The organism is Streptomyces sp. NPDC020801, assembly GCF_044334385.1.
Lineage (GTDB): Bacteria > Actinomycetota > Actinomycetes > Streptomycetales > Streptomycetaceae > Streptomyces.
Genome location: NZ_JBIRST010000015.1, coordinates 111022 through 217113 on the forward strand (window position 1 = coordinate 111022; position 106092 = coordinate 217113).

General features: G+C 72.6%; 97 protein-coding genes, 1 rRNA gene, 5 pseudogenes and 1 riboswitch. Of the genes and pseudogenes, 48 read left to right on the forward strand and 55 right to left on the reverse strand.

Annotated features, from left to right (window positions below; all coding sequences use genetic code 11):
- Positions 1 to 14 precede the first annotated feature (14 nt).
- Both ACH4UM_RS27860 and ACH4UM_RS27865 read right to left on the reverse strand, forming a co-directional pair.
- Positions 15 to 707 (reverse strand): hypothetical protein, encoded by a 693-nt coding sequence (locus ACH4UM_RS27860; RefSeq protein ID WP_398184831.1) that lies wholly within the window; start codon positions 705 to 707, stop codon positions 15 to 17.
- Positions 707 to 1315, reverse strand: a complete 609-nt coding sequence (locus ACH4UM_RS27865; protein WP_398184834.1) for a hypothetical protein — start codon at positions 1313 to 1315, stop codon at positions 707 to 709. The genes ACH4UM_RS27860 and ACH4UM_RS27865 overlap by 1 nt, the downstream gene beginning before the upstream one ends.
- Before the next feature lie 726 nt (positions 1316 to 2041).
- Between ACH4UM_RS27865 and purB the strand changes: the two genes are divergently transcribed.
- The gene (gene purB / locus ACH4UM_RS27870) at positions 2042 to 3484 is read left to right on the forward strand and encodes an adenylosuccinate lyase (RefSeq protein WP_398184836.1); all 1443 of its coding nucleotides are present in this window, start codon (positions 2042 to 2044) and stop codon (positions 3482 to 3484) included.
- The gene (gene mug / locus ACH4UM_RS27875; RefSeq protein ID WP_398185094.1) at positions 3481 to 4029 is read left to right on the forward strand and encodes a G/U mismatch-specific DNA glycosylase; all 549 of its coding nucleotides are present in this window, start codon (positions 3481 to 3483) and stop codon (positions 4027 to 4029) included. The genes purB and mug overlap by 4 nt, the downstream gene beginning before the upstream one ends.
- A 98-nt stretch (positions 4030 to 4127) precedes the next feature.
- On the opposite strand, the gene ACH4UM_RS27880 is transcribed toward mug, so the two are convergent.
- Positions 4128 to 4571: a hypothetical protein gene (locus tag ACH4UM_RS27880; protein WP_398184839.1), complete on the reverse strand. Its 444-nt coding sequence runs from the start codon at positions 4569 to 4571 to the stop codon at positions 4128 to 4130.
- 240 nt (positions 4572 to 4811) lie between these two features.
- Here ACH4UM_RS27880 and ACH4UM_RS27885 point away from each other — a divergent pair, with 240 nt between their 5' ends.
- Positions 4812 to 5969: an ROK family transcriptional regulator gene (locus ACH4UM_RS27885; protein ID WP_398184842.1), complete on the forward strand. Its 1158-nt coding sequence runs from the start codon at positions 4812 to 4814 to the stop codon at positions 5967 to 5969.
- Positions 5970 to 6225: 256 nt separating this feature from the next.
- Here the strand turns inward: ACH4UM_RS27885 and ACH4UM_RS27890 are convergent, their stop codons facing one another.
- Together ACH4UM_RS27890 and ACH4UM_RS27895 are read right to left on the reverse strand one after the other, a co-directional pair.
- Entirely contained in the window at positions 6226 to 6987 is a 762-nt protein-coding gene (locus ACH4UM_RS27890) for a GntR family transcriptional regulator (protein ID WP_398184845.1), read from the reverse strand.
- Between the two features lie 259 nt (positions 6988 to 7246).
- Positions 7247 to 8131 carry an RNA polymerase sigma-70 factor gene (locus tag ACH4UM_RS27895; protein ID WP_398184848.1) on the reverse strand — a complete coding sequence of 295 codons (885 nt, stop codon included), beginning with the start codon at positions 8129 to 8131 and terminating at the stop codon, positions 7247 to 7249.
- Between the two features lie 183 nt (positions 8132 to 8314).
- On the opposite strand from ACH4UM_RS27895, the gene ACH4UM_RS27900 reads away from it, so the two are divergent.
- Positions 8315 to 9145, forward strand: coding sequence for an alpha/beta fold hydrolase (locus ACH4UM_RS27900; protein ID WP_398184851.1), 831 nt, complete (start codon positions 8315 to 8317; stop codon positions 9143 to 9145).
- Between the two features lie 93 nt (positions 9146 to 9238).
- Here the strand turns inward: ACH4UM_RS27900 and ACH4UM_RS27905 are convergent.
- Positions 9239 to 10084: pseudogene (locus ACH4UM_RS27905) on the reverse strand (EamA family transporter); the annotation flags it as partial.
- Here ACH4UM_RS27905 and ACH4UM_RS27910 point away from each other — a divergent pair.
- The 5 genes and pseudogenes from ACH4UM_RS27910 (at position 10075) to ACH4UM_RS27930 (ending at position 19295) form a co-directional block, all read left to right on the forward strand.
- Positions 10075 to 11577, forward strand: coding sequence for a PLP-dependent aminotransferase family protein (locus ACH4UM_RS27910; protein WP_398184853.1), 1503 nt, complete (start codon positions 10075 to 10077; stop codon positions 11575 to 11577). The pseudogene ACH4UM_RS27905 and the gene ACH4UM_RS27910 sit on opposite strands and share 10 nt — an antisense overlap.
- 365 nt (positions 11578 to 11942) lie before the next feature.
- Positions 11943 to 13460: pseudogene (locus tag ACH4UM_RS27915) on the forward strand (alkaline phosphatase D family protein).
- Positions 13461 to 13605: 145 nt separating this feature from the next.
- Positions 13606 to 15012, forward strand: coding sequence for an SWIM zinc finger family protein (locus ACH4UM_RS27920; RefSeq protein ID WP_398184856.1), 1407 nt, complete (start codon positions 13606 to 13608; stop codon positions 15010 to 15012).
- On the forward strand, positions 15009 to 17690 hold the full coding sequence (locus ACH4UM_RS27925; RefSeq protein ID WP_398184859.1) for a DUF6493 family protein: 2682 nt from the start codon (positions 15009 to 15011) through the stop codon (positions 17688 to 17690). Before ACH4UM_RS27920 ends, ACH4UM_RS27925 begins: the two co-directional genes overlap by 4 nt.
- A gap of 165 nt (positions 17691 to 17855) precedes the next feature.
- The gene (locus tag ACH4UM_RS27930; protein WP_398184862.1) at positions 17856 to 19295 is read left to right on the forward strand and encodes a GNAT family N-acetyltransferase; all 1440 of its coding nucleotides are present in this window, start codon (positions 17856 to 17858) and stop codon (positions 19293 to 19295) included.
- Positions 19296 to 19374: 79 nt separating this feature from the next.
- Here ACH4UM_RS27930 and ACH4UM_RS27935 read toward each other — a convergent pair whose 3' ends face one another.
- Positions 19375 to 20592, reverse strand: a complete 1218-nt coding sequence (locus tag ACH4UM_RS27935) for a trans-sulfuration enzyme family protein (protein ID WP_398184865.1) — start codon at positions 20590 to 20592, stop codon at positions 19375 to 19377.
- Positions 20593 to 20651: 59 nt separating this feature from the next.
- Here ACH4UM_RS27935 and ACH4UM_RS27940 point away from each other — a divergent pair, with 59 nt between their 5' ends.
- The gene (locus ACH4UM_RS27940) at positions 20652 to 21158 is read left to right on the forward strand and encodes an Lrp/AsnC family transcriptional regulator (protein ID WP_398184868.1); all 507 of its coding nucleotides are present in this window, start codon (positions 20652 to 20654) and stop codon (positions 21156 to 21158) included.
- Positions 21159 to 21222: 64 nt separating this feature from the next.
- On the forward strand, positions 21223 to 22914 hold the full coding sequence (locus ACH4UM_RS27945; protein WP_398184871.1) for a DUF885 domain-containing protein: 1692 nt from the start codon (positions 21223 to 21225) through the stop codon (positions 22912 to 22914).
- A gap of 69 nt (positions 22915 to 22983) precedes the next feature.
- On the opposite strand, the gene ACH4UM_RS27950 is transcribed toward ACH4UM_RS27945, so the two are convergent.
- On the reverse strand, positions 22984 to 23475 hold the full coding sequence (locus ACH4UM_RS27950) for a rhodanese-like domain-containing protein (RefSeq protein WP_398184874.1): 492 nt from the start codon (positions 23473 to 23475) through the stop codon (positions 22984 to 22986).
- Between the two features lie 139 nt (positions 23476 to 23614).
- On the opposite strand from ACH4UM_RS27950, the gene ACH4UM_RS27955 reads away from it, so the two are divergent.
- Complete coding sequence (locus tag ACH4UM_RS27955; RefSeq protein WP_398184877.1) at positions 23615 to 24061, forward strand: Lrp/AsnC family transcriptional regulator; 447 nt, start codon at positions 23615 to 23617, stop codon at positions 24059 to 24061.
- A 23-nt stretch (positions 24062 to 24084) separates the two neighbouring features.
- Here the strand turns inward: ACH4UM_RS27955 and ACH4UM_RS27960 are convergent, their stop codons facing one another.
- The 3 genes from ACH4UM_RS27960 to ACH4UM_RS27970 all read right to left on the reverse strand — a co-directional run bounded on the left by ACH4UM_RS27960 (position 24085) and on the right by ACH4UM_RS27970 (position 29148).
- Positions 24085 to 27078, reverse strand: coding sequence for an AAA family ATPase (locus ACH4UM_RS27960; RefSeq protein WP_398184880.1), 2994 nt, complete (start codon positions 27076 to 27078; stop codon positions 24085 to 24087).
- A 151-nt stretch (positions 27079 to 27229) separates the two neighbouring features.
- Positions 27230 to 28393 (reverse strand): exonuclease SbcCD subunit D, encoded by a 1164-nt coding sequence (locus ACH4UM_RS27965; protein WP_398184883.1) that lies wholly within the window; start codon positions 28391 to 28393, stop codon positions 27230 to 27232.
- A 128-nt stretch (positions 28394 to 28521) separates the two neighbouring features.
- Positions 28522 to 29148 (reverse strand): YigZ family protein, encoded by a 627-nt coding sequence (locus tag ACH4UM_RS27970; RefSeq protein ID WP_398184886.1) that lies wholly within the window; start codon positions 29146 to 29148, stop codon positions 28522 to 28524.
- A 147-nt stretch (positions 29149 to 29295) separates the two neighbouring features.
- On the opposite strand from ACH4UM_RS27970, the gene ACH4UM_RS27975 reads away from it, so the two are divergent.
- A complete protein-coding gene (locus tag ACH4UM_RS27975; protein WP_398184889.1) occupies positions 29296 to 31305 on the forward strand; it encodes an amino acid transporter in 2010 nt (669 codons plus the stop codon).
- A gap of 118 nt (positions 31306 to 31423) precedes the next feature.
- Here ACH4UM_RS27975 and ACH4UM_RS27980 read toward each other — a convergent pair whose 3' ends face one another.
- Together ACH4UM_RS27980 and ACH4UM_RS27985 are read right to left on the reverse strand one after the other, a co-directional pair.
- On the reverse strand, positions 31424 to 31966 hold the full coding sequence (locus ACH4UM_RS27980) for a SixA phosphatase family protein (RefSeq protein WP_398184892.1): 543 nt from the start codon (positions 31964 to 31966) through the stop codon (positions 31424 to 31426).
- A complete protein-coding gene (locus tag ACH4UM_RS27985) occupies positions 31963 to 32745 on the reverse strand; it encodes a hypothetical protein (RefSeq protein ID WP_398184895.1) in 783 nt (260 codons plus the stop codon). Before ACH4UM_RS27985 ends, ACH4UM_RS27980 begins: the two co-directional genes overlap by 4 nt.
- Positions 32746 to 32943: 198 nt before the next feature.
- Here ACH4UM_RS27985 and ACH4UM_RS27990 point away from each other — a divergent pair, with 198 nt between their 5' ends.
- The 3 genes and pseudogenes from ACH4UM_RS27990 to ACH4UM_RS28000 form a co-directional block, all read left to right on the forward strand.
- A complete protein-coding gene (locus ACH4UM_RS27990; RefSeq protein ID WP_398184898.1) occupies positions 32944 to 33351 on the forward strand; it encodes a CoA-binding protein in 408 nt (135 codons plus the stop codon).
- 203 nt (positions 33352 to 33554) lie between these two features.
- Positions 33555 to 35192 (forward strand): APC family permease, encoded by a 1638-nt coding sequence (locus tag ACH4UM_RS27995; RefSeq protein WP_398184901.1) that lies wholly within the window; start codon positions 33555 to 33557, stop codon positions 35190 to 35192.
- 114 nt (positions 35193 to 35306) lie between these two features.
- Positions 35307 to 36530, forward strand: a pseudogene (locus ACH4UM_RS28000) (4-hydroxybenzoate 3-monooxygenase); the annotation flags it as partial.
- A gap of 13 nt (positions 36531 to 36543) precedes the next feature.
- On the opposite strand, the gene ACH4UM_RS28005 reads toward ACH4UM_RS28000, so the two are convergent.
- On the reverse strand, positions 36544 to 36903 hold the full coding sequence (locus ACH4UM_RS28005) for an ArsR/SmtB family transcription factor (protein WP_398184904.1): 360 nt from the start codon (positions 36901 to 36903) through the stop codon (positions 36544 to 36546).
- A gap of 59 nt (positions 36904 to 36962) precedes the next feature.
- Between ACH4UM_RS28005 and ACH4UM_RS28010 the strand changes: the two genes are divergently transcribed.
- Positions 36963 to 38090 (forward strand): cation diffusion facilitator family transporter, encoded by a 1128-nt coding sequence (locus ACH4UM_RS28010; RefSeq protein ID WP_398184907.1) that lies wholly within the window; start codon positions 36963 to 36965, stop codon positions 38088 to 38090.
- A 12-nt stretch (positions 38091 to 38102) separates the two neighbouring features.
- Here the strand turns inward: ACH4UM_RS28010 and ACH4UM_RS28015 are convergent, their stop codons facing one another.
- Positions 38103 to 38657, reverse strand: coding sequence for a YbaK/EbsC family protein (locus ACH4UM_RS28015; RefSeq protein WP_398184910.1), 555 nt, complete (start codon positions 38655 to 38657; stop codon positions 38103 to 38105).
- Positions 38658 to 38723: 66 nt separating this feature from the next.
- On the reverse strand, positions 38724 to 39296 hold the full coding sequence (locus ACH4UM_RS28020) for a helix-turn-helix domain-containing protein (RefSeq protein WP_398184913.1): 573 nt from the start codon (positions 39294 to 39296) through the stop codon (positions 38724 to 38726).
- Positions 39297 to 39389: 93 nt separating this feature from the next.
- Between ACH4UM_RS28020 and ACH4UM_RS28025 the strand changes: the two genes are divergently transcribed.
- The gene (locus ACH4UM_RS28025) at positions 39390 to 40247 is read left to right on the forward strand and encodes an EamA family transporter (RefSeq protein ID WP_398184916.1); all 858 of its coding nucleotides are present in this window, start codon (positions 39390 to 39392) and stop codon (positions 40245 to 40247) included.
- A 72-nt stretch (positions 40248 to 40319) separates the two neighbouring features.
- Here ACH4UM_RS28025 and ACH4UM_RS28030 read toward each other — a convergent pair whose 3' ends face one another.
- A complete protein-coding gene (locus ACH4UM_RS28030) occupies positions 40320 to 41156 on the reverse strand; it encodes an acyltransferase (protein ID WP_398184919.1) in 837 nt (278 codons plus the stop codon).
- A 123-nt stretch (positions 41157 to 41279) separates the two neighbouring features.
- Between ACH4UM_RS28030 and ACH4UM_RS28035 the strand changes: the two genes are divergently transcribed.
- The gene (locus ACH4UM_RS28035) at positions 41280 to 41807 is read left to right on the forward strand and encodes a gamma carbonic anhydrase family protein (RefSeq protein ID WP_398184922.1); all 528 of its coding nucleotides are present in this window, start codon (positions 41280 to 41282) and stop codon (positions 41805 to 41807) included.
- Positions 41808 to 41872: 65 nt separating this feature from the next.
- On the opposite strand, the gene ACH4UM_RS28040 is transcribed toward ACH4UM_RS28035, so the two are convergent.
- On the reverse strand, positions 41873 to 42526 hold the full coding sequence (locus ACH4UM_RS28040; RefSeq protein WP_398185097.1) for a DedA family protein: 654 nt from the start codon (positions 42524 to 42526) through the stop codon (positions 41873 to 41875).
- 200 nt (positions 42527 to 42726) lie between these two features.
- Complete coding sequence (locus tag ACH4UM_RS28045; protein WP_398184925.1) at positions 42727 to 44661, reverse strand: hydrolase; 1935 nt, start codon at positions 44659 to 44661, stop codon at positions 42727 to 42729.
- A 366-nt stretch (positions 44662 to 45027) separates the two neighbouring features.
- Between ACH4UM_RS28045 and ACH4UM_RS28050 the strand changes: the two are divergent.
- Positions 45028 to 45911: pseudogene (locus tag ACH4UM_RS28050) on the forward strand (UTP--glucose-1-phosphate uridylyltransferase).
- Between the two features lie 201 nt (positions 45912 to 46112).
- Here the strand turns inward: ACH4UM_RS28050 and ACH4UM_RS28055 are convergent.
- Entirely contained in the window at positions 46113 to 46550 is a 438-nt protein-coding gene (locus ACH4UM_RS28055; protein ID WP_398185100.1) for a DUF4442 domain-containing protein, read from the reverse strand.
- 151 nt (positions 46551 to 46701) lie between these two features.
- Between ACH4UM_RS28055 and ACH4UM_RS28060 the strand changes: the two genes are divergently transcribed.
- Positions 46702 to 47727, forward strand: a complete 1026-nt coding sequence (locus ACH4UM_RS28060) for a hypothetical protein (RefSeq protein ID WP_398184928.1) — start codon at positions 46702 to 46704, stop codon at positions 47725 to 47727.
- A 56-nt stretch (positions 47728 to 47783) separates the two neighbouring features.
- Positions 47784 to 48098: a hypothetical protein gene (locus ACH4UM_RS28065; RefSeq protein ID WP_398184930.1), complete on the forward strand. Its 315-nt coding sequence runs from the start codon at positions 47784 to 47786 to the stop codon at positions 48096 to 48098.
- A 59-nt stretch (positions 48099 to 48157) separates the two neighbouring features.
- Here the strand turns inward: ACH4UM_RS28065 and ACH4UM_RS28070 are convergent, their stop codons facing one another.
- The 3 genes from ACH4UM_RS28070 to ACH4UM_RS28080 all read right to left on the reverse strand — a co-directional run bounded on the left by ACH4UM_RS28070 (position 48158) and on the right by ACH4UM_RS28080 (position 50539).
- Complete coding sequence (locus ACH4UM_RS28070; RefSeq protein WP_398184933.1) at positions 48158 to 49003, reverse strand: spermidine synthase; 846 nt, start codon at positions 49001 to 49003, stop codon at positions 48158 to 48160.
- Positions 49004 to 49103: 100 nt separating this feature from the next.
- Positions 49104 to 50285, reverse strand: coding sequence for an elongation factor Tu (tuf, locus tag ACH4UM_RS28075; RefSeq protein WP_398184936.1), 1182 nt, complete (start codon positions 50283 to 50285; stop codon positions 49104 to 49106).
- A gap of 92 nt (positions 50286 to 50377) precedes the next feature.
- Complete coding sequence (locus ACH4UM_RS28080; protein ID WP_398185106.1) at positions 50378 to 50539, reverse strand: hypothetical protein; 162 nt, start codon at positions 50537 to 50539, stop codon at positions 50378 to 50380.
- Between the two features lie 110 nt (positions 50540 to 50649).
- On the opposite strand from ACH4UM_RS28080, the gene ACH4UM_RS28085 reads away from it, so the two are divergent.
- Positions 50650 to 51411, forward strand: a complete 762-nt coding sequence (locus ACH4UM_RS28085; RefSeq protein ID WP_398184939.1) for a TVP38/TMEM64 family protein — start codon at positions 50650 to 50652, stop codon at positions 51409 to 51411.
- A gap of 260 nt (positions 51412 to 51671) precedes the next feature.
- Here the strand turns inward: ACH4UM_RS28085 and ACH4UM_RS28090 are convergent, their stop codons facing one another.
- Entirely contained in the window at positions 51672 to 52841 is a 1170-nt protein-coding gene (locus tag ACH4UM_RS28090; protein ID WP_398184942.1) for a thiolase family protein, read from the reverse strand.
- A gap of 267 nt (positions 52842 to 53108) precedes the next feature.
- On the opposite strand from ACH4UM_RS28090, the gene ACH4UM_RS28095 reads away from it, so the two are divergent.
- From ACH4UM_RS28095 to ACH4UM_RS28105, 3 genes and pseudogenes are all read left to right on the forward strand, one after another.
- Positions 53109 to 53579 (forward strand): winged helix-turn-helix transcriptional regulator, encoded by a 471-nt coding sequence (locus ACH4UM_RS28095; RefSeq protein ID WP_398184945.1) that lies wholly within the window; start codon positions 53109 to 53111, stop codon positions 53577 to 53579.
- A 138-nt stretch (positions 53580 to 53717) separates the two neighbouring features.
- A pseudogene (locus ACH4UM_RS28100) lies at positions 53718 to 53825 on the forward strand (undecaprenyl-diphosphatase); the annotation flags it as partial.
- 116 nt (positions 53826 to 53941) lie between these two features.
- Complete coding sequence (locus tag ACH4UM_RS28105; RefSeq protein ID WP_398184948.1) at positions 53942 to 54121, forward strand: hypothetical protein; 180 nt, start codon at positions 53942 to 53944, stop codon at positions 54119 to 54121.
- A gap of 139 nt (positions 54122 to 54260) precedes the next feature.
- Here the strand turns inward: ACH4UM_RS28105 and ACH4UM_RS28110 are convergent, their stop codons facing one another.
- Complete coding sequence (locus ACH4UM_RS28110; protein WP_398184951.1) at positions 54261 to 55001, reverse strand: SDR family NAD(P)-dependent oxidoreductase; 741 nt, start codon at positions 54999 to 55001, stop codon at positions 54261 to 54263.
- Between the two features lie 260 nt (positions 55002 to 55261).
- Here ACH4UM_RS28110 and ACH4UM_RS28115 point away from each other — a divergent pair, with 260 nt between their 5' ends.
- Positions 55262 to 55765 (forward strand): nuclear transport factor 2 family protein, encoded by a 504-nt coding sequence (locus tag ACH4UM_RS28115; protein ID WP_398184953.1) that lies wholly within the window; start codon positions 55262 to 55264, stop codon positions 55763 to 55765.
- 135 nt (positions 55766 to 55900) lie between these two features.
- Entirely contained in the window at positions 55901 to 57475 is a 1575-nt protein-coding gene (gene lnt / locus ACH4UM_RS28120; RefSeq protein WP_398184956.1) for an apolipoprotein N-acyltransferase, read from the forward strand.
- Here lnt and ACH4UM_RS28125 read toward each other — a convergent pair.
- On the reverse strand, positions 57393 to 58304 hold the full coding sequence (locus ACH4UM_RS28125; protein WP_398184959.1) for a Gfo/Idh/MocA family protein: 912 nt from the start codon (positions 58302 to 58304) through the stop codon (positions 57393 to 57395). The genes lnt and ACH4UM_RS28125 overlap by 83 nt on opposite strands.
- A 10-nt stretch (positions 58305 to 58314) precedes the next feature.
- A complete protein-coding gene (locus ACH4UM_RS28130) occupies positions 58315 to 59499 on the reverse strand; it encodes an FAD-dependent monooxygenase (protein ID WP_398184962.1) in 1185 nt (394 codons plus the stop codon).
- A gap of 112 nt (positions 59500 to 59611) precedes the next feature.
- Here ACH4UM_RS28130 and ACH4UM_RS28135 point away from each other — a divergent pair, with 112 nt between their 5' ends.
- From ACH4UM_RS28135 to ACH4UM_RS28145, 3 genes are all read left to right on the forward strand, one after another.
- Positions 59612 to 60220 carry a TetR/AcrR family transcriptional regulator gene (locus ACH4UM_RS28135; RefSeq protein WP_398184964.1) on the forward strand — a complete coding sequence of 203 codons (609 nt, stop codon included), beginning with the start codon at positions 59612 to 59614 and terminating at the stop codon, positions 60218 to 60220.
- 28 nt (positions 60221 to 60248) lie between these two features.
- Positions 60249 to 60761, forward strand: a complete 513-nt coding sequence (locus ACH4UM_RS28140) for a DinB family protein (RefSeq protein WP_398184967.1) — start codon at positions 60249 to 60251, stop codon at positions 60759 to 60761.
- Positions 60762 to 60902: 141 nt separating this feature from the next.
- Positions 60903 to 61379 carry a hypothetical protein gene (locus tag ACH4UM_RS28145; protein WP_398184970.1) on the forward strand — a complete coding sequence of 159 codons (477 nt, stop codon included), beginning with the start codon at positions 60903 to 60905 and terminating at the stop codon, positions 61377 to 61379.
- Between the two features lie 64 nt (positions 61380 to 61443).
- Here the strand turns inward: ACH4UM_RS28145 and ACH4UM_RS28150 are convergent, their stop codons facing one another.
- From ACH4UM_RS28150 to ACH4UM_RS28180, 7 genes are all read right to left on the reverse strand, one after another.
- Positions 61444 to 61962, reverse strand: coding sequence for a hypothetical protein (locus tag ACH4UM_RS28150; protein ID WP_398184973.1), 519 nt, complete (start codon positions 61960 to 61962; stop codon positions 61444 to 61446).
- 199 nt (positions 61963 to 62161) lie between these two features.
- Complete coding sequence (gene ung / locus ACH4UM_RS28155; RefSeq protein ID WP_398184976.1) at positions 62162 to 62848, reverse strand: uracil-DNA glycosylase; 687 nt, start codon at positions 62846 to 62848, stop codon at positions 62162 to 62164.
- A 92-nt stretch (positions 62849 to 62940) separates the two neighbouring features.
- Positions 62941 to 64518: an ABC transporter substrate-binding protein gene (locus ACH4UM_RS28160; protein ID WP_398184979.1), complete on the reverse strand. Its 1578-nt coding sequence runs from the start codon at positions 64516 to 64518 to the stop codon at positions 62941 to 62943.
- Positions 64519 to 64727: 209 nt separating this feature from the next.
- On the reverse strand, positions 64728 to 65486 hold the full coding sequence (locus ACH4UM_RS28165) for an SDR family oxidoreductase (RefSeq protein WP_398184982.1): 759 nt from the start codon (positions 65484 to 65486) through the stop codon (positions 64728 to 64730).
- A 12-nt stretch (positions 65487 to 65498) separates the two neighbouring features.
- A complete protein-coding gene (gene fabG / locus ACH4UM_RS28170) occupies positions 65499 to 66260 on the reverse strand; it encodes a 3-oxoacyl-ACP reductase FabG (RefSeq protein WP_398184985.1) in 762 nt (253 codons plus the stop codon).
- Positions 66261 to 66385: 125 nt separating this feature from the next.
- Complete coding sequence (locus ACH4UM_RS28175; protein WP_398184988.1) at positions 66386 to 66835, reverse strand: DUF3037 domain-containing protein; 450 nt, start codon at positions 66833 to 66835, stop codon at positions 66386 to 66388.
- Positions 66832 to 67596, reverse strand: a complete 765-nt coding sequence (locus ACH4UM_RS28180) for a HipA family kinase (RefSeq protein WP_398184991.1) — start codon at positions 67594 to 67596, stop codon at positions 66832 to 66834. Before ACH4UM_RS28180 ends, ACH4UM_RS28175 begins: the two co-directional genes overlap by 4 nt.
- Before the next feature lie 239 nt (positions 67597 to 67835).
- On the opposite strand from ACH4UM_RS28180, the gene ACH4UM_RS28185 reads away from it, so the two are divergent.
- The gene (locus ACH4UM_RS28185) at positions 67836 to 68324 is read left to right on the forward strand and encodes a Rieske (2Fe-2S) protein (protein WP_398184994.1); all 489 of its coding nucleotides are present in this window, start codon (positions 67836 to 67838) and stop codon (positions 68322 to 68324) included.
- Positions 68325 to 68339: 15 nt separating this feature from the next.
- On the opposite strand, the gene ACH4UM_RS28190 is transcribed toward ACH4UM_RS28185, so the two are convergent.
- Positions 68340 to 68990: a cysteine hydrolase gene (locus ACH4UM_RS28190; protein ID WP_398184996.1), complete on the reverse strand. Its 651-nt coding sequence runs from the start codon at positions 68988 to 68990 to the stop codon at positions 68340 to 68342.
- A gap of 170 nt (positions 68991 to 69160) precedes the next feature.
- Between ACH4UM_RS28190 and ACH4UM_RS28195 the strand changes: the two genes are divergently transcribed.
- On the forward strand, positions 69161 to 69628 hold the full coding sequence (locus ACH4UM_RS28195; RefSeq protein ID WP_398184999.1) for a pyridoxamine 5'-phosphate oxidase family protein: 468 nt from the start codon (positions 69161 to 69163) through the stop codon (positions 69626 to 69628).
- A gap of 197 nt (positions 69629 to 69825) precedes the next feature.
- On the opposite strand, the gene ACH4UM_RS28200 is transcribed toward ACH4UM_RS28195, so the two are convergent.
- The gene (locus ACH4UM_RS28200) at positions 69826 to 70728 is read right to left on the reverse strand and encodes a LysR family transcriptional regulator (protein WP_398185003.1); all 903 of its coding nucleotides are present in this window, start codon (positions 70726 to 70728) and stop codon (positions 69826 to 69828) included.
- Between the two features lie 74 nt (positions 70729 to 70802).
- Here ACH4UM_RS28200 and ACH4UM_RS28205 point away from each other — a divergent pair, with 74 nt between their 5' ends.
- Complete coding sequence (locus ACH4UM_RS28205; RefSeq protein WP_398185006.1) at positions 70803 to 71828, forward strand: DMT family transporter; 1026 nt, start codon at positions 70803 to 70805, stop codon at positions 71826 to 71828.
- A gap of 330 nt (positions 71829 to 72158) precedes the next feature.
- On the opposite strand, the gene ACH4UM_RS28210 is transcribed toward ACH4UM_RS28205, so the two are convergent.
- Complete coding sequence (locus tag ACH4UM_RS28210; RefSeq protein ID WP_398185008.1) at positions 72159 to 73490, reverse strand: aminotransferase class I/II-fold pyridoxal phosphate-dependent enzyme; 1332 nt, start codon at positions 73488 to 73490, stop codon at positions 72159 to 72161.
- Between the two features lie 35 nt (positions 73491 to 73525).
- Here ACH4UM_RS28210 and ACH4UM_RS28215 point away from each other — a divergent pair, with 35 nt between their 5' ends.
- Both ACH4UM_RS28215 and ACH4UM_RS28220 read left to right on the forward strand, forming a co-directional pair.
- Positions 73526 to 74212, forward strand: a complete 687-nt coding sequence (locus tag ACH4UM_RS28215; protein WP_398185011.1) for a pyridoxamine 5'-phosphate oxidase family protein — start codon at positions 73526 to 73528, stop codon at positions 74210 to 74212.
- Positions 74212 to 74844, forward strand: a complete 633-nt coding sequence (locus ACH4UM_RS28220; protein ID WP_398185014.1) for an FMN-binding negative transcriptional regulator — start codon at positions 74212 to 74214, stop codon at positions 74842 to 74844. Before ACH4UM_RS28215 ends, ACH4UM_RS28220 begins: the two co-directional genes overlap by 1 nt.
- Before the next feature lie 39 nt (positions 74845 to 74883).
- Here ACH4UM_RS28220 and ACH4UM_RS28225 read toward each other — a convergent pair whose 3' ends face one another.
- From ACH4UM_RS28225 to ACH4UM_RS28235, 3 genes are all read right to left on the reverse strand, one after another.
- Complete coding sequence (locus ACH4UM_RS28225; protein ID WP_398185017.1) at positions 74884 to 75834, reverse strand: DMT family transporter; 951 nt, start codon at positions 75832 to 75834, stop codon at positions 74884 to 74886.
- A gap of 182 nt (positions 75835 to 76016) precedes the next feature.
- The gene (locus ACH4UM_RS28230; protein WP_398185020.1) at positions 76017 to 77021 is read right to left on the reverse strand and encodes an EamA family transporter; all 1005 of its coding nucleotides are present in this window, start codon (positions 77019 to 77021) and stop codon (positions 76017 to 76019) included.
- A 152-nt stretch (positions 77022 to 77173) separates the two neighbouring features.
- The gene (locus ACH4UM_RS28235; RefSeq protein WP_398185022.1) at positions 77174 to 77776 is read right to left on the reverse strand and encodes a Clp protease N-terminal domain-containing protein; all 603 of its coding nucleotides are present in this window, start codon (positions 77774 to 77776) and stop codon (positions 77174 to 77176) included.
- A 261-nt stretch (positions 77777 to 78037) separates the two neighbouring features.
- On the opposite strand from ACH4UM_RS28235, the gene ACH4UM_RS28240 reads away from it, so the two are divergent.
- A complete protein-coding gene (locus tag ACH4UM_RS28240) occupies positions 78038 to 78466 on the forward strand; it encodes an SRPBCC family protein (protein WP_398185025.1) in 429 nt (142 codons plus the stop codon).
- Between the two features lie 129 nt (positions 78467 to 78595).
- Here the strand turns inward: ACH4UM_RS28240 and ACH4UM_RS28245 are convergent, their stop codons facing one another.
- Positions 78596 to 79231: a PadR family transcriptional regulator gene (locus tag ACH4UM_RS28245; RefSeq protein WP_398185028.1), complete on the reverse strand. Its 636-nt coding sequence runs from the start codon at positions 79229 to 79231 to the stop codon at positions 78596 to 78598.
- A 166-nt stretch (positions 79232 to 79397) separates the two neighbouring features.
- Here ACH4UM_RS28245 and ACH4UM_RS28250 point away from each other — a divergent pair, with 166 nt between their 5' ends.
- The gene (locus ACH4UM_RS28250; RefSeq protein ID WP_398185031.1) at positions 79398 to 80207 is read left to right on the forward strand and encodes a PhzF family phenazine biosynthesis protein; all 810 of its coding nucleotides are present in this window, start codon (positions 79398 to 79400) and stop codon (positions 80205 to 80207) included.
- Between the two features lie 58 nt (positions 80208 to 80265).
- Here the strand turns inward: ACH4UM_RS28250 and ACH4UM_RS28255 are convergent, their stop codons facing one another.
- Both ACH4UM_RS28255 and ACH4UM_RS28260 read right to left on the reverse strand, forming a co-directional pair.
- On the reverse strand, positions 80266 to 81066 hold the full coding sequence (locus ACH4UM_RS28255; protein WP_398185034.1) for a CPBP family intramembrane glutamic endopeptidase: 801 nt from the start codon (positions 81064 to 81066) through the stop codon (positions 80266 to 80268).
- 90 nt (positions 81067 to 81156) lie between these two features.
- Positions 81157 to 82674 (reverse strand): glutamate--cysteine ligase, encoded by a 1518-nt coding sequence (locus ACH4UM_RS28260; RefSeq protein ID WP_398185037.1) that lies wholly within the window; start codon positions 82672 to 82674, stop codon positions 81157 to 81159.
- 563 nt (positions 82675 to 83237) lie between these two features.
- On the opposite strand from ACH4UM_RS28260, the gene ACH4UM_RS28265 reads away from it, so the two are divergent.
- From ACH4UM_RS28265 to ACH4UM_RS28305, 9 genes are all read left to right on the forward strand, one after another.
- Positions 83238 to 83822 carry a hypothetical protein gene (locus ACH4UM_RS28265; protein ID WP_398185039.1) on the forward strand — a complete coding sequence of 195 codons (585 nt, stop codon included), beginning with the start codon at positions 83238 to 83240 and terminating at the stop codon, positions 83820 to 83822.
- A gap of 386 nt (positions 83823 to 84208) precedes the next feature.
- The gene (locus ACH4UM_RS28270) at positions 84209 to 84415 is read left to right on the forward strand and encodes a DUF5999 family protein (protein ID WP_398185042.1); all 207 of its coding nucleotides are present in this window, start codon (positions 84209 to 84211) and stop codon (positions 84413 to 84415) included.
- A gap of 335 nt (positions 84416 to 84750) precedes the next feature.
- Positions 84751 to 85308: a hypothetical protein gene (locus tag ACH4UM_RS28275; protein ID WP_398185044.1), complete on the forward strand. Its 558-nt coding sequence runs from the start codon at positions 84751 to 84753 to the stop codon at positions 85306 to 85308.
- A 241-nt stretch (positions 85309 to 85549) separates the two neighbouring features.
- Positions 85550 to 87499, forward strand: coding sequence for an amino acid transporter (locus tag ACH4UM_RS28280; protein ID WP_398185047.1), 1950 nt, complete (start codon positions 85550 to 85552; stop codon positions 87497 to 87499).
- Positions 87500 to 87747: 248 nt separating this feature from the next.
- Positions 87748 to 88143 (forward strand): molybdopterin-binding protein, encoded by a 396-nt coding sequence (locus ACH4UM_RS28285; RefSeq protein WP_398185050.1) that lies wholly within the window; start codon positions 87748 to 87750, stop codon positions 88141 to 88143.
- A 371-nt stretch (positions 88144 to 88514) separates the two neighbouring features.
- Positions 88515 to 89351, forward strand: coding sequence for a molybdate ABC transporter substrate-binding protein (gene modA / locus ACH4UM_RS28290; RefSeq protein WP_398185052.1), 837 nt, complete (start codon positions 88515 to 88517; stop codon positions 89349 to 89351).
- Entirely contained in the window at positions 89348 to 90193 is an 846-nt protein-coding gene (modB, locus tag ACH4UM_RS28295) for a molybdate ABC transporter permease subunit (RefSeq protein WP_398185055.1), read from the forward strand. Before modA ends, modB begins: the two co-directional genes overlap by 4 nt.
- A gap of 52 nt (positions 90194 to 90245) precedes the next feature.
- Positions 90246 to 91337, forward strand: a complete 1092-nt coding sequence (locus ACH4UM_RS28300; RefSeq protein ID WP_398185058.1) for an ABC transporter ATP-binding protein — start codon at positions 90246 to 90248, stop codon at positions 91335 to 91337.
- Between the two features lie 63 nt (positions 91338 to 91400).
- Positions 91401 to 91820, forward strand: a complete 420-nt coding sequence (locus tag ACH4UM_RS28305; protein ID WP_398185061.1) for a molybdopterin-binding protein — start codon at positions 91401 to 91403, stop codon at positions 91818 to 91820.
- A gap of 50 nt (positions 91821 to 91870) precedes the next feature.
- On the opposite strand, the gene gcvP is transcribed toward ACH4UM_RS28305, so the two are convergent.
- Positions 91871 to 94756, reverse strand: a complete 2886-nt coding sequence (gene gcvP / locus ACH4UM_RS28310) for an aminomethyl-transferring glycine dehydrogenase (protein WP_398185064.1) — start codon at positions 94754 to 94756, stop codon at positions 91871 to 91873.
- 176 nt (positions 94757 to 94932) lie between these two features.
- Positions 94933 to 95027, reverse strand: a riboswitch (glycine riboswitch).
- Between the two features lie 113 nt (positions 95028 to 95140).
- Here gcvP and ACH4UM_RS28315 point away from each other — a divergent pair.
- Positions 95141 to 95524: a PRC-barrel domain-containing protein gene (locus ACH4UM_RS28315; protein WP_398185067.1), complete on the forward strand. Its 384-nt coding sequence runs from the start codon at positions 95141 to 95143 to the stop codon at positions 95522 to 95524.
- Between the two features lie 6 nt (positions 95525 to 95530).
- Here the strand turns inward: ACH4UM_RS28315 and ACH4UM_RS28320 are convergent, their stop codons facing one another.
- From ACH4UM_RS28320 to rrf, 11 genes are all read right to left on the reverse strand, one after another.
- On the reverse strand, positions 95531 to 96952 hold the full coding sequence (locus ACH4UM_RS28320; protein WP_398185070.1) for a DNA polymerase IV: 1422 nt from the start codon (positions 96950 to 96952) through the stop codon (positions 95531 to 95533).
- Positions 96953 to 97038: 86 nt separating this feature from the next.
- The gene (locus ACH4UM_RS28325) at positions 97039 to 97683 is read right to left on the reverse strand and encodes a MerR family transcriptional regulator (protein ID WP_398185073.1); all 645 of its coding nucleotides are present in this window, start codon (positions 97681 to 97683) and stop codon (positions 97039 to 97041) included.
- A 186-nt stretch (positions 97684 to 97869) separates the two neighbouring features.
- Positions 97870 to 98343: a bifunctional nuclease family protein gene (locus ACH4UM_RS28330; RefSeq protein WP_004934251.1), complete on the reverse strand. Its 474-nt coding sequence runs from the start codon at positions 98341 to 98343 to the stop codon at positions 97870 to 97872.
- 84 nt (positions 98344 to 98427) lie between these two features.
- Positions 98428 to 99165: a MerR family transcriptional regulator gene (locus ACH4UM_RS28335; RefSeq protein ID WP_398185076.1), complete on the reverse strand. Its 738-nt coding sequence runs from the start codon at positions 99163 to 99165 to the stop codon at positions 98428 to 98430.
- A gap of 41 nt (positions 99166 to 99206) precedes the next feature.
- Positions 99207 to 100091, reverse strand: coding sequence for an FHA domain-containing protein (locus ACH4UM_RS28340; RefSeq protein WP_398185103.1), 885 nt, complete (start codon positions 100089 to 100091; stop codon positions 99207 to 99209).
- 130 nt (positions 100092 to 100221) lie between these two features.
- The gene (locus ACH4UM_RS28345) at positions 100222 to 101307 is read right to left on the reverse strand and encodes a DUF881 domain-containing protein (RefSeq protein WP_398185079.1); all 1086 of its coding nucleotides are present in this window, start codon (positions 101305 to 101307) and stop codon (positions 100222 to 100224) included.
- Positions 101308 to 101312: 5 nt separating this feature from the next.
- Complete coding sequence (locus tag ACH4UM_RS28350; protein ID WP_003988855.1) at positions 101313 to 101645, reverse strand: small basic family protein; 333 nt, start codon at positions 101643 to 101645, stop codon at positions 101313 to 101315.
- On the reverse strand, positions 101642 to 102547 hold the full coding sequence (locus tag ACH4UM_RS28355; RefSeq protein WP_398185082.1) for a DUF881 domain-containing protein: 906 nt from the start codon (positions 102545 to 102547) through the stop codon (positions 101642 to 101644). The genes ACH4UM_RS28350 and ACH4UM_RS28355 overlap by 4 nt, the downstream gene beginning before the upstream one ends.
- A 121-nt stretch (positions 102548 to 102668) precedes the next feature.
- Positions 102669 to 105164, reverse strand: coding sequence for a sugar phosphate nucleotidyltransferase (locus ACH4UM_RS28360; RefSeq protein ID WP_398185085.1), 2496 nt, complete (start codon positions 105162 to 105164; stop codon positions 102669 to 102671).
- Between the two features lie 115 nt (positions 105165 to 105279).
- A complete protein-coding gene (locus ACH4UM_RS28365; RefSeq protein WP_398185088.1) occupies positions 105280 to 105888 on the reverse strand; it encodes a CDP-alcohol phosphatidyltransferase family protein in 609 nt (202 codons plus the stop codon).
- A 109-nt stretch (positions 105889 to 105997) separates the two neighbouring features.
- Positions 105998 to 106092 (reverse strand): 5S ribosomal RNA (gene rrf, locus ACH4UM_RS28370); the annotation flags it as partial.

The following is a 106092-nucleotide window of genomic DNA, read 5'->3' on the forward strand; positions in this document are numbered from 1 at the left end:
ACTGGCGCAGGACACTAGCGCCGCTTGCGCTTCTTCTTGCTCCGGTTGTCGGCGCTCGGCTTGGCACCGCTCGGCCGGCCGGGCGCCGTCGGGTTCGCCGCGGCCTCGCGCAGGCCGATCCGGCGAGTCCGCCAGACAGCCAGCTCCCACAACCCGATCGCGACGCCGACTCCCACGACGCCGAAGGGGAGGGAGCTGAAGTCGGCATCGGCGGGCTGCGGGGCCAGCCAGCCGCTCGGGTCCACCAGCAGGTCCTCGGTGGTGCCCGCGTCCTCCGTGCCGTTGCAGCCCATGCCGACGATGTTGGCGTGGTCCATCGGCCTGCCGTCGGTCCGTTTCAGCCTGCAGTGGTAGATCGGGCCGGTCTTGCCCTCGGTGGTGTACACCGAGGTGATCCGCACCTCGATACGCCCCCCCTGGCTCTGCATCAGCGCGGCCCGGAAGACCAGCCCGGAGCCGAGCACGACGGCTAGTCCGGTGATCAGCCCGGCGAAGAACACCCACCCCTTGGTCGCGGTCGCCATCAGCACCGCGATCGCGAGGGCCACGGTCAGCACACCGAGGATCAGCGCCGCCGGAAACCAGTCCGGGCTGGTGCCGAGCACGCCGATGGCCACCATCAGCAGGGGGACGAGCGCGGCTACGCAGGCGAGCCGCCGCACCACGTGCGGGGGCCAGGCCACGTTCTTCCGGGACCCGGGCGCCATCAGCGGCCCTCGAACCGGCGCAGCCCGACCCGCCGGGACAGCCAGACCAGCAGCTCGAAGAGCACCAGTACCACCGGCAGGGCCCACGCGGCGATGTCGATCCCGCTGTAGTCCGTCTCGGCCGGCTCCGGCGCCGTCCAGCCGTGCGGGTCGACGAGCACGTCCTCGGTCTGCCCGACTTCCATCGCCCCGTCGCAGGAGTCGTTGCCCAGCTCGGCGTGCTTGAGCGGCTTGCCGTCGACCCGCCCCAGAAGGCAGGTGTACTCCGGCCCGTGCTTGCCCTGGTACGTCTTCACCGAGGTGACCCGCACCTCCACCCGCTGCCCTTGGTGCGCCATCACCTCCGCCTGCAGCACCGGCCCCGGCCCGGACAGCGCGGCGATCCCCACGATCACCCCGCCGACGATCAACCACCCGTTCGGCGCTGCGATGATCATCAGCGAGAGAGTCGCGATCAGCGCGAAGGTCCCGAGCACCAGTCCGAGCCCGCTCCAGTCCGGATTGGCGGCCAGCAACGACAGTCCGACGATCACCGGCGGACCGAAAAACGCCATCGTGGTGAGGCGGCGGACCTGCCGGGACGAGGTGGCGGTGGCTGTTCGAGGCACGGCGTCAGTGTGACGAACGGGGTCGTCAGGCTGGAGCGTGGGGTCCGTTACTACAGTCGTCGCTCGCGATGAGCACCTGTGATCCGAGCGATGTGGCATGCCTGGCGCACCGGGCACCGGCCATGGCATGAGGAGATGTTCTGGCCCGGCGAGCGTGCGATGGCCTAATTCTGCTCCTGCGGTGAGCAGTTCTGCCCCTCACGAAGGAAGCGCCGTACCCCGACTGGCGCGACAACCCGGTCCGCAGGGAGCGAGCCGAAGGACCTGAACCGGTGAAGTGCACGTATGTCGGAGGTGACGTATTCCTCTGGGGCGGTGGAGCTTTACTGGCGGGGTGGCGTCCGAGGGCGATGGTGGTGCTGCCCTTCGCAGTGCGGTGGACGTCGTCCGTCTTGAGGGTGGAGATGCGGGTGGTCTTGGCGCCGTAGAGCAGGACGAGTGCCCCGGCTGCCCGGACGTCGGCGGGCAGGTCGGTCTCGCTGACGCATCGGGTGAGCAGGGCGACCTGCTTGTCCTGCTAAACGAAAGTTCGCCCGGTTCGCTGTCGTGGCATCCGGCGACGGCCGCCCGGCTGAACGGCCCGAGCTGCTCCCCTGCGAGGACCTGGCCTGGCCGGCCTGCGAGGAGCCGGCCTGGCCGGCGGTGGCGGCCAGCGCGGCCCTCGTAGCTTCCGACGAACAACCCCATGGCGCTGGCCTGCACGAATCGCCAGTAGAATCCGTACACGTGACTTCCGCTCCCGCCAAGCCCCGCATCCCGAACGTCCTCGCCGGACGCTACGCCTCCGCCGAGCTCGCCACGCTCTGGTCGCCCGAGCAGAAGGTGAGGCTGGAGCGCCGGCTCTGGCTCGCCGTCCTGCGTGCCCAGAAGGACCTCGGGATCGAGGTGCCGGACGCGGCGATCGCCGACTACGAGCGCGTCCTCGACCAGGTCGACCTGGCCTCCATCGCCGAGCGTGAGAAGGTCACGCGGCACGACGTGAAGGCGCGGATCGAGGAGTTCAACGACCTCGCCGGGCACGAGCACGTGCACAAGGGGATGACCTCCCGCGACCTGACGGAGAACGTCGAGCAGCTGCAGATCCGCCTCTCGCTGGAGCTGATGCGCGACCGTACGGTGGCGGTGCTGGCGCGCCTGGCGAAGCTGGCCGCGCAGTACGGCGAGCTGGTCATGGCCGGCCGCTCCCACAACGTGGCCGCACAGGCCACCACCCTCGGCAAGCGCTTCGCGACCGCGGCCGACGAGCTGCTCGTCGCGTACGGGCGGGTGGAGGAGCTGCTGGGCCGCTACCCGCTGCGCGGCATCAAGGGTCCGGTCGGCACCGCGCAGGACATGCTGGACCTGCTCGGCGGCGACGCGTCGAAGCTCGCGGAGCTGGAGCGGCGCATCGCCCACCACCTCGGCTTCTCCCAGGCGTTCACCTCGGTCGGCCAGGTCTACCCGCGTTCCCTGGACTACGAGGTCGTCACCGCGCTGGTGCAGCTGGCGGCGTCCCCCTCCTCGCTGGCCAGGACGATCCGGCTGATGGCCGGGCACGAGCTGGTCACCGAGGGCTTCAAGCCGGGCCAGGTCGGTTCCTCGGCGATGCCGCACAAGATGAACACCCGCTCCTGCGAACGCGTCAACGGCCTGATGGTGATCCTGCGCGGCTACGCCTCGATGACGGGAGAGCTGGCGGGCGACCAGTGGAACGAGGGTGATGTGTCCTGCTCGGTGGTGCGCCGGGTCGCGCTGCCGGACGCGTTCTTCGCGCTGGACGGTCTGCTGGAGACGTTCCTGACGGTGCTCGACGAGTTCGGTGCCTTCCCCGCGGTGATCGACCGTGAGCTGGACCGCTACCTGCCGTTCCTGGCGACCACCAAGGTGCTGATGGGCGCGGTGCGGGCCGGGGTCGGCCGGGAGGTCGCCCACGAGGCCATCAAGGAGAACGCGGTGGCCACCGCGCTGGCAATGCGCGAGCAGGGCGCCGAGCGCAACGACCTGCTCGACAAGCTCGCCGCCGACAACCGGCTCCCGCTCGACCGCGGGCAGCTGGCGGCGCTGATGGCCGACAAGCTGTCCTTCACCGGCGCGGCCGCCGACCAGGTCGGCGTGGTCGTGGGGCGGGTCGAGGAGCTGGTGAAGCAGCACCCGGAGGCCGCGGGCTACACCCCGGGGGCGATCCTCTGACCCGCTTCACCCCGGCGGAGCTCGAGGCCGCCCGCGACCGCCCGGTGCCGGACGTGGTCGCGGACGGCCTCCGTGTGCTGTTCTGCGGGATCAACCCGGGGCTGATGACGGCCGCGACGGGCCACCACTTCGCCCGCCCGGGCAACCGCTTCTGGCCGGTGCTCCACCGGTCGGGGTTCACCCCGAGGCTGCTGAAGCCGTCGGAGCAGGGCGAGTTGCTGTCGTACGGGCTCGGCATCACCAACGTCGTGGCGCGGCCGTCGGCCCGGGCCGACGAGCTGACCGTTCAGGAGTACCGCGAGGGCGGGCGGCTGCTGGCGCAGAAGGTCGCGCGGCTGCGGCCCAGATGGCTGGCGGTGGTCGGCGTCACCGCCTACCGAACCGCCTTCGACGACCGCAGGGCCCAAGTGGGCCCGCAGGAGAGGGAGATCGGCGACACGCGTGTGTGGGTGCTGCCGAACCCCAGCGGGCTGAACGCGCACTGGACGGCGGAGACGATGGCGGAGGAGTTCACGCGGCTGCGGCTGGCGGCGGAGGGTTCGTAGCGGTCGCGGGGGGGGCGCGGCGGGTCCGGTGGCGCGGCGGGTGCGGCGGGTCGGGCGGTCGCGGCGGGTCAGGTCGGGTCGCGGCGGGTGCCGCGGGGTCAGGGCGGGTCTATGTCGGTGACGACCGCGAGCAGTTGGAACGGCCACTCCTTGTCCCACTGGGAGACGCCCAGGGCTATCCACCGGCCGGCCTCCTCCGACCGCCAAAGCTGGACGTCCGGCACGTGCCCGCAGAGCGAGGCCCACGGCTCCTCCAGCCGCTCCCCCTCCATGGTCCGTGTGAACACGCTGTACAGGCTGAACACCTGGGGCGGTCCCCAGCGGGCGCTCAACCGCTCCGCCAACCCGTCCCGGTCGCACTCGTACTGCTCCGCCGTCTCCTCGCGCCGGGTGCCGTCGTCCTCCCAGAACTCCTCGCTCGTCTCCAACTCGGCCATCCAGTAGCCGGGTCCGGCCGCGCCGACGTCCGTTCTGGTGGGCTCGGCGGGAAACGTCCCGGAGCACAGCCGGTCGATCACGGCGAGAGCCTTCGCGATGTCCATGCGTTCCAGTAAACCGGCCGCCACTGACAATTGGCGGTGCGTCAGGGACCTGGCCGGGCCGAAGGAACGGTGCCGGGTGGGTCGCGCGGCGGCGGGACCCGGCCCCGCGACCGGCCCCGCGACCGGCCCCCGGCCCGGGCCCGGCGCCGATCCGCACGGCGCCGCAGTCCCGGCACTCGCTGCTCCGGCCCGCGCCGAGTACGATCCGCCCAACACGCGCACGAGCTGGGAGGACGGACGGTGGGGCGGCTGACCGGCGGGGATCCCTCGCTGCTGCGAAGGATCAATTCCGCGGTGGTGCTGCACGCACTGCGTGCCACGGAGTGCGCGACGCTCACGGAGATCACCCGGGTGACCGGACTGTCCCGGCCGACGGTCGAGGGTGTCGTCGAGGACCTCATCGCGGGCGGTCTCGTCGTCGAGAAGGCGGCCGACGAGGGCGCCGCACGGCGTCAGGGCCGACCCGCGCGGCGCTTCCGGTTCCGGGCCGAGGCCGGGCATCTGCTCGGCCTCGAGATCGGCGCGCACCGCGTGGCCGCGCTGCTGGCCGACCTGGACGGCCGGGTGCTCGGCGCCCAGGCCAAGGACGTGGACGAGACCGTACAGGCCGACGAACGCCTGGAACGGCTGCGCACCGCGGTCGCCGAGCTGCTGCGCCGGACAGGTGTCCCCCGCGGCTCCCTGCGGGCCGTCGGGGTCGGCACGCCCGGGATCGTGGAGGCGGACGGCACCGTACGCCTGGGCACCGCGCTGCCCGGGTGGACGGGGCTGCACCTGGGCGAACGGCTGCGCCGCTCCTTCAAGTGCCCGGTGCTGGTCGAGAACGACGCGAACGCCGCCGCGGTCGCCGAGCACTGGAAGGGCGCCGCAACCGACTCCGACGACATGGTCTTCGTACTGGCCGGGCTGAGCCCGGGCGCCGGGTCGCTGATCGGCGGGCGGCTGCACCGCGGGTACGGCGGGGCCGCGGGAGAGATCGGCGCGCTGCATCTGCTGGGGCGGGAGGTGACGCCCGAGACACTGCTTTCGACCACGGACCAGCCACTGCACCCCCTGGACGAGCAGGCGGTGGCGGCGGTCTTCGCACTGGCCCGCGAGGGCGACCGGCGGGCCCTCGCCGCCATGGAGCGCTTCATCCAGCGCCTCGTCCACGACGTGGCGGCGCTCGTGCTGGCCCTGGACCCGGAGCTGGTCGTCATCGGCGGGTGGGCGGCCGGTCTGGACGGCGTACTGGAACCGCTCCGCCGCGAGCTGGCCCGCTACTGCCTGCGCCCGCCCAAGGTGACCCTGTCGATGCTCGGCGAGGCAGCCGTGGCGACGGGCGCCCTGCGACTCGCGCTCGACCACGTGGAGAAACAGCTGTTCGCAGTGGAGGGCACGGCCACGGGTCGCCGCTGAGCCCCGGCACCGGCATCCACATCCACATCCACATCCGAGGACGCGTCCCGGATCACCTCCCTCCCCTCCCGGCAACGGTCTCGCGCTCCGGAGGTGTCCTGCTGCGGCCGGCCGAGCCCAGCAAGAAAGGACGGACCTCATCCGGGGCGCCGGCGAACAGCCGGCACGGGCCCCGGCCGCGCGCCCCGTGCCAGGGGCGCGCACCCGGCGTGGCGGTCGCGCACGCGCCGCCCCGGGTGGCCGCCCGCCACGGCGGCTACGAAGCCTGGCGTTCGGGGCCGTGGTGGATTTCCACGCTGCCCGAGTCGCCGAAGGTCAGCCGGCAGGTGTCGGCGCGGTACGTGGCGACGGAGAGGGCGGCGGTACGGCCCCCGGCGACGAAGCGGGTGGTGACGACGAGCACGGGCGCGCCCGGCAGCCGGTCGAGTTCCCTGGCGTCGTCCGCGCGGGCCGAGCCCAGTTCGACGGCGCGCTCCTGGCCCTCCAGGTCGAGGCGCTGCAGCTCGCGCAGCACGGTACGCGCGCGTGCCGGTCCGGACGGTGCGTCTATCCCGGTCAGGTCGGGCACCGACGAGGAGGGGATGTAGAGCAGCTCCGCCGCGACCGGCTGGCCGTGACTCACCCGGGAGCGGCGCACGGTGTGCACGGGCTCCTCCCGGTCGGTCTCCAGGGCGTCGGCGACGGCCGCCGGCGGGACCGACTGCGCGCAGTCCACGGGCTGCCAGGCGTCTCCGGCCGCTCCCGGCCAGGCGTGCTGCTCGGTACCGACGGCCACACCCACGCGGGGCGGGGCGACGGTCGTGCCGACGCCGCGGCGGCGCTGCAGCCTGCCCTCCAGCTCAAGCTGCTCCAGGGCCTGGCGGAGCGTGGCGCGGGCCACGCCGAAGCGGGCGGCGAGCTCCCGTTCGTTGGGAAGGATCTCGCCGACCGAGAACTCGGAGTCCAGTGCCTCACTGAGCACGGTCTTGAGATGCCAGTACTTCGGCTCCGGCACCGTTTCCAGCTGCGTGGTCCCCACCCTGTCCTCCGCAATCGCCGTGGTCCGGCGGCGTTTTAGCGCCCTTGTTTATTAAAGGTTGTTGTACTTATCTGCGACCATAGGGCGGCCCTCACCCTTGGTCAAGACCAATCCTCGATCCCCAGGACGGCGCACGGGTGGTGCGCAGCGCAGCGTTCACGAGGCGTTCGCACGAGGCCTTGTTCGTGACGGCACGGCAAAGCCCCCGTGGCGGTGACGGGGGCTTCGGCGGTCGCGGGGACGGGCCCGCACGGGTGTCTCAGGCGCCGGCCAGGGACACCAGCTTGTCGGGGTTGCGGATGATGTAGACGGCCTGGATGCGCCCGTCGGCGACGTCCAGTTGGAAGACGCTGTCGGGCCTGCCGCCGGACAGGACCAGCACGGCGGGGCCGCCGTTGAGTTCCAGGAAGCGCAGGGACAGGTCCAGGACGCCCTTCTGGGCCACGCCGACAAGGAAGCGGCCCACCCTGTCGGCGGTCTCCAGGACCCGCAGCGGCGCCTTCGACTTGCCGCCGCTGTCGCCCACCAGGCGGACGTCGGGCGCGAGCAGCTCCATCAGCCCGTCCAGGTCGCCGCCCGCCGCGGCGGCGAGGAACCGCTCGGTGAGGTCGCGCCGCTGGGCCGGGTCGACCTCGTAACGCGGCCGTCCCTCCTCGACATGCCTGCGGGCGCGGCCGGCCAGCTGGCGCACCGCGGGTTCGCCGCGGTCGAGCATGGCGGCGATCTCGGCGTAGGGATGGCCGAAGGCCTCCCTGAGGACGAACACCGCGCGTTCGAGCGGCGACAGCGACTCCAGGACCACCAGCACGGCGAGCGACACGGAGTCGGCGAGCACGGCACGCTCCGCCGCGTCCGGGACGGTGTCGGCAAATTCGGTGACCAGCGGTTCCGGCAGCCACGGGCCGACGTACGACTCGCCGCGCGCCTTGATCTGGCGGAGCCGGTCGATGGCGAGGCGGGTGGTGACGCGCACCAGGTAGCCGCGCGGCTCACGCACCGTGCTGCGGTCGGCGCCCGACCAGCGCAGCCAGGCCTCCTGGACCACGTCCTCGGCGTCCGTCACCCGCCCGAGCATGCGGTAGGCGACACCCATGAGCACGGGCCGCTGCGCTTCGAAGAGGTCGGTCTTGGTCTCGGTGGTCACCGCTCCATCCCAGCCGACGTCCCCGGCCCTGTCCAGGAGGACGCCATACGAAGAAGCCAGGGGTGCGGCGAGCCACCGGTGGCGGCGGGATCCGGCACGACCGAAGGGCTACCCGTCGGTAGCAATTGCTGACAAGCTGTCTACCCGGCGTTCGTAAAGCGATTCCCCCGACAAGGAGCACCCATGTCCGCCACCGTCTCCTTCAAGGTCCCCACTGCGCACGGCCCGCGGACCGTGACCCTGGCCTACGCGCGCGTGGGCAGCGGCGAGCCGCTGCTGCTGCTGCACGGCATCGGTCACCACCGGCAGGCCTGGGACCCGGTGGTCCACCTCCTCGCGGCCGAGCGCGACGTGATCGCCGTGGACCTGCCCGGCTTCGGCGCCTCCCCCGCGCTGCCCCACGGCCTGCGGCACGACCTGCCCACGATGAACGCCGCGCTCGGCGCCCTGTGCGAGGCGCTGGAGATCGAACGGCCGCATGTGGCGGGCAACTCCCTGGGCGGCCTGCTGGCGCTGGAGCTGGGCCGCGAGAAGCTCGTACGGTCCGTCACGGCCCTGTCCCCGGCCGGGTTCTGGACACAGGCGGAGCGCCGCTATGCCTTCGGCGTGCTGCAGGGGATGCGGGGGATCGCGCGCCGGCTGCCGCTGCCGCTGGTCGAGCGGCTCTCGTGCACGGCGGCCGGCCGTACCGTCCTGACGAGCACCATCTACGCCCGTCCGGGCCGGCGTTCACCCGAGGCCGTGGTCGCCGAGACGCTCGCCCTGGCCCAGGCCACCGGGTTCGAGGAGACCCTGCGGGCGGGCATCGACGTCCAGTTCACGGATGACGTCCCCGGAGTCCCGGTCACCGTGGCCTGGGGCTCCCAGGACCGGCTGCTGGTGCGCCGGCAGGGGGTGCGGGCCAAGCAGATCATCCCGCGAGCCCGGCTGGTGCGGCTGCCCGGCTGCGGACACGTCCCGATGAACGACGACCCGGCGCTGGTGGCGCGCGTGCTCCTCGACGGCAGCCGCTGACCGCCGTCCGGCCAGGGTCACCACCCCCGAGCCCAGGGCGACACCCGCTCCCACGAGAGCGCTGCCGGCCGCCTGGGCGGGGCCGTAGGAGCCGGCGCCGACCAGGGGCGCGGTGCAGGCGGCAGCGACCGGGACGAGACCGGAGAAGAGCGTGGCGCGCTCGGCGCCGATCCGCTGCATGCCCATGTACCAGCACACGAAGCCGACGACGGTGACGACCGCCGCCTGCCACAGCAGCGCGGCGCTCTCCGCGGCGCCGGGGCGCCGCAGCCAGGTGGTGCCGTCGAGGACCGCTCCGGTGACCGCCGCCTCGACGGACGCGAGGCCGCACACCACGGTGGACAGCAGCCGGGGCCCCAGCAGACGCAGCACCGGCACCGCGAGGACCGCGAAACCGGTCTCGCCGGCCAGTGCGCAGACGCAGAAGGCGATACCGGAGCCGTCGGTGCGGCCCCAGCCCTGCACGGTGAAGGCGCCGGCGGCGACCAGTGACGCGCCGAGCAGCACCACCCGCTGCGGGCGGCGTCCCCCCGCGAGCGGCACGAGGACCGCGACGACCACGGGCGCGCAGCCCACGAAGACCCCCGGCACGGCCGGCTCGGCGGTGCGTTCCGCCGCGAGGACCGCCAGGTTGAAGCCCACCATGCCGACCGCCGCGAGCAACGCGAGCCGCACCCAGTGACGGGGCGCGAGCCGGCGCAGCCGGGCCGGCGCGTCCCGTCCCACGAGCGGCAGGAGCAGCAGACAGGCCAGGCCGTAGCGCAGGAACTGACCGCCGGCGTACGGGTAGCGGCCAAGGACGCTGTTGGCGGTGAAGGACCCTCCGACGAGGACGCAGGCGAGCGCGGCGAGCAGGGCCCCGCGCGAGGTGGTGGCGTTCATGCAGGCGACGCTAGGAAGCGCCGCGGTCCGGTTTAAGGTCCACTTCCATGACATCATCGGGGACCAATCCGGCGGGACGGCCGGGCTCGGCCGCCTGGGAACTGCTCCTGCCGGCCGCCTCGGCGCCGGCACGCGCGCGTGGGCGCTCGCTGCAGGCGGCGCTGCGCGAGGCGGTCCGCTCGGGACGGCTGGCCCCGGGCACCCGGCTGCCCTCCAGCCGGGACCTCGCGGCGGACCTCGGCGTGTCGCGCGGGCTGATCACGGAGGCGTACGAGCAGCTGGCCGCGGAGGGCTATCTGCGCAGCGGCCGGGGTGCCGGAACCTGGGTGGGCGGCGCCGTCCGGGCGTCGCGCACGCGCGCGTGTGATCTCGCTCCCCGGCCCCTGGGCGCCCGCGCGGACTTCGTGCCCGGGACCCCGGACCTGTCGTTGTTCCCGCGCGCCGCCTGGACGGCCGCGCACCGCTCGGTGCTGGCGGAGCTTGCCCACCGCGACCTGGGCTACCCCGACCCGCGCGGGCTGCCCCGGCTGCGCACGGCCCTGGCCGAAATGCTCACCCGCCGCCGGGGCGTCGTCGCCGACCCGGAGCGCATCGTGGTGGTCTCCGGAGTGGCGCAGGCGGCCGCCCTGCTCGGTTTCGCGCTGCACGCGCGCGGGGTGCGCACGATCGGCGTCGAGGACCCCGGCAGCCCGGAACACAGCACCCTGTACGCCTCGGCGGGCGTCGGCGCCGTCCCGCTTCCCCTGGACGAGGAGGGTCCGGCCCTCGGCCCGCTGCGCCGGTCGGGCGTACGGGCCCTGGTGACCACCCCGGCCCACCAGTTCCCCACCGGTATCGCCTGCTCCGCGCGCCGCCGTGCCGAACTGCTCGACTGGGCGCGGTCCGTGGACGGCCTGGTCTTCGAGGACGACTACGACGGCGACTTCCGCTACGACCGGGCGCCGGTGGGCGCGCTCCAGGGCCTCGACCCGGAGCACGTCGTCTACGCGGGGTCCGTCAGCAAGTCGCTGGCTCCGGGCCTGCGGCTGGGCTGGTTGCTCGTGCCCGACGCACTGGCCGACGAGGTCGTCGAGCGCAAGCGGACCATGGACCTCGGCCATCCCACCGTCGACCAGGCGCTGTTCGCCCGGTTCGTCGAGCGCGGCGGCTACGACCGGCAGTTGCGCCGCTGCCAGCGCGTCTACCGCGAACGCCGGGACGCGCTCGCCGCGGCATTGGCGGAGCACTTTCCCGGCGCGCGGCTCACCGGCATCGCCGCGGGCCTGCACCTCATCGCGGACCTGCCCGGGCGGTACGGCCCCGAGGGGAGGTTCCTCGCGCGCATGGCCGACGCCGGCGTGGCGGTGCGCACACTGGCCGCCTACACGCACGCGCGTGCCGACGGCGACCCGACCCGTGGTGACGACGGCACGGGCAAGAGTGCCGACGGCGACCGTGACCGTGACCGTGACCGTGACGGGAGCGTACGGCTGGTCCTGGGATACGCGCACCTGTCGCCGGCGCGGATCCACGCGGGCGTACGGCTGATGGCGCAGGCGGCCGGCACGTGACCGCCGTCCGGCAGGCGCACGCCGACTCCCGTGCCGCAGGGGCCGGTTGTTCACTCACGGTTTCCGCGTGCGCCGCACCGCACCAGTAGGTGTGGCACTGCACACCGGCCGGTTCCGGTCCCTGGAGGCGCATCCATGTCACACCGTCCGTTTCCCGGCCGCCGCAGCGTTCTGCGCGGCTCGCTGGTGCTGTGGCCGGAAAGGTTTACCGGAAGGCTCGCGGGGTCCGGTGCGGTGCATCGCAAGGCGGAGCATGGCCCGCGTACCGGATGTACTCGGGTGATGCGACAACGCGGCGAGGTGCCGTACCGGGCGTCGCGAGCCGGTGAACCTATCCGGTCGCAGCACTAGCCGCGTCGGCGGCGCTGCCCCTGCCCGGTACGCTCGGCGCGGCGCCGGCCCTCGCCCTGTCGGGTCGTCCCGCGGCGGGGTGGGGCGTGCAGGCAGGCGACGTGACCTCGGACTCTGGTCTGGTGTGGGTGCGCGCCGACCGCCCGGCCCGGATGATCGTCGAGAACGTCCGCCACCGAGTCGTTCCGCAACCCGAGCCGCCGGCACGGCCCGCTGCTCGGCCCGGACGCGGACGTCACGGGGACGACCCGGCTGCGCGGGCTCCCGGCGGGTGAGCAGGTCCACTACCGCGTCCTCCTCGCCGACCCGGCCGACCCGCGCCGCACCGGCGAGCCGGCGTACGGCACCTTCCGCGCCGCTCCCGCGCGCCGCGGTCAGGGCGTGCGGTTCGTGTGGTCCGGCGACCTGGCCGGGCAGGGCCGGGGCATCAACGAGTCGATCGGCGGCTAACGGATCTTCGACGCCATGGCGAAGCCGGACCCGGACTTCTTCCTGTGCAGCGGCGACAACATCTACGCCGACGGCCCGATCCAGGCCACCGCCACACTTGCGGACGGCAGCGTCTACCGCAACGTCACCACCGAGGAGAAGTCGCACGTCGCCCCCTCCCTGGCCGACTTCCACGGCAACTTCGGCTACAACCTGCTGGACTCCGCGCTGCGCCGGTTCAACGCGCAGGTGCCGAACGTCATCCAGTGGGACGACCACGAGGTCCGCAACAACTGGTACCCGGGCGAGGTGATCGGCGCGGGCACCCCCTACCCGGCCGGGACGAAGCTCGACGACCTGGCGCTGCGCGCCCGACGGGCCTTCTCCGAGTACTTCCCGATCTCCGCGATCAGCGGCCACCCGGACGGCCGGATCCACCGCGCCCACCACCACGGCCCGCTGCTCGACGTGTTCGTGCTCGGCATGCGGACCTGCCGCGACGCCAACTCGCCCGACGACCGGACGACCGACTCCCAGGGCATCCTCGGCCGCGAGCAGCTGGAGTGGCTGAAGCGGGAGCTGGCCCGGTCGCGGGCGGTGTGGAAGGTGATAGCGGCCGACATACCGCTCGGGCTGGTCGTGCCCGACGGGGTCGAGGGGGGGCGAACTTCGAGGCCGTCTCGCAGGGCGATCAGGGTGCGCCGCTCGGCCGCGAGCTGCAGATCGCCGAGCTGCTGCGGTTCGTCAAGCACCGCCGGATCACCGGCACGCTGTGGCTGACGACCGACGTCCACCACAGCTCGGCGCAGCACTACGACCCGGCGCGGGCCGCGTTCAAGGACTTCGAGCCGTTCTGGGAGTTCGTCTCCGGCCCGCTCAACGCCGGCGCCTTCCCGGCCGGTGCGCTCGACGGCACGTTCGGCCCGGACCGGGTGTTCGTCAAGGCGCCGACGGCCGCCAACGTCTCGCCCGCCGAGGGCTACCAGTTCTTCGGCGAGGTCGACATCGACGGCGGGAGCGGGGAGCTGACGGTGCGGCTGCGCGAGCAGCACGGGACGGTCCTGTTCGCCCAGGTGCTCCAGCCGGGCCGGGTCGGGCAGTAACTCCCGTACGCTCGGCATCCGTGCCGCGCGCCGGCGTCATCCCCCGGTGCGCGGCACGGTCGCGCACCGGCCCTCAACTCGGCCTGAGACCAGGCGTTCCAGCAGGTCGGAGCCGATTGTCAGTGGTCGCCTCTACGGTCCTTGCATGACGCGATCCTTGCAGGCCGTGGCCTATTGCCGACCCTCTGTGCTGGAGTCCGCCGCGGGCGGACAGCTCCTGGGGCTCGAGACGTCCCGGGGCGCGACGCCGTCGGGCCCGGCGGACCACCCGCGGTTCTTCTCGGGCTTCCTGACGTCCCCCCAGGTGGCCTCCGCCGGGCTGCTGGCGGTGGCCGACGTGGCGGCGGCCCGCTACTACCAGCCGCAGCTGCGTGCCTCGCTGGACCCGGTGGTGACGGGCAACGGCGACCGGCTGCGCTTCGAGTCCTTCTCCGGCTGCTGCGGGGTATATGCGCGCCTGGACGTCCTGCGCTCCGGCCTCGACGGCGGCGAGGTGGGGCACGGCACGACGAACGTCGACGTCAACAACCCGCTGCGCGAGGCACTCTCCCGGATCGGCTCCGACGACCCGCTCCATCTGCGGGTCGGCCCCGAGGAGCTGGCGGTGACGACGCTGGACGGGCCGGTGGTGGAGAAGAAGGTGCCGCTGCCGGACCGGTGGCTGCGCGGCTTCGCGGAGGCCCAGGTCATAGCGGCCGGTTTCGATCTGCGCGCCGAGCTGCCGGCCGCCGAGGCCGTACGGTTCCTGCGGTCGCTGCCACGAAGCGGACCGCGGGGCGCCGGTGGCGGTCCCCGGTGGGTGGTGCCCGCCGGGCGTGCGCTGCGGCCGACGACCCGGCCGGCGCCCGGCGCCGTGTGCCTGCCGGGCCCGGAGCGGCTTGCGGCGCTCCAGCGGGTGCTCCGGTACGCGACGGCCCTGCGGGTGTACGGCCCGGCGGTCACCGACGCCGCCGCCACCTCCAGTGCCTGGGAAGCGGTCCTGCCGGGCATGCGGCTCACCCTGACCCTGTCGCCCGACGCCTCGCGCGGGTTCTCCGGCGAGGGCGGGGTGCTGGACTCGCTCGCCACCGGCGCGGCCGCCGAGGACGCGGAGCTGATCTCGGTGCTGCTGGCCTGGGAGCCCCGGATCGACGTGGCCGACCTCGCCGCCGCCTCCGGGCTCAACCCGGAGCGGGTGCGCGCGGCGCTGGTCCGGCTGGGCACCTCCGGCCGAGTCGGGTACGACACGGCGGAGGCGGCCTACTTCCACCGGGAGCTGCCCTACGACGCCGAGCGCGCCGAGCGGCACAACCCGCGGCTGCGGGCCGCCCGTGCCCTGGTCGCCGCGGGCGCGGTCGCCCTGGACGGCGCCCTGGCGACCGTGACGGCCGAGGACGGCCATGTGCACCGGGTGCGGGCGGAGGCCGGCGTGCTGAGCTGCAGCTGTCTGTGGTGGGCGAAGTACCGGGGCGGGCGGGGGCCGTGCAAACACGCACTGGCGGTGCGGATGGTGCGGCGGGGCGCCGACACGGCGGAGCAGGACAGGATGCGGGTCGAGGGGGGTGTGCGATGAGCGAGCTGCTGGAGGCGGTAAGGGCCGGGCGGACGGCCGAGGCGGTCGGTCTCCTTGACGGGATGACCGATGCCGAACGACGCGCGGAGCTCCCCGAGTTGAAGGCCCTGCGCAAGGAGCTCAGGGCGGCGCCGTGGGACGCGCGGTCCCGCCGTGCCTACCCCGCGCTGCACGCGGCCGGCACGGCCTGCCAGACCGGTGCGGCGGGCGCTGCGAGCTGGATCGCGGCCGCCGACATGCGGTGGTCGGGTGCCTCCCCGGGGGTGCTGATCCATCTTCTCGGCGACCGTGAGTCCGACTGGCTCGCCGATGTGGCGCACCGGATCGCGCAGCGTCCCGCCACCGCGCGGGTGCCGTACGAGCTGGTGGCCGGGCTGGTGCGGCTGGCCGGCTGCGCGGTGCCGACGAGCGACGCCTACGTACGGGGCTGGGCCGAGCACATCGGCAGCACGTGGCAGCACGGCGACACCGTGCTCGACAGACTGCGCAAGGAGCCGCATCTGACGGATCTGGTGACCGCGCTCTTCGAAACGAACGACATCGGCAGCCTGCTCGAGTGGGGCACCGGAGAGGGTCCGAACAGCTGGAACGACGCGCTCGCCCGGCTCACCGTCACAGGCACGCTGGACCGGAGGGCGACGGTGGACGCGTGCGTGGCCCGTCTGCTGCGGGGCGGTACGACCGCCGATCACCGGGTGTTCCTGCGCGTGCTGAGGTCCCTGGCGCCCACGCGCGAGGAGCAGCGGGAGAGGGTGGCCGACTGGCTGGCGCTGGTCTCCGACGGGGTGTCGGTGGTGGCTTCCTACGCCCAGTCGGTGCTGGGCGGCCTCGCCCTGGACGGGGAGCTGACCCACCGCCGGCTGACGGAGATGTCCGGGGCCGTGCTGTTCCGGCCGGAACGGAAGCTGGTGCGGGCGCAGCTCGTGCTGCTGGGCAAGGTGCTCGCCCGGGACACCGGCGCGGCCGATGCCCTGCTGCCCGCCGTTGCACAGGCCTTCGCGCACGCGGACGCGGACGTTCAGGAGCGGGCGCTGAAGCTCGTGGAACGGCACCTGAAGAAGGTCGGGTCCGCCGGCGTCCGAGCGGAACTCGCCCTCGTGGCGGAGCAGTTGGGACCGGCACTGCGCCTGCGAGCGGTCGGGACGCTGGGCGCGGCGCCGGCGGACGCGGGATCGTCGGGGTACGAGGAGGTGCTCCCGCCCGTTCCGGAGCCGGTGCGCCTGGCGCCCGCGCCGGTGTCGGTCGCCGAGCTCGCCGAGGAGGTGGGGGCCGCGCTGGCGTCCGAGGCCGGGGTGCCGGCGTTCGAGCGCACGCTGGACGGTCTGGTGCGCCACGTCCACCAGGACCGGGACGCGCTGCTGGAGGCGCTGGAACCGGTGGTCACCCACCGCTGGTGGGACGGCGCCGACGAGGCGTACGCGCAGCGGACCGACGTCTACTTCGGCCACTTCGGCCACGGCCGCCGGGGAATCGTCGACGCCGCCGACGGCCTCGACCTGCTCCTGGCGACGCTGCGGGGAAAGGTGCGCACCGCTACGCTGCACGCGGCGGTCCAGGACGGCAGTCCGAGCCGGGTCTGTCCGCACAGCGCGTTCTCCCAGGCCTTCGACGCCCGGCTGTGGGAGGTGGCCCACCGGATTCGCACCAAGCCGTTGCCGTTCCTGCTCTCCACACCCACCTGGAGCACGGGCCTGCTGGAGCCGGACGAGCTGGTGGGGCGCCTCGACGCCTATCGGCGCCTGGGGGCGCGGGTGTCGGCGGCCGACTTCGCGCAGGCGCTGCTGCGCGTGCGCCGCGAGGACCGCGCTGCGGCCACTGCGGCGGCGGAGCGGGCGGTGGCTCTGGGAACCGTGGAAGGGACTCGGCTCGCCGGGTGGCTGACCGCCGGCGGACCCGGACTGCCGGTGATCCGGCGCCGCACGTCCGGGTCCCGCATCCTGGCCGAGTCCGGTGAAGTGCTCGAACTACGGGGGGACTTCCCGGCCGCGTTCCGGGCGCTGGGCGAGCCGGCGGGCGCCTTCGGGGAAGCCGGGTACGGCGGTTACTGCCACCACTGGAACGAATCGCTGCGGGCGCACTGGACGGCGATGGTTCCCGAGCGGCGTGAGCTCGTGTCCCTACGGCTGCTGCGGGACCTGTCCGCCGTGGCGGTGGACGACAGCCGCGGCGCGGCTGCCCTGCTCCCCCTGCTCGCCGAGTCCGGCGGCGAGGCGGGCGAGGCGACGCACCTGTGCGTGGCGTACGGGCTCGGCGCCCGGCACCCGGAGGACCGGCTCGCGGCGGTGGACGCGACTCTGGTCCTGGCGGCGCGCGGGCAGCTGGACGCTCCCCGTCTCGGTGCGGACCTCGGTCAGCTGGTGCGGCGCGGTGCCGTGAAGCCACTGCGGCTCGCGGAGTCATTGCGCACCGCGGCGGCCACCGGGGCGAACGCCACCATCTGGGGTCTGCTCGGCCAGGCGCTGCCGGTCCTGCTCGCCGATCTGTCGACCGACGGCCCGAGCGGGCCGGTGCACGGGCTCGGGGACCTGCTGGCCGTGGCCGCCGAGTGCGCCGAGCGGTCGGGGGCGCGCGGCGAACTGCCGCATCTGGCGCATGCGGCAGACCGGCGCGGCTCGTCCCGTCTGGTCGCGGAGGCGCGCCGTCTGCGCAGCACGCTGACGCGGGAGGTGGCCGCATGACGTAGCGCGCGGCTCCGGCCAACGGCGCCACACGGCACTCCTTGAGCAGACACCACACCACTTGAAAGAACAATAAAAGGTACGGATCCATGCTTTACCGATCAGTCACAAAGCGTTCGTGATCACGCAACACCGTTCCTTCACAGTGGCTGCATGACTCGAGAAATGTCTGATGTGACGCGTGCGAAGCACGGTCGCCCGGTGCACCACTGGCGGCGGGACGTGGTCGAACTGGCGGCCCTGTTCACGGCCGTCGCGGTGGCGGACGGGGTGGCCAACCTCATCGGGCACAGGCCCGGCGGCCCGGCCATGCTGGTGATGTCGGCACTGGCCCTGATCGCCACGGCGGCGTTCCACACCTGGTGGGCACGGCACCACGGTCACGCACCGCCCGCGGACGATACCGGCGCCCGGCCGCTCGCCGCGGAGCGGCGGCAGGCCGGGCCGTCCACCGCCTCGCCGGCGACGCCCGAGAAGGCGGCGAAGGCGAGTGGGCTGTGGCGGATGCGGACAACGGTGCAGGACGAGCCCGGGTCGCTCGCCGCGCTGTGCGCTGCGCTGGCCGGCCGGCACGTCGACATCCTGAGCCTGCAGACGCATCCGCTGGCCGAGGGCACGGTGGACGAGTTCCTGTTGCGCGCCCCCGGCGGAATCGAGGCGTCCGCGATCACCCGGGCGGTCTCGCTGGCCGGCGGTGCCGACACCTGGATCGAGCGGGCCGACGCCCACGACCTCGTGGACGCGCCGACGCGGGTCCTGGGCCTCGCGGCGCGTACGGCGCTGGACGCGGCGGAACTTCCGCTGGCCCTGCGGCAGTTGCTGGGGCGGTGCACCATCCGCTCGCTGCCGGCCCGGCCGGTGGGCGGCGGCCGGGGACCACAGGAGGTGCCGGTCGAGGGAGTGCTCGAGGACACGGTGATGCGGCTGCGGGCTCCGGAGGGCGGGGTGATCACGGTGGAACGGCCGTATCTGCCGTTCACACCCACCGAGTTCGCCCGGGCCCGGGCGCTGGTGGAGCTGGACGCCCGGCTCGGACCGCGCATCCCGCGCAGCCAGGACGTGCTGACGCTGCCCGAGGGCAACGCGATCACCGTGCGCAGGGCGGACAGGAGCGATCTGGCGGCGGCCAGGGCGATGCACGAGCGGTGCTCGGCGCGAACGCTCGCCATGCGCTACCACGGGCCGGTCGGTGACGCCGACCGCTATCTGAACCACCTGCTCAGCCCGCGGTTCGGCCGGACGCTCGCCGTCCGGGCCGCGTCGGGACGGATCATCGGCCTCGGTCATCTGCTGTGGGACGGCGACGAGACGGAGGTCGCGCTGCTCGTCGAGGACGAGTGGCAGCGGCGCGGCATCGGCGCCGAGTTGCTGGGCCGGCTGGTGGCCATGGCCGTCGAGGCGGGCTGCGAGAGCGTGTACGCCGTGACGCAGTCGTCCAACACCGGCATGGTCGCCGCCATGCGGGGCCTAGGCCTGCCGCTCGACTACCAGATCGAGGAGGGCACCCTGGTGATCACGGCCCGTCTGGAGGCGACCCCGGTGACCTCCAGGCCGCCGTACGACAGCAGGCAGAAGGAGTTCGACGGGCCCGCTCGGCGCGACTGAGCCCGCGCTCACCCCGGGACGGGACGAACGGCGAGGCGCACCGCGCCGGGCCGTTCGTCCCGTCCCCGTCAGGTCCCGGTCAGCTCATCGCCTCGTGCAGGCCCTTCACCGCGGGCGGCTGAGGCTGCTCCCGCAGCGCCCGGTCCAGGTCCGCCCACAGGTCCTCGACGTCCTCCAGCCCCACCGACATCCGCAGCAGCCGGTCGCTGACCCCGGCACCCCGCCGGTCCTCCGCGTCCACGATGCGGTGGCTGATGGAGGCCGGGTGCTGGATCAGGGTGTCGACGCTCCCGAGACTGACGGCCGGGGTGATCAGGCGGACGCCGCCGATGACCGCGTGCGGGTCGCCGTGCACCTCGAAGGCGACCATGGCGCCGCCGATGCGCGGGTAGTGCACGCGGGCGATGCGCGGGTCGGCCGCGAGACGGGCGGCCAGTTCAGCGGCGGTGGCGGAGGCGGCCCGCACCCGCACCGGCAGGGTGGACAGACCGCGCAGCAGCAGATAGCCGGCGAGGGGATGCAGGACTCCGCCGGTGGCGAATCGTATCTGCCGCAGCCGCCCGGCGAACTCCTCGTCGCAGGCCACCACGCCTGCCATCACGTCGCCGTGGCCGCCCAGGTACTTGGTGGCGCTGTGCAGAACCAGTCGCGCGCCGTGCTCGGCCGGGCGCTGCAGCACGGGTGTGGCGAAGGTGTTGTCGGCGAGGAGGGGGACGGAGCCGCAGGCGTGGGCGACGGCCCGCAGGTCGACCTCGGCGAGCGTCGGGTTGGCCGGGGACTCGACCATCACCAGCCCGGTGTCCGGGCGCAGCGCGTCCGTGATTCCGGCCGGGTCGGTCCAGGTCACCTCGGTGCCGAGCAGCCCGGCGGTCAGCAGGTGGTCACTGCAGCCGTACAGCGGACGTACGGCCACGACGTGCCTGAGGCCCATGGCGGAGCGGGCGAGGAGGACCGCGCTGAGGGCGGCCATGCCGCTGGCGAACGCGACCACGGCCTCGGTGCCCTCCAGCCGGGCGAGGGCGGTCTCGAAGCGGGCGACCGTCGGGTTGCCGAGCCGGCCGTAGACCGGGGTGCCGTCCAGTTCCGCGCCGTCGGTGGCGAAGGCGTCGATGCGGGCGGCCTCGGCACGGCTGTCGTAGGAGGGGTAGGTGGTGGACAGGTCGATCGGCGGGGCGTGCAGTCCCTGCCGGGCGAGGTCGTCACGGCCGGCGTGCACGGCCTCGGTGGCCAGTGCTCTGGGCGGGGTGCGTACGTCGTCGTACGCGAGCATGCTCGCTGAGTCCAGGGGCGTGTCCATGGCGGAAGGGTGAACAGTCAACGGGGCACGGGTGCGAAAGTCCGTGTTACGTTCGAGCCATGGCCGAATCTGTCGTACTGGATCCGGTGGATCTCCATCTGCTGCGGCTGCTGCAGAACGACGCCCGGACAACATACCGCGATCTCGCCGCCCAGGTCGGGGTCGCTCCGTCGACCTGCCTGGACCGGGTGGCCCGGCTGCGCCGTTGCGGCGTCATCCTCGGCCACCAGCTGCGCCTCGATCCCGCCAAACTGGGCCGGGGTCTTCAGGCACTGCTGTCGGTGCAGGTCAGGCCGCACCGACGGGAGCTGGTGGGACCGTTCGTGGAGCGGATCCGCGCGCTGCCGGAGTCGCGGACCGTGTTCCATCTGACCGGCCCGGACGACTATCTCGTCCATGTGGCGGTCGCGGACATGGCGGATCTGCAGCGGCTGGTTCTCGACGAGTTCACGGCCCGGCGGGAAGTGGCCACGGTGGAGACCCGGCTGATCTTCCAGCAGTGGGACTGCGGGCCGCTGCTGCCGCCGGGCGCGGAGGCGGCAGGGCCCTCGGCCAAATCGGAGTGATCGCGGCACCGGGCCCTGTGAACCGTGCTGACGCGGGGTGTGTCCTCGTACGAGGATGGCCCGTATGTCACAGACCAAGAGCCCGCTGCCCCGCCAGGTCGCCGACGCCTACGTCGACGAACTCATCGCCCTCGACCCGGTCACCGGTACGTATCTCGGTGTGCGGGAGAGTTCGGGCAGGCTGCCCGACACCTCGCCCGCGGGCCAGGAGGCGCTCGCGGAGCTGGCACGCGCCACCCTCGCCCGGCTGGCGGAGGCCGAGCGCCGGCCCGGCGCGGACAGTGGCATCGAGCGTCGCTGCGCGCGTCTGCTGCGCGAGCGGCTCACCGCGAATCTCGCCGTGCACGAGGCCGACGAGGGCCTGCGGACGGTGAGCAACATCCACAGCCCGGTGCACTCGGTGCGCGACGTCTTCACGATCACGCCCACCGGCACCGACGAGGACTGGGCGGCGGTCACCGATCGGCTGCGGGCCGTGCCGGCGGCGCTGAGCGGCTACCGCGAGTCCCTGGCCCTCGGCCTGGACCGCAAGCTGTACGCGGGCCCGCGGGCGACGGCCACCTTCGTCGAGCAGCTCACCGAGTGGTCGGACACGGACGGCCGGGGGCGCGGCTGGTTCGAGGACTTCGCCGCGGCGGGCCCCGAGACCCGGCGCGGGGAACTGGACGAGGCCGCCCGTACGGCGACCGCGGCCGTCGTCGAGCTGCGGGACTGGATGCGCGACGCCTACGCGCCGGCGGTGGAGGGCGCGCCGGACACCGTCGGCCGCGAGCGCTACGCCCGTTTCTCGCGCCACTTCAACGGCACGGACCTGGACCTCGACGAGGCGTACGCGTACGGCTGGGCCGAGTTCCACCGTCTGCTCGGCGAGATGAGGAAGGAGGCCGAGAAGGTCCTGCCCGGCGCCGGGACCCCGTGGGTGGCGCTCGCACACCTCGACGAGCACGGAGCGCACGTCGAGGGCGTGGACGAGGTCCGCACCTGGCTGCAGGGCCTCATGGACGAGGCGATCGAGGCGCTGGACGGCTCGCACTTCGAACTCGCCGAGCGCGTAAGGCGGGTGGAGTCCCGCATCGCGCCGCCCGGCGGCGCCGCCGCCCCCTACTACACGGCGCCGTCCGCCGACTTCTCCCGGCCTGGACGGACCTGGCTGCCGACCATGGGGCAGACCCGGTTCCCGGTCTACGACCTGGTGTCGACCTGGTACCACGAGGGTGTACCCGGCCATCACCTCCAGCTGGCCCAGTGGGCGCACGTGGCGGAGAACCTCTCGCGCTACCAGGCGACGGTGGGCATCGTCAGCGCCAACGCCGAGGGCTGGGCCCTGTACGCGGAACGCCTGATGGACGAACTCGGCTTCCTCACCGATCCGGAGCGGCGCCTGGGCTACCTGGACGCTCAGATGATGCGCGCGGTCCGCGTCATCATCGACATCGGCATGCACCTGGAGCTTCGGATCCCGGCCGACTCGCCCTTCCACCCGGGTGAGCGGTGGACGCCGGAGCTGGCGCAGGAGTTCTTCGGTGCGCACAGCAGCCGTCCGGGTGACTTCGTGGCGAGCGAGCTGATCCGCTATCTGTCGATGCCCGGCCAGGCGATCGGCTACAAGCTGGGCGAGCGGGCCTGGCTGCTGGGCCGCGAGAACGCCAGGAAGCGCCGCGGGGACGCGTTCGACGCGAAGGCCTGGCACATGGCGGCGCTGTCGCAGGGCTCGCTGGGCCTGGACGACCTGGTGGACGAGCTCTCACAGCTGTGAGCCCCGTCAGGGCGGCCGGCCGGACCCGGCCGCCCTCGACCGGCTCCGCGCCCACCGGCCGCCACGCTCTCAGCAGCCGCAGTCGCCGCCTTCCGCGGGCGCCGTCAGCGGGTCGGCGGCACGGCGCCCGCCGCCCTGCCAGGTCTCGTACGCGAGGCCCTCGCGCACCCAGTACTCGAAGCCGCCCAGCATCTCCTTGACCTGGTAGCCCAGTTCGGCGAGGGCGAGTGCGGCGCGGGTGGCGCCGTTGCAGCCCGGCCCCCAGCAGTAGGTGACGACCGGCACGGACCTGTCCAGGAGTTCCCCGGCCCGCTCGGCCACGAGGGCGGTCGGCAGGTGGACCGCGCCGGGGACGTGCCCCTGGTCCCAGGCATCCGTGGCGCGGGAGTCGACCACGACGAACCCGGGGTCGCCGGCCGCCGCCAGCGCGGCGGCGACGTCGGAGACGTCGGTGTGGAAGGCGAGGCTCGCGCGGAAGTGGGCGGCGGCTTCGGCGGGGGGTGCGGGGGCGACTCGCAGTACGGGGCCGGCGTGGGCGGTGGTGGTCGGGATGAGGGTCATCGTCTGGTCCTTCCGTTCCCGGCGTGGATCGGTTCGATGTTCGATGGCCGCAATCTACGGCCGGAGATCATCCCCTTTGAAGCGGCGATCCCCGGCACACCTCTTGATGTGCCGGGGATTTCCCTGCTATTCCTCGGCCATGACCGCGTTTTCCCCGGACGCCACCGACTGGCGCATCCTCGACGTCCTCCAGCGGGAGGGCCGGGCCAGCTTCGCGGAGCTCGCCCGGGCCGTGTCCATGTCCCCGAGCGCGGTCACCGAGCGGGTGCGCCGCCTGGAGGAGGCGGGTGTCATCCAGGGGTACGCGGCGGTGGTCGACCCGGAGCGGCTGGGGCTGCCGATCCTCGCCTTCGTACGGCTGCGCTACCCGAACGGCAACTACAAGCCCTTCCACGATCTGGTCGCCGGCACCCCAGAGATCCTGGAGGCCCACCATGTCACGGGCGACGACTGCTTCGTGATCAAGGTCGCCGCGCGTTCCATGCGCCATCTCGAGGAGGTGTCCGGCAGGATCGGCACGCTGGGCTCGGTGACCACGAGCCTCGTGTACTCCTCGCCGCTGCCCCGGCGCCCGCTGGGGCACTGAGACCGGCGCGCTTCGGCCACTGCTCAGGCCGGCGTGCGCTGCCGCACCGCCGAGCCCGATCTTCCCTTGACGACCTCCAGCTGCGCGTGGATGCGCCGCCGCAGGTCGGCGACATGGCTGACGATGCCCACGCTGCGGTCGCGTTCGCGCAGGGAGTCGAGTACGTCGAGGACCTCGTCGAGGGTCTGGTCGTCGAGGCTGCCGAAGCCCTCGTCGATGAAGAGCGTGTCCAGGCGGACCCCGCCGGCCTCGTCGGTGACGACATCCGCGAGACCGAGGGCGAGTGCGAGCGAGGCGAAGAACGTCTCGCCGCCCGACAGGGTCGCAGTGTCCCGCTCCCGGCCGGTCCAGGCGTCCACTACGTGCAGACCGAGCCCGCTGCGTCCGCGACCGGCGCGGTCGTCGGAGTGCACCAGGGTGTAGCGGCCGGACGACATGCGCTGCAGCCGTACGGTCGCGGCGGCGGCCACCTGTTCCAGGCGGGCCGCGAGGACGTAGGACTCCAGGCGCATCTTGCGCTCGTTGTCGGCCGAGGTGCCAGCGGTGAGGGCGGCGAGGCGGGCCACGCGGTCGTACTCCTCGCGCAGGGGTGCCAGCCGTCGTACACCCGTGGCCGCGCGGGCGGAGAGCCGGTCGAGTTCGCCGCAGCGGCGGGCGGCGGCGTCCCGCGCGGAGGCGGCCTCGCGCAGCCGCCGGTCCGCGTCGGCCGCGGCTGCCTCCGCCGCGGCGAGGTCGGCGGGCGGCAGCTGGGCGGCGGCCGCGGTGTCGGCCTCGGCGAGCACCGCACGCACCGCGGCCTCCTCGGACTGCCAGGCGTCCAGGCGCCGTTGGAGCTCGCGGTGCTCGGCGTCTTCGAGGAGGGCGGCGGCCGCGGCCCGCGGGGTGTCGAAGCCGGCGCGGAAGGCGGCCTCGGCGAGCCGTCCGTCGGCGTCCTTGAGCCGTGCGGCGCTCTCCTCGGCGGCGCGCGCGGCGTCGGCGGCGTCGGTGAGCAGTGCGGCCTGCCGCTCCAGTTGCGCGGCCCGCGCGGCGACGCTGTGGGCGGCGCCCCGGGCCTTGGCCAACTCGGCCTCCAGCGTGGCCTTCTCACGGTCCAGGGATTCCCTGCGGGTCAGCCGGGAGGCGGCTCGGACCTCGGCCTGCCGGCGGTCGGTGAGCCGCCGTTCGCGTTCCTGCTCGGCGCCGCGCAGTTCCTCCTGTGCCGCGTGCAGCGCGGAGGCGTCCCGGCGCGCCTGCGCGAGCAGCCGCTCCAGGTCCCCGGCCTCCTCGGCGAGTTGCCCGGTCGGGGTGTCTCCCGCCTCGGCGGTCGCGGCGGCCAGCGCCTCGCGGACGACGCCGAGCCGCCGCTCGTCCTCGGCACGCTGTTCGTCGGCGGCCTGGCAGGCGGCGAGGGCGCGTTCCTCCGCCTCGCGGTCGACGTGCCCGGCGACCTTGCGCGCGGGGGCGGGGTGTTCGGTGGCGCCGCAGACGGCGCAGGGCTCGCCGTCGGTGAGGTGCGCGGCCAGCTCGGCGGCGATGCCGTACAGACGCTGCTCCTTCAGCTCCAGCCAGTGAGCCCTGGCCCGCACGGCGCGTTCGGCGGAGGCCAGTGCGCGCCGCTGGGCCTCGTCGGTGTCCCCCGCGAGCTCGTCCCGCGTCCGGGCGGCCCGGAGGCGCCGCTGCGCGGGTTCGCGCCGCACGGCGAGCTGTTCGGCGCGGGCCGCCGCCTCCTGGGCGGACTCGATACGGCTCTGGAGCGCCGACCGGGTCGTCTCCCACCCGGCGAGCCAGCTCTCGGCCTCGTGCAGCACGTCCTCGTCGGCGCGCTCCTGCCGGTCCACGTCGGCGCGCTCGGCGACCAGCGCGGCCAGGCGCTGTTCGGCGCGGCGGGCCGACTCCAGCCCGCCCAGCTCTCCGGCGGCCCGGCGCGCGGCGGCCGCGAGTCCGGCCGCGCCGGCGCCGGCGACGTTCTCCGGCAGCAGCGCACGCGCGCGTGCCTCGGCGGTGGCCGCCCGCCGGTGCTCGGCGTCGGCGGCCCGGCGCAGCTCCAGCGCCGGCGCCACCGCCTCCGCCTTGCGCCCGCGCTCCATCCGCGCCTGCGCCTGACGGTGCGTGCCGGCCCGCTCCGCCAGACGCGCGGCGCGCTCACGACCCTCCGCCAAACGCCGCTGCAGCCGCGCCACTTCGCGCACGCCCTCCAGGTCGCGTTCGGCGGCGGCATGGCCGGACTCGGCGGCCGACAGGCGGCAGTGGGCGACCGTCAGCCGTTCACGGGCGGTGCTGCGCGCCAGCGCCGCCGCGCTCAGGACGGCCTCCGCCAGACCGGGCTCGCCGGGTGCGAGCTCCGGCAGCTCCATGGCACCGCCCGCGGCCTGCTGCATGCGGTGCGCGTCGGCCAGCAGGGCGGCGTCGCCCTCGCGCACCCGGGCCTCGGTGCCGCGCCTGCGTTCGGCGAGGCGCTTTTCGACCTCGGCGAAGCGGTGGGTGTCGAAGAGCCGGCCGAGCAGCTTGCCGCGGGCCTCGGCGTCGGCGCGCAAGAAGCGCGCGAAGTCGCCCTGGGGCAGCAGCACCACCTGACAGAACTGCTCTCGGCTCATGCCGAGCAGCTGGGTGATCTCCTCGCCGATCTCCTGATGGGAGCGGCTGAGGTCCTTCCAGACGCCCGCCCTCGCGTCGTATTCGCGCAGCCGGCCATGGGCCTTGTCCACCGTCGTGCCCGTGCCGCGCCTCTTGGGGCGCTCCCAGGGCGGCTGCCGGGTGACCTCCAGGCGGCGGCCGGCGACGGTGAGGTCGAGGGTGACCTGGGTGCGGACGTCCGCGGCGGCGTGGTCGCTGCGCAGGGCGAGGCCCTGGCCGCCCTGGCGAGCGCCGGGCACCGAGCCGTAGAGCGCGTAGCACACGGCGTCCAGTACGGACGTCTTGCCGGCCCCGGTGGGGCCGTGCAGCAGAAACAGCCCGGCGGCCGACAGCGCGTCGAAGTCGACACTCTGGGACCCTCCGAACGGCCCGAAGGCCGTGATGTCGAGCCGGTGCAGCCTCATTGGCCCTCCCCCATGCCTTGCAGCACCCACGGCCACGGTCCCGGTCCCGGTCCGAGACCGCGTCCCTTCGATCCGCTTCCCGCGCCGTGGCGGGCGCGGGCGCCCGGCGGGTCGACACTCGGGCCGCCCACAGCGGCCGCCGTCCGCCGCCTCACCGTGCCGGCTCCCGCACCGCATCGCCGGCCCGCGCCGCGTCGAAAGCGTCGCGCAGCACGCTCTGTTCGTGGGCGTCGGGTCCCGCGCCGCGCACGTGGGTGACGAAGTCCTCGGCGATCTGCTCGTCGTCACGGCCCGCGAGCCGGCGGGCGTAGGAGACGTCCGGGTCGCCGGGGGCCCGTTCGGGGTCGAAGGCGAGGCTGAGGGTGTGTGGGAAGCGCTCGCAGAGGCGGGGCATGGGGTCGGCCGGGCGGACCGGGTCGGTGAGCGTCGCCTCGACCCACGCGTCCTGGTGGCGGGCGAGGTCCGGGTCGGCGAGCAGATCCTCCAGCGTGCCCCGGAGCCGGGCCAGCGCACGCGGGACGGGGCAGTCGATCCGCTCGGCGGTGACGGAGCCCCCGGCGTCCAGGTCGACGAGCCACATGGTCTTGCGGTGGCGGGCCTCCGAGAAGGAGTACGGCAGCGGGGAGCCGGAGTAGCGCACACGCTCCGTGATGGTCTGGCAGCCGTGCAGATGGCCGAGGGCGGCGTAGTCGACGCCGTCGAAGACACCTGCGGGGACGGCGGCCACTCCGCCGACGGTGATGTCCCGCTCGCTGTCGCTGGCCTCACCGCCGGTGACGAAGGCGTGCGCCAGGACGACGGAGCGGGTGCCACGCGCGCGCGTGGCGAGGTCGGCACGGACCCGGTCCATGGCGGCGGCGAGCACCGGCTCGTGGGCCGCCTTCTCGACCCCGAACTCGTCCCTGACCAGGGCCGGTTCGAGATACGGCAGGCCGTAGAAGGCGACGTCGCCATGGGCGTCGGCCAGCACCACCGGTGTGCCGCACGCCGACGGCTCGGTCCGCAGGTGGATGCCCGCGCGGCCGATCAGACCGGCGCCGACGCCGAGACGGCGGGCCGAGTCGTGGTTCCCGGAGATCATCACCGTGGGCACGCCGAGACCGGCGAGGCGGTGCAGAGCGTCGTCGAACAGCTCGACCGCGGCCAGCGGGGGCACCGCACGGTCGTACACGTCCCCCGACACGACCACCGCGTCGACGCCACGCTCGCGCACGGTCGCCACGAGGTGGCCGATGAACTCGGCCTGGGCGTCGAGCATGTTCACCCGGTGGAACGCCCGGCCCAGATGCCAGTCGGAAGTGTGCAGCAGCCTCATGATCCCCGAAGACTAACGGCCGGGTCCGACATCACGGCCGGTTACTCCCGTATCGGCCCGTCATGACCCTTCCAAACCCCTCCAAACCGCTCTAAAAAGGCGGCGCTGACGCCCTATTGCCCGTTTGGTCATGCGTCTCCGTAGGCCTCGCCACCCAGTTCGAACACGGCGGTTCCCGCGGTGGCGTCCGCCAGCCACGCCCGGAAGGCGTCCACATCGGCGTCGGGCAGTCCGATCTCCATGGTGACCGCCTCGCCGTAGCGCACGTCCCGCACATCGCGCCCCGTCGCCCTGAGGTCGTTCTGCACCTTGCCGGCCCGCTGGTGGTCGACGGTCACCGTGGCCAGCCGGAAACGCCTCCGCGCGCGCGTGCCGAGCGCGTCCAGGGCCTCGCCGACCGCCCCGCCGTAGGCCCGGATGAGACCGCCCGCGCCGAGCTTGACGCCGCCGTAGTAGCGGGTGACGACGGCCACGACGTACCGCATGTCGCGGCGCAGCAGCATCTGGAGCATGGGGACGCCGGCCGTGCCGCCGGGTTCGCCGTCGTCGCTCGCCTTCTGGACCGAGGCGTCGGCGCCGATGACGTAGGCCCAGCAGTTGTGGGTGGCGTCGGCGTGCTCCTTGCGGACTCCGGCGATGAAGGCCTGGGCTTCCTGCTCGGTGGCCGCCGGGGCGAGGGCGCACAGGAAGCGGGAGCGGTTGATCTCGGTCTCGTGCACGCCCGCGCGGGCGACTGTGCGGTACTCGTCCTGCATCCGGCCAGCCTATGCGGACCCTTTCGGGTGCCCCCGCCTCAGGTGCGCGTCCGGTGCTGGGGGATACTCGCTGCTCGCGTCCGCACGACCAGCGGCACGCGCCGACCGCCGACCGGCCCGCCCCACCGAGCACAGGAGAGCAACCGCATGACCGGCACCGAGGTGGGGAGCAAGGGCGCCGAAGAGCCGGGCGGACCCGAGCCCTGCGCGGCGGCCGGACCAATGGTCCGAACGGCCCGCTGGCGGGGCTGGCTCCTGGAGGGTCTGAGCGAGCAGACCGCCCGCCACCCCGGTCCGCACCGCACGCCGCACGAGGGCCACGAGGGCCACCGCTGGTGGCGCGTGATGTGCCTGACCGGCGTGGACTACTTCTCCACGCTCGGCTACCAGCCCGGGATCGCCGCCCTGGCGGCGGGTCTCCTCTCCCCGCTCGCCACCCTTGTGCTGATCGCGCTGACCCTGCTCGGCGCGCTGCCGGTCTACCGGCGGGTCGCGCACGAGAGCCCGCACGGCGAGGGGTCGATCGCCATGCTGGAGCGGCTGCTGCCGTGGTGGTCGGGGAAGATCTTCGTGCTGGTGCTGCTCGGTTTCGCGGCCACCGACTTCATGATCACGATGACGTTGTCGTCCGCCGATGCCGCGGCCCACGTCGTGGAGAATCCGTTCGCGCCGCACTGGGTGCACGGCGAGAACCTGTGGATCACCCTCTTCTTCGTCGGCGCACTCGGCGCGATCTTCCTCAAGGGCTTCCGGGAGGCCATCGGCATAGCGGTGGTACTGGTGGGCACGTATCTGGCCCTCAACGTCGTCGTCCTCGCCGTCTCGGCCTGGCAGGTGCTCGGCCACCCGGTCAGGATCGGTGACTGGACGGACGCCATGACCGCCGCGCACTCGTCGCCGTTCGCAATGGCCGGCGTGGCGCTGCTGGTCTTCCCGAAGCTGGCGCTAGGCATGTCCGGCTTCGAGACGGGTGTGGCGGTGATGCCGCAGGTCAAGGGCGATCCCAGCGACACCTACGAGAAGCCGACGGGGCGGATCCGGGAGACCCGCCGACTGCTCACCACGGCCGCCGTGATCATGAGCTGTCTGCTGCTCCTGTCCAGTCTGGCGACGACGATCCTGATCCCGCCGGCCGACTTCGCAAGCGGTGGACCGGCCAACGGGCGCGCGCTCGCCTACCTGGCCCACCAGTACCTCGGCGGCGCCTTCGGCACGGTCTACGACGTCTCGACCATCGCAATCCTGTGGTTCGCCGGCGCCTCCGCGCTGGCCGGCCTGCTGAACCTGGTCCCCCGGTATCTGCCGCGCTACGGCATGGCCCCGGAGTGGACCCGGGCCGTGCGGCCGCTGGTGCTGGTGTTCATGGCGGCGGCCGTCCTCATCACGGTGTGGTTCCACGCCAACGTGGACGCGCAGAGCGGGGCGTACGCCACCGGCGTGCTGGTGCTGATGCTGTCCGCGTCCTTCGCCTCCACGGCCGCCATGCGCCGGCGCGGCCACCGGGGCGCAACGGCCGGCTTCGGGCTGATCACCCTGGTGTTCGCCTACACGCTGGTCGCCAACGTCATCGAGCGGCCCGACGGTATCAAGATCGCGCTGATCTTCATCGTGGCGATCCTGGTCACGTCGTTCGGCTCACGGGTGCACCGGGCCTTCGAGCTGCGCGCCGCGGAGGTCGTCCTCGACGAGACGGCGCGGCGGTTCGTCGACGAGGCGGCGGACGCCGGCCCGCTGCAGCTGATCGCGAACGAGCCACAGGAGCACAGCACGCGGGAGTACCGCGCCAAGGAGCGCGACCAGCGCGGACACACCCCCATCCCGGGCGGTGGGCCGGTGCTGTTCCTGGAGGTGTTCGTGCGCGACTCCTCCGACTTCACCGCCGACATCACCGTGCACGGCGACGAGAAGCACGGGGTGCGCAGGTTGCGGGCGCAGGGACCGACGGTGCCCAACACCATCGCGGCGATCCTGCTCGCACTGCGGGACCGCTCCGGCCGGGTCCCTCACGTGTACTTCAGCTGGACGGAGGGCAACCCCGTCAGCCAGCTCATCCGCTTCCTGGTGTTCGGCGACGGCGAGGTCGCGCCGGTCACCCGCGAGGTGCTGCGCCGCGCCGAGGCAGACCCGGAGCGGCGGCCGCGCGTGCACGTGGGCTGATCCCCCCTGCGGCAGGCATGGGGCCCGCCCCGTTCTCCGGTTCTCCGGTTCCCCGGTCCACCGGTCCACCGGTCCACCGGTCCACCGGTCCACCGGTCCACCGGATCGGGGCGGCCCTTCAGTGCTTCGCGCCCCGGGGCACGGTCAGCTCCGTGAGCAGCGCCGTGCCGGGGGCCAGGGCCTGCCAGCCGGCGCCGTGCCAGGCCAGGACGGCGACGGCGGACGTCGGGAACTTCACCCGGAGCCGGTCCAGCGTGTCGTCCAGGCCGTCCCCGGCCAGCTCCAGGACCAGCTCCTGCAGGCCGGGGTTGTGCCCGAGGAGCAGCAGCGTCCCGACCTCGGGCGGCACCTCGCGCACGACCGTCAGCAGGGTGCCGGCGTCGGCGGCGTACAGCCGGGAGTCGTAGCGCACCGGCGGCGGGGTGCCCCACTGCGCGGAGACCAGGTCCCAGGTGCGGCGGGCGCGCAGGGCGGTGGAACACAGCGCCAGGTCGGGCAGCCAGTCGGCCTCGGCGAGGGCGCGGCCCGCGGCGGGCGCGTCCCGGCGGCCGCGGGGCGCCAGCGGACGCTCGTGGTCGGGGACGCCGTGCGGCCAGGCCGACTTGGCGTGCCGCAGCACCACCAGGCGGCGCAGCGGGCCGGCTCCCGCGCGGGCGATCACTCGGTACGTCCCAGGTCGCGGGTGAGGTCGAGGCCGAGCAGCCGGTCGGCGTAGGCGTAGGTCTCGAAGCGCGCGCCGTCCGCCAGGTCCGGACGGGTCTCGACCCACTCGAGGACCCGGAGCACCGCCGGGACGTCCAGGTCGTCCTCCCAGGCGCCGCGCAGCCGGCCGCGCACCTCGACGGGGATCGGCCGCGAGGGCTGCCGCGCCCAGTCGGCGACCGCGCGGCGCCAGCGCGCGAGGGTCCGGCGGGCCTCTTCCAGTGCTTCGGCGTCCAGCCGTACGGGCTGGGTGCGGCGGCGGCCGAGCAGGGCCAGGCGCCAGACGGCGGGGTCGCCGGCGGTCGCGAGGGTGACGGGCACCGCCGCCTCGACGGGCGCGACGGCGATCCGGACGTCTTCGGACGCGGTGCCGCGGTCCCCGGCGCCGGCCTCGTCCCCGCCGTGCTCGTCCCCGCCGTCCCCGCCGCCCTCGCCGGCCACGTGGACGACCTGCGCCTCGCCCAGCGCGGCGCCGACGTCGCGGCTGTCCTCGAAGGGCCGGATGCCGAGGGCCGCCGCTCCGGCGCGCAGTTCCGCCTGCTCCCGTTCGCCGGTCAGGAGGGCCCACACCGGCGTGCCGCCCAGTTCCAGGGCCCGCACCAGGAGGTCGGCGACCAGGAGCACGCGCAGGCCCGAGGCGTCGAAGCCGGAGGCGTGCGCCTCGATGCGGGTCAGACCGCGGCGGGCGGGGGCGGCGGTGACGGGCTCGCCGGTTCGGGCGTCGATAATGCGCAGCACGGCCCGAGCGTAGGCGGCCGGAGGGTCGCGCGCAGGCATGTGGCGCACATTCCGGACAGGGTGGCGCGGCCGGGTCGGTGGGAATCGCCGGGTGGTGCCCGCTGTTGCCCAGTCCGCGAACCCTTCCTCGGGCTGCCCTGGGCTGCCCAGGGCAGCCCAGGGCAGCCCAGACTTTCCCGAGACGCGAGGAGACCAGCGGTGTACGGCGATGCGGCGACGATCCGGAAGATCCTGACCGAGCTCGGCGACACCTGGGCCGTGGTGGGCCTGTCGTCGAACCGCGGCCGCGCCGCATACGGCGTCGCCGAGGTGCTGCGGCGCTTCGGCAAGCGCGTCGTCCCGGTCCACCCCAGGGCGGAGACCGTGCACGGCGAGCGGGGCTACGCCCGTCTCGCGGACATCCCCTTCGCCGTGGACGTGGTCGACGTCTTCGTCAACAGCCACGTCGCCGGCCCGGTCGCAGACGAGGCGGTCGCCAAGGGCGCCAAGGCCGTGTGGTTCCAGCTCGGCGTGGTCGACGAGGCAGCCTGGGCGCGCACCCGGGCGGCGGGTCTCGAGATGGTCATGGACCGCTGCCCGGCGATCGAAATCCCCCGCCTGACCTAGGGTGTGTCAGCCTCTTCTCACATTTCGCAACTGAATAGAAACATTCTGCAACCATCGCTGACCTGTGTAAAGGCATCGCAAAGGGAGTCCCTCTGAAATAGTCAAATTTGCTCTGGTGGGCTTCTGCGGAGCGGGCCCCTATTCCTACTGTGAGCGGCCGTTGAGCGTTAATTCAGTGTTCAGATAGTGAGAGGCCCCTTGACATGGTGAAAGTGGACCATGCAGCCCCCGACATCACACGGGACCGGACAGGTCTGCGGCGGGACGTCGGACTGATCGGACTGATGTGGGCCTCGGTGGGTTCCATCATCGGCTCCGGCTGGCTCTACGGCGCCGAGAAGGCAGTCGTGACGGCCGGTCCCGCGGCGATCATCTCGTGGCTGATCGGCACGGTGGCCATCGTCCTGCTGGCGCTCGTGCACGCCGAACTCGGCGGCATGTTCCCGGTGGCGGGCGGCACGGCCCGGTACCCGCACTACGCCTTCGGTGGCCTGGCCGGCATGTCCTTCGGCTGGTTCTCCTGGCTGCAGGCGGCGACGGTGGCACCCATCGAGGTCGAGGCGATGATCGGCTACGCCGCTCACTGGGACTTCGCCAAGGGCTTCCAGCACGCCGACGGCACCCTGACGACCAGCGGTTTCGTCGTCGCCGTCGTCCTGATGGCCGTCTTCGTCGCGGTCAACTTCCTGGGTGTGCGGGTCCTCGCCCACACCAACAGCGCGGCCACCTGGTGGAAGATCGCCGTGCCGCTGGCCACGATCTTCATCATCGCGGTGGGCAACTTCCACCCGCACAACTTCACCGTCCACGGCTTCGCCCCGTTCGGCGCCAAGGGCGTGCTGGGCGCGATCAGCTCCAGCGGCATCATCTTCGCCCTGCTGGGCTTCGAGCAGGCGATCCAGCTGGCGGGCGAGAGCCGCAACCCCAAGCGCGACCTGCCGCGTGCGACCCTCGGCTCGGTCGCCATCGGCGCCGTGATCTACGTCCTGCTCCAGGTCGTCTTCATCGGCGCGCTGCCGATCAGCTCCTTCGCGCACGGCTGGGCCAAGCTCGACTTCCCCGGTATCAGCGGCCCGTGGGCGGGCATCGCGACGCTGGTGGGCCTGGGCTGGCTGGGCGTGGTGCTCTACGTGGACGCCGTCATCTCCCCCGGCGGCACCGGCCTGATCTACACCACGGCGACCTCGCGTGTCTCCTACGGCCTGGCCAAGAACGGCTACGCGCCGAAGGTCTTCGAGAAGATCGACTCCCGCGGCGTGCCGTGGTTCGGTCTGATCATCTCCTTCGTGACCGGCATCGTCTGCTTCCTGCCCTTCCCGAGCTGGCAGGAGCTGGTCGGCTTCATCACCTCCGCGAGCGTCCTGATGTACGCCGGCGCCCCGCTGGCCTACGGCGTCTTCGCCGACAAGCTGCCGAACCACGAGCGTCCCTACCGCCTGCCGGCCGGCAAGGTGGTCGCGCCGCTGTCCTTCGTGGTCGCCAACTTCATCATCTACTGGGCCGGCTGGGACACCCTGTGGCGGCTCGGCATCGCGATCGTCCTCGGCTACGTCCTGCTCGGCGGCTACGCCATGTACGCCACGGCCAAGGGGCTGCCGGACGCGCCCCGGATGGAGTGGAAGGCCGCCCAGTGGCTGCCCGGCTACCTGGTGGGCATGGGCCTGATCTCCTGGCAGGGCGGCTTCGGCGGCCAGGGCCACCTCCCCCTGTGGTGGGACATGCTGGTCGTCGCCGCCTTCTCGCTGGCCGTCTACTACTGGGCCCGGGCCACGGCGTGCAAGCCGGAGGCGATCGAGCGCAGCATCGAGGAGGTCGTGGTCACCGACGCACCCGCGCACTGACCCGCTCCGCTCCCCGTTCGGTGTCCCGTCAGCCGCAGCCAACCGGCCGCGCCTGACGGGACACCGTCATAATGCCCGGGTGACGCGTTCCTCCCCCACCCCGGCTCCCCGCCCCGCGAACGCTTTCCGGTCGTCGTCATCGGCGCCGGACCCGCGGGACTGACCGTGGGCAACATCCTGCGGGCCGCCTCCGTCGACTGTTTGGTCCTGGAGACCGGGTCCAGGGAGTTCATAGAACAGCGGCCGCGTGCGGGGGTGATCGAGGAGTGGGCCGTGCGCGGACCTCAGGAGCACGGCCTCGCCGAGGGCCTGCTGGAGCGGGCCGGGCGGCACACCGCCTGCGAGTTCCGCTTCGCCGGCGCCCGCCACCGCTTCCGGTACACCGAACTGACGGGCCATCACCACTTCGTCCATCCGCAGCCGCTGCTGGTGACGGACCTCGTGCGCGAGTACGCCGAGGTCCGGGGCGGCGACATCCGGTTCGGCGTACGGGCCGTGACGCTGCACGACACGGACACCGACCGGCCGTCGGTGTCCTACCTCTGCCCCGAGACGGGCGAACGGCGGCTGGCCCACTGCGACTTCGTCGCCGGATGCGACGGCGCGCGCGGGGTGAGCCGGTCCGCGCTGGTGCCGCGGCACGCCCGGATCACCCGGGTCGCCCGGATCGCCCGGATCGCCCGGATCGCCCGCCACGACTACGGCATCGGCTGGCTGGCGCTGCTCGCCGAGGCGCCGCTGTCCTCCGACTGCGTGCTGTTCGGCGTCCACCCGCGTGGATTCGCCGGGCACATGGCCCGCAGCCCGGAGGTGACCCGCTGCTACCTCCAGTGCCCGCCCGGCGACGACCCGGAGAACTGGCCGCACGAGCGTGTCCGGTCCGAACTGCGGCAACGGCTCGCGGCGGCGGACGCCCCGCCGCTGAACGAGGGACGGCTGCTGGAGAAGCGGGTGCTCGAGATGCACGACTACGTCGTCGAGCCCATGGCGCACGGCCGGCTCTTCCTGGCCGGTGACGCGGCCCACCTCACCGCGCCCATCGCGGCGAAGGGCATGGACCTCGCCCTGCACGACGCCTTCCTGCTCGGCGACGCGCTCGCCGCCCACCTCACGAAGGGCGACGACAGCGGCCTGGCAGGCTGCTCGGAGGCGTGCCTGCGGCGCGTGTGGGACTACCAGGAGTTCTCCCAATGGCTCTCCGACGTCTACCACGGCACCGCGTCGGGCGATCCCCACCGCGCGGGCACCACGCTCGCCCGGCTGCGGCGGCTGTTCACCTCACCTGCGGCCGCGGCCGCCTTCGCGGAGCAGTACCTCGGCACGGCCGCCCGCTACTGAGCGCCGGTCGCCCTCAGTCATGGACCGGCCGGTCGCTGAGCCGGTGGTCCGCGACGTTCAGCGCCTCGTCGACCAGCCGGCGCAGATGGCCGTCGCGCAGCGAGTAGACCACTCGGCGGCCCTCCTTGCGCGTGGTCACCAGTCCGGCCAGCCGCAGCCGCGCCAGGTGCTGGCTGACCGCCGGACGGGCGGCGCCGCACGCCTCGGTGAGCGTGGTGACGTCGGCCTCGCCGGACGCCAGCGCGTGCAGCAGCGTGAGCCGGGTGCGGTCACCGAGCAGGGCGAGGAGTTCGGCGGCGAGGGCGAACTGCTCCTCGCCCGGGGTACGCGGATGCGCATGATGCGCAGATGATAGGTGCATGCGTGCGCTCATACGCACATAATGGCTTCGTGGGCGCCCGGCGTCCACCTCCCGCACGGAAGGGGAACCACGTGAGCGACCGGCACCACCACGGACACGGGCACGGCCAGCACCACGGACACGGGCACGAACCACACGGGAACGGGCAGCGCCACGACGCCAGTGCCGAGCGCGGCCACGACCACGACCACGGACGCAACGCCCACGCGCCGGCGTCCCTCCGTCACCGCCTCGCGCACCTGCTCACCCCGCACTCCCACGAGACCGCCGACAAGCTCGACGCCGCGCTGGAGTCGTCGGCCCGGGGCATCCGGGCGCTGTGGGTCTCGCTGGCCGTCCTCGGCGCGACCGCGCTCGCCCAGGCACTGGTGGTGGTCGCGTCCGGCTCGGTCGCGCTGCTCGGGGACACGGTGCACAACGCGGCGGACGCGCTGACCGCCGTACCGCTGGGGATCGCCTTCGTGCTGGGCCGCCGCGCGGCGACCCGTCGCTTCACCTACGGCTACGGCCGCGCGGAGGACCTGGCCGGCCTGGTGATCGTGCTCACCATCGCCGCGTCGGCGGCGTTCGCCGCGTGGGCGGCGGTGGAGCGGCTTCTCGATCCGCGGCCCGTGCATCACCTTCCGGCGGTGGCCGTGGCGGCCCTGGTCGGTTTCGCGGGCAATGAGTGGGTGGCCAGGCACCGGATCCGGGTGGGCCGTGCGATCGGCTCGGCCGCGCTGGTCGCCGACGGACTGCACGCCCGGACGGACGGGTTCACCTCGCTGGCCGTGCTCGTGGGCGCCGCGGGCTCGGCGCTGGGGTGGCAGGCGGCCGACCCGGTCGTGGGTCTGGCGATCACGGCGGCCATCGCGCTGGTGCTGCGCGACGCGGCGCGTGAGGTGTTCCGGCGGATGATGGACGCCGTCGACCCGGCCCTCGTGGACCGGGCCGAACAGGCGCTGCGCGAGGTGCCGGGTGTGCGGTCGGTGGGCGAGTTGAGGCTGCGCTGGATCGGCCACCGGCTGCGCGCGGAGGTGGCGGTGGTCGTGGACGGCGAGGCGACGGTACGCCAGGCCCACGCGGTCGCCGTCGACGCCGAACACGCCCTGCTGCACGCCGTCCCCCGGCTCACCGCGGCCCTGGTCCACGCGGACCCGGCCCCGGCTCCCGGCGAGTCGGACCCGCACCTGGCGCTCGCCCACCACGCCACGGCCTGAGCCGCCCGGGGGTCAGGCCCCCAGCCCGTCCAGCACCACGGCCCCGGGCAGTTCCGCGAACGCCTTGCCCGGCACCAGCAGCTTGCCGCGCCGGCGGCCGCTGCCGACCAGCACGTAGGGCAGGTCGACGACGACGGAGTCGACGAGGACCGGCCAGCTCTCGGGGAGCCCGATCGGGGTGATGCCCCCGTACTCCATGCCGGTCTCCCCGGTGGCCAGCTCCATCGGCGCGAACGAGGCCTTGCGGGCGTCCAGCTGACGGCGCACCACCCCGTTGACGTCGACGCGGGTGGTGGAGAGCACGACGCAGGCGGCGAGGCGCGTCTCGCCACCTCGTCTGCCCGCCACCACCACGCAGTTCGCGGACCGTTCGAGCAGGTCCCGGCCGTAGTGCTCGACGAAGACGGCCGTGTCGGCCCACCGCGGATCGGTCTCGACGTAGACGATCCGGTCGGCGGGGACGCTGCCGCGCCACTGGCGTACGGCGTCGGCGACCGGGCCGGTGAGCTCGTCGAGACAGTCGGGTGCGGGGGTGGCCCGGTCGAAGTCTCCGATGGGTGCGCGCATGTCCGCACGCTAACAGCCGTGCGGTGCGGCCCCACCGCGCGTCTCAGTGGACGGGCGGCACCGAGATCAGTGGACGGGCGGCACCGAGACCGCCATCACCATCTCCATCGGGACGGCGCCTTCGTTGGCGTACGTGTGCGGGGTGTTGGCCTCGAAGGAGGCGCTCGCACCCTCGGGCACGCGGTACTCCACTCCGTCGACCGTGAGCGCCAGTTCCCCCGCGGTCACGTGGACCAGTTCGACGGTGCCGGTGGGGTGCGGGTCGGAGGGGCTGCGCTCGCCCGGCATCAGGCGCCACTCCCACATCTCCAGCGGTCCGGGCGCCTCGGCGCCCGCGAGCAGCCGGTTGTAGCTGCCGGCGTCGGTGTGCCACAGGCGGACGGCCTGGTCGGCGGGGACGATACGGACCTTCGGGCCCTGCTCGTAGTCGAGCAGGGTGGTGATGCTGACGCCCAGCGCGTCGCCGATCTTGACGACGGTGCCCAGGCTGGGGTTGGTGCGGGCCTGCTCGATCTGGATCAGCATGCCGCGGCTGACTCCGGCGCGGGCGGCGAGCGTGTCCAGGGTGAAGCCGCGCTCGGTGCGCCAGCGCTTGACGTTGCGTGCCAGGGACTGGGTCAGCAGGTCGAGGTCCGACACATTCCGTCCAATATTCTGGATGACAGAGTTTACTTCATTGAACTACGGTGGGTTGCACCCGACCGTTCACCGAACTGTACTGCGAGGCAGACCGTGACAGCATTCTTCGCCCTGGCCACCAGCCTCCTGTGGGGCCTGGCCGACTTCGGCGGCGGGCTGCTGACGCGACGCAACCCGGCACTGACGGTGGTCATGGTCTCCCAGACGATCGCGGCCGCGGTGCTGGGGGCGGTGGTGGTCGCCACCGGCGCCTGGAGCGAGGCGGGCCCCCAGCTCTGGTTCGCGTTCGCCGCGGGCCTGGCCGGGCCGGTGGCGATGCTCTCCTTCTACCAGGCACTGGCCCTCGGTCCGATGGGTGTGGTCTCGCCGCTCGCGACGCTGAGCGTGGCGGTGCCGGTCGGCGTCGGCCTGGTGCTGGGCGAGCGGCCGGGGCTCCTGCAGGTCGCGGGCATCGCGGTCGCCGTCCTCGGGGTCGTGCTCGCGGGCGGGCCGCAGCTGAAGGGGGCCGCGGTGCAGCGGCGGACGATCTGGCTGACTCTGGTCGCGGCGCTGGGTTTCGGAACGGTGTTCGCACTGATCGCGGAGGCGTCCACCACGGTCACCGGGCTGTTCCTCGCGCTCTTCGTGCAGCGGGTGACCAATGTGGCCGCGGGCGGGGCCGCGCTGTACCTCTCCGTGCGGCGGGGCGGGGCCGTGCTGCCGGAGGGCGGTTTTCCCTGGGGCGCGCTGCCGGCGCTCGCCTTCGTCGGCCTCGCGGATGTCGCCGCCAACGGCACGTACTCGGTCGCCGCCCAGCACGGCCCGGTCACGGTGGCCGCGGTGCTCGCCTCGCTCTACCCGGTGGTGACCGCGCTGGCCGCCCGCGGCTTCCTCAGCGAACGGCTGCGGGCGGTCCAGGCGGCCGGCGCGGGGCTGGCGCTGGTGGGGACACTGTTGCTGGCTACGGGCTGACCCCGCAGCCGGGCGGTGGCCAGGGCCGTACGCAGCCTCGGTGTCCAGCCCGGCGAGGGCCGGGGGCCGTACTCAGCCCTCGGTCTCCAGCCCGGCGAGCCGTGCGCCCGGGCCCGCCTTCCCCTCCAGCCCGGCGAGCCGGGAGGCATCCTCCGCGTCCAGTCCGGCCAGCCGGGCCACGCCCTCCTCGTCCAGGTCCGACAGGGCGAGCAGCTGATCCGGGGTGACGCCCTCGGGTATCGGCACCGGTGCCGGCGTCCTGAGCGGTGGCTGCCAGCCCTCGGCGGCGGTCCAGCGGCGTACGACCCGGGCCGGCGCACCGGCGACCACCGCGTGGTCGGGCACGTCACCGCGGACCACGGCGCCGGCCGCGACCACCACGTTCCGCCCGATGCGCGCCCCCGGAAGGATCACCGCGCCGGTGCCGATCCAGCAGCCGGGACCGATCTCGACCGGCTCCATCCGGGGCCACTGCTTGCCGATGGGCTGGTGCGGATCGTCGTAGGAGTGGTTGGTGGAGGTGACGTAGACGTACGGCCCGAAGTAGCAGTCGCTGCCGATGGTGACCGTGGTGTCGGCGATGACGTGGCTGCCGCGGCCGAGGACGACTCCGTCGCCGATGCGCAGGATGGGCTCCGCACCGAGGTCGAGGTCGGGCATCAGGCCGGCGGTCAGCGTGACCTGCTCGCCGATGATGCAGTGCGCGCCCAGATGGATCCACGGCTCACCGAAGACCGTGCCGAGAGGGAAGGCGAGCCTGGTACCCGTTCCCATCGCGCCGAAGCGAAGGCGCCCGGGGTGCTCGGCCGTGACGGAACCCGTGCGCTGCACCCAGGCCCAGCCCGCGTGGACGGCGCGCTGGGCGAGGCGGCGCCGCCAGGATGAGAACGTGTTCTTGCGCTTGGGCACCCGCTCACCGTACTCAGCGCGCCACAACCGCACCGGCTCGGACGCCTGTGATCTTCGCCCCACCGATGACGTACGGTGCCGGGAGCACCCATGCCGTCGGAGGCAGTGAAAGGCAGGACGAGGATGACGCACAAGGCGCTGATTACGGGCATCGGAGGCCGGGAGCCGCAGGTCGACGAAGAGGCGTTCGTGGCGCCCACGGCCACGGTGATCGGGGACGTGGCCCTGGGCGCGGGGGCGAGCGTCTGGTACGGCGCGGTGCTGCGCGGCGACGTGGAGCGGATCGCCGTCGGCGCGCGCAGCAACATCCAGGACAACTGCACCCTGCACGCGGACCCCGGCTTCCCGGTCGCCGTCGGCGAGCGGGTCTCGGTCGGGCACAACGCCGTGGTGCACGGGGCGACCGTCGAGGACGACTGTCTGATCGGCATGGGCGCGACGGTGCTGAACGGCGCGGTGATCGGTGCCGGTTCCCTCGTGGCCGCCCAGGCGCTGGTGCCGCAGGGGATGCGGGTGCCGCCGGGTTCGCTGGTCGCGGGGGTGCCCGCGAAGGTCAAGCGGGAACTGACCGAGGAGGAACGTCAGGGAATCACCCTGAACGGCACCATGTACGCCGAGCTGGCGAAGGCCCATGGCGAGGAGCACGCCTAGAGGCCCAGGCCGGACGCCCGCTCGCCCGTTCCCCGGTGCTCGCCGCGCCCCCTCGGAGGCGCGCGCTACTCCCCGGCGGCCACGGGCTCCGGCTCTTCGGTCTCGCGCCGGGAGGCGCCCGCCTTCTTCGCCTTGCGCTTGAGCACCAGCATCGACGCCAGCCCGATCAGCAGGGCCGCCACCAGGCCCAGCCACGAGAACTTCTTCAGCCAGGACTCGGCGACCACGCCGACGTAGTAGATGACCGCCGTCGTGCCGCCCGCCCAGCAGATGCCGCCGAGGACGTTGGCAACGAGGAACTTCCAGTACGGCATCCGCAGCACGCCCGCGAGCGGGCCGGCGAAGATGCGCAGCAGGGCGACGAAGCGGCCGAAGAACACCGCCCACATGCCCCACTTCTCGAAGGACCGCTCGGCGGTGGCGACGTGCCCCTCGCTGAAGTGCCTGGGGAACTTTCTCCCCAGCCAGGCGAGCAGCGGCCGGCCGCCCTTGCGGCCGATGGCGTACCCGATGGAGTCGCCGACGACCGCCCCGACGGTGGCGCACGCGCCGAGGACGACGGGGTTGATGCCCGAGTGCTGGGAGGACATCAGGGCGGCGGAGACCAGGACGATCTCCCCGGGCAGTGGGACGCCCAGGCTCTCCAGACCGATGACCAGGGCCACCACGGCGTAGACGGCGGCCGCGGGTACCGTGTCGAGCCACTCCTGGACGTGCACCGCCGGTCCTCCCCGTTTCGCGTCCATGTGTTCCCTGGGGGCGCCCGCGAAGACGCGCCCCCAGGGAAGCCTACCGGTTCGGCACGCTCCAACGGCGTGCCGCAGAACGCGCAGCGAGTGCCGAGGGAGCGGGCGCGGGGCGGTCCACGAGCGCCGTCACGGACTGCACGGCCGCCACGACCTGCACGGACTTACCGGATTTACCGAACTTCAGAAACTTCGCCGACGCCAAGGACTCCGCGGACTTCACCGACTTCAACCTCACGGACCTCACCAACCTCACGGCACCGGGACCGCGGGTCCCGCGTCGCCGAACGGGGCGTCGCCGCGGTGGCAGCTCGCCCGGACGAGATGCTTCTCGCACCGTTGCCCGGGCGGGCTGCCGCCCGGCGCGGGGTGCCGGCCCCGCCGGCCCGCGAGGACGGCGAGGCGCCCGCGCGCCACGTACGCCGCTCCGGCCGCTCGGAACCCGTGGACCGCTCGGACCACGGAGCCCACCCGGGCCACCCAGACCGCGCGGTCCGCTCCGCCCGGGCCCCACCGGTGTCCGGCACCGCCGGGCGGCCGATCGGCCGGGCCCGCCGGGTCAGCGGGGTCAGCGGGGTCAGCGGGTCGAGCAGCCGCCGCTGTACCCCGCTCCCGTCGCGCGCCTCGACCACGACCCGGGTACGGGACGTGCCGGAGCCCGGGACGACGACGAGTCCTCTGCCCCGGCTGAGGAGGAGCTCGCCGGGGACGGTCAGGTCGTGGCTCACTTCGCCGGTGCGTACGGCGCAGCCGGAGACGAGGACGGTCCACCGGCCTCGATCGGCCTCCGGACGGAGGGCGGGATCGGCGGCGCTGCGCAGGAGTCCGTCGTCCCTGTACGACCACTGCTGCGGCCCGGCCACCGAGCAGGCCGCGAGGCCGGCCCCGGCGCCCGCCGCGACCCGGCCGCCGCGCACGTCGAGACGGAGACCGGCGGCCGGCGCGCGCAGCCGGCCGTGGGCGACCTCCGCGGGCCGGGATGCGGAGGCGGCGGACGGGTTGCCGGAGGGAACGGCGGCAGCGCTCGGGCGGACCGCGTTGCCGCCCGGCGCTCCCCAGGCGGTGCGGGGGCCGGGAACGGCGCCGGTGTTCGTCCAGGCGCGCACGACCAGCACGGTGGCGAGCAGGGCGAGGGACGCGAGGCCGATGCCCAGGGCCAGGGCCAGGGCCTTCCAGTGCCGGCGTGACGGCGTGTCCTGGCCGGCGGACGGGGTACGGTGCCGGCCGCCGCCCGGGGCCCGGGCCGGATCGGAGGCGGACGGCGCCGAGGGGGAGGCGGCGCGGGCCGGGCGGGAGTCGAGATAACGGCGGGCTCCCCAGCCGAGCACGGTCTCGGCGAGCAGGACGTCCAGGCCGCCGCCGAAATGACCGAGCTGTTCGGCGGCATGACGGCAGTGGGAACACTCCCGCAGATGCCGCCGGACATCGGGCAGCAGCGCCACACCCCGGCTCATGGGGACGCCGAGGAGGCGGTTGTAGAAACGGCATTCCCTGGACGTGGCGAGTTCGCGGTGAGCGCGTACGCAGCCGGCCCGGAATTGCTCGCGCGCCTGGTGCAGGGCGCCCGCCGCGGTATCGGCGTCAACCGCCAGCAGACCGGCCGGTATGGATATGGGTTCGGCCTCGACCTCGGTGTGCCACAGCAGGCATTGGAAGGCCCCGGGAAGAGCGTGGAAAGCGCGTTCGGCCAGTTGCCGCCTTTCGGGCGTCACGGACCGCACCGCGCGCAGCCCGCGACCGCCGGCGGGCCTGCGCAGTTCCGGCAGTACGACGCAGGCCGCCTCGTCGGCGGCCCACGTCCGGACGGTCTCCCGGGCGGCCGCGAGGAGTTGCGGACGCAGGGCGCCGCCGACCGCCCCGCCGGTCTGCCGACGCATTACCTGGCCGAAGGCTGCGGTGGCCACCATGGCCGCCGAACCGCCCGTGGCGGCCAGGCAGATGACGGCGTAGTCGTAGGTCGCCCGCCAGTGCCGGGCGAGCAGCAGCGCGACGGCGTGGTGGCCACCGTCGGGGTCGCGCAGCCGGGCGACGAGTCCGCGGTCGGACTCGCCGGGGGGCGCGCCGCGGTGGGGCGGATAGGGAGGGCGTGGGGGGTGGGGGGATTGCACGGAACCATTTCCTTCCGAGCCGCAGGGCGGCATGCGGAACGCACGTCCAGGCGAATGCGGGTGCCAAGAGGTGCGCATCTGACCGGAAAAGCGAGGCCGGCCTTCGCCTTTCCCACAGGGAGGCTCACCTTCGCACACGCGACTCACAAGAAACAAGAAGTTCGAATGGCGGATGTACCAACGGCCGGATATTGTCGGCAGGTTACCTCGGGTAGCCGCACCGGCATTCGAAGCACCGGTCGCAGGGAAGTCAACTTGTGCCCAAGGACGTCCGTATGGCACACGAAATCTCCAACTCCCGTCCCGCAGCGCACTCCTACGTTTCTCCGGGGCCGCTCTCATACCCGTGGGCCGGCATGGCGCGTCATGACCGTCCCCCGGTCCTCAGCCCCGTCCCCCGGCACCCGCACCGTCCGCAAGCCCGTCGTCCCGGCCGCCGGAACGGGGCACCCGCTTCCTGCCCGCGGCCAGGGCGACACCGAAGGAAATGCTGCCGGTCGCCGACAGGCCGGCCGTCCAGTACGTCGTCGAGGAGGCGGCCGCGGCCGGGCTCGGCGTCATCCTGATGGTCACCGGGCGGCACAAGCGGGCCATCGAGTACCACTTCGACCACGCCTTCGAACTGGAGCAGGCCCTGGCCGCCGAGGGGGTCACGGTGTGGCTGGACGCCGTCCGCGACCCGGCCCGCCTTGCCGCCGTCCACCACATCAGGCAGCGGGCTCCGCTCGGACTGGGCCACGCTGGGCTGTGCGCCCGCCGGTGCATCGGCGACCAGCCGTTCGCCGTGCTGCTCGGTGACGACCTCATCGACCCGCGCGAGACCCTGCTGAGCCGGATGCTGGACGTCCGCGACCGGCACGCGGGCAGCGTGGTCGCCCTCATGGAGGCGGCCCCGGCCCGGCTCCACCTCCATGACCGCGCGGCGGCGAACCCACCGGTGAGGAGGGGGTGGTCCATGTGACGGGCCTGGTCGAGAAGCCTTCACGCGAGGACGCGCCGAGCGCCTACGCGGTGATCGGCCGCTAGTCCTCGACCCGGCCGTGTTCGACGTCCTGGAGCGCACCCCGCCCGGCCGCGGCGGCGAGATCCAGCTGACCGACGCCCTCCGGGAACCGGCCGCGGGCGGCACGGTGCGCGGGGTGGTCTTCGGCGGCCTGCGCTACGGCACCGGCGACAAGGCGGACTACCTGCGCACGGTCGCCCGCCTGGCCTGCGACCGTGCGGATCCGGGCCCCGGGTTCCTGGCCTGACTCAAGGAGTTCGTCGCCAAGCGGGAGGTCGGCGAGGAGGCGGCGGACCGCCGGATCGGCGAGGGGCCGCGGACCCGCCGGATCGGCGAGGGGGCCGCGGACCGCCGGACCCGCCAGGGCCGTCACTTCGCCGCCTGACCGCCACCGAGCGAAGGCCCCGGCCGGGAGATTGCCCGCCGGGGCCTCCGCGCGCCGCGCCGCTCAGCCGTTGGGCCGAAGTGTCCAGAGCACCGTCATCTCTCCGGTGACGGCCCCGTCGCCGCGCCGAATCTCGATCGACACCGGGAACTCGGGCCGCTTGCCCGCGTCCAGTTCCGCGACGACCTCGGCGGCCGGCCGGCCCAGGGTCGCGGTGGCGGTGACGGCCCCCATCGCCAGCTTCCTGTAGGCGATCTCGGCCCGTACGGCGAGCGGCACGGCACGCGAGAGCTGGTCCCCGAACGCGGCCAGCACGATCGCGCCGCTGGCGGACTCGCCGAGCGTGAACATCGCGCCGGCGTGCGGCCCGCCCACGTGGTTGTGGTATTCGCTCTGGTCCGGCAGGGCCACCACGGCCTTGTCCGGCGTGGTCTCGAGGAACTCGAGGTTCAGGGTCCGGGCCATCGGCACGGTGGCGGCGAGCATCTCGCCGATCGGCATCTGATCTGCGCTCATGGCGCCATATTACTCATCGGTAGCCGAATCTGAACAGACAGAGCGGACCATGGAGGCCGGGGGCCGGGTTTCTGGTACGTCCCTGACAAGGGCCGGTGACCGAATCGTGTCCCCCGCGCCACTAGGGTTACTGCCCATGTGGCCAGGACAGCAGCCGCCCGGGGGCGAGCAGAATCCGCAGAACAACCCGTATCAGCAGCCGGGGTACCAGCAGCCGAATCCGTACCAGCAGCCCGGATACGAGCAGCCCGGATACCAGCAGCCCAACCCCTACGCGCAGCAGCCGCAGTGGGGTGCTCCCGGCCCCACGGGCGCGCCACAGCCGCCGCAGGGCGGGGACGGGAGCGGCGGCGGGAACCGGACGAAGCTCGTCGCGATCATCGCGGCCGCGGCGGTGGTGGTGGCCGCCGGCGTGACCGGTTTCCTGGTCCTCGGCGGCAACCACGACGACAAGGCCGGCGGCGGCAAGAACAACAAGCCCGGCCCTTCCAAGCCGGCGACGGCCGACCCGAGCGACTCGGCATCCGCGCCCGACGACAACCCACGTGGCACCGGGACCGCGAAGCCGACGATCGCCGGCTGGAAGGTCGTGGTGAACCCCAAGTGGGGCGTCGCCTACGACGTGCCGGCGGACTGGGAGGTGCAGGCCCCCGGGGTGGGGATCGGGTTCGAGGAGAACAAGAGCGGCAAGCTGCTCGCCGTCATGTCCGGTGCCGCCAAGTACAAGTCGAAGTGGTGCACCTCGGACGACGACAAGGACGGCCGCACGGACGACACCTCCCTGGCCGCGACGGGCGTCAAGGGCGCCGACGGCGCGAAGAACACGGACGAGGTGGCGGTGAACACCGTCGGCTGGTGGGTCTACGGCGGCTACACGCAGCCCGACAAGAAGAGCCTCACGCTGGAGAAGAAGGCCCAGGCATACAAGACCACGTCGGGCATCAGGGGCAGCGTCGCCTGGGCGTACTCGACGAACACGCCGATGAAGGGCAAGTGCGCGAGCGACGGCAAGGCGGTCAGTTTCGGCTTCAAGAACTCCGCCGGGGACTTCGTCTCGTGGAACTTCTACGGCGCCAAGGGCGTGCACGACGAGGTGTCCAAGGCGACCGTCATGAAGATCCTCAGTACAGTTCGGCTGAACGGTGACCCATCAGGGGCATGACATTCCACGCCTGGCCCCCGCGGACCAGGGGGCGAGGCGCAGCCACAAGGAGACACATGAAGATCCGAGCAGCCACCGCGCTCGCAGCCCTGGCGCTGGGGGGCGCCGTACCGCTTCTGGGAGCGACGTCCGCGTCGGCCATTCCGCCCACGAAGTGCAACGAGATCGCCAAGCAGATGATCACGACCAAGGACCTGACGCCGATCCGGGCGGGCTACAGCTCGACCGCCCGCGTCATCACCAACCTCGGCAAGGGCTACAAGGTCCGTTTGGTGCAGCAGTGCGTCAACAGCAAGGGCAACCTCTGGTACTTCACCGACGCGCCGTACAGCCACGGCTGGATCTACTCGGGCAATCTGCGCAACGGCTGACACCGGCGCCGCTGCCGCCGTCCCCCCGCACGGGCACACCGGGTCTGAACACGGGCGAGTCAGCCGATACCGAAGGCCCCGTCAGGGGGGACGGGTGACGGTACCGCGGTCTCGTCGCGCACCGGTTCGGCGTCCCCGGTGAACTCCCTGAGCGCGGTGCCGTGTTCGACGCGGGCGGGGAAGACGTCGGAGGCGGTGAGACGGGTCAGGGCGGCGGCGTCCACGGGGTGGTGCGCGGCGACGAGTACGGCGTTGCCGAAGCGGCGGCCGCGCAGCACCCCCGGCTCGGCGATCAGCGCCAGCTCCTCGAACGCCGCGGCGAACGTGGCGAGTTGGGAGCGCAGGAAGGCGAAGGGCGCGGCGTCGGCGAGGTTGGCGAGATAGACGCCGCCAGGACGCAGCACACGCTCCGCCTCACGGGCGTAGGCGAGGGACGTCAGGTGGGCCGGGACCCGGGAGCCGCCGAAGACGTCGGCGATCAGTACGTCCGCGGAGCCGGCCGGGGCCGCCTCCAGCCAGGCGCGGGCGTCGGCGGCGTGCAGCGTGATGCCGGACCCGTCCGGCAGCGGAAGGTGGTCGACGACCAGTTCCAGCAGCCCGCGGTCGGCCTCGACCACGTCCTGCCGGGAGCCGGGGCGGGTGGCGGCCACGTACCTGGGCAGTGTGAGCGCGCCCCCGCCGAGGTGCAGCACGTCCAGCGGTCGGCCCGGTTCCGCGACCGTGTCCAGGACGTGCCCGAGCCGGCGCGCGTACTCGAACTCCAGGTGGGCGGGCGCGTCCAGGTCGACGTACGACTGCGGCGCACCGTCCACGGTTAGCAGCCAGGCCCGTGCGCGGTCCACGTCGGGCATCAGCTTGGCGGTCCCGTGATCGACGGTCCGGGTCACGGGTATGGGCTCGGTCACGGGTCCATTGTGCCGGGCCGGGCGCACCCGTGGACGTCGCGGGGGACCGCGCGACCGGCCACGACCGGCCGCGCAGTCCCCCTGCTCCCGGCAGCCGTCCTCACTCCACGGCGGTGACGGTGCCGGCGCCGACCGTCCGGCCGCCCTCACGGATGGCGAAGCCCAGGCCCGCCTCCAGCGGCACCTCGCGCCCCAGCTCCACCGTCATGGTGACCGTGTCCCCGGGCCGGGCGACCGCCCTCTCGCCGAGGTCGACGTCGCCGACCACGTCCGCCGTGCGGATGTAGAACTGCGGCCGGTAACCGGTGGACACCGGGGTCGCCCGGCCGCCCTCACGCGTCGACAGGACGTACACCTGCGCCGTGAAGCGCCGCCGGGGCGCCACACTGCCCGGCGCCGCGACGACATGCCCGCGGCGGACCGCGTCGCGCGGGACACCGCGCAGCAGCAGCGCCACGTTGTCGCCGGCCTGCGCCTCCTCCATGGGCTTGCCGAAGGTCTCCAGCCCGGTCACGACCGTCTCGACCTCGGCGCCGAGCACCTCGACCCGGTCGCCGACGCGGACCGTGCCGCGCTCGACCGCGCCGGTGACGACCGTGCCGCGGCCGGTGATGGTGAGCACGTTCTCCACCGGCAGCAGGAACGGGGCGTCCAGGTACCGCTCGGGCATGGGCACATACGTGTCCACGGCGTCGAGCAGCGCCTCGATCGACGCCGTCCACCGTGGGTCGCCCTCCAGCGCCTTCAGCCCGGAAACCCGGACGACGGGCACGGCGTCGCCGCCGTAGCCCTGCTCGGTGAGCAGGTCGCGGACCTCCAGCTCGACCAGGTCGATGAGCACCGCTTCCTCTCCGTCGTCGACGGCGTCGGCCTTGTTGAGGGCGACGACGATGTGGTTCACGCCCACCTGCCGGGCGAGCAGCACGTGTTCGGCGGTCTGCGGCATGATCCCGTCGAGCGCCGAGACCACGAGGATCGCCCCGTCGAGCTGCGCGGCCCCGGTGACCATGTTCTTGACGTAGTCGGCGTGGCCCGGCATGTCCACATGCGCGTAGTGCCGGGTGTCCGTCTCGTACTCGACGTGCGCGATGTTGATGGTGATGCCGCGCGCCGCCTCCTCCGGCGCCCGGTCGATGCGGTCGAACGGTACGAACGTGCCGGTGCCGCGCTCGGCGAGAACCTTGGTGATGGCGGCGGTCAGGGTGGTCTTGCCGTGGTCGACGTGGCCCATCGTGCCGATGTTCAGGTGCGGTTTGGTGCGTACGTACGCCGTCTTGGGCATGGCTGTACCTCGAAGCCTGGTGATGTGGTGCGGGGACCCCGAGGACTCGCCGACCCTCCCCCTGCGGGGTCCGCCGGACATTCCGGGAAGGGTCAGCTTCGGGCGCCGTCGACCGCGGCCAGGAGGATCGGGACGGCAGCCTTCGGAGCATCCGCGACTGCGGATGCTGCGAGGACGAAGGCGTGCCGGAACATGGCATCGATCATCCAGGACAACCCGCGGCGGGTCGAATGGTTTTCGGCGACGTCCTTCATCCACGCCCGCGGCGCCACGGCACTCCCGGCCCCTCGGGCTGGCGGCACCTGTGACGCTCCTGGGACGCACCATACGGCGACCACACATGGCCGTCGGTTAGTGTCGCCGAATGCTCGATGCCACCACCCGCTCTGGGGGCACCGCCACGGCCTCTCCCCGGGCCACCGCCACGGAGCTCGCCGCCGCCGTACCCACGGCCGTGCCCGCCCGAGGCGCGAGGGCGCTCCTCTCGCCCTGGTCACGGCTGTCCCTGCTGCTCGTCCTGCTCGCGGCGGCCGGCGCGTCCGTGCTCCTCTTCCAGCCGCAGCGGCTGCTGGCGCACGGCTGGCCGCCGCACCTGGGCGGGGCTGCGGCCGCGGTGGTGTTCACGGTGGCGTACGGGCTGTGCACGGTGGCGTTCGTGCCACGTCCGTTGCTGAACCTCGCCGCGGGCGCGTTGTTCGGCTCGCAGCTGGGCCTCACGGCGGCGCTGGCCGGTACGGTCCTGGGGGCCGGGATCTCCTTCGGTCTCGGCCGGGTGCTGGGCCAGGACGCGCTGCGGCCGCTGCTGCGGGGCCGGCTACTGAAGGCGGCGGACGGGCAGCTGAGCCGGCACGGCTTCCGGTCGATGATGGCCGCCCGGCTGTTCCCGGCGGTGCCGTTCTGGGCGGCCAACTACTGTGCCGCCGTCTCCCGCATGGGCTGGCCGGCGTTCCTGCTCGCGACGGCACTCGGCTCGATCCCGAACACCGCCGCCTACGCCGTCGCCGGCGCCCGCGCCTCCGCCCCGACCTCGCCGGCCTTCCTCATCGCGATGGCCTGCATCGCCGCACCGGCCCTGGCGGGCGCGGCCGTGGCGTGGCGCAAGCGCCACCACCTGCGGCGACGCTGACGCCGCCGGGGGCAGCGGCCCGTTCCTCCAACACCCTTGCGCCGCGCTCCTCCAGGCCATGACGACGCCCCTGCGCCTGTCAGGGCCCCTCGCGCACCTGTCCACGCCCTCGCACGGCCCAGCCCGTGCGGCGCCGCCGCGCGCCGGCCGTCTCACCACCGCGCCATGGGGCATGTCCCCCGGGGCCGTCGGCCCATCGGACCACGGCCCCAGCCGTCCCGCCCCTGTCGGCCGCGGGGGACCGAAGCGAGCCGGACCCGCTACGCCGCTTCCAGGATCATCGCGTTGGCGAGGCCGCCCGCCTCGCACATCGTCTGCAGGGCGTAACGGGCGCCGCGCTCGCGCATGGCGTGGACGAGGGTCGTCGTCAGACGGGTGCCGCTCGCGCCGAGCGGATGGCCGATCGCTATCGCGCCGCCGTGCACGTTGACCTTGTCGAGGTCGGCGCCCGTCTCCTGCTGCCAGGCCAGCACCACGCTGGAGAACGCCTCGTTGACCTCGAACAGGTCGATGTCGTCGAGGGTGAGGTGCGCCCTGCGCAGCACCTTCTCCGTCGCCGGGATGACACCGGTGAGCATGAGCAGCGGGTCGGAGCCGGTGACGGCGAAGCTGTGCAGCCGGGCGAGCGGGCGCAGGCCGAGGCGGGCGGCGGTCTCGCCGGAGGTGATGAGGACCGCGGACGCCCCGTCGTTGACGGGGCTGGCGTTGCCCGCGGTGACGTTCCACTCGATCTGCGGGAAGCGCTCCGCGTATGCGGGGTCGTGGTAGGCGGGCCTGAGGCCGGCCAGGATCTCGGTGGTGCTGGCCGGCCGTACGCACTCGTCGCGGGTGACGCCCTGCAAGGGCGCGACCTCGGCCTCGAACAGACCGGCCTGCCAGGCCGCGGCGGCCTTGTGGTGCGAGGAGACGGCGAAGGCGTCCATCCGCTCCCGCCCGATGGACCACTTGGCTGCGATGAGTTCGGCGCTGATGCCCTGCGGGACGAGCCCGTCGGGGTAGCGCTCGGCCACACCGGGGCCGAATGGGTCCGCACCGGCGGGCACGTTCGACCACATGGGCACCCGGCTCATGGACTCCACCCCACAGGCCACGACGACGTCGTACGCGCCCGCCATCACGCCCTGGGCCGCGAAGTGCACGGCCTGCTGGGAGGAGCCGCACTGGCGGTCCACGGTGGTCGCAGGAACCGTCTCGGGCAGGCCCGCCGACAGCATGGCGTAGCGGGTGGTGTTCATGGCCTGCTCGCCGACCTGGTCGACGGTGCCGCCGATCACGTCGTCTATGAGCGCGGGGTCGACGCCGGAGCGCTCGACGAGGGTGCGCAGGGTGTGGGCGAGGAGCTCCACGGGGTGGACGTGCGCGAGGGCGCCGTTCGGCTTGCCCTTGCCGACGGGGGTGCGTACGGCTTCGACGATGACTGCGTCACGCATGGTGCGGGCCTCCTTGGCCTCCGGACGGTGACCGGGAACGCGTCCGGGTCCCGGGTCCGGGTTGGTCGGGCGATTTGGTGGGGCGATCTGGTGGGGCGATCTGGTGGGGGGCGATCAGTGCGGTGACGTGGAAGGGCGATTCGGCAGGACCGTTAAGCAGGACTGTTCAGCAGGACTGTTCAGCAGGGCGATTACCAGTGAGTAGGAGATCCGAACTCACCATAGCTCGGCGCGTTGGAAAATCAAACCCTCACATAGACTGGCGTCATGGCCGCCACCAAGGACCCGCGCCCCTGCTCCATCGCCGACACCCTCGCGCTGGTCGGCGAGAAGTACTCGCTGCTCGTCCTGCGCGAGGTGTGCCTGGGCAACGGCCGCTTCGACCAGCTGGTGCGCAACATCGGCGCACCGCGCGACATCCTGGCCACCCGGCTGCGCCGCCTCGTCGACGCCGGAATCCTCACCAAACAGGCCTACAGCGAGCGCCCTCAGCGCTTCGAGTACCGGCCCACACAGGCGGGCATCGAGCTGGAACCGGTGCTGATGACCCTCATGGCCTGGGGCGACCGCCACCTGCGCGACGACAAGGACCGCCCCATGGTGATCGAGCACATCTGCGGCAACGAACTGCTCCCGGTCGTCACCTGCTCCGCCTGCGGCGGCGCCGTGCACCACGAGGATCTGACGGCCCACCCGCAGGCCCCGGGCTGGACGGTGAGGGGCCCGTCGGCGGCGTAGCACCCTGACGAGCACCGCTCTGCGCGCAGAGCGCCTCGACGGCGCCACATGCGGCGGCACCGTCGCGGGTCAACACCCCGGTAACCGGCCGGCATCGGGGCCGGGCACCGGGACAACTGCCGTGCAGGGCTGTGAAAAAGGAGCTTCAGGCCGTTCGTCTGGAACCGAGTGGCGCTCGGGGTCGTCATCATCGGGCTGGTCACCGCGGGCGCGCTGAGCCCGCACGCGGCCGGGTCGGCCGGCTGAGGATCGCGTCCGGCGCGTCCACCGGCCCCGACGCACCGGCCGGGACGCCCCACTCCCAACCGTTCGCGTAGCCGTCCGGTAGCGCAGTGTCAGTGCTTGCCCCTAGGCTTGTGGCCATGTTCCCCGATTCCGTGGCCCGTGGTTCCGTGCGGTCTGCTGCCGAGCTGAACGAGCAGATCCGGGCGCTCTGGATGCGCTCGGGCGGGTCCCTGTCGGCCCAGGACCGCGCGGAGTACGAACTGCTGGTCGTCGAGTGGGCCGCCGCCATCCGGTGCGAGGTCATCGAGGCAGCCTGAGGCGACCCGGGGTCCGCACCGAGCAGGGGCCCGCCGCCCCCGTATCCGCAGGGCGCTCGGCCGTGTCCGCGAACGCGCGCGGCACCCGCCCGCCCCGGTCCGCGACCACCGTCCGGCTCCGCTGCCGCCGGCACCCGGCTCAGCGGCCGCCCGCCACCCGGAGCACCGCACCCGACGTGTAGGAGGCGTCCGGCGACATCAGCCATGCGACGGCCGCGGCGATCTCCTCGGCCTGGCCCGGGCGGCGCAGAGGGATCGTGTCGGCGGCGCGCCCGGCCCGGTCCGGATCGCCCATCGCCGCGTGCATCTCGGTGTCGATCAGGCCGGGCGCGACCGCGTTGACGCGGATGCCGTCCGGGCCGAGTTCCTTGGCCAGGCCCAGTGTCAGGGCGTCGACGGCGGCCTTCGTCGCAGCGTAGTGCACGTACTCGCCCGGGCTGCCGAGCGTGGCGGCCGCGGACGACACGTTCACGATCACGCCGCTCCCCCGGGGCGTCATCAGCTGAGCAGCGCGGCGCGAACACAGCAGCGTCCCCATGAGGTTGACGTCCACCACCCGCCGCAGGTCGGCGGTGTCCGTGTCGGCGAGGCGGCCCAGCGGCCCGGTCACGCCGGCGTTGTTCACCAGCCCCGTCACCGGCCCGAGGCGCTCCTCCGCCGTGGCGAAGAGCCGCTCGACGTCGGCCTCGACGGAGGTGTCCATCCGTACGGTGACACTGCGCGCCCCGGCCTCGAGCACCTCGTCCGCGACCGCCTCGGCCGCCTCGGTGTCGTTGACGTATCCCACCACCACGTCGTGCCCGTCGGCCGCCAGTCGCCGGCAGACCGCGGCGCCGATGCCCCGGCCGCCGCCGGTGACGACCGTGACGAGACGTTTCATGACGACCTCCGCTCCACCGTCCGGCCAGGCCTACGTGATCATCCTAGGCCCGTGGGTGCCGGAGCACCCGCCCGGCGCGATCTCCGGCCTCGTACTCGGCCCCGTCCCCGGCCCCGTGCACATGCTCGGCCCCGTGCACATGCTCGGCCCCGTGCACATGCTGTCGGCTGTGCCCGATCGGGGCGCCCGCGGCTCCTCGCAGCCGCGAATGTCGCCGCACGCCTCTTGGCTCCTCGTGTGCCGTGGCCAACACTGAACCGATGACGCAGCGGATCGAGCTCGCGACCGTGATGGACCGGCTGGCCGTGGACGGGCTGATCACCGAGTACGCGGTGGCGGTGGACGACGGCGACTGGGCGGCGTACCGGAAGCTGTTCACGCCGGACGGGCGCGCCGACTACCGGTCGGCCGGCGGCATCGAGGGCGACGCCGGGCAGGTCGCCGGGTGGCTCGCGCAGACCATGCGGCTGTTTCCGATGCGCCAGCATCTGATCGTCAACCGGCGGCTCCGGTTCGGGATCCTCCAGCAGGACACGGGCGACACCGCCCGGCTGCAGGCCGACTACGTCAACCCGATGCGCCTGGCCGGGGACGGCGGCGACGGCGAGGCGACGGCGCCCGACTTCATGTGCGGCGGCCGGTACGCGTTCGCGCTGCTGCGCACGGACGAAGGCTGGCGGCTGCGGGAGGTCGTCGTCGCCGAGAAGTGGCGCCGGCTGCCCGAGCCCGGCACGACCCCGCCCCCTCCCCCTCCCTCGAGCTGAGCCGGCCGCCGCCGGAACAGGGCCCACCCGCCCCCTCTCGGAGTCCAAGGCCCTCTGGGCGAGATCGGCCGCAGCGCGCACACTGGAGCCATCCGCGGGGTAGCCGGAGCCGTCCACGGGGTAGGAGGGCGCCCTATGAAGACGTTCGGTCGGTGGCTCGCCTCCCCCTGGCGGCGTTCGGTTCTCGCCGCGCTCGCCGGTGCCCTGCCCGTGTTCGCCTTCCCCGCCCCGTCCCTGTGGTGGTTCGCCTACGTCGCCCTGGTGCCGTGGATCCTGCTCGCCCGTGCCGCCCCGACCGGGAAACGGGCCGCCTACGACGGCTGGTTCGGCGGCCTGGGCTTCATGCTGGCCATGCACCACTGGCTGCTGCCGAGCCTGCATGTCTTCACGGTCGTCATCGCGGCGCTGCTGGGCACCCTGTGGGCGCCCTGGGGATGGCTGGTACGGCGCTTCCTGGCCGGGACGCCCTCGCCATGGCGGGGCGCGGCCGCCCTCCTCGTGCTGCCGTCGGGCTGGCTGGCGGTCGAGCTCGTGCGGTCCTGGCAGGGGCTGGGCGGGCCCTGGGGGATGCTGGGCGCCAGCCAGTGGCAGGTGGCACCGGCGCTGCGGCTGGCCTCGGTCGGCGGGGTGTGGCTGCTGAGTTTCCTGGTCGTGGCCGTTAACGTCGCGCTCGCCCTGCTCGTCGCGGTCCGCGGATCTCGGTTGCCCGCCGTGGCCGGTCTGGTGGCGACGGCCGTGGCGGCCTCCGCGGCCTGGGCCTGGGCCCCGCGCCCCCACGTCGACGGCCATGTCCGCATCGCCGTCGTGCAGCCGGGGATCGTGGCCGGCACCGAGAGCGGGCTGCGGCGCTTCGAACGCGAGGAGCAGCTGACCCGCGGCCTGGTGGGGCTCCACCTCGACCTGGTCGTCTGGGGCGAGAGCAGCGTCGGCTTCGACCTGGACGGCCGGCCCGACCTGGCGCGGCGGATAGCCGCGCTGTCGCGGGCCACCGGTGCCGACATCCTGGTCAACGTCGACGCCCGGCGCTCCGATCTGCCCGGGATCTACAAGAGCTCCGTGCTGGTCGGTCCGAACGGCCCGACCGGTGACCGCTACGACAAGATGCGGCTGGTCCCGTTCGGCGAGTACGTCCCGGCCCGCTCAGTGCTCGGCTGGGCGACCTCCGTCGGCAAGGCGGCGGGCGAGGACCGCCGGCGGGGCACCGAGCAGGTGGTGATGAACGTCGGTCACGGCCTGCGCATCGGCCCGATGGTCTGCTTCGAGACCGCGTTCCCGGACATGAGCCGCCACCTCGCGCAGGACGGCGCGGGCGTGCTGCTGGCGCAGTCGTCGACCTCCACGTTCCAGCAGAGCTGGGCCCCCGAGCAGCATGCCTCGCTCGCCGCGCTGCGCGCCGCCGAGACCGGACGGCCCATGGTGCACGCCACGCTGACCGGCGTGTCCGCCGTGTACGGCCCGAGCGGCGGGCGCATCGGCTCCTGGCTCGGCACCGACGCGAGCACCGCGCGGGTGTACGACGTGCCGACGGCGCACGGCGTCACCCCGTACGTCCGCTTCGGCGACTGGGCGGCGCACGGCGCCCTGCTGGTGCTGGCGGCCCTGGGCGTGACGGAGGGCGTGCGAGTGCTCAGGCTTCGCCGGAGCACTCCTGAACCGTCCGAACCACCCGCTCGCACAGTTCGTGAGTCTCCAGTGCGTCACGGGCGCTGAGCACCTTGCCGGCGCGCACGGCGTCGAGGAAGGACAGCACGGCCTGCTCGATGCCGCGCTGCCGGGCGACGGGCACCCAGTCGCCGCGCCGCCGCACGGTCGGCTGTCCCTTGTGGTCGATGGTCTCGGCCAGGTTGACCACCTGGCGCTTGGTGTCCTGCCCGGAGACCTCGAGGATCTCCTCGGCCGAGCCGCTGAGCCGGTTCATCACGCCGAGGGCGGTGAACCCGTCCCCGGCGAGCTGGAGCACGACGTGGTGCAGCAGCCCGTCCCGCACCCGGGCGCGGACGGTGATGTCGTCGACCGGGCCGGGTGCCAGGAACCGCAGGGTGTCCACGACGTGGATGAAGTCGTCGAGGATCATGGCCCGGGGCTCTTCGGGCAGCCCGATGCGGTTCTTCTGCATCAGGATCAGCTCGCGTGGATGGTCGGCGCACTGCACGTATCCCGGCGCGTGACGCCGGTTGAACCCCACGGCGAGCGAGACGCCGCCCTCCTCGGCGAGCGCCACCAGGCGCGCGGAGTCGGCGAGCCGGTAGGCGATCGGCTTGTCGACGTAGGTCGGGACGCCGGCCTCCAGCAGGCGGCCGACGATCTCCGGGTGGGCGGCGGTGGGGGCGTGCACGAAGGCGGCGTCGAGGTCCTGGGCGAGCAGTGCGTCCAGGCTCGTGTGCCGCCGGCCGGCCGGCAGGTGCAGGCTGTCGGCGACCCGCTCCATCGTCCCGGGCGTCCGGGTCTGCAGATGCAGGTCGACTCCGGGCTGGGTGGCGAGCACCGGCAGATACGCCTTCTGCGCGATGTCGCCGAGTCCGATGCAGCCGACTTTCACGTTGGCTCCTTCACCGCTTGTCCGTTCCTGCCCGCAGGGCAGCATACGGCTGCTGCGGAGGGCGCCAGTCGGCGATGCCGTCGAAACCGCGCAGGAGCAGTGCCGGCCGGGCCGTCGAGAGTGCGGCGATCGCGGTGTCGCGTACGGCGATTCCGGCGCGGTTGCTCATCATGTCGACGCGCGCGACCCTGGCCGCCCGGCGGGCGATCGCGGTGGTCCGGGGCAGCCGGGCGGCGGTGTAGGCCGCGAGGTCGCCGGCGTGGTGGGCGAGGACGACGGCGTCCTCGATGGCCTGGTTGCCGCCCTGGCCCAGGGTCGGCGCCATCGCGTGGGCGGCGTCGCCGAGGAGGGCGACCCGGCCGCGGTGGTGGGCGGGCAGCGGCTCGGTCATGTGGTGGACGTCGTGGCGCAGCACGTCCTCGGGGCGGGCGGCGGCGATCACGGCGGGGATCGGTTCGTGCCAGTGGCCGAAGCGGCGCAGGAGTTCGGCCCGTTCGTCGTCGGCCGCGTACCGGCCGGCGGGCGCCGCGGCGGCGGCGTACGCGTACACCCGGCCGTCCTTGAGCGGGTGCGTGCCCCACAGGCATCCTCGGCCCCAGGTCTCGTGGGAGGCGAACTCGACGCCGGGGACCTGGATCACGACCCGCCAGGTGGTGAATCCCGCGTAGCGGGGCCCTGGATGGTCCGGGAAGAGCGTCCCGCGCACGGCGGAGTGGATGCCGTCGGCGGCCACCACCAGGCCGGCCTCCCACTCGCCGTCGGGGGTGGTCACGCGGGCCGGACGGTGGGCGTCGCCGGGGTCGGCGAGCCTCGCGGCGGCGTTCGTCCGGACGGTGCCGGCCGGCAGGAGCCCGGCCAGGCTGTTGATCAGTGTGGCGCGGTGCAGCAGGACGAGGGGCCCGCCGAAGCGCTCGGCCGCCGCGGCGGCGCTGGTCCTGGAGATCCAGCGGCCGCGGGGAGTACGCAGTCCACCGTCGCCCTGCCAGGCGGCGAGGTCGCGGATCTCCTCGCCGATGCCGAGGACGTCCAGGGCGCGCAGGGCGTTCGGGGAGAGCGAGATGGCCGCGCCGACGGGTTCCAGGTCGCCGGCCCGTTCCAGCACGGTGACCTGCCGGCCGGCCTGGTGCAGTGCCGCCGCCGCGGCGAGACCTCCGATACCGCCGCCGATGACGACGGCGTCCGACTGCTGGGGCATGGTTTCCTCCCGCACATCCGAGACTACATCTGTAGTGAGACGGTGTCGCGACGATACTACGGATGTAGTGCGAGTGGACACTACGGGCGTAGTCGCAGGTAGGTTGATCTCCATGTCCGCACACCCCGCGAGCGCCTCGCGCGCCGATCTCGTCGCCGACGCCGCGCTCGCCCTGCTCGCCGCGCGCGGACTGCGCGGTCTGACGCACCGGGCGGTGGACGAGGCGGCCGGGCTGCCGCAGGGCTCGACGTCGAACATCGCGCGCACCCGGCAGGCGCTGCTGGAGCTGGCGGTGCGGCGGCTGGCCGACCGGGAGGCGCGAGTGCTGGCGCTGCACGAGATGCCCGACCCGCGCACCGGCGGTCCCGACGCGCTGGTGGCCGGGCTGGCCCTGGCCACCCACCGCGCCCTGACCGGCAATCGCGAACTGACCCTCGCCCGCTACGAACTGGCCCTGGAGGCGACCCGCCGTCCCGAGCTGCGGGCCCATTTCGACGCGGCGGGCGCCCGCTTCCGGGACCAGCTCGGCACGCTGGTCTCGGCCCTGGGCTCCACCGACCCGGACCGGCACGTGCTGTCCCTGGTCGCCTGGGCGGACGGACTGATGTTCTCCTGTGTGGCCGGCTCCTACCACGCCCGGGTGCCGGAACTGGAAGAGGTGCGGGCGGGGCTGCGGGAGCTGCTGGAGGGGATGTTCGGCGCCGGAAAAAGCATGGCGTGAGGAAGCGGAGGTGGGACACGATCGGGGCATGACGACCGAGCGCGCGGAACCCGCCCAGAACGCCGACGAACGCACCATGCTGGAAGGCTGGTTGGACTACCACCGCCAGACCCTGGCCTGGAAGTGCGAAGGCCTGACCGACGAGCAGCTGCGGACCACTTCGGCCAAGCCGTCCGAGCTGTCACTGATGGGGCTGGTGCGGCACATGGCCGAGGTGGAGCGCGGCTGGTTCCGCAAGGTGCTGGTGGGCGACGACCCCGGGCCGATCTACTTCAGCGATCAGGACCGGGACGGCGACTTCCACGTCACCGAGCAGGACACCTGGGCCGAGGCGTACGCCACCTGGCAGGCCGAGATCGACACCGCGCGCCGCAACGCCGCCGGCTTCGGCCTGGACGAGCTGTCCAAGGGCCGCAGCAGGTTCACCGACGAGCCGTTCAGCCTGCGGTGGATCTACACCCACATGATCGAGGAGTACGCCCGCCACAACGGCCATGCCGACCTGCTCCGCGAGCGCGTCGACGGGGCGACCGGCGACTGACGCGGCGCCCGCGACGGACGCCGGCGGCCGTCACCCGCGTGCGCCGCATGCACTCCTTGAGGGGCCGGAGATCACCCGTGCGGGGCATCCTCCGGCCGACCGCCGGGCTGCCGGGGGCCCGTACCCAGCAGAGTTGCGCACGTGCATCGAACGACGACCACCGCAACGCTCCTGGTCACCGTGGCGGTCGCGGCCCTGGCCGGCTGTGTCACGGTCCAGCGGCCGCCCGCTTCCGGCCCGTCGGCTCCCGCTCGCCCCGCGGCCCCACGCCCGGACGGCAACGCCGAGCCACGGGACGTACAGGCTCCCGCCCTGGAGGCCCTGGAGACGGTCGGCCCGGCCCGCCCGCCGAAGGCGAGCGCACACGCGCAGGTCCCGGTGGGCCCGGCCCGGACCGGCGAACGGCACCGGACCCCGAACGCGCACTCCCCCGGCCGCCCGACCCCGCATCCGGGGCCCCCGCACCACCGCCATCCCCTGCCGGCACGCGTCGAGCCTCCCGGCGGCAGGCACGCGATCCCCGGGAACCCCGGCATCTGCGCCCTCGGCCGGCAGTACGGCGGCTGGCGGCCGGACAGTCCGGAGTCCAGGATCTGCGGTCAGGCGTACGGACGTTGAGACACGGACGCGGGAGAACGGGCGCCCTCCTCCCGCAGGAACCGGCCCGCGGAACCGGCCGGTCCTAGGACCGCTGCCGTGGCGGGCCCCCCGGCTCCCTTCCGGGGCCGCCCTCCCCCAGCCGCAGCTCCAGCCGGTGGATCGCCGCGCGGACCCCGTCGCCGTAGCTGTCGCCCCGGAGGGCGTCGGCCGCACCGCGGGCACGGTGGAGATGGGCGCGGGCGGCCTCGGAGCGGCCGAGCCTGGCATAGTCGGCGGCGAGGTTCAGATGGAGGGACGGGTACAGGGCGCGGGCCGCCGGGGCGCCCTCGTGCTCGGCGAGCCGGTCGTCCGTGAGCTCCTCGGCCGCCGACAGCGCCCTGAGGTCCCAGGCCAGTTCGTCCGCGGGATCGTCCTGGGTGTCGGCCATGTAGTGGGCCAGCGTGCAGCGGTGCAGCGGGTCGCCGTCCTCGCCGATCTCGGCCCACAGGTCCAGGAACCGGCCCCGGGCCTCCTCTCGGTCACCGGCGTGATGAAGCATGACGCCCTGTCCGATCCGCGTCATCACGGCGTCCGACGCCGCCCGTTCCTGTCGCTCCACCACCGTGCCCTCCAGCCTGTCCCCGACCGACGCCTCCGACGCTAGGGCCTGTCCGGCGGATCATGCCGCAGACGCGGGGACCGGCACGCCCATCCGCGTGGCCCGGTCACCGTTGCCCGCCCGCGGCCTCGATCCGCCGGGCCGTCACCCGTCGTGGGAGAGGTCCGGGAGCCGCGGGCGTTCCGCCGCTCCCACGACCCCGTCAGCGGCCCAGGTCCGGGATCCGCCAGTCGATCGGCTCGTGACCCTGCCGGGCCACCGCCTCGTTGATCTGAGTGAACGGACGGGAGCCGAAGAACTTCTTGGCCGACAGCGGCGAGGGGTGCGCGCCCTTGACCACCACGTGCCGGCTCTCGTCGATCAGCGGGAGCTTCTTCTGGGCGTAGTTGCCCCACAGCACGAAGACCGCCGGGTCGGGCCGGCCCGCCACCGCGCGGATCACCGCGTCGGTGAACCGCTCCCAGCCCCGGCCCTTGTGGGAGTTGGCCTCGCCGCCGCGCACCGTGAGCACCGCGTTCAGCAGCAGCACGCCCTGCTGGGCCCACGGCATGAGGTAGCCGTTGTCCGGGACGGGCGTGCCCAGCTCCTGGTGCATCTCCTTGTAGATGTTGCGCAGCGACGGCGGGATCCTCACCCCGGGACGGACCGAGAAGCACAGGCCGTGCCCCTGTCCCTCGCCGTGGTAGGGGTCCTGGCCGAGGACCAGGACCTTCACCTTGTCGTACGGCGTGGCGTCCAGCGCCGCGAAGACCTCCTCGCGCGGCGGGTACACCGGGCCGCTCGCCCGCTCCCCCTCGACGAACTCGGTCAGCTCCTTGAAGTAGGGCTGCTGCAGCTCGTCGCCCAGAACCCCGCGCCAGGACTCGGGCAGCATGGCGATGTCGGTCACGTCAACGTCCTCACGATGTGCGGTCACTTCCAGGCCTCAGAACCTACAGGCGACCACTGACAACGTGCCCGCGCCCCGGAGCGGGCCCCGGACTACCAGCTGGTCTTGCGGGACAGCTCCCACATCATCATGATCGCTGAGGGGTCGAGCGACTGCTCCGCGCCGGAGATGTCGTCCCGTGCGGCCATGTACAGCTTGCTCTGCCACAGCGGCAGCAGCCGCGCATCGTCGGCAAGGATCCTCTGAGCCTCCCCGAACTCCCTCACCACGTTGCCACGGTCGCTCTCGCGGCGGGACTGGGGCAGCAGGGTGCCGGTGATCTCGGGTGCCGGGTAGGGCGTACCGAGGGCGTTCTGCCGGCCGACGAACGGCGCGACGAAGTTGTCGGGGTCGGGGAAGTCGGGTGTCCACCCGCGCCCGAACACCGGGTACTCGCCCTTCTCGTAGCCCGCCACGTACGTGTTCCAGGGGCGGCCGTGCAGAGTGATGGTGAACAGGCCGGAGTCCTCCAGCTGGCGTTTGATCTCCTGGAACTCCTTGGCGGTCGCCGAGCCGTAACGGTCGGTGGTGTACCAGAGGGTGAGCGGCACCTTCTGGGTGATACCGGCGTCGGTGAGGAGCTTGCGGGCCTTGGTGACGCTGGGATCGCCGAAGTCGTCGAAGAAGGCGGTGGTGTGCCCCGTCAGGCCGGCCGGGATCATGGAGTACAGCGGTTCGACGGTGTCCTTGTAGACGTCGTGCGCGATCGCGCTCCGGTTGATGACCTGAGCGACGGCCTTGCGGACGGCAAGCTTGGCCGCCCAGGGGTCCTTCGGGTTGAACACCAGGTATTCGATCTCGTTGGTCGATCCCTCGATGACGTCCATGTCCCTGGAGTCGTTGCGCTGGAAGCCGATGACGTCGTCGGCGGCAAGGCCACGGAACGAGAGGTCGAGCTTCTTGCTGCGCAGGTCCTCGGCCAGCGAGCGCGAGTCCTGGTAGTAGCGGATGGTCACCGCATCGTTTCTGCGCTCCGCGAACCCCTTGTAGCGCTTGTTCCCGGCCAGCACGGCCTGCTTGCCCTGCTGATAGTCCTGCAGGTCGTACGGGCCGGACCCGAACACCTTGTTGTCCTTGCGCAGCGAGTCGTCCGGGTACTCCTTGGGATCCACGATCGACATGCCCGGTGTGGCCAGGACGAACGGGAAGGTGGCGTCCGCCTTGTTCAGGTGGAAGACGACCTGGCGCGCGCCCACCACCTGGACCCGGTCAAGGCTGTCCAGCAGGCCGGCGGGCCCGCCGTTGACGTTGATCTTCCTGATCCGGTCGATCGAGTACTTGACGGCCTGCGCGTCCAGCTGGTGCCCGTCGGAGAAGGTCAGGCCCGAACGCAGTTCGCAGCTGTAGACCGTGTTGGAGCTGTCCGTGAACCGGCAGCTCTGGGCCGCGTCGGGCTGCGGCGTCGTCGCGCCGACGGGGTAGTTGAGCAGGGTTTGGTAAATGTTGCGGAAAAGTTCCCAGGACTGGTCCCAGGAGGCAGCCGGATCCAGCGTGCTGGGGGCGCTGGTCGTCCCCACGACGATCGGTCCCTTGTCGTTCGGGTTGCCGTCGGAAAGGACGCTGCACCCTGCGACCAGGGATATGGACGCTATGGCCACCACTGGCCGCAGGCATCGATTCCGGTTGAACACGCGCTCGCTCCTCGATCCGCCATACCAAGGGTCGGCAGACCATACCGCAGCACCCCGCCCGGTGAACCCGCTATGAACAGGGTCTTGATCAGCACGTGATTGACTACGTTGTCATCCGCCTGTGCCAGGGGTCCTGCGTCGACACGGGCGCCGTTTCCGTCAAGGGGGACAAGGAAATTGTCACCTCAACGGAAACAGCGCCCGGACGGTCAGCCAACCCCCGCGTTGAGGAAGATGCCGCCGTCGACGACGAGCGTCTGCCCGGTCACCCAGTCGGACTGCGCGGAGGTGAGGAACGCCGCCGCGCCGCCGATGTCGGAGGGCACGCCGAGCCGGCCGAGCGGGTAGGCGGCGGCCGCCTCCTCCTCGCGGCCCTCGTACAGGGCCGCGGCGAATTTGGTCTTCACCACGGCCGGGGCGATGGCGTTGACCCGCACCTTCGGCGCGAACTCGTGCGCCAGCTGCTGGGTCAGGCTGATCATCGCGGCCTTGCTGACGCCGTAGGCGGCGATGAAGGGCGAGGGCGCGAGGCCCGCGACCGAGGCGATGTTGACGATCGCACCGCCGTTGTCCTTCTGCCAGGCGTGCCAGGTGCGCTGGGCGAAGCCGAGCGCGGAGATCACGTTGGTCTCGAAGACCTTGCGCGCCACGTTCAGGTCGAGGTCGGCGATCGGGCCGAACACCGGGTTGGTACCGGCGTTGTTGATCAGGTAGTCGACGCGGCCGAACGCCTCCATGACGCGCTCGACGGTCTCCGCCTGGTGCGTCTCGTCGTGGGCCTTGCCCGCGACACCGATGACCCGGTCGGCGCCGAGCTGCTCGACGGCCTCCTTGAGGGCGTCCTCGTTGCGGCCGGTGATGCACACCCGGTCGCCCCGGGCCACCAGCGCCTCGGCGATGCCGTATCCGATGCCGCGGCTGGCGCCGGTGACGAGGGCGACCTTGCCGGAGAGTTCCACGGAAGTCATGTTCCAGGTTCCTTAGTTGAGCGGTCCGCCGGCGACGTACAGCACCTGGCCGGAGACAAAGCCGGCCGCGTCGCCCGTGAAGAAGGCGACGGCGTTGGCGATGTCCTCCGGCTCACCGACGCGCTGCACCGGGATCTGGGTGGCGGCCGCGGCCTTGAAGTCCTCGAAGCCCATGCCGACGCGGTCGGCGGTGGCCTTCGTCATCTCGGTGGCGATGAAACCGGGGGCGACGGAGTTGGCGGTGATGCCGAACTTGCCGAGTTCCTTGGCGAGGGTCTTGGTGAAGCCCTGCAGGCCGGCCTTGGCGGCGGAGTAGTTGACCTGGCCGCGGTTGCCGAGCGCGGAGGACGAGGAGAGGTTGACGATCCGGCCGAAGCCCGCGTCCACCATGTGCTTCTGGCAGGCCTTCGACATCAGGAAGGACCCGCGCAGGTGCACGTTCATGACGGTGTCCCAGTCGGAGACGCTCATCTTGAACAGCAGGTTGTCGCGGAGGACGCCCGCGTTGTTGACGAGGATGGTCGGCGCGCCGAGCTCTTCGACGATCCGCGCGACGGCCGCCTCGACCTGTGCCTCGTCGGAGACGTCGGCGCCGACCGCGATGGCCCTGCCGCCGGCCGCGGTGATCTTCTCGACGGTGTCCTTGCAGGCGGCCTCGTCGAGGTCGATCACGGCGACCGCGCGACCCTCGGCTGCCAGTCGTACGGCGGTGGCGGCGCCGATACCGCGCGCGGCACCGGTGACGACGGCTACCCGCTGCTCAGTGGTGGACATTGCTGTTTCTCCTCGCCCTAGAGAGAACCTGATCTGCGGTGAGCGACCGCTTAGTACCTTCGGTGGATGTGACGCTAGAAGCCCTGGCACCCGGTGTCAACGGCACACCACGTGCATGTGATCCATTACCTCACCAGGAGGTCCAGCAACCGTTCCGTCTCCGCGGCCGGGTCGGTGGTGAGCCCGGTGTGCACGGGACCGGGCTGGACGACGGTGGAGCGGGGCGCGACCAGCCAGCGGAACCGCCGCCCGGGGTCGTCGCCCGCGGCCTGCCCGGCGGCCGTCCCGCCGGCGCACACCCCCTCCACGGCGCCGAGTGCGGCCCGCACCCCGGCCACGTCCGCCTCCGGGTCGAGGGCCAGCAGCCGGGCCTCGTCGAGGTGCGTCCGGGCGCCGACGTAGGCCTTGGCCCGGCAGTAGACGAGCACCCCGGCGTTGATGCACTCGCCGCGCTCGACACGGGGAACGAGGCGCAGCAGCGCGTACTCGAACACGTCGCGGTGACCGCCCTGCCCCGCCCTGGTGATGTGGCGCTCGCCCGCCTGACGCCCGCCGATGATGTGGTGGTCGCTCACTTGGCCCCCCCGATGCCGTTGATGCGCTCGTGGACGACGGCAGCCCGCGCGAGCAGCGGCCGGGCGTAGGCGCGTCGCAGGTCGTCCGGCGTGTCGAAGCCCGGCTCGCCGGCCAGCCAGGCGTCGGGGATCTCGGCGGTCACCTCGGCGAGCAGTTCCTCGGTGACCAGGGGCGCGAGCCGGTCGGCGGCGGCCGCGACGTCCGGCCCGAAGGAGGCGAGGGCGTGGTCCGAGGCGTCGTACGGGCGCCCGGCGGAGCCCTCCGCCCCGGGCCAGTTGTGGTGCCAGATCATGGTGGCGCCATGGTCGATGAGCCACAGTCCGCCGCGCCACCGGAGCAGGTTGGGGTTGCGCCAGGAGCGGTCCACGTTGTTCACCAGCGCGTCGAACCAGACGATCCGCCCGGCCTCCTGCGCGTCCACCGGGAAGGCGAGCGGGTCGAAGCCGAGCGCACCGGAGAGGAAGTCCATGCCGAGGTTGGTGCCGCTGCTGGACCTGAGGAGTTCCTGCACCCGTTCGTCGGGCTCGCCGAGCCCCAGCACCGGGTCGAGGCCGATGGTGACCAGGCGGGGCACCCGCAGCCCCAGCCGCCGGGCGAGCTCCCCGCAGACCACCTCGGCGACGAGCGTCTTGCGGCCCTGCCCGGCACCGGTGAACTTCAGGACGTACGTCCCCAGATCGTCGGCCTCGACGAGTCCCGGCAGCGAGCCGCCCTCACGCAGCGGCGTGATGTAGCGGGTCGCGATGACTTCCTTGAGCATCGCCCCAGGTTACTGGCGTCCCAACCGCCGCCTTGCGCCCGTCCGATGGCAGTCCGGCACCCGGCCCATACCCGGCCGATCCCGGCCGACGGCCGTCCGGCCCCGGCCCACACACGGCCGATCCCGGCCGATCCCCGGCAAGTCGGGATCTGGGCATCGGCTGAACGCCTGATATCCGCCGACCGTACCCCTGTGCAGATGCACCGATCTAAGCAGCCTGCTCGGAAGGGAACGTCAGCATGACCAGCGAATCGCTTCAGCCCCAGGGGACACCGGCCCGCCGCACGGTCGTGGCGGCGGTGGGCGCGGCGGGGCTCGCCGTCGCGCTGACCGCGTGCGGTTCGGACGACAAGTCGTCGTCCGGCTCGTCCACCACCCAGAACGGCAGCAACGCGAGCGGCGGCGGGACGGGCGGCGACGGCGCGGCGGCCGGTTCCGGCGGGGCCGTGCTCGCGAAGACCGCCGACATCCCCGAGGGCGGCGGCAAGGTGTTCGGCAGCCACGGCGTGGTGGTGACCCAGCCTACGAAGGGCGAGTTCAAGGCGTTCTCGTCCAAGTGCACCCACCAGGGCTGTGCGGTGAACCGGATCGCCAACGGCGTGATCAGCTGCCCGTGCCACCACAGCGAGTTCTCCGCCGCGGACGGCAGCGTGAAGAAGGGCCCGGCGACCCAGCCGCTGCCCGCCAAGAACATCTCCGTCGCCGGCGACGAGATCAAACTGGCCTGACGCTCACACGCTGGCTCACTCCCGGCCGGCCCGCCGGGGCCGCTTGACGCAGCGCAGCACCTCGTCGGTCGTCGCCAGGGTCGCCACCAGGGCGAGGGTGTTGCGGATCATCGCGGGGGTGTAGTCGGGGGGCACCCCCGCGATGGCGTCGGTGGGCACGAGGACGGTGTAGCCCAGGTTCACGGCGTCGAACACGGCATTGGGGACGGCCACGTTGGCCGAGACTCCGGTGACGATCAGCGTGCGGCAGCGGAGGTTGCGCAGCAGCGCGTCCACTTCGGTCCCCTGGACCGGCGACAGGCCGTGCAGCCGGCGTACGACGATGTCCTCCTCGGCGACCTCGATCGGGGCCGCGACCCGCACGGCCGCGGTGCCTGCGAGTTGCCGCACGGGCAGCCGTTCGGCGGCTCGGAACAGCCGCGCGTTGCGGCTGGCGCCCCGGCCGTCCGGGCGGCGCTCGGCGAGGGCGTGGATCACCTGGATCCCGCTCTCGTGCGCGGCCGTGACCAGCCGGGCGACGTTGGCGAGGGCACCCGAGGAGCGGGCCGCACAAGCGAGTTCGGGCAGCGCGCCGTCCGGTCCGACGACACCCTGCTGGCACTCGACGGTGAGCAGGACGGTGGCGGCGGGATCGAGGAGTTCGCTGAGCGCTTCGTACGACGGCATGGCGCCCCCAGTCGCCGGCGGTGTGGGCGGGTGAGCCTAACCACCATTGCGTGACGGGGGAAGACGCACCATCCTTTTCTGACGTGATGTCAGAGGATCTCTGCCGGACCCGGGTCCCGGAGTTCCGGTCGTCCTCTGGCACGACGTGGGAGAAGAGAAGAGGGGGCCGCATGACCGTCACACAGCGCCGGGGCCGGAAGATCATGATGACGCCGGGTGAACTGGACGAGTTCCTCACCGGCCAGCGCACCTGCCGGGTCGCCACGGTGTCGACCGGCGGCGCCCCGCACGTGAGCGCCCTGTGGTTCGCCTGGGACGGCACCTCGCTGTGGCTGTACTCGGTGGTGCGCAGCAAGCGCTGGGCCGATCTGCGCCGCGATCCCCGGGTGGCGATCGTGGTCGACACGGGCGAGGAGTACGACCAGCTGCGGGGCGTGGAACTGTCCGGCACGGTGGAGTTCGTGGGCGAGGCTCCGCGCACCGGTGAGCTGTGCGCCGAACTCGACGTCCCCGAAACCCTGTTCGCCCGCAAGAACTTCGGCCTGGAGGAGATGCCGCACGACGGCCGCCACGCATGGGTCCGGCTGACCCCGGGGAAGATCGTCTCCTGGGACTTCCGCAAGCTGGGCTCGGCGTAGAGGCGGCGGCGCAGGGCGGGCCCGGTCGGCGCAGGCGGGACGGGTTCGGCGCAGGCGTGGCCGGTAGGTCGGCGCAGGCGGGCGGCCCGGGGCCGGGTCCTGCGGCATTCGCGCGCGCCTGCGCCCGCGTCTGTGTCCGTGTCCGTACCCGTGTCCGTGCCCATGTCCGTGCCCGTGTCCGCCCGTGCCCGTGCACCTCAGCCGATCTGCTCCCCCGCCGCCCGCAGGGCGTCGGCCGCCGCGCGGATGGAGGGGCGGCGGTCGGCGTCCGCCCGCCAGACGGCATAGACGTGCCGGCGCACCGAGTGCCGCACCGGGACGGTGCGCACGCCGGCGGGCAGCGGGCCCCGGCCCAGGCGCGGCGCCACGCACACCCCCAGGCCCGCGGCGACCAGCGCCAGCTGGGTGGCGTGCTCCTCGGCGCGGTGCGCGATGCGCGGCTCGACACCCTTGGAGCGCAGGGTGTCCAGCAGCCACTCGTGGCAGAACTCGGCCTCGCCCCAGGTGATCCAGTCGTCGTCCGCGAAGTCCTCCAGGTCGACCTCGGTGCGGTCCGCGTGCGGATGCGCGGCGGACAGCGCCACGTCGGCCGGGTCGTCGAGGATCGGGGCCCGGCTGAGCCCGTCGGGTACGGGCAGCGGCTTGTTGTACCAGTCGAGGACGACGGCCAGGTCGACGTCGCCGCGCAGCACGGCGCGCACGGCGGGCGCGGGCTCCAGTTCGGCGGTGGTGACCCTCAGCCCCGGGTGCCGGACGCGCAGCCGGGAGAGCGCCGCCGGGAACAGCCCGCGCGCGCCGGTGGGGAACCCGCCCAGGCGCAGCTCGCCCACCACCTGCCCGCGCTGGGCCTCCAGGTCCGACTGGGCGAGCTCGACCTGCGACAGGATCCGCGCCGCGTGCTCGGCGAGCAGCCGGCCCGCGTCCGTGAGCCGCACGCCCCGGCCGTTCCTGGCGAGGAGCTGCTGGCCCACCTCCCGCTCCAGCTTGGCCATCTGCTGGGAGACGGCCGATGTCGTCACGTGCAGTCCCTCCGCCGCGCCGCTGACCGAGCCGTGCCGGGCGAGGGCGTCCAGGGTGCGCAGGCGCTCCAGGTTCAACATGTAAGCGATGCTACGAGATACCGCGCGCAAATTCTCGATTGTGCTACGAGGTCATGGCCGGGCATCGTACGACCATGAGCACCGCGACCGTCTCCTCGCAGACCCCGGCCGACCCGGCCGGACGGGTCCGCCGCCCCCTGCCCTGGCGGCTACGTTTCGCCTTCCTGGCGCTGATCTGGGGCTTCAGCTTCCTGTTCATGAAGGTCGGCACCGAGGGCTTCGCCCCCTTCCAGGTCACACTGGGGCGGCTGCTGTTCGGCACGGCGGTGCTGGCGGCGGCGATGGCCGTGAAGCGGGAGCGGTTGCCGCGCGGTGCGCGGACCTGGGGGCACCTGGCGGTTGCGGGGTTCTTCCTCAACGCGCTGCCGTTCTCGCTCTTCGCGTACTCGGAGCTGACGATCCCGTCCACCCTCGCCGGCATCTGCAACGCGACCTCGCCGCTGTGGGGCATGGCCCTGTCCCTGGTCGCCCTCTCGGAGGACCGTCCGACCCGGCTGCGGTTCGCCGGGCTCGGTCTGGGGTTCCTCGGGGTGCTCACGGTGCTGGGCGCCTGGCAGGGCTTCCACGGCCTGGACGCCGGCGGCACCGCGATGGCGCTGCTGGCATCGCTGAGCTACCCGGTCGGGTGGATCTACGTGCGGCGCACCCTGGCGGGCTCGCCCGAGTCACATCTGTCGCTGACCGGCGGCCAGTTGCTGCTGGCCACCGTGCAACTTGCCGTCGTCACACCACTGTTCACCCATCTGCCGAGCCACCTGTCCCTCGCGCCGCTGCTCGCGGTGGCCGCTCTGGGCGCCCTGGGCACGGGCCTTGCGATGCTCGTCCAGTACGGCCTGGTCGCCGAGGTCGGCCCGACAACGGCCCAGATGGTCACGTACTTCGTCCCCATCATCGCCACCGCCGCCGGTGTCGCCGTGCTCGGCGAGCGGTTGACCTGGTCGACCCCGGTCGGCGCGGTCGTCGTCCTGGCGGGCGCGGCACTGACCCAGGCCCGGCCCAGGAGTGCCCGCCCCGAAACACGCGAGCCGGAGGGCCCGGCCCTGCCCACACCGGGGCCTGCGGAGCAGACCTGCCGGCCCGAGCGGGCGGCCCGGGCGTAGGACGCGCGTCGAGGCGGTGGTCCTGCCGCTCGCCCTCGGCGTCCTCGCCGGGGCGGACGCGGAAGGACCGGAGGGAAAGGACGGGAGGGGTACGAACATCGCTTCCGGCGGGCCTGCCGTTCGGGCCTCACCCACCCCGGCTGCCCGCGCCGAGGGGCCTGGTGCTGTGGCCGGAAAGGTTTGCCGGAAAGCTCGCGGCGTCCGGTGCGGAGCATCGCAGGGCGGGGCATCGCCATCGCCGGCGTGCTGGATGTACTCGGGTGATGTGACACAACGCGGCGAGGTGCCGTGCCGGGCGTCGCGAGCCGGTGAACCTTTCCGGTCGCAGCACTAGACGTAACTCCGCGCTGGCGCCGGGCCCAGGGCCTGCGCCACCGCCTCCGCCAGCCGTTCCGTCTCCTCCTCGCTCAGCGTGGAGACCGTGATCCGCACGCCCGGCGCCGCGCCCATGCGGAATCGGGCACCGGGGGCGACGGCCCAGCCGGCGTGCAGCAGACGGGCGACGGCGCCGGTCTCGTCCGGTACCGGCACCCACACGTTCATCCCGCTGCGCCCGTGGGCCGCGACCCCGCGCCCGGCCAGGGCGCCGATCAGCAGGTCGCGCCGCCTCGCGTACGCCGCCGCCACCGCGCGCGTGTCCAGTACGCCGTCCGCCCACAGCCGCACCACGGCCCGCTGCAGCAGCAGGCTCACCCAGCCTGGACCGAGCCTCTGCCGGCCACGGACCCGGTCGACGGTGACCTCGTCCCCGGTGAGCACCGCCAGTCGCAGGTCGGGCCCGTACGCCTTGGCGACCGAGCGCACGAACGCCCAGTACCGGGTCGCCCCGGCGAGCGGATGCAGGGGCAGGTCGACGATGCCATGGGCGTGGTCGTCCTCGATCAGCAGGACCTCGGGGTGCTCCCGCAGAACGGCTCGCAGGGCCCGGGCGCGCCTGGCGCTCAGCGCGGCACCGGTGGGGTTCTGTGCCCGGTCCGTGACGATCAGGGCCCGCGCGCCGTCCTCCAGGGCACGGCGGACGTCGTCGGGGAGCGGCCCCTCGTCGTCGACGCCGACGGCGGCCGTGCGCAGCCCGAGCGCCGGTACGAGGTCGAGGGTCCTGCCCCACCCGGGGTCCTCGACCGCCACCGTGTCCCCCGGCTTCAGGTGGGCGGCAAGGACGCGTTCGACGCCGTCCAGCGAGCCGGACAGGACGGCGAGCGGCCCGTCCGGCACCCCGTCGGCGTCCAGCGCGGCCCGTGCGAGGCGCGCCAGTTCCGGCTCGGCGGCCGGCTGCCCGTACAGCACCGGCTCACGGTCGGCCTGCGCCGCGGCCGCCGCGAACGCCGGCGCCAGCGGCGGCAGCAGAGCCGGGTCCGGATTGCCGCTCGAGACGTCGCGCACCCCCTCGGGCACGTCCACGCGAATGTGGTCCCGCCCGGTCGTGGCGGGCGCGGGCCGCACCCGGCTGCCGCGCCGCCCGGCGGTCTCGATGACCCCACGCTCGCGCAGCACCCGGTACGCGGCCGCGACGGTGTTGGGATTGACCCCGAGCTCGACGGCCAACTCCCGCATGGGCGGCAGCAGTTGACCCGGCTCCAGCGCCCCGGAGCCCACCGCCCGCTCGACGCTCGCCGCGATCTCCGCGGCACGTCGGCCCTCGATCCGATATCCTCCTAGCACAAAGTAGATTATGCACTAGTGCAATGGAGATCGCAATGCCGGGAACCCAGCCGCCGACCTCGTCGCCCACCGCCGTCTACCCCCCTACCGACCGCACCGTGCCGGCCCGCTCGGCCGACCGGGCCGCTTACGACAAGGAGCTGGTGCACGCGATACTCGACGAGGGCTACGTCTGCCATCTCGGCTTCGTCCGCGACGGCGCGCCCGTGGTGCTGCCGACGCTGTACGGCCGGGTCGGCGAGCGGCTCTACGTGCACGGCTCGACGGGCTCGCGCCCGCTGCGCACGGCCGGCCAGGCCGGCCCGGGCCTCCCGGTCTGCCTGACGGTCACCCATGTCGACGGCCTGGTGCTGGCCCGCTCGGCCTTCCATCATTCGATCAACTACCGGTCCGTCGTGGTGCACGGCACCGCCCACCAGGTCACCGACCCGCAGGAGAAGCGGGCGGCGCTGGACGCGCTGGTCGACCACGTGGTTCCGGGCCGGGCGGCCGACTCGCGTCCCGCCAACGCCAAGGAGCTGGCAGCCACCGCCGTGCTCCGCCTCGATCTGGCCGAGGTCTCCGCCAAGCTGCGCACCGGCGGCGTGAACGACGAGCCCGAGGACCTGCCCCTCCCCCACTGGGCCGGCGTGGTCCCGGTCCGCACGGAGTACGGCACCCCGCTCGCCGACGCCGGCCTGGCCCCGGGGACCGAGCTCCCCGGCTATCTGACGGCCCTGTGATGCTCGTCCATCCCTGGGACGCGCCCCGCGAGGACGCCGAGTGGCGGCGGTGGCTCGCCGACCACGACTTCGGCCAGCTCGCCGTGAACGGCCCGCCCGGCGAGCCGCCCCTCGTCCAGCCCCTGCACTTCGCCTACGCCCCCGAGCACGGCGAGGCCGTCACCCACCTCGCCCGCCCCAACCCGCTCTGGTCCGCCCTGGAGGCGAACCCGCAGGTGCTGCTGAGCGTGGTCGACGACTACGTGTACGTCCCCGGCCCCTGGCAGGCGGACCCGGGAGCCCCGCCCGAGCACGGCGTGCCGACGAGCTTCTACACCGCCGTCCAGCTCCGGTGCACCGCGCACGTCGTGGACGATCCGGCGCAGAAGGCCGAGCTGCTGAACCGGCAGCTGGGCCACTTCCAGCCGGAGGGCGGCTCGGCCCGGGCCGCGGCGGGCGAGGCGCCGTACGGCCGGCTGCTGTCCGGCATCCGCGGGCTGCGGCTGGAAGTGACCGCTGTACGGGGCAAGTTCAAGTACGCGGGCAAGCGGTCCACGCAGGTGCGCGGCCGTGTCGCGGCGGGTCTGGCGGAGCGGGGCGGCCCCCGCGACGCGGCGGCCCGGGAGCATCTGCTGCGCCGGAGCGGGGCGTGAGCGCCCTCATGTGACGGGGCCGCCGCGACTCACCCCTCGTCACACGAGGACGGGTTCCCCCGCCACGGCCCGCGCCCCCCGCGCCTCCGCCACCGCGAGGCCGGCGACCGACCCCAGCATCAGCGCCGTGCCGGCGAGAGTCGCCGCCGTCAGCCGCTCGCCGAGCAGCGCGACGGCCAGCACGGCCGCGCTGACCGGCTCCAGCAGCATGATCACGGACACGGTGGCCGAGCGGACGACGGCCGCGCCCGCGAAGTAGAGGGCGTACGCGAGGGCCGTGGGGACCGCCGCGATGTAGGCCAGCAGCCACAGCAGCCGGCCGGGTTCGGCGGTGTGCGGCACCAGCCCCTGCGCCAGCGCGAACGGCAGCAGGCACAGACTGGTCACCGCGAAGGCCCCCACGGTCGTCCCGGAGCCGCCGGCCCCGCCGGCCCGGCCCCACCAGCGGGTGAGCAGTGTCATCGCGGAGTAACCGGCCGCCGACAGGAGGGCGAGCAGCACGCCCCACGGCCGTACCGTGGCACCGCCGCCGCCCAGCACCAGCACGCCGAGTCCGGCGAGCGCGCCGACGACGGCGGTCAGGCCGGCCCGGCCCAGCCGTTCGCGCAGCGTGAGCCGGGCGCCGAGCGCGATGAGCACGGGTCCGGCTCCGAGGGTGACGACGGTGGCCACGGCGAGGCCGGTGGCCGCAACGGCGGCGAAGTAGGCGGTCTGGAACACGGCGAGGCCGGCCCCGGTGGCACCGGCCCGCAGCAGCCGGCCGGCCGGCGGCACGGGCGTCGTCGGCCGGACGCGGGGGCGCAGCAGGCGCGCGGCGGCGAGCAGCACGACGCCGGCGGCGCAACGCCAGAAGGACAGGGCGACCGGCCCCATGTCGCTGGACCGGTAGACCAGTGAGGCGGCCGCGCCCGCGGTGCCCCAGGCGGCACCGGCGACGATCAGATAGAGGAGACCACGCCCGACGGGCAGGCCGGGGGAAGCTTGGGACACGAGTTCTCTCCGCGCGAGGTGCAGAAGTTCGGGAAGGAGGACCGACCCCGCTCGGGCGGGGCCGGCGACTTCTGCGGGCAGCACCGTTCGGCCCGGCTGCGCGCCGGGCTCGGTCACTCAGGGGCCCGCCTCAGGCGGCCGGGGGCGGAAGAACGAGTGCGTCCGAATGCATGATCGGCACCTTAGGCCGCGGTTCCGCGGGCCGACAACTCCCTTTCCGCGCCGCCGCGCACGACCGGCTCCGCCGAGCCCTTGGCGGGAGCCGACGACTGCGCGATGAACGCCCCGAGCAGCACGACGGCACCCCCGGCGACCTGCGGCGCGGAGAGACGCTCGCCGAGCAGCACCCAGGCCAGCACGGTCGCGATGACCGCCTCGAGGCACGCCACCACGCCCGCCACCTGCGGCGAGAGCCGGCGCACCGAGAGCACTCCGGTGACGTACGCGAGCACCGTGGCGACCAGCACGATCCAGACGAGCAGCGCGGCGGCCGGGACCGGGGTGCCGTTCATGTGCGCGGTGTGCGCGAGCACCGCCCAGTCCATGGCCCAGGGGCGCGCCACGGCGGTCAGCACGAGCGCGCCGACGAGCAGACCGTAGGCGATGACGCCGAGCGGCTCCGGGGCCGCGTCACCGGCGTCACCGCCCTGGTCGGACAGGACGAAGTACCCGACCTGGCAGCAGGCGGCCCCGAGGGCGAGCAGCAGCCCGAGGGCGTCGAAGCTCAGCCCGGACCAGACCTCGACGACACAGGCCAGTCCGCCGGCTGCGAGGACCACGCCGAGCGCGGCGGCCCTGGTGACCGGCCGTCGCTGCACGAACCGGACCCAGCCGAGCACCAGGGCGGGTGCCAGGTACTCGACGAGCAGCGCGACCCCGACGGGGATCCGGGACAGCGCGGCGAAGTAGCAGGCCTGCACGCCCGCCACGGCGAGCAGTCCGAAGCCGGCGAGCAGGGCGGGGCGGCGGCGCAGCAGCGCGCGGTGCCGGACGGCGAGCGGCAGCATGACGAGGGCGGCTCCGGTGACGCGCAGCCACACCACGTGCAGCGGGTCGAGCCCTGCCTCGATCAGGGGCTTGGCCGCGACGCCCGACCCGCCGAAGGCCACCGCGGACACGAGCGCGAGCCCGAGCCCGACGCCCTTGCCGGGGCGGCCCTGAGTGATCCGAGACGTAGACACCGGCACATGATGACAGGCGACGACATGAGCGTCACCCCCAATGGCACCTGTCTCACCGGGTGGACGCGCTGGCGCCGGGCACCACCGGCTGCCCGGGCATCGGACGAGTCGGACATCGGACGCATCGGGCATCGGACGTCAGCCCGGTCCCGTACCGCTCAGCAGACGGCTCCGCCGCCCCCGGCGCACTCCCCGGCGCACTCCCCGGCGCACTCCTCGGGGCACTCCTCGGGGCAGTCCTTGGCATCGTTGTCGACGCGGGCGGCGAGGTCGCCCGCGTCGATGCCCGCGCGGACCAGCACCTCCACAGCGCGCGCCTGCCGGTCCACGACGATCCCGGCGAGCAGGTCGACACCGCGTGCCAGGTCGTCACCGCGCCGGACCGCGCGCCGGCAGGCGTACTCCACGGCGGCCGAGGCCACGGGCGAGAAACCGTCGCCGGACTCCGTCACCACGGGCAGGGCACCGGAATCCTCGACCGTGCCCTGCCAGCGCAGTCCGTAGCCGATGCTGCGCTGCACCAGGTAGCCGAGCAGCCGGGCCAGTTGCGGGCCGCCGGCGAAGACCGCGCGCACCTCGGGGTCCGACTCCAGGAGCGTGTGCAGCAGATGGGCGGTGTCGATCTGCCGGTCCCCGTCCCGCACGGCCCTCCTGCGGGCACCGGAGACCACCGCCGCCAGCTCGGCGCTCAGCCGGCCGTCGTCGTCCGGGCGGCGGGTGTCCTGCTCGTCGGCCGGCTGCCGGGAAGTACGGGGTTGCACGACTCCCAGCCCATCAGCCTCTCCGGCTCCGGTCATCGCCGGCGGGAAGCATTTCTGCGTCCCACGGGGAGTGGACTCGGGTGGCCGGAATCTCCTCCTTACGGATGAGATCAGGCCGACCCCGCACAGGTGCGACCTTGACACCGCACAGTGTCCACCATTCCTGATGGTCCATCAGTATTGAATGTTCCGGGCCCTGCGGCTACGTTCCGCGACACCCTCGCTGCGCCCGGCGCAGCACCGACGAGAAGGGGTGGTCGCATGGCCGAAGTCAGCGCGGAGGCCCGCATCGGCGCGCCCGCGGAGAAGATCTGGGCCCAGCTCACCAACTGGCCCTCCTACGGGGAGTGGAACGCGACCCACACCAGCTTTCCCCAGGGCGGCCCCGAGTCGCTCGCGGCGGGCGGGACCTTCCAGGAGAACATGAAGCTGATGGGCTTCCCCGCCGAGGTCGAGTGGACCATCGAGACGGTGGAGCCGGCCCGCCTGCTCGCGATCCGCGGCAAGGGCCCGATGGCCGTGAACCTGGCCACGCGCTACACGCTCACACCCGACGGGGATGCGACGACGGTGCGCATCGACGGCGAGTTCACGGGCGCAGCGGTGTCGCTGATGGCGGGCAGGCTCAGGGACTCGGCCACGGCGGCGCTGAACGAGTCGCTGCGGAAGCTGGCCGGGCGGGTGTCCTGAGGTCCCACGCTTCCGCACGTACGCGCCCCCCTGCCCACGAAGGCGCCCCGCGGACCGCTCCACGGGGCGCCTCGTTCCGGCCGCCGGTCCCGGCCACCCGGAACCGATGACCCTCAGCCCTGATGACCCTCAGTCCTCGTCGGCGAGGATCAGGTACAGCCTCTTGCGGGCGTCGTTGATGACCGTGAGCGCCTTCTCACGCTGCTCCTTGCTGCCGGTCTTCCAGACCTGGCCGAAGGCCTCCATCAGACCGAAACCGGCCTGGCGGATCTCGCCGAGCGCCTCCCAGTCGACTCCGCGCGAGGCCTCCTCCCAAGGCGCCTCGGGACCCTCCTCGGCCGCGGCGCGGCCCGAGTCGGTCAGCGAGAACAGCTTCTTGCCACCCTCGCTCGCGCTGGCGATCAGGCCCTCGTCCTCCAGCAACTGGAGGGTGGGGTAGACCGAGCCGGGGCTCGGCTTCCACGCGCCCCCGCTGCGCTCGGCGATCTCCTGGATCATCTCGTAACCATGCATGGGACGGTCCTTCAGCAGGGCCAGGATCGAGGCCCTCACATCACCGCGCCGTGCCCTGCCGCGCGGTCCGCCGCGCCCTCGCCCGCCCCAGGGACCGGGACCGAAACCCGGCCCGAAGCCGGGACCGCCGGGACCGCCGGGACCGAAACCCGGTCCGCCCGGACCGAAGGGCCCGAAGGCCGCCCGTCGCCCCTCGAAGCCGCCCCGGGGGCCGTCCTGCCGGTGCCCACGCTCGAATCCATGGCTGCGCATCGTCACCACTCCATTCCATCGTTGATCTGTCGCGATACCTCAACGATATATCGGAACAGCCTCGGCTGACAACCCCCTGCGGAGCTGCGGCCTTTCCCTGCAACTGGGGCCGCGGACCGCGGATTGGCCTTGTCGCACCGCCGCGCACGACCCGTAACGTCGGGGCATGCGGATTCGAATCGTCGACGCCTTCACCGACCGGCCCTTCGCCGGCAATCCAGCGGGCGTCCTGCTCCTGGACGACTTCCCCGGGGACGACTGGCTCCAGAAGGTGGCGCTCGAGGTCAACCACGCCGAGACGGCCTTCGCGCACCGGCTGCCCGCGGGCGGCGAGGCCGACTGGGCGCTGCGCTGGTTCACCCCCGCCACCGAGGTCGCGATGTGCGGTCACGCCACCCTCGCCACCGCTCACGTACTGCGGGCCACCGGCGCGCACGAGGGCCGCGTGCGCTTCGCCACCCGCAGCGGTGTGCTGGTCGCGATCCCCGCCGAAGGCGGCGCGATCACCCTGGACTTCCCCACCGCGCCGCTCACGCCGGTCGATGTCCCCGACGGGGTCGCCGCGGCTCTCGGCGCCGAGCCACACAGCGCCTTCGACACCGGGCCCCACGTCGGCGACCTGGTGCTGGAGCTCGCCGACGAGAAGACGGTCCGCCGCCTCGCCCCCGACCACAAGGCGCTGGCCGCCTACTCCGCGCGCGGCATCATCGCCACCGCCCGCGCCGAGGACCCGGCCCGCGGCTACGACTTCGTCTCCCGGTGCTTCTTCCCGAACGTCGGCATCGACGAGGACCCGGTCACCGGCAGCGCCCACACCGCCCTGGCCCCCTACTGGTCCGAGCGCCTGGGCCGCCCCGACCTCACCGGTCTGCAGGCCTCGCCCCGCTCCGGCCTGGTCCGTACCGGACTGCGCGGCGACCGCACCCTGCTCACCGGCCGCGCGGTCACCGTCATCGAGGGCGAGCTGCTCGCCTGAGGTACGACGAAGGGGCGTACGGCAGCTCCGTACGCCCCTTGCCGTGCTCGCGCACTGCTCATGCCGTCGGCAGCCAGCCCACTTTCCCCGCCAGCAGGGCGTAGCCCACGAACGCCCCGATGTCGAGCAGGGAGTGCGCCACCACCAGCGGGCCGACCCGGCCCCACCGCCGGTAGAGCCAGACGAACACCACGCCCATCACCATGTTGCCGAGGAAGCCCCCGATGCCCTGGTAGAGGTGGTACGACCCGCGCAGCACGGAACTGGCGACCAGCGCGGTCCCCGGGGTCCAGCCCAGCTGGCCGAGACGGCGCAGCAGATAGCCGACCACGATGACCTCTTCGAGGACCGCGTTCTGCAGCGCGGACAGGACCAGCACCGGGTACTTCCACCACACGCCGGGCAGCGCCTCGGGCACCACCGTGAGGTTGAAGCCGAGGCCCCGGGCGGCCAGGTAGAAGGCGATCCCCGTGCTGCCGATCGCCGCTGCGACGACGGCCCCACGGCCCAGGTCCGGCCAGGGACGGGTGCGGTCGAAGCCGAGCGTGCGCAGGCTCCGGCCCTCGCGCAGCAGGAAGTGCGCGACGAGCGCGACGGGGATCAGGGCCGTGGCGATCCCGAACAGCTGCCAGGCGAGGTCGAGCCAGGGGCGGCCGGGTGCGGCGGAGGCGTTGAGGGTGGCCGCCTGCTCCTTGAGGCCGCCGGGTTTCGTCACCGAGCCGACAAAGCTGATCAGCGCGGACACTCCGCTGGCACCGAGTGAGAGCCCCAGCACGAGCAGCGTCTCGTCACGGAAGATCCGCCGCGACAGCCGCTCCCGCGGAAAAGAATCGGCCCCCGGCCCCGCCTCCGCCTGCACACGCGCCTCCAGTACCACCGTGTTGGGACGTCACAGCTTGCCCGATGCGTCCCGCGCGTACACAGGCGACCCCCGGTGCGGTGCCGCGGCTCAGCCCAGCGGGACCGGCTCAGGCAGGCCGACCGGCCAGGCGTGGACCGGCTCGCCGAGGTTCATCAGTTCGCGGTAGCGACGGGTGGTTGCGGCCAGGGCGGTCTCCCTGCTCAGTCCCTTCCCCACTGCCCGGTGGAAGGTCGCGGCCTGCCACTGGGCGCCATTGGTCCGGCGCCGGCAGCGCTCGTCGATCACGCCCAGGTACCGGTCCCGGTCCGCCGGCTCCACCCCCCACGCGTTCAGGCCGGCCTCGGCGAGCGGCAGCAGTTCGTCCCGGACGAGGCTGACGGCGTCCACCTCCGCGGTACCGGAGAAGCGGCCACGCCGGGGCCAGGTGAGCCGGGCGTCGATGCCGTACCGGCACGCGGCGTCGAAGTTGGCGGCCGCCGCCTCGAAGGGCAGCCGGGTCCACACCGGGCGCGACTCCTCGGCCAGAGCGCGGACGAGGCCGTAGTAGAAGGCCGCGTTGGCGATCACGTCGGTGATGGTGGGCCCCGCGGGCAGGACGCGGTTCTCCACGCGCAGGTGCGGGACGCCGTCCGCGATGTCGTAGACCGGGCGGTTCCAGCGGTAGATGGTGCCGTTGTGCAGGACGAGCTCGGCGAGCCTCGGCACGCCGCCCGCGTCCAGTACGTCCAAGGGATCCTCGTCGTCGCAGATCGGCAGCAGGGCCGGGAAGTAGCGCAGGTTCTCCTCGAACAGGTCGTACGCCGAGGAGATCCACCGCTCGCCGAACCAGGTACGCGGCCGCACGCCCTGGGCCTGGAGCTCGGGCGGGCGGGTGTCGGTGGACTGCTGGAACAGCGGGGGCCGCGACTCCCGCCACAGCTCGCGCCCGAAGAGGAAGGGCGAGTTGGCGCCGACGGCGATCTGCGCGGCGCAGGCCGCCTGCGCCGCGTTCCACACGTCCGCGAAGCGGCCGGGGGTGACCTGCAGGTGCAGTTGCACGGAGGTGCAGGCGGCCTCGGGGGCGATGGACTTCGAGGTGCAGGTCAGATGCTCCACCCCGTCGATGTCGAGTGTGAAGTCCTCACCGCGGGCGGCCACGATCTGGTCGTTGAGCAGCGTGTAGCGGTCGACGTCGGAGAGGTTGGAGGAGACCAGGTCGTCCCGGTCCAGGGTCGGCAGAATGCCGATCATCGCAATTCCGGCGTCGACCTCGCCGGCTTTTCGGTCGGCATATGCCAGTGACGTCTCCAGTTCCTCCGCGAGCCGGTCGAATACGCGGCCGCCGAGCCGGTGCGGGGCTATGTTGACTTCCAGATTGAACATGGCGAGCTCTGTCTGGAAGTCCCGGCTCGCGATACGCTCCAGCACTTGCGCATTCAGCATTCTGGGCATGCCGTCGGAGCCGACGAGATTCAATTCGATCTCCAACCCCATCAGGTTCCTCGGCCGGTCGAACCGCTTCTCGTGCAGCAGCCGCTCCAGCCCCTTCAGGCACCGCCGGAGCTTGTCGCGGTAGCGGTTGCGATCGGACAGGTCGAACTGGCCTGCCACGACCTTCTCCCCCATCGCAGCATCCCTCCTTGCAGGGGCGTGCCTAAGATCGGCCGCCGGGGTCCGGGTCAGGTGGGATGATGCCCCGCGAACGCGATCGATAACGTCCCACGCCCGCCCCGCACCGACTACTCTGGTCTCAGGTGACCGGAGGCACATTCACGAGGCATGAAGCGGTCAGCTCTTCCGGGTACCCCGGGAAACTCGTGAAAAACACCGATGACAACGCGCCGTCCGCTGCGTGGGCAAAATCCCAGGTCATCGCCGAGCGATCGGCTCGAAACCGGGATGATTCCCGCAAATTTCCGGCCCAATAGACCCTTGTTGTTCGCACCGGAAACAGCTAGACGAAACACCGCCTGAACATTTGTCGTATAAACTCCGGACCAAGGCAGAAGGTTGGCGCCCACGGCCCCGGGATCATGCCGTCAAGGCCATGTGCGGCGGACCGCGTCTCGCACTCCCCTCGTACCCCAGGCCCCGGCCCCATCCTCTCCTGCCCCGAGAGCTGACAGCGCCGTCCGCCCCCGCATCCCGCCCTCGTGCCACCGTGCCTGTCGAATGAGAGGCGACCCACCATGCCGCTGCACGTTCCCCCGGCTCCCGCGCCCGCACTGCGCTCCGTCCTCACGGCACTCGGTTCCCCCACCGCAGTCCGCGAGGCCCGGACCCCCGCCCTCCGTGCCGCCCAGGGCCCCGCCACCGTCGACCTTCCGCTGCCCGTGCACGTCCTGGACCGGATCACGCCCGAGGGGGTCTCCGCGACCCGGCTGGCGGGGTGGCGATTCCTGATCCGCTGCGGCGACCATGCCGTGGCCGCCGCCGAAACCATGCTGACCCCCGACGGCTGGGCCTTCTCACACTTCTTCGAGGGCCCCTACGTCACCTCCACCGAGCGCGCCCTGCACCAGGCCGAGACCATGCCCCAGCCCTACCAGCCGCGCCTGCTGTCGCTGCCCAGCCTGTACATGCTCGCCCTGTGGCTGCACGGCGACCCCTCCATCGACGGCGCCTCCGGCCACCCCGCTGCCACCGACCAGCTCGTCCCGCTCGCGCCGGCCCCGCCCGGGATCGCAGCCCACCGGCCGCACCGGGTCGCTGAGCTGCTCCCGGTCCTCACCCACCGGGCGACTCCCACCCGGCTCATGGGCTCGCCCGCCTGATATCCAGCATTTCGATCACCCTCGTACCCCGCTGCCGGATTTCCCGGAAGCGGGGTACGACTCCGTTTACCCCCTGAATACGCTCGTCCGAGCCGCAATTCGCTCGCATGAGCCGGGAAAGGTGGATGGCCCGACCGGACTAGCCCCTTCTGGCCACTCCGAACCACCCGAAGGGACAGTGCAGTTGGGGTGAACCACGCACCCGGGTGACGCGTCTCCAACCTGTGAGAAGCGGTGCTGCGAAATCCCTGCGGATTCACGCCCGTGGGGCAACACTGTGTCCAGACCGACTTATCAAACGGGGGGCGGCCATGGAGAATGCCACTAGCCGCGGAACAGACACGACAGCCGTCACGGACCACACGACAGAGCGAAAGATCCCACCCATGTGCCAGCACCAGCCACCGTGCCCGACAGCCGACTCAGCCGACCGGGAATCCGCCCGCCTCATGGCGCACCACCCGGAGCAGGGCTGGAGCCTGCTGTGCAACGGCGTTCTGCTCTTCGAGGACACCGGTGAGCTTCTGCCGGACGGCCAGATCATCGCCCCGCACCGCCCGCTGGGCGCCGACCGGGTGATGACCGCCGCCTGAGCACCCGGACGGTTCGGCGAACCGCCCGCGGATCACGAGGGGCCGGCCCGCACGCACACGGTGCGCACCGGCCCCGACGCGTGTCCGGGGGCGACTACTCCTGGTAGCCGGCCGGGAACACGTGCACGGTCCGAGCCCCGGCCGCAACGCGTCGTGGATGCTTCGAACGGGGTGAGCGCGGTGTCGAGCGCGGTGTCGAGCGCGGTGTCGAGCCCGAGACGCGGGCGAGGCGGCGCAGGCCTGGCCGTTGCCGTGGCGTCAAGACGGGGCTGCGGCGCGTCAGAGGCGCATCAAGGAGGGTTGCTCTCGCCCCAGCGGCGCCTAACGTCGGACATATGGCACACCGCGACGACGTGCGGCCCGGGGCCGGCGCCCCCGCGCGGGAACCCGGCCGGGTGGCCGGCGACCACGGCTGGGCGCGGGACCTGCGCACCTCGGTCCGCTGCTCGGTGACGCTGCTCGCCCTGCTGGTCCTGATCGACTGGGGCACGGGCCACCTCACCTGGTGGCGCAGCCTGCTCTGGCTGGCGCTCGCGGGCCTGCTGTTCGTGGTGCTCTGCCCGCCCCGGGTCCGCGCCGGCGAGGGCTGGCTCGTCTCGCGTTCCCTGCTGCGGAGCCGGCGGGTCCGGACCGATCTGCTGGTGTCGGTGCGCGCTCCGGACGGTGTCTGCCGGCGGCTGGTCCTGCGGGACGTGTCCGGCGGGCGTGTCGAGATCGACCCCGGCGTGCTGGTGCGCAACCCCGACCTCTGGTACCGCCTCGGCGAGGACGCGCGGAGGTCGCAGGCGAGCGGCTGTCTGCGGTGCGGATCGGACGCGCTGCGCCAGGTCTCGGAGCGGGTGGAGCGCGAGACGGCGCTGGCCCTGTTCCGGATCTCGGGGCTGGAGCCATGACGCTGGGTGCCCACCCCCGGGCCGCGGGACCACGCGTCCCCCGGGCGGCCCAACCCGCGGCGCGGCGCACGTACCTCCCGCTCCCGTCCTGGCCCCGGCGTCGCCACCAGCATTCTTAACGGAAGATTGATGCCCGCCCGCCCCGGTATCCGTGGGCCCGCGCGTCACTCTCCGCATACGCTGGTGCCCCGTCCGCGTGGGGCCGATCCACACGCCGAGCCGTACATCAGGAGCAGGGCCGATGGCCACCACCGAACACCCTCCCAGTCGTCTTCGTGCCTGGATGCTGGAGGGCCTGTCCGACATGGGCAAGGGCGTGCAGCAGGCACCGCACGCCGTACCCGAGCCCCCGCACCAGGGACAGCGGTGGTGGCGGGTGATGTGCCTGACCGGTGTCGACTACTTCTCCACCCTCGGCTACCAGCCCGGCATCGCCGCTCTGGCGGCCGGTCTGCTCTCGCCGGTCGCGACTCTGGTGCTGGTGATCGTCACCCTCGCCGGGGCCCTGCCGGTGTACCGCAGGGTGGCCGAGGAGAGCCCGCACGGCGAGGGCTCCATCGCGATGCTGGAGCGGCTGCTGTCGTTCTGGCAGGGCAAGCTGTTCGTCCTGACACTGCTCGGCTTCGCCGCCACCGACTTCCTGATCACGATCACCCTGTCGGCCGCCGACGCCTCCACCCACCTGGTGCAGAACCCGCATCTGACGGCCGCGCTTCACAGCCACCAGATGCTGATCACCCTCTTCCTCGTGGCGCTGCTGGGTGCGGTGTTCCTCAAGGGCTTCCTGGAGGCGATCGGCGTCGCGGTCGCGCTGGTGGGCATCTACCTCGGACTCAACGTCATCGTGGTGCTCGTCGGTCTGTGGCACGTGCTCACCGCCGGGCACCTGGTCACCGACTGGACCAGTGCCCTGACCGTGCAGCACGGCAGCGTCTTCGCCATGATCGGCGTGGCCCTGCTGGTCTTCCCCAAGCTCGCGCTCGGCCTGTCCGGCTTCGAGACCGGTGTGGCCGTCATGCCGCATGTGAAGGGCAACCCGGACGACACCGAGGAGCGGCCGGCCGGCCGGATCCGGGACACCAAGAAGCTGCTCACCACGGCCGCGCTGATCATGAGCGGCTTCCTCATCACCACTAGTTTCATCACCACTCTGCTGATCCCGGCGCAGGAGTTCCAGCCCAGCGGCAAGGCCAACGGGCGGGCGCTGGCGTACCTGGCGCACAACTACCTGGGGAACACCTTCGGCACGGTGTACGACATCTCGACCATCGCGATCCTGTGGTTCGCGGGCGCCTCCGCGATGGCCGGGCTGCTGAACCTGATGCCGCGGTACCTGCCCCGCTACGGGATGGCCCCGCAGTGGGCCCGGGCCGTCCGTCCGATGGTGATCGTCTTCACCCTGGTCGGGTTCCTGGTCACCTGGATCTTCGACGCCAACGTCGACAAGCAGGGCGGCGCGTACGCCACCGGCGTGCTGGTGTTGATCAGCTCCGCGGCCATCGCGGTGACCATCGCCTCCCGCAAGGCGGGCCAGCGGAAGTGGGCCGTCGGGTTCGCGGTGATCTCGGCGGTGTTCCTCTACACGACCGTCGTCAACGTCATCGAGCGCCCGGACGGTGTGAAGATCGGTGCCTGCTTCATCGCCGGGATCATCCTGGTCTCGCTGCTGTCGCGGCTGGCCCGCGCCTTCGAGCTCCGGGTGACCAGCGTGACGCTGGACGACATGGCGGAGCGTTTCGTCAGGGACATCGCCAGCCGCAAGATCCGGTTCATCGCCAACGAGCCCGGCCAGCGGGACAAGGCCCAGTACCGGGACAAGATCGAGCAGATCCGCAACGACAACGACATCCCGGTCACGGAGGACTTCGTCTTCGTGGAGGTGACGGTGACCGACCCCTCGGAGTTCGAGGCCGGTCTGACGGTGCGCGGCGAGGTCCTGCACGGCCGCTACCGCATCCTGAGCCTTGAGTCCTCCTCCATCCCCAACGCCCTGGCAGCGCTCCTGCTCCACGTCCGGGAGAGGACGGGCCACACCCCGCACATCTACTTCGAGTGGACCGAGGGCAACCCCTTCGCCAACTTCCTGCGCTTCTTCCTCTTCGGGCAGGGCGAGGTCGCCCCGGTCACCCGCGAGGTACTGCGCGAGGCGGAACCGGACCGGACCAGGCGTCCGCGGGTGCACACGGGCTGAGCGGCCGGCCCCCGCCGGAACACACCGCGCAGGGACGAGCGACCGGCCCCTGCCGGAACACACCGCGCGGGGCCCCGCCGAAGCCCGGCCGCAGCCCGGGCGGCCGTCCGTCTCCATGCCCGGGAGGATCAGGACCCCGGGACCACCGGCGGGACGCGTCCAGCCCCGGCACAACCGGTCACCGCGGAGTCGGTGTCCCGCCGAGCCCGCGGCCGCGACTCCCCGGCGGTGGCCCTATCGTGACCGGCATGCAGTCCTACACGATCGGCCAGGCGGCGCGGGTGCTCGGCGTCAGCGTCGACACCGCGCGCCGGTGGGCGGACGCGGGCCGGATGGCCACGCACCGCGACGAGGGCGGGCGCCGGCTCATCGACGGCCGTGACCTGGCCGCGTTCTCGGCCGAGCTCGCCAGGACCGGGGGCGGCGAGGAGACCCCCTCGTACACATCGGTCCGCAACGCCTTCCCCGGGATCGTGACCGCGGTCAAGCTCGGCGACGTCGCAGCCCAGGTCGAGATCCAGGCCGGCCCGCACAGACTGGTCTCGCTGCTGACCCGGGAGGCAGTGGAGGAGCTGGGCCTGGAGGTCGGCATGGAGGCCACCGCCCGCGTGAAGTCGACGAACGTCCACATCGACCGGGCATAGTCACACGAGGCGACGCTCCCCGCCGAACGCCCACCCCTCCCCGCCGAAGACGTCACACCCCGCCGGGCCGCTCAGGCCGGCGCGGAACGCCGTCACGCCCGGCGCCCGAGCCGTAGCCGCCGTCCATCCGCGTCGCCCGGGTGCCCCTGACGTGCCCGGCGCCGCAGCGGTCCTGCGGCACGACCGGCTGCAGGCGAAAGACGGCACCGTAGAAACGCACATGCAAGCCCGACATCACAGAAGGCCAGCTGATGCGATGGCACAGGTGATCTGCACCTCGCACTTGCGGCAGTATCATCACCACACGGCCGCTGCATGGCCGTGGAAGGCGCGACTGCCTTCCCGTGCGGAACCAGAGGAGTAGATCCGTGATGACCCGTCCTGCGCATCGGACCCGGACGCTGCAGGTGGCCGGTGCCGGAGCCGCGGCGCTGCTGGCCCTCAGCGCCTGCTCCTCCTCTGCTTCTTCCTCCGGCTCCACCGGCGGCTCGGCGTCCGGGGCGGGTGCTTCGGCGTCCTCGTCACCGAAGCTGTCCGGCGCGGTGACCGTCTTCGCCGCCGCCTCGCTGAAGGAGGGCTTCACGGCCCTGGGCAAGGAGTTCGAGCAGCAGCACCCCGGCACCAAGGTCACCTTCAACTTCGGCGGCAGCGACACCCTCGCGGCCAGCATCACCGCGGGCGCCCCCGCCGACGTCTTCGCCGCCGCCAGCGCCAAGACGATGAAGATCGTGACCGCCAAGCAGGACGCGGCCGGCACCCCGGTCACCTTCGTCCGCAACCAGCTGGAGATCGCGACCCTGCCGGGCAACCCGGACAAGGTCACCTCGCTGAAGGACCTCACCAGGACCGGCCTGAAGGTCGTGCTGTGCGACAAGACGGTGCCGTGCGGCGCGGCCGCCCAGAAGGCGCTCGCCGCCAGTGATCTCAAGCTCACCCCCGTCTCCTACGAGCAGGACGTCAAGAGCGCCCTGACGAAGGTGGAGCTGAAGGAGGCGGACGCGGCCGTCGTCTACAAGACCGATGTGAAAGCCGCGGGTGACAAGGTGGAGGGCGTGGAGTTTCCCGAGTCGGCCAAGGCCGTCAACGACTACCCGATCACGCTGCTCAAGGACGCGCCCAACGCCGCGACGGCCAAGGCGTTCATCGAGCTGGTGACGTCCGCCGAGGGCCAGAAGGTCCTGACCCGAGCAGGGTTCCTCAAGCCGTGACCCAGGTGGACGAGGCCGGCGCCGTGACCCCGCAGGGCGAGTCGCGGCGCGGGCGCGTCTTCCGGCGCGTCCCGCTGCCGTTGCTGGTGCCGGCACTCGTGGGCCTGATCTTCCTGCTGCTGCCGCTGCTGGCCCTGCTGATCCGGGCCCCCTGGCGCAGCCTGCCGGACCAGCTCACCAGCCCGGCGGTGTGGCAGGCGCTCCAGCTGTCCCTGATCACCGCCACCGCCGCCACCGCCGTGAGCCTGGTGCTCGGGGTCCCGCTGGCCTGGCTGCTGGCCCGCACCGACTTCCCCGGGCGCGGCTTCGTACGGGCCCTGGTGACGCTGCCGCTCGTCCTGCCGCCCGTGGTCGGCGGTGTGGCACTGCTGCTGGCGCTGGGGCGCAACGGTGTCGTGGGGCAGTGGCTGGACGCCTGGTTCGGCATCACGCTGCCGTTCACCACCGCCGGGGTGGTGGTCGCGGAGGCGTTCGTGGCGATGCCGTTCCTCGTCATCAGCGTCGAGGGCACGCTGCGGGCCGCCGACCCGCGCTACGAGGAGGCGGCCACCACTCTGGGCGCCTCCCGTTTCACCGCGTTCCGCTGGGTCACCCTGCCGCTGATCGCACCCGGCATCGCGGCTGGGGCCGTGCTGGCCTGGGCGCGGGCGCTCGGCGAGTTCGGCGCGACGATCACGTTCGCGGGCAACTTCCCCGGCCGTACCCAGACCATGCCCCTGGCCGTGTACCTGGCCCTGCAGAACGACCCGGCCGCGGCGATCGCCCTGAGCCTGGTGCTGCTGGCGGTGTCGATCGCGGTGCTCGCGGGCCTGCGGGACCGTTGGCTGAGGGCCGCTTCGTGAACCGGGCCGGGATGCTGCCCGTGAACCGCCGAACACCGTGGACGATCGCCTCATGACCGACATCGACGAGACCAAGACCGGCATCCGTGCCGACGGCAGGCCCGGCGAGGGCCTGGACGCCCGCCTCGTCGTCGACCGCGGCGTCTTCCGCCTCGACATCGCACTCGGCGCGGCCCCCGGCGACGTCGTGGCGCTCCTCGGGCCGAACGGCGCCGGCAAGACCACGGCCCTGCGCGCACTCGCCGGTCTGATCCCGCTCACCGACGGCCATCTGCGCCTGGACGGCGTCGCGCTGGACCGTACGCCGCCGGAGGCACGCCCGGTGGGCGTCGTCTTCCAGGACTATCTGCTCTTCCCGCATCTGTCCGCCCTGGACAACGTGGCGTTCGGACCGCGCTGTCAGGGCGCGAGCAAGGCCGAGGCCCGGACGCAGGCCGCCGAGTGGCTCGCCCGTATGGGCCTGGCCGACCAGGCCGGCGCGAAACCGCGCCGGCTCTCCGGCGGCCAGGCCCAGCGGGTGGCCCTCGCCCGCGCCCTGGCCACCTGCCCCCGGCTGCTGCTCCTCGACGAGCCGCTCGCCGCGCTGGACGCCCGTACCCGTCTGGAGGTGCGCGCCCGGCTCCGGCGGCATCTCGCCGAGTTCGAGGCGGTCGCCGTCCTGGTCACGCACGATCCGCTGGACGCGATGGTGCTGGCCGACCGGCTGGTCGTCGTCGAGCACGGCCGCGTCGTCCAGGAGGGCACCCCGTCCGCCATCGCCCGGCATCCACGGACGGACTACATCGCCCAGCTGGTGGGCCTGAACCTCTACCGGGGGCAGGCCGACGGCCACACCGTCCAGCTGGCGGCCGGTCCCGCCATCACCACCACCGAGGACCTGACCGGAGGTGTCTTCGTGGCGTTCCCGCCGGGCGCGGTCACCCTGTACCGGGAGCGCCCCTCCGGCTTGAGCGCACGCAATCTGTGGCGCTGCGAGGTCGCCGGTATGGAGACCCACGGCGACCAGATCCGCGCGGACCTGACCGGCGAACTCGCCCTGGCGGCCGACCTGACCACAGTCGCCGCCGCCGAACTCGGCCTCCACCCGGGCGCGCCGGTCTGGGCGACGGTCAAAGCGACGCAGACGCACGCCTACCCGGCTTGAGGCGCCGTTCCCCCTACGGTGGGTGATCATTCATCACGCTCCCCACCTCCGCGAGGCACGCCCATGAGCCTGAGCATCCGCAACCAGCTGCCCGGCACGATCACCGCAGTCACCTCCGGCGAGGCCATGGCCATCGTCCAGGTGAGTCTGGACATGGGCGGCCGGCTCACCGCCGCGATCACCCGGGAGGCCGCCGAGGACCTGGCCCTCGACGAGGGCACCCCCGTGCGCGCCCTGGTCAAGGCGACGGAGGTCGCCCTGGCCACGGGAGAGGTCGACGGCCTCTCCATCCGCAACCGGCTGCCCGGCACGGTCGCCGGCATCTCCGCCGGCGGCGCCATGGCCTCGGTCAAGATCGGTGTGGAAGGCGGCGAGCTCACCGCCGTGATCACCAGGGAGTCCGCCACCGATCTGGGCCTGTCGGCGGGCATGCGGGTCACCGCCCTGATCAAGTCGACCGAGGTCTCCCTGGCCACCGCGTGAGACGGCACGGGCCCCCGCCCGGGTCGGACGGGGGCCCGTGAGCCGCTCGCTCAGTCCTCGTACGCTTCCAGCGGCGGGCAGGAGCAGACCAGGTTCCGGTCGCCGAAGGCCTGGTCGATACGGCGCACCGGCGGCCAGTACTTGTCGGCGGCCGAGACCCCGGCGGGGAAGACGGCGTCCTCGCGGCTGTAGGCGTGGTCCCACTCGCCGCCGAGCGTGGCCGCGGTGTGCGGCGCGTTCCGCAGCGGGTTGTCCTCGGCCGGCCACTGGCCCGAGCCCACCTTCTCGATCTCGGCGCGGATGGCGATCATCGCCTCGCAGAACCGGTCCAGCTCGGCCAGGTCCTCGGACTCGGTCGGCTCGATCATCAGCGTGCCGGCCACCGGGAAGGACATCGTCGGCGCGTGGAAGCCGTAGTCGATCAGCCGCTTGGCCACGTCGTCCACGGTCACGCCGGTCGCCTTGGTCAGCGGCCGCAGGTCGATGATGCACTCGTGCGCGACCAGGCCGCCGGGGCCGGTGTAGAGCACCGGGTAGTGCGGCTCGAGGCGCTTGGCGATGTAGTTGGCGGACAGCACGGCCACCTGCGTGGCGCGCTTGAGGCCCTCGCCGCCCATGAGCCGGACGTACGCCCACGAGATCGGCAGGATGCCCGCCGAGCCCCAGGGCGCCGCCGAGATCGGGCCGACACCGGTCTCCGGACCGGCCGCGGGCTGCATGGGGTGGTTCGGCAGGTACGGCGCCAGGTGCGACCTTACGCCCACGGGACCGACGCCGGGACCGCCGCCGCCGTGCGGGATGCAGAACGTCTTGTGCAGGTTCAGGTGGGAGACGTCGCCGCCGAAGTGGCCCGGCTTGGCGAGGCCGACCAGGGCGTTGAGGTTGGCGCCGTCGACGTACACCTGGCCGCCGGCCTCGTGGACCTGGGCGCAGATGCCGGCGACGTGCTCCTCGAAGACGCCGTGCGTGGACGGGTAGGTGATCATCAGCACGGCCAGCTCGTCGCGGTACCGCTCGATCTTCGCCCGCAGGTCCTCGACGTCGATCTCGCCGTCCTCGGCGGTCCTGACGACGACGACCTTCATGCCGGCCATCGCGGCGCTGGCGGCGTTGGTGCCGTGCGCGGAGGACGGGATGAGGCAGACGGTGCGCTGGTCGTCGCCGTTGGCGCGGTGGTAGCCGCGCACGGCGAGCAGACCGGCCAGCTCGCCCTGCGATCCGGCGTTCGGCTGCAGGGAGACCTTGTCGTAGCCGGTGACCTCGGCGAGCCGCTCCTCCAGCTCACGGATCAGGGTGAGGTAGCCCTGCGCCTGCTCGGCGGGCGCGAAGGGGTGCAGCTGGCCGAACTCCGGCCAGGTCACCGGCTCCATCTCGGTGGTCGCGTTGAGCTTCATGGTGCAGGAGCCCAGCGGGATCATGCCGCGGTCGAGCGCGTAGTCACGGTCGGCCAGCCTGCGCAGGTAGCGCAGCATCGCCGTCTCGGAGCGGTGCTGGTGGAAGACCGGGTGAGTGAGGTAGGTGTCGGTGCGCAGCAGTCCCTCGGGCAGCACCTCATCGGCGGCGGCGTCCACCGCGTCGATGTCACCCGCGACGCCGAAGGCGGACCACACGGCACGGAGCTGGGCCCGCGCGGTGGTCTCGTCGCAGGCGATCGAGACGTGGTCGGCGTCGACCAGGTGCAGGTTGACGCCGGCCGCGCGGGCGGCGGCGGCGATCTGGGCGGCCCGGCCCTCGGCCTTGGCGGTCAGGGTGTCGAAGTAGGCACCGTGGACCACCTCGACACCGCCGGCCTTGAGGCCCTCGGCGAGGATCGTGGCGTAACGGTGGGTGCGCTGCGCGATGGCTTTCAGGCCCTCGGGGCCGTGGTAGACGGCGTACATGCCGGCCATGACGGCGAGCAGCACCTGGGCGGTGCAGATGTTGCTGGTGGCCTTCTCGCGGCGGATGTGCTGCTCGCGGGTCTGCAGGGCGAGGCGGTATGCCCTGTTGCCGTCGGCGTCGACGGAGACGCCGACCAGACGGCCGGGCAGGCTGCGGGCGAACTTCTCGTGTACCGCCATGTAGCCGGCGTGCGGGCCGCCGAAGCCCATCGGGACCCCGAAGCGCTGGGTGGTGCCGACCGCGATGTCCGCGCCGAGCTCGCCGGGCGACTTCAGCAGGGTGAGGGCCAGCAGGTCGGCGGAGACGGTGACCAGGGCGCCCAGCTCGTGCGCCTGGTCGATGACGGGCTTGAGGTCGCGTACGGCACCGGAGGCGCCCGGGTACTGCAGGAGCACGCCGTTGATCTCGCGCCCGGCGATGTCGGCCGGGATGCCCGCGCCGAGGTCGGCGACGACGACCTCGACGCCGGTCGGCTCGGCGCGGGTCTCGATCACGGCGATGGTCTGCGGCAGCGCGTCCGCGTCGACCAGGAAGAGGCCGTTCTTGTTCTTGCCCATGCGCCGGGACAGGGCCATCGCCTCGGCGGCGGCCGTGCCCTCGTCGAGGAGGGAGGCGCCCGAGGTCGGCAGGCCGGTGAGGTCGGCGACCATGGTCTGGAAGTTCAGCAGCGCCTCGAGCCGGCCCTGCGAGATCTCCGGCTGGTACGGCGTGTAGGCCGTGTACCAGGCCGGGTTCTCCATGACGTTGCGCAGGACGACGGGCGGCGTGAACGTCCCGTAGTAGCCGAGACCGATCATCGAGGCGAGGACCTGGTTGCGGTCGGCGAGGGAGCGCAGCTCGGCCAGCACCTCGGCCTCGGTGCGGGCGCCCGGCAGGTCGAGCGCATCGGCGTTCTTGATCACATCCGGCACCGCGGCGGCGGTGAGCTCGTCGAGCGAGCCGTAGCCGACCTGCGCGAGCATCTTGGCCCGGGCCTCGTGGTCGGGGCCGATGTGGCGCTGCTCGAAGGGGATGCCCTGTTCGAGTTCGGAGAGCGGAATGCGCTGGGTGGTCATTGCGGAGGCCTCCTGGTCTGACGCGACCTTCGAGGGACACCACGGCGCGGGTGTCCCGACGGCCTCCCCCTCTGTCATCTCAACCTGAGAGCTTCACCGGGCTGCCCGAGGGCTCCCGGCTTTCACCGTCGGTGAGAGCGGAAGCCGTCGACACCCGCCCTGCTTTCCAGAGTGACCTCGTCCGTGCGGTACGTGGGCCTGAGAGATTCCGGGGAGGATTTGCTCCTTCGGCGCCTCCGATGATGCTGGAGGACTCTCCCGCACGGGGTCAGCAGCCGCTGCCAGCGTACCAGCGGGCCGGGCGCACGGGTCTTCGAGTGGCCGCCCGGCCGAATGTGCTCTTTTGTAGTGCTTACGGAGGAGTCGCGACCAAGTGGAGGGACCGTGCACACCGAGATCGATCCGCGCAATCTGATCGGCCGCAAGGCGTTCGACCGCAATGGCCACAAGATCGGCACGGTGGACGAGGTCTACCTCGACGACGCGACCGGTGTGCCCGAGTGGGCGGCCATACGCACCGGCCTGTTCTCCCGGGACGCCTTCGTGCCCCTGGAGCCCAGCGAACTGGTGGAGGGCGCCCTGCGCGTCCCCTTCGACCGGGCCCTGATCAAGGACGCCCCCGACTTCGGCGTCGGCCGTCATCTGTCCCCGGAACAGGAACTGCAGCTCTACCACCACTACGGCCTCGACGTGGCCCCTCCCCCCACGCTCCCGGACCACGACTTCGGCAAACTCGCGGGCTCGGGCTCGGGCCCGGAGGAGGCCTGAAAAGGATCAGGAACGGGCCTCGGCCGGAGACTCGCCCCCGCCCGCCCCGGTGTCCGCGTCGGGCTCCGCCGCCGGCATGGCGGCTGGTTCGGCCGGTCTTCGGGTGACCAGGGGCAGCGGGTCCACCGGCTCCAGCGCCGGATCGGTCACGCGGAACGTCCGTACCCGGCCCGGCCCGGAGCCGGGGGTTTCGAAGCGGACGGTGACCCGGCCCAGGCCGCTGCCCTGTACCCAGCCGTGCCCGTACTCGGTGTGCCGTACGTCGTGGCCGGCGGGCCAGCGCCGTTCGGCGGGCGCCGGCTGCTCCTCGGCAGATTCGTCCGCCTGTTCTTCGGCAGGGCCCTCCACCCGGCCGCCCGCCGCCTGGGCGAACAGGTCCTCCTGGGTGTAGTCGGCGAGCCCGGTCACGCCCACGCCGAGCAGCCGCACACCGCCCGTCGTGTCCACGGAGTCCAGCAGCCGCGCCGCCGCCTCGCGCACCACCGCCGGGTCGTCGGTCGGCCCGCGCAAGGTCTCGGACCGGGTAAGGGTGGAGAAGTCGTACCGCCGCACCTTCAGCACGATGGTCCGCCCGGACAACCCTGCCCCCCGCAGCCGCCGTACGCACCGGTCGGCGAGCCGTTGCACCTCCAGGCCCACCCGGAGGCGGTCGTGGATGTCCACGTCGTAGGTGTCCTCGACGGACACCGACTTGGTCTCGCGCTCGGCGACGACGGGCCGCTCGTCGTGCGCGAGTGCCATGGCGTACAGCGCGTGCCCATGTGCCTTGCCCAGCAGCCGTACCAGCTCGTCCTCGCCCGCCTCGGCGAGCTCGTCGACGGTGTGGATCCCGGCCCGCCGCAGATGGTCGCCCGTCGCGGGTCCCACGCCCGGCAGGGTCCGCACCGGCATGGGCCCGAGCATGGCCCGCTCGGTGCCCGGCTCGATGAGCACCAGCCCGTCCGGCTTGGCCTGCTCCGAGGCGATCTTCGCGAGCATCTTGGAGGCGGCCAGCCCCACGGAGCCCGTCAGGCCCGTGGCGGCCCGGATTTCGGCGCGCAGTCTCCCCCCGACCAGCCGGGCCGACTCCGCGTCCCAGGCCGCTCCCCCGGCCTCCAGGTCCACGAACGCCTCATCGAGACTGAGCGGCTCCACCAGCGGCGACAGCGCCCGCAGCAGCGCCATCACCTGCTCGCTGATGGACCGGTAGAAGCCGAAGCGCGGCACCAGGTACGCGGCGTTCGGTGCCAGCCGCCGTGCCTGGGCCATCGGCATCGCCGAGTGCACACCGAAGACCCGGGCCTCGTACGACGCGGTGGCCACCACACCGCGCGGTCCGAGCCCGCCCACGACGACGGCCTTCCCGCGCAGGCTCGGCTTGGACGCCTGCTCCGCCGAGGCGAAGAAGGCATCCATGTCGAGATGCAGGATCGTGGGCGCGCTTCTCACATGTCCGATGCTGCACCACACCACTGACAATGGCCCCGCGTGGCCCGGCACTCGCCGAACCACCGGCCCGGGCTCCGCCTGCCGGGTCAGACCGCCCGGTTGCGCCGCCTGGCGAGTTCGTCGCCGGGATTGTGGCCCACCAGGGTCTCCCCGGTGTCGATGCGCTCGCCGTGCAACTGTGACAGCGCGCTCTCCACGTCACGCCACACCACGCCGACCGCGATGCCGAAGATGCCCTGGCCGCCCTGGAGCAGGGCGTGCACCTCGTCGGGCGAGGTGCACTCGTAGACGGTGGCGCCGTCGCTCATCAGCGTCATGCGCTCCAGGTCGCGAAAGCCGCGCTCGCGCAGGTGCTGAACAGCGGTACGGATGTTCTGCAACGACACGCCGGTGTCCAGGAACCGCTTGACGATCTTCAGAACGACGACGTCGCGGAAGCTGTACAAGCGCTGGGTGCCGGAGCCGTAGGCGGGCCGCACACTGGGCTCCACGAGGCCGGTGCGCGCCCAGTAGTCCAGTTGCCGGTAGGTGATCCCGGCGGCCGCGCAGGCCGTCGGACCGCGGTAGCCGATCTGCTCGGACGCCATGGACGTCGCCCCTCCGCCGCTCGGCACGGCCGTCGGTCGCTGCGGAGCGTGGTCGGCCGCGCCGCCGTGAAGCCGGTACGGGACGCCTGCCCCGACACCGCGTCCGGGGGCACCCCCAGCCGTACCGTCGCCGCTGCTTCTCACGCCGACCTCCGTCCTTGACCTGCCTCCTCGACGGTAGGCAGTCACCAGGGGTGCGTCAACGATCGCCACACTCGGCACGCCGAGTGATAATCACCCTAAGAGTGGTTTCCCGTGCCCCACCGCAGGGAACAGCTGGCCGAATGCGCTTGCGGGAGACCTCGGGACGCACTCGCCGGACGTCCGGGGTCACTGGTTGCTGGTGCCGAAGTCCTCCGGCGAGATCTGGTCGAGGAACTCGCGGAACTTCTCCACCTCGTCCTCCTGCTCGTCCGGGATCGCGATGCCCGCGTCGTCGAGCACCGTGTCACTGCCGTAGATCGGCGTCCCCGTCCGCAGGGCCAGCGCTATGGCGTCGGACGGGCGGGCGCTCACCTCGACCCCGCTCGCGAAGACCAGCTCCGCGTAGAAGACACCCTCACGCAGGTCCGTGATGCGCACCTCGGTGAGCTCCTGGCCGACGGCTTCCAGCACGTCCTTGAACAGGTCGTGGGTCAGCGGCCGCGCAGGGGCCATGCCCTGCTGGGCGAAGGCGATCGCCGTGGCCTCGCCCGGCCCGATCCAGATGGGGAGGTACCGGTCGCCTCCCACTTCGCGCAGGAGCACGATCGGTTGGTTGGAGGGCATTTCGACCCGGACACCTACGACATCGAGCTCGTTCACACAGCAACCCTAGGCCGTGCCCGGGACGTTTGGGTAGTCGGGCCGGAAACGGGGAGCCGATCCGGCCGCCGCGGCGCCGCCCGCTCAGGGCAGACGGACGCCCAGGGCAGTCTGCACCAGCGCGGAGTGCAGCCTCACCGTGAGCGCCGCCAGCTCCTTGGTACGGGCCTCGGCGTGAGCCCTGGTCTGGGGGTTGCGGTGCCGCTTGAGCGGAGCCACCACCTGGTCGACGAGACCGGCCTCCCGGTCGGCGGCCGCCTTCATCACCCGCAGATGCCGGGGCTCGATACCAAAACGCCCCAGCTCCGAAATGAGCGAGGCGACGGTGACCGCCTCGGCGTCATAGACCCCGTCCGCCAAGGGGGTGACAAGCCCGTACGACTCCCACTCCTCGAGGTCGCCGCCGTCGATCCCGGCGGCGGCCAGCAGCTCGGCCCGCCCGATCCGGGCCGCCGTGGGTGCCTCGGACGGCACGGGCACCGCCTCGCCGTCGCGCTGCCGGCTCAGCACCGGCAGCTGCACCGCCTCGCCGCGCTCCACCGCGTCCAGATGCTCGCGGATCACCTTCAGCGGCAGGTAGTGGTCCCGCTGCATCCTCAGTACATGGCCGAGGCGCTCGACGTCCTGTGCGCTGAACTTGCGGTACCCCGAGGGGGTGCGCCGCGGCTCTACGAGGCCCTCCGACTCCAGGAAACGGATCTTGGAGATGGTGACCTCGGGAAACTCGTCACGCAGTGAGTTCAGCACCGCGCCGATACTCATCAGTCCACTGTCCGCGGCGGCGGTGCCGTGTCCGGCACCGCCGCTCGGTGTTTGAAGCATGGACCTTCCCTGGGGTCCCCCCGGACGGAGTCCGGGGGAGGTCAGATTCCCTGCCGGCTCGAGTAGAAGACCAGCCGGTACTTGCCGATCTGCACCTCGTCTCCATTGGACAGAGCGACCTGGTCGATCCGCTCCCGGTTGACGTACGTGCCGTTCAGGCTGCCGACGTCGGCCACCGTGAACGAGCCGTCCGGGCTGCGCCGGAACTCGACGTGGCGGCGCGAGACGGTCACGTCGTCCAGGAAGATGTCGCTCTGCGGATGACGCCCGGCCGTGGTCAGGTCGCCGTCCAGCAGGAAGCGGCTGCCGGAGTTCGGTCCGCGGCGCACCACCAGCAGAGCCGAGCCGAGCGGCAGTGCGTCGACGGCCGCCTGCGCCTCCGGAGACAGCATCGGTGTCTGTCCGGTGGCCTCGGCGTCGTAGGCCTCGAGACCGGAGATCGAGATCGTGGACGTCGTCTCCGACGGACGCTCCGGAACCGCGCCACCCCTCAGCGGCGCACCGCAGTTGGAGCAGAAGCGGCTGTTCTCCGCATTGCGGTTACCGCACCTCGTACACACCAGGGCCGACATGGACGGATCCTCCTGCCGCGGCTGCCCCGCCGGGGCATTGGACGCGTACGGGCCGGCGGCAAACCCTCCACCCGTACCTGAGGTTGACGGTTGCCCGAAACCTATGCCGCCCGACTGGGCAGGGTCAACAGACGGCGCGCCCTGACCACCGGAAATGTCGCCACCCGGACCGGCGACCTGATCCCGGAACAGCGGACGCTGACCCTCCGCATCGGGCTGTGCGCGATGGCGGGCGGTCGCGTTGTCGCTGCCCTCTCGCGCGCTCTTGCCGAACAACTTCGCAAACAACTTCACGGGCGATTCCCCTTGACCGAAACAGACCCGCCCGTGGGGCAGGACGAACCCTGACTGCATACACCGGTCGACCCGGACACCTTCACAACGTCCGTATCCACCAGACAGTTTCCACCACGCACCACCCAATCGGTGCGCCGACCCCCCGCAACCTCATGCCCCTGCCGGACGACCGCCATGCACCCCCGGTTCACTGGGAGGACGACCGAGCGTAGTCAGGCCGCTTCGCCGCCCGCAAGGCGTCCACGACGATCTTGTTCGATCGCTCGACCGTCACGGTGGCCTGCTCCTTCTCAAGAGTCTGCACCACGCCTCCAGGGATGTTGAGCGCCGGCTCGAGGTCCTGCGGCTTGCCGATGACCTGGAAACGATAGGGGCGGTTGATCTTGTTCCCGTCGACGTCCACGCTCTTGCCGGAGTCCGTCAGATAGGTGCCGGCGACCACCCGCACACCGTTCACCTGGATCGCCTCCGCACCGGCCGCACGCAGCTCCTGTATCGCGTCGAGCAGCATGTCCGCCTGGACCGTCCCCTTCGTGTCCTCGATCGTCATCGTGATGCCGGGTCCCTGCGCGGCCACGGTGCCCGCCAGAATGCCGAGTTGCTTCTCCTTCTCGACCGTCTGCTTGCGGGCCTCCTCCGCCTGGTCCGAGCTGTTCTCCAGCTCCTGGCGCTGCTTGTCGAGACCCTGCTTCTCGTCCTCAAGACGCTGAGTGCGATCGTCCAGTTCATCGAGGATGCGGACAAGGTCTTCCTGCCGGGCGCCGCGCAGCGCGCTGCCGCTGTCGCTGTTGGACGCGACCTGGACAGCGAGGCCGAAGCCGAGGCCGAACAGCAGCACGGCGACGATGAGTTGGGCCCGGCTCAGGCGCGGCGGCCACAGGCCCTTGACCAGCCGCTGACGCCCGGTGAGCTCCGGCCCGGGCTCCTGTGCGGGGCCCTGACCCCCCTCGGGGCCCTGGCCGGCACCGCGCGCCGCCGTTCCGGCCCCGGGCCCAGGCCCAGGCCCAGGCCCGGGCTCGGAGGCAGCCGGCACTTCTTCGGGGAGTTCCTTGCGCAGCCGGTACTCGGGCCGCTGGGTGCCCGGCCGCGGCGGGGGCTGCTCCTTGCCCGGCCGGGAGCCGGACTGCTCGTTGCCCGATCGGGACGCGGACTGCTGGTTGCCCGGCAGGGGCTCGGGGCGTTCGCTGCGCGGCCCGTTCTGGGGGCCGTTCTGGGCGCCGTTCCGCGGCCCGTCCTGGGCGCCGTCCTGGGGCTGTTCGTCCTGGTGGCTCATCCGTCTCACGCCCGGAACACGTGCCGTCGGATCGCCGCGGCGTTGGAGAAGATGCGGATACCGAGGACGACCACGACACCCGTGGACAGCTGGGCGCCCACACCCAACTTGTCGCCCAGGAAAACGATCAGCGCGGCGACGACCACGTTCGACAGGAACGACACCACGAAGACCTTGTCGTCGAAGATGCCGTCGAGCATGGCCCGCAGGCCCCCGAAGACGGCGTCCAGCGCCGCCACGACGGCAATCGGGAGATACGGCTCGACGACCGCCGGAACCTCTGGCCGGACCAACAGGCCGGCCACGACTCCCACGACGAGGCCCAGTACGGCGATCACGATGTGCCCTTCTCAGTGCTCGGCTGTGCGATACGTACGATCACACTCGGTGCGGCGGACAGCCGGAGGTCGCTCTCCGTGGAGATGCTGGTCCGGATGCCGTAGTTGTCCTGCAGCGCGTGCAGATACAGCCCGTCGGGGCTGTTCTGGAACCGGGTGCTCAGCCTTTTCCCGTCCCCCACCGCGAGCACCGTGTACGGCGGCACCAGCGGCTTGTTGTCGACCAGTATCGCGTCACCCGCGGCCCTGATCGCGGACAGGGCGGTCAGCCGCTGCCCGTTGATGGAGACGGCCTCGGCCCCCGACTGCCACAGCCCGTTGACGACGCGCTGCATGTCCCGGTCACGCACCCGCCCGGTGTCGGAGAAGCCCGACGTCTCGCGCGGGTTGCCGTTGCCGCCCGAGCTGGCTTCCTTGGCGTCGTTCACGACGAGCTTCACGCCGGGGCCGTGCACCTCGGTCGCCCCGGCGAGCAGTCCCACCAGTTCGGCCTGGGCGCTCCCGCCGCTCTGTCTGAGCGCCTGGCGCTGCCGGGCACCCACGTCGTCGCGGAGTTTGTCGACATTGCCCTCGAGCTTGTCCGCCGCCGCGGTCTCGCGGTCGATGCGGTCGATCAGCTCCTGACGCTCCTTGGCGACGACCGGTGCCGCCACGCGCGCCTGTGCCGCTCCCACGGTCACGACGAGAGCCGCCAGCACCAGGCCGGCGGCCAGCCCCAGCCGCGCCCGGAGCGTCCTCGGCATGCCGCGCTCGCCCGCGGCCCTCTTCCGCGCGGCGGCCTCGGCGTAACCGTCGTCGAGGCTGTGGTCCATCACGTTGGTGATCAACGACATGGACGCGTCCGGACGTGAAGGCCGCGAGGGGATGCTCCGAATGGGGGGTTGCTGCGGCATGCCGCACATCGTCGCACGTCGCGCCCGAGACCTCCGAATGGCCCCACCGGCATGCCGGACAGGCCCCCTTGAGGACACTTGTCCGGCACGCGTGCGTGCTGTCCGTTTTGCGTTCGGACGCCGTTCTTCCCTACCGGCCCGCGCTGTCCACGACCGCCGACCACTCGTCCAGCAGGGCCTGGGCGGAGGCGTCGTCGGGACCCTCGGCCCACAGGTGCGTGACGGCCTCGGCCGGGTCGGGCAGCACCATCACCCAGCGCCCGTCGGTCTCCACGACGCGCACACCGTCCGTCGTGTCGACGAAGCGGTCTCCGGCCTCCTCGACGACCCGGCGCATCACCAGGCCCTTGACGGCCCACGGAGTGGCCAGATCCCGCTTGAGGACGTGGGCCCGCGGGATCCGGGCGTCGATCTGGCTGAGGGTGAGCTGCGTCCGCGCCACCAGCCCGATGAGCCGCACGAAGGCCGCCGTACCGTCGTAGACGCTGCTGAACTCCGGGACGATGAACCCGCCCTTGCCGTCACCGCCGAAGATCGTTCCCTCCTCGCCGCCGACGCGGGTCAGGTCGTCGGGCGAGGTGGTCGTCCACTCGACCTGCGTGCCGTGGTAGGCGGCCACCTGCTCGGCGATGCGGGTGGTGGTCACCGGAAGTGCCACCCGGCCGCTGCGCCGCTCGGCGGCCACCAGGTCGAGCATGACCAGCAGCGCCCGGTCGTCCTCGATGATGCGGCCCTTCTCGTCGACGAGCGACAGCCGCTCGCCCACCGGGTCGAACCGCACGCCGAACGCGGCACCGGAGGACGCCACGATCTCACCGAGGCGCACCAGGCCCGACCGGCGCATGTCGGCGCTCTCCGTCGGCCGGGACTCGTCGAGACCCGGGTTGATCGTCAGCGAGTCGACCCCGAGCTTGCCCAGCAGACTGGGCAGGACGAGGCCGGCGCTGCCGTTCGAGGCGTCCACGACGACCTTCATGCCGGACTCGGCGATCCCGGTCGTGTCGACGTTCCGCAGAAGCGAGCCGGTGTACGAGTCGAAGACGCTGGACGGGAAGTACAGGTCGCCGATCTCGCCCGGGAACGCACGCCGGTACTCCTGGCGTGCGAAGACCCGGTCCAGCTTCCGCTGACTGCCCTGCGAGAGGTCCGCGCCCTGTCCGTCGAAGAACATGATGTCCACCGAGTCCGGCACACCGGGCGTGGTCCGGATCATGATGCCGCCGGCGCTCCCCCGCGCGGTCTGCTGCCGGGCGACCGGCAACGGCACGTTCTCCAGGTCCCGTACGTCGATGGCGCTGGCCTGGAGCGCGGAGATGACCGCCCGCTTGAGCGCGCGGGCACCCCGGGAGTGGTCGCGAGCCGTGGTGACGGTGGAGCCCTTCTTGAGCGTCGTCGCGTACGCGCCGGCGAGCCGTACGGCCAGCTCCGGGGTGATTTCCACGTTCAGGATTCCGGAGACGCCGCGCGCGCCGAAGAGGTGCGCCTGGCCCCGCGACTCCCAGATGACAGAGGTGTTGACGAAGGCGCCGGCCTCGATGGTCTTGAACGGGTAGACCCGCACATTGCCCTGGACGATCGATTCTTCACCGATCAGGCACTCGTCGCCGATGACCGCGCCGTCCTCGATCCGCGCCGCGCGCATGATGTCGGTGTTCTTCCCGACGACACAGCCCCGCAGGTTGCTGTGCTGCCCGATGTACACGTTGTCGTGCACCACGGCCCGGTGCAGGAAGGCACCGCTCTTGACGACGACGTTCGAGCCCACGACGGTGTGCTCGCGGATCTCGGCGCCGGCCTCCACCTTGGCGTAGTCACCGATGTAGAGCGGCCCGCGCAGCACGGCGTCGGGGTGCACCTCGGCGCCCTCGGCGACCCAGACCCCCGGAGAGATCTCGAAGCCGTCGATCTCGACGTCGACCTTGCCCTCCAGGACGTCCGCCTGGGCCTTCACATAGCTCTCGTGGGTACCCACGTCCTCCCAGTAGCCCTCGGCGACATAGCCGTAGATGGGCTTGCCTTCCTTCATCAGCTGCGGGAAGACGTCCCCGGACCAGTCCACCGGAACATCGGCCTCGACATAGTCGAAGACCTCGGGTTCCATCACGTAAATTCCGGTGTTCACGGTGTCGGAGAAGACCTGGCCCCAGGTCGGCTTCTCGAGGAACCGCTCGACCTTTCCCTCTTCGTCGACGATGGTGATGCCGAATTCCAGGGGATTGGGCACGCGCGTGAGACACACGGTCACCAGCGCGCCCTTTTCCTTGTGGAAGTTGATCAGCTCGGTGAGGTCGAAGTCGGTCAGCGCATCGCCGGAAATGACGAGGAAGGCATCGTCCTTCAACGCCTCTTCGGCGTTCTTGACGCTTCCGGCGGTACCGAGTGGCTTCTCCTCATTGGCATAGGTGAGCTCCATTCCGAGCTCTTCTCCGTCACCGAAGTAGTTCTTGACCAGCGAAGCCAGGAACTGGACTGTGACGACGGTCTCGTTGAGCCCATGCCTTTTGAGCAGCCGCAGCACGTGCTCCATGATCGGCCGGTTGACCACCGGCAGGAGCGGTTTGGGCATGCTCGAGGTCATTGGGCGAAGGCGAGTGCCTTCGCCTCCGGCCATCACGACGGCCTTCATGTCGGAAGCGTCCTCCTCCAAGAGACGACGATCTAGCCGACTTACACGTCCAGATTGTCCCGCACTTTTCCGAAGCGGGCCATCGGAGCCCCCGCGGCTGCCTGAATGGACGAGATCAGTCGGCCATGGCGTCCGCACGGACCAGGCGGCGGACTTGTACCACGTAGAGGACTCCTGCCCACCAATAGAGCGTTGTACCCCATCCTGCGAACGCCCATCCGAAAATAGCAGCGAGTGACGAGATCCAACCACTCCCGTCACTGAGCAGGAGCAACGGGAAGGCGTACATCAGGTTGAACGTCGCTGCCTTGCCCAGGAAGTTCACCTGGGGCGGGGGGTAGCCGTGACGTCTGAGGACACCCACGGCCAGCAGGAGCATCAATTCTCGCGCCAGAAGGAGGGCGGTCAGCCAGACTGGCAGAATCTCGCGCCAGGTGAGTCCCACCAGGGTGGAAAGTACGTAGAGCCGGTCGGCCGCGGGGTCGAGAAGCCGGCCGAGGCTGCTGATCTGGTTCCACCGCCGGGCGAGTTTGCCGTCGAGGTAGTCGCTGACGCCGCTCAGCGCGAGCAGCAACAGGGCCCAGCCATCGCTCTTGGGGCCGCCGAACTCCGGCCTGAGGATCAGCCACAGGAAGACGGGCACGCCAACGAGCCGCGCCATGCTGAGGACGTTGGGGATGGTGAGGACCCGGTCCGTCTGAACACGGGTCTCCTGGACCTCCACCCGGGGGCCTCCTGGGGAAAACGTACCGATGATGCCTCCTGACCCTACCTCAACGCAAAAAAGCTCTGGCCCTCGGGCTGTGTGCCCAAGAGCCAGAGCTCTAAAAGGAGTTCGGCGGTGTCCTACTCTCCCACAGGGTCCCCCCTGCAGTACCATCGGCGCTGTAAGGCTTAGCTTCCGGGTTCGGAATGTAACCGGGCGTTT

What these genes read in the sequence shown, in the direction of transcription:
- ACH4UM_RS28280 (WP_398185047.1), top strand. Translation starts at nt 85,550, where the DNA reads ATGGCCACCACCGAACACCCTCCCAGTCGTCTTCGTGCCTGGATGCTG.
- modA (WP_398185052.1), top strand. Translation starts at nt 88,515, where the DNA reads ATGACCCGTCCTGCGCATCGGACCCGGACGCTGCAGGTGGCCGGTGCC.
- fabG (WP_398184985.1), bottom strand. Translation starts at nt 66,260, where the DNA reads ATGTCCACCACTGAGCAGCGGGTAGCCGTCGTCACCGGTGCCGCGCGC.
- ACH4UM_RS27955 (WP_398184877.1), top strand. Translation starts at nt 23,615, where the DNA reads ATGACCGCGTTTTCCCCGGACGCCACCGACTGGCGCATCCTCGACGTC.
- ACH4UM_RS28265 (WP_398185039.1), top strand. Translation starts at nt 83,238, where the DNA reads ATGCCGCTGCACGTTCCCCCGGCTCCCGCGCCCGCACTGCGCTCCGTC.
- ACH4UM_RS28345 (WP_398185079.1), bottom strand. Translation starts at nt 101,307, where the DNA reads ATGAGCCACCAGGACGAACAGCCCCAGGACGGCGCCCAGGACGGGCCG.
- ACH4UM_RS28215 (WP_398185011.1), top strand. Translation starts at nt 73,526, where the DNA reads ATGCCGGGAACCCAGCCGCCGACCTCGTCGCCCACCGCCGTCTACCCC.
- ACH4UM_RS28105 (WP_398184948.1), top strand. Translation starts at nt 53,942, where the DNA reads ATGTTCCCCGATTCCGTGGCCCGTGGTTCCGTGCGGTCTGCTGCCGAG.
- ACH4UM_RS28250 (WP_398185031.1), top strand. Translation starts at nt 79,398, where the DNA reads ATGCGGATTCGAATCGTCGACGCCTTCACCGACCGGCCCTTCGCCGGC.
- ACH4UM_RS27940 (WP_398184868.1), top strand. Translation starts at nt 20,652, where the DNA reads ATGGCCGAATCTGTCGTACTGGATCCGGTGGATCTCCATCTGCTGCGG.
- ACH4UM_RS28285 (WP_398185050.1), top strand. Translation starts at nt 87,748, where the DNA reads ATGCAGTCCTACACGATCGGCCAGGCGGCGCGGGTGCTCGGCGTCAGC.
- ACH4UM_RS27975 (WP_398184889.1), top strand. Translation starts at nt 29,296, where the DNA reads ATGACCGGCACCGAGGTGGGGAGCAAGGGCGCCGAAGAGCCGGGCGGA.
- ACH4UM_RS28090 (WP_398184942.1), bottom strand. Translation starts at nt 52,841, where the DNA reads ATGCGTGACGCAGTCATCGTCGAAGCCGTACGCACCCCCGTCGGCAAG.
- ACH4UM_RS28140 (WP_398184967.1), top strand. Translation starts at nt 60,249, where the DNA reads ATGACGACCGAGCGCGCGGAACCCGCCCAGAACGCCGACGAACGCACC.
- ACH4UM_RS27945 (WP_398184871.1), top strand. Translation starts at nt 21,223, where the DNA reads ATGTCACAGACCAAGAGCCCGCTGCCCCGCCAGGTCGCCGACGCCTAC.
- ACH4UM_RS28180 (WP_398184991.1), bottom strand. Translation starts at nt 67,596, where the DNA reads ATGCTCAAGGAAGTCATCGCGACCCGCTACATCACGCCGCTGCGTGAG.
- ACH4UM_RS27950 (WP_398184874.1), bottom strand. Translation starts at nt 23,475, where the DNA reads ATGACCCTCATCCCGACCACCACCGCCCACGCCGGCCCCGTACTGCGA.
- ACH4UM_RS28240 (WP_398185025.1), top strand. Translation starts at nt 78,038, where the DNA reads ATGGCCGAAGTCAGCGCGGAGGCCCGCATCGGCGCGCCCGCGGAGAAG.
- gcvP (WP_398185064.1), bottom strand. Translation starts at nt 94,756, where the DNA reads ATGACCACCCAGCGCATTCCGCTCTCCGAACTCGAACAGGGCATCCCC.
- ACH4UM_RS27860 (WP_398184831.1), bottom strand. Translation starts at nt 707, where the DNA reads ATGGCGCCCGGGTCCCGGAAGAACGTGGCCTGGCCCCCGCACGTGGTG.
- ACH4UM_RS28015 (WP_398184910.1), bottom strand. Translation starts at nt 38,657, where the DNA reads ATGCGCGCACCCATCGGAGACTTCGACCGGGCCACCCCCGCACCCGAC.
- ACH4UM_RS28110 (WP_398184951.1), bottom strand. Translation starts at nt 55,001, where the DNA reads ATGAAACGTCTCGTCACGGTCGTCACCGGCGGCGGCCGGGGCATCGGC.
- ACH4UM_RS27880 (WP_398184839.1), bottom strand. Translation starts at nt 4,571, where the DNA reads ATGGACATCGCGAAGGCTCTCGCCGTGATCGACCGGCTGTGCTCCGGG.
- ACH4UM_RS28055 (WP_398185100.1), bottom strand. Translation starts at nt 46,550, where the DNA reads ATGCCGATCGGCGAGATGCTCGCCGCCACCGTGCCGATGGCCCGGACC.
- ACH4UM_RS28305 (WP_398185061.1), top strand. Translation starts at nt 91,401, where the DNA reads ATGAGCCTGAGCATCCGCAACCAGCTGCCCGGCACGATCACCGCAGTC.
- ACH4UM_RS27925 (WP_398184859.1), top strand. Translation starts at nt 15,009, where the DNA reads ATGAGCGAGCTGCTGGAGGCGGTAAGGGCCGGGCGGACGGCCGAGGCG.
- ACH4UM_RS28245 (WP_398185028.1), bottom strand. Translation starts at nt 79,231, where the DNA reads ATGCGCAGCCATGGATTCGAGCGTGGGCACCGGCAGGACGGCCCCCGG.
- ACH4UM_RS28060 (WP_398184928.1), top strand. Translation starts at nt 46,702, where the DNA reads ATGTGGCCAGGACAGCAGCCGCCCGGGGGCGAGCAGAATCCGCAGAAC.
- ACH4UM_RS27935 (WP_398184865.1), bottom strand. Translation starts at nt 20,592, where the DNA reads ATGGACACGCCCCTGGACTCAGCGAGCATGCTCGCGTACGACGACGTA.
- ACH4UM_RS28095 (WP_398184945.1), top strand. Translation starts at nt 53,109, where the DNA reads ATGGCCGCCACCAAGGACCCGCGCCCCTGCTCCATCGCCGACACCCTC.
- ACH4UM_RS27970 (WP_398184886.1), bottom strand. Translation starts at nt 29,148, where the DNA reads ATGCAGGACGAGTACCGCACAGTCGCCCGCGCGGGCGTGCACGAGACC.
- ACH4UM_RS28190 (WP_398184996.1), bottom strand. Translation starts at nt 68,990, where the DNA reads ATGCCGTCGTACGAAGCGCTCAGCGAACTCCTCGATCCCGCCGCCACC.
- ACH4UM_RS28340 (WP_398185103.1), bottom strand. Translation starts at nt 100,091, where the DNA reads ATGCAGTCAGGGTTCGTCCTGCCCCACGGGCGGGTCTGTTTCGGTCAA.
- ACH4UM_RS27995 (WP_398184901.1), top strand. Translation starts at nt 33,555, where the DNA reads ATGGTGAAAGTGGACCATGCAGCCCCCGACATCACACGGGACCGGACA.
- ACH4UM_RS28360 (WP_398185085.1), bottom strand. Translation starts at nt 105,164, where the DNA reads ATGAAGGCCGTCGTGATGGCCGGAGGCGAAGGCACTCGCCTTCGCCCA.
- ACH4UM_RS28035 (WP_398184922.1), top strand. Translation starts at nt 41,280, where the DNA reads ATGACGCACAAGGCGCTGATTACGGGCATCGGAGGCCGGGAGCCGCAG.
- ACH4UM_RS28080 (WP_398185106.1), bottom strand. Translation starts at nt 50,539, where the DNA reads ATGAAGGACGTCGCCGAAAACCATTCGACCCGCCGCGGGTTGTCCTGG.
- ACH4UM_RS28085 (WP_398184939.1), top strand. Translation starts at nt 50,650, where the DNA reads ATGCTCGATGCCACCACCCGCTCTGGGGGCACCGCCACGGCCTCTCCC.
- ACH4UM_RS28260 (WP_398185037.1), bottom strand. Translation starts at nt 82,674, where the DNA reads ATGGGGGAGAAGGTCGTGGCAGGCCAGTTCGACCTGTCCGATCGCAAC.
- ACH4UM_RS28185 (WP_398184994.1), top strand. Translation starts at nt 67,836, where the DNA reads ATGACCAGCGAATCGCTTCAGCCCCAGGGGACACCGGCCCGCCGCACG.
- ACH4UM_RS27960 (WP_398184880.1), bottom strand. Translation starts at nt 27,078, where the DNA reads ATGAGGCTGCACCGGCTCGACATCACGGCCTTCGGGCCGTTCGGAGGG.
- ACH4UM_RS28335 (WP_398185076.1), bottom strand. Translation starts at nt 99,165, where the DNA reads ATGCTTCAAACACCGAGCGGCGGTGCCGGACACGGCACCGCCGCCGCG.
- ACH4UM_RS27930 (WP_398184862.1), top strand. Translation starts at nt 17,856, where the DNA reads ATGTCTGATGTGACGCGTGCGAAGCACGGTCGCCCGGTGCACCACTGG.
- ACH4UM_RS28130 (WP_398184962.1), bottom strand. Translation starts at nt 59,499, where the DNA reads ATGCCCCAGCAGTCGGACGCCGTCGTCATCGGCGGCGGTATCGGAGGT.
- ACH4UM_RS28200 (WP_398185003.1), bottom strand. Translation starts at nt 70,728, where the DNA reads ATGTTGAACCTGGAGCGCCTGCGCACCCTGGACGCCCTCGCCCGGCAC.
- ACH4UM_RS28220 (WP_398185014.1), top strand. Translation starts at nt 74,212, where the DNA reads ATGCTCGTCCATCCCTGGGACGCGCCCCGCGAGGACGCCGAGTGGCGG.
- ACH4UM_RS28355 (WP_398185082.1), bottom strand. Translation starts at nt 102,547, where the DNA reads ATGTGCGGCATGCCGCAGCAACCCCCCATTCGGAGCATCCCCTCGCGG.
- ACH4UM_RS27910 (WP_398184853.1), top strand. Translation starts at nt 10,075, where the DNA reads ATGACATCATCGGGGACCAATCCGGCGGGACGGCCGGGCTCGGCCGCC.
- ACH4UM_RS28135 (WP_398184964.1), top strand. Translation starts at nt 59,612, where the DNA reads ATGTCCGCACACCCCGCGAGCGCCTCGCGCGCCGATCTCGTCGCCGAC.
- ACH4UM_RS27965 (WP_398184883.1), bottom strand. Translation starts at nt 28,393, where the DNA reads ATGAGGCTGCTGCACACTTCCGACTGGCATCTGGGCCGGGCGTTCCAC.
- ACH4UM_RS28205 (WP_398185006.1), top strand. Translation starts at nt 70,803, where the DNA reads ATGAGCACCGCGACCGTCTCCTCGCAGACCCCGGCCGACCCGGCCGGA.
- ACH4UM_RS28300 (WP_398185058.1), top strand. Translation starts at nt 90,246, where the DNA reads ATGACCGACATCGACGAGACCAAGACCGGCATCCGTGCCGACGGCAGG.
- ACH4UM_RS28005 (WP_398184904.1), bottom strand. Translation starts at nt 36,903, where the DNA reads ATGAGCGCACGCATGCACCTATCATCTGCGCATCATGCGCATCCGCGT.
- lnt (WP_398184956.1), top strand. Translation starts at nt 55,901, where the DNA reads ATGAAGACGTTCGGTCGGTGGCTCGCCTCCCCCTGGCGGCGTTCGGTT.
- ACH4UM_RS28270 (WP_398185042.1), top strand. Translation starts at nt 84,209, where the DNA reads ATGTGCCAGCACCAGCCACCGTGCCCGACAGCCGACTCAGCCGACCGG.
- ACH4UM_RS28115 (WP_398184953.1), top strand. Translation starts at nt 55,262, where the DNA reads ATGACGCAGCGGATCGAGCTCGCGACCGTGATGGACCGGCTGGCCGTG.
- ACH4UM_RS28195 (WP_398184999.1), top strand. Translation starts at nt 69,161, where the DNA reads ATGACCGTCACACAGCGCCGGGGCCGGAAGATCATGATGACGCCGGGT.
- ACH4UM_RS28165 (WP_398184982.1), bottom strand. Translation starts at nt 65,486, where the DNA reads ATGACTTCCGTGGAACTCTCCGGCAAGGTCGCCCTCGTCACCGGCGCC.
- tuf (WP_398184936.1), bottom strand. Translation starts at nt 50,285, where the DNA reads ATGCCCAAGACGGCGTACGTACGCACCAAACCGCACCTGAACATCGGC.
- ACH4UM_RS27920 (WP_398184856.1), top strand. Translation starts at nt 13,606, where the DNA reads ATGACGCGATCCTTGCAGGCCGTGGCCTATTGCCGACCCTCTGTGCTG.
- ACH4UM_RS28275 (WP_398185044.1), top strand. Translation starts at nt 84,751, where the DNA reads ATGGCACACCGCGACGACGTGCGGCCCGGGGCCGGCGCCCCCGCGCGG.
- ACH4UM_RS28065 (WP_398184930.1), top strand. Translation starts at nt 47,784, where the DNA reads ATGAAGATCCGAGCAGCCACCGCGCTCGCAGCCCTGGCGCTGGGGGGC.
- ACH4UM_RS27900 (WP_398184851.1), top strand. Translation starts at nt 8,315, where the DNA reads ATGTCCGCCACCGTCTCCTTCAAGGTCCCCACTGCGCACGGCCCGCGG.